The following is a 113,984-nucleotide window of genomic DNA, read 5'->3' on the forward strand; positions in this document are numbered from 1 at the left end:
CGGCCTGGTGCAGCTGCGGACCGGCCGCGATCCGGTGGCCAATCGCGACGCGGCGGCGGCCCTGATCCGCGCCGCGGCGCGCGACGGCGCGCGCTATGTGCAGACGCCCGAGTGCACCAACATCATGGAGCTCGACCGGGCCCGCCTGTTCGAGCTGCTGCAGGAGCAGGACAAGGACGAGACCCTCGCCGCCTTCAGGACGCTGGCGCGCGAGCTGAAGATCCACCTGCACATTGGCTCCCTCGCCCTCAAGATCGCCGAGGCCAAGGCGGTGAATCGCGCCATCCTGATCGATCCCGAAGGCGAGGTTTCCGCCCGCTACGATAAGATCCACATGTTCGACGTGGATCTGGGCCATGGCGAGAGCTACCGCGAATCCAACGCCTACCGGCCCGGCGAGCGGGCGGTGACGGCCGATGTGGACGCCATCCGCGTCGGCCTGTCCATCTGCTACGACCTGCGCTTCCCAGCGCTCTACCGGGCCTTGGCGGAAACCGGCGCGCAGGTGCTCACCGTGCCCTCCGCCTTCACCCGGCCCACCGGCGAAGCCCATTGGCATGTGCTGCTGCGCGCCCGCGCCATCGAGAACGGCGCCTATGTGCTGGCCGCCGCCCAGGGCGGCCGACACGAGAATGGGCGCGAGACCTACGGCCATTCCCTGATTGTCGATCCGTGGGGCCGCGTCATCGCCGAGGGCGGCGCCGATCCCGGCGTGATCCTGGCGGAAATCGACATGAAGGAGGTGGCGTCCGCCCGCGCCCGCATTCCCTCGCTCGCCAACGGCCGGCGCTTCGAAGTGCCCGATGCCCATCCGCCGGGGCGGCTGCACGTGGTCGGGGGCGCATCTTGATCCGCTATACCCTGCGCTGCGCCAATGGCCACGCTTTCGAGAGCTGGTTCCCCTCCTCCGCGAGCTATGACGACCAGCGTGCCCGCAGGCTGGTGAGCTGCCCCACCTGCGATTCCACCGACGTGGAGAAGGCGGTGATGGCCCCCTCCGTGGCCCGCACCGACATCGCCCGCGGCACGACCAGCCCCGCCGACGGTGCTGCGGCGGACGCAGGCGCCGGCGCGGCCCCGGCCGCCGCCCCCGCCGCCGTCACCGCGCCGGCGCTGCCGGTGGTGTCCCAGCCGGAGGCGGAATTGCGCGCGCTCATGCTGAAGCTGCGCGAGCATGTGGTGAAAAACTCAGATTATGTCGGTAGCCAGTTCGCCGACCTCGCCCGCAAGATGCACGACGGTGAGGTGGAGCACCGATCCATCCACGGCGAAGCCACGGCGGACGAGGTCAAGGCCCTGCGGGAGGACGAGATCGAGGTCTTCCCCCTGCCCCTCCTGCCCGAGGACCGCAACTGAGCCGGAGCGGAACCCGCCGCGAGGACCCGCCCGGACACCGGCTCCGAACATACACCTGAGGCTGCCCCGCAGGGGGCCCGCAACGGCGGGCCCAGCGCCTCGCCCAAGGTGAGCTTGCAGAGGCAGGTTGCGGAGGCGGGTTGCGGAGGCGGGTTTGCAAGGGCGGATTTGCGGATCGGCGGCCGGGCCAGCCCCGAAGGCGCACGCCCCAAGGGGCTGGCGCCAACGGGCAACCTCAGGCGCGCGCCGCCGGCCCCGGGCGCGCGGTGCAACGGCGCAGGGCGCGCAAGGAGAGCCCGCGGCCCGCCCCCTCCCGGGGCGGCGAGTTGGAACATCCTTCCACGAAGAAGGTCGCGCGTTCGAACAGGAACCAGCCGTTACCGGACATGCCGACCCGGATCTGCTTCGCCTTGAAAGCCGGAAAGGTGATGGTGGAAGATTGCATGACGGTGCTCTGAAGGCCGCCGCCCCCCCCGGTTGACAACGGCATTGTTGAGCTCGAACGGCACGAACCGGACGCCCGCCACATCCACCAGCGTGACCTTGATGGCGCTGCCGTTGGCCGTGATGTCACTACCGGCGCTGCCGATGTAGACACCGCGGATCGTGGCCGGAGCCTTCAGCGTCCGGATGTAACAGGCGTGGCCATTGACCGAATTGCGCCTCGGAAACCGACAGCATGCACATCACATCGGCAACAAGACTGCGCATCGTCCGCCCCTGGTGAGCTGCAGGCGCACAGCCCCCCGCCCTGCGGACGCCACACCATCACCAAGCGTAACCCAAATAACATACAACCTGAACTGGCGCCATCCGCCAGCCGGCCATCCTCACACCGGGGCCGGCGCGGTCTTGCCCGCGGCCGTCTTGTTCGCCGCCACCTTGCCCGTTGCCGCTTTGCCACCCGCGGCCTTGCCACCGGCGGAAGGGGCGGCCACGCGCCCGTTCGCATCGGCGGCCAGCGGCGCTTCGTCCTCGTCGTCACCCGCGCCGAGGCGCATGCGATCCACCACCGCCTTTTGCACCTTCTCGAAGGCGCGCACCTCGATCTGGCGCACCCGCTCGCGGGACACGCCGAATTCGGCAGCCAGATCCTCCAGCGTCATCGGCTCCTCGGACAGGCGGCGCGCCTCGAAGATGCGGCGCTCGCGCGCGTTGAGCACCGACAGGGCGCCCGCCAGAGCCGCGCGGCGGTTGTCGAGTTCCTCGCTCTCCGCCAGTTGCTCCTCCTGGTCGAGGCGCTCGTCCACCAGCCAGTCCTGCCACTCGCCCCCCTCCGAATCCTCGCGGATGGGGGAGTTGAGCGAGGCATCGCCGGACAGCCGGCGGTTCATGTCCACCACGTCCTGCTCGGTCACGCCCAGCTTGGTGGCGATCTGCTTCACCTGATCGGGCCGCAGGTCGCCTTCCTCCAGCGCCGAGATCTGGCTCTTGGCCTTGCGCAGGTTGAAGAACAGCTTCTTCTGGGCCGCCGTGGTGCCCATCTTCACCAGGCTCCAGGAGCGCAGGATGTATTCCTGGATGGAGGCGCGGATCCACCACATGGCATAGGTGGCCAGCCGGAAGCCCTTCTCCGGCTCGAATCGCTTGACCGCCTGCATCAGGCCTACGTTGCCCTCGGAAATCACCTCCGAGATGGGCAGGCCATAGCCGCGATAGCCCATGGCGATCTTCGCCACCAGGCGCAGATGGCTCGTCACCAGCTTGTGAGCGGCGTCGCGATCGCCGTGCTCGCGCCAGCTCTTGGCGAGCATATATTCCTGCTCGGGCTCCAGCATCGGAAACCGGCGGATTTCTTCCAGATACCGCGTCAGCCCTCCCTCTGCGGAGGGGATGGACATGGTCTTGGCCATGGAGGACGCCTCCTGTTCCAACGGCCCCCGTCCCGGGCGACCGCATGCGCGGCTGCATGACGCCCGCCGCAACACATGATCATACAGAACACAAGAGCCGGGGAACAGGTTTCATCCCCTCACGTCGCCGCGAGTTCAGCCGCCCTCCGACAGCGCCGCATGCAACGCCGCCAGATCCGCGGGCAGCGGGCTTTCGAACGACAGGTGCGCGCCCGTGACCGGATGGGCGAAGCCCAGCCGCGCCGCGTGCAGCGCCTGGCGGTTGAGCCCGGCCAGCAGCTCCCGCGCCTGCGGGCCGAGCCGGCTCGCCTTGGTGCGAAACCCCTGTCCATAGACCTCGTCGCCCAGCAGCGGATGGCCGGCATGCGCCATATGGACGCGGATTTGATGGGTGCGCCCGGTCTCCAGCCGGCATTCCACCAGGCTCGCCACCGGCGTTCCATCGGCGCCGTCGAAGGTCTCCGCCACCTGCCAGTGGGTCACGGCATGGCGGCCGCCGGGGCGCACCGCCATCTTCTGGCGATGGGTGGAATGGCGGTCGATGGGCGCGTCCACCAGGCCACGCCGCTCCGGCACGCCCCACAGGAAGGCGAGATAGGCCCGCTCCAGCGGGCCGGTGCGGCCGTGGTCGGCGAACTGGGCGGCAAGGCCCTGGTGCGCCTTGTCGGATTTCGCCACCACCAGCAGGCCGGAGGTGTCCTTGTCGATGCGGTGGACGATGCCCGGCCGCTTCACGCCACCGATGCCCGACAGGCTCGCCCCGCAATGATGCAGCAGCGCATTCACCAGCGTGCCGGCGGCGTGGCCCGGCGCCGGGTGCACCACCAGGCCCGCCGGCTTGTCGATGACGATCAGGTGATCGTCCTCGTGCACCACCGTCAGCGGCAGGTCCTGCGGCACCGGTTCGGCCGGCTCGGGCGGCGGCAGCAGCACGGTGAAGACGTCGCCGGCATTGACCCGTCCTGCCGCGTCGCCTACCACACGCCCGCCGACGCGCACCTGCCCCTCCGCCACCAGACGCTGGATGCGGGTGCGGCTGAGATCGGGCGCGAGGCGGGCCAGGACGCGATCGAGCCGGGTTCCCTGGTCCTGCGGGTCCGCCGCGAGGGTGAGCTCCACCAGGGCATCGGCCAGGAGCTCGTCGTCGAGCAGATCGTCAGCGGCGTCCCCGGTCGTCGTCCGCGCGTCAGTCTTCATCATTCGTCACCCGGTCCGCCAAAGGTCCACCCATGTTCCACCCCCCGCCCCCGTCCGACACCCCCGAAGAGGCGCTGACGCCGGCGCAGGAGCGGATCATCTCCAAGTTCCGGCGCTTCTCCAGCGTGTCCATGCTGATCATGGTGCTGGGCGTGGCGGCCGTGCTCGGTGTCATCAGCTATCGCATGCTGCGGAGCAAGCCGCTTTCCACCGGCGAGGTGACGGCTCTGCTGCCCAAGGGGGCCAAGATCAGTTCCACCGCCGTCTCCGGCGACGTGGTGGTGGTGACCCTCGACGTCAATGGCGCCACCGAGATCCGCACCTTCGACCTGCGCACCCTGGTCCCCGCCGGCAAGCTGCGCTTCGCGGTGGAGCCCTGAGCCGCATGCCCGGCCGCGGCTCCGCTCGCGCGGAACTCCTTACGCTGGCGCGGGGAACAGGCTAGAACGCGGAAAGCGATTGCGCGCCGCCGCCGCCGCCCCATCTAAGGGGCGGGCGTGACCCGCGCGAGTCACAGGCAGGGATCGAGGAACCGACACATGCTGTTCAATCAGCCGGGCGCCAAGGGCGCCGCAGCGGGCGCCAGCGCGGGCAACGGCGGCGCGGCGCCCGCCGGTGACATCATCGACGTCACCACCGAGAGCTTCCTCAAGGACGTCATGGAGGAGTCCAAGCGCCGGCCGGTGCTGGTGGACTTCTGGGCGCCCTGGTGCGGCCCCTGCAAGACCCTCGGCCCGCTCATTGAAAAGGTGGTGAAGGCGGCCAAGGGCAAGGTGCGCCTCGCCAAGCTGAACATCGACGACCACCCGGTGATCCCCGGCAAGCTCGGCATCCAGTCCATCCCCACCGTCTACGCCTTCGTGAACGGGCAGCCGGTGGACGGGTTCATGGGCGCCCTGCCGGAAGGCCAGCTCCAGGGCTTCGTCGACCGCCTGCTGGCCGGTGCCGGGGGTGCCGATCCCGGTGCCGACCTCGCCGAGGTGCTGGCCTCCGGCGAGGCCGCCCTGGCCGAGAACGACCTGGCCGGCGCGGCCGAGATCTTCGCCGCCGTGCTGGGCGAGGAGCCCGGCAACCTCGCCGCCCTGTCCGGGCTGGTGCGCACCCAGGTGCAGGCCGGCGCGCTGGATCAGGCGAAGGCGATCCTGGCCTCGGTGCCGGCCGACAAGCAGGCCGATGCGCAGGTATCCGCCGCCCGCGCGGCGCTGGAGCTGGCCGAGCAGGCCGCCGCCCTCGGCGACCTCGCCACCCTCCAGGCCAAGGTGGAGCTCGACCCCGCCGACCACCAGTCGCGCTTCGACTTCGCCGTGGGGCTCAACGCCCGCGGCCGCCGCGAGGATGCGCTCATCCACCTGCTGGACATCGTCAAGCGCGACCGCGCCTGGAATGACGACGCCGCCCGCAAGCAGCTCCTGCAATTGTTCGAGGCGTGGGGCCCCACCGACCCCCTCACCCTGTCGGGCCGCAAGAAGCTGTCGGCGATCATGTTCGCCTGAAGGATCCGAGCCCGTGGCCTCCAACAAGACTTACCTGTCCCCGGCGGACCTGCCGCCGGTGATCCCGGTGTTTCCGCTCACCGGCGCCCTGCTGCTGCCACGGGCCGAACTGCCGCTCAACATCTTCGAGCCGCGCTATCTCGCCATGGTGGATGCCGCCATCGGCGGCACCCGCCTCATCGGCATGGTGCAGCCCAACGAGGCGGCGCCTGCCACCGCGCGCGGCCCGGCGCTCCATGCCGTGGGGTGCCTCGGCCGCCTCACCGAGTTCAGCGAGACCGGCGACGGGCGCTATCTCATCACCCTCACCGGCATCTGCCGCTATCGCATCGTCGAGGAGCTGGACGTCACCACGCCCTACCGCCAGGTGCGGATCGACACCTCGGACTTCGTGTCCGACTTCGAGCCGCAGCGGGGGGAGGCGGAGGTGGACCGCACCGCGCTGCTGGCGGCGCTGGCCGCCTTCCTCGACGCCAACCAGCTGGAGGCCGACTGGGACGGCATCAGCGAGGCCGGCACCGAGACCCTGGTGAACGCCCTTTCGGTGATGTCGCCCTACGGTGCCCTGGAAAAGCAGGCGCTGCTGGAGGCGGAGACGCTGAAGGCGCGGGCCGACATGCTGGTGGCCATCACCCAGATGCTGCTGGCCCGCATGCCGGGCGATGGCGAGGGCTCGCTGCAATAGAGGCGCGCACGGAACCCGGCGCGGAGCACGACACCCGGGGTGCCCCCGGCGCGGCACGGGACCGGCGGCAGCCTGCCGTGGCGGCATGCGCCCACCGCCGCGCGGCACAGGGATGGAGCGCACATGAACCGCTTCGCCGCGCTCATCGACCGCCTCGGCTTCGAGCCGGGGCGCAATGCCAAGATCCGCCTGATGGCGGACTATTTCCGCACCACCCCTGACCCGGAGCGCGGCTTCGCCCTGGCCGCGCTCACCGGCGCCTTCTCCTTCGCCAATGCCAAGCCCGGCCTCATCCGCGCCCTCATCACCGCCCGCGCGGACCCGGTGCTGTTCGAATTGTCCTACGACTATGTGGGGGACCTCGCCGAAACCGCGGCGCTGCTCTGGCGGCCGCCCGAGGGCGTGGCGCCTGTGGCGCCGCCGCTCTCGCGGATCGTGCACGACCTCTCCACCCTGCCGAAGACCAGCCTGCCTCGGGCGCTCGCCGGCTGGCTCGATGGACTGGACGAGACCGGGCGGTGGGCCCTGTTGAAGCTCATCACCGGGGCGCTGCGCGTGGGCGCCTCCGCCCGCCTGGCCAAGACTGCGGTCGCGAGCCTCGGGGGCCTCGCCGCCGACGAGGTGGAGCTGGTGTGGCCGGGCCTCGCGCCGCCCTATGCCGATCTGTTCGCCTGGGTGGAGGGGCGCGGTCCGCGCCCGCTCACCTCTAACCCCGCCCCGTTCCGCCCGGTGATGCTGGCCCACGCCATAGAGGAGGCGGACTTCTCCGCCCTGGCGCCGGCGGATTTCCGCGCCGAATGGAAATGGGACGGCATCCGGGTTCAGGCGGTGGCCGGCACCGGTGCCGACGGCACGCGGGTGACCCGGCTCTATTCGCGCACCGGCGAGGACCTCTCCCCGGCCTTTCCCGACCTGCTGGAAGCACTCGACTTCGAGGGCGCCCTGGACGGCGAGCTGCTGATCGTGCGCGAGGGTCGGGTGCAGCCGTTCAACGTCCTGCAGCAGCGCCTCAACCGCAAGAGCGTGACCCACAAGCTGCTGGCCGACTTCCCCGCTTATATCCGCGCCTACGACCTGCTGGCCGATGGCGCCGAGGACTTGCGCGACCTGCCATTCACGGCGCGCCGCGCCCGGCTCGCCGCCCTCGTGGCGCGCCATGCCGGCCCCCGGCTGGACCTCTCGCCCCTGGTGCCGTTCACACGCTGGGACGACCTCGCCGCCGCCCGCCGCGATCCCGCCGCCGCCGGGGCCGGCCCCGACGCCGCAGCGGTGGAGGGGGTGATGATGAAGCGCGCCGACAGCCCCTACCTGCCGGGCCGCCCCAAGGGCCCGTGGTGGAAGTGGAAGCGCGACCCGCGCACCGTGGATGCGGTGCTGATGTATGCCCAGCGCGGCCACGGCAAGCGCTCGTCCTATTATTCCGACTACACCTTCGGGGTGTGGGCCGCCGGCGCCGACGGCGACGTGCTGGTGCCCGTGGGCAAGGCCTATTTCGGCTTCACCGACGACGAGCTGAAGGCCATCGACGCCTTCGTGCGCAAGTTCACCGTCAACCGCTTCGGCCCGGTGCGGGAGGTGGTGCACGAGAAGGATGCCGGGCTGGTGCTGGAAGTGGCGTTCGAGGGGCTCGCCCGCTCCTCCCGCCACCGCTCCGGCCTCGCCATGCGTTTTCCCCGCATCTCCCGCCTGCGCTGGGACAAGCCCCCGGGCGAGGCGGACCGGCTGGAGACGCTGGAAGCGCTGCTGTCCTGAGCCTATTGGCTCGCCCAGACGATGCGGGCCATCCACTCCACCTGCTCCAGCGGAATCGCCCGGTCGGCCTGGGCCGGGTCGAGCGCCCGCAGTTCGATCCGGCGGGCGGTCTTGCGCGCCAGTTCCTTGACCAGCACCTCGCCCGCCGTGGTCCTCACCACCACCCGGTCGCCCCGGCGGACAGGGCTGGAGGGCGAGACCACCACCATGTCGCCGTCGCGATACACCGGCAGCAGCGCCTCCCCCGCGACCTCCAGCGCATAGGCCTTCGGATCGTCCAGGTCGGGAAACACGATCTCGTCCCAGCCGGCGCCGGTGGGGCAGCCGGCGCCGTCGAAGACGCCGCCCCGCCCCGCCTGGGCGAAGCCGATCTGCGGAATGGTGTGCGGCCTGCCGGTGAGGGGCGAGCTCTCCTCCTCGAAGCCGGCGCCGTGCGCATGCGCCCGCTCCGGCTCCAGCAGCGCGAAGAAATCCTCCACGCTGGTGCCGGTGGCGTCCAGCGCCTTGGCGATGCTCTCGGTGGACGGCCAGCGCGGGCGCCCGTCGGTGGTGATGCGCTTGGAGCGATTGAAGGTGGTGGGGTCCAGCCCCGCCCGCTTGGCGAGCCCGGACGTGGACAGCCCATGCTGCTCAGCGAGTTGGTCCACCGCCCTCCAGATCTGCCCGTGCGTGAGCATGGTCATGTCGCGTCCTCGCCGCCCTTGCGCGCAAGATAAGAATTTGTTCCCTATTTGTCCAGGAATCGAATCCTTGTCTACAACCTAATAACACTTTATACGAGCATATCCGCCGCTTATTTACCGGAGGATGCTCCACCGGGCAACGATGGCGGCCGACGGCAGGCGGGCAGGCAGAGCCTCCGCAGCGCCTTCAGGCGGCGCGGGCGGCGGTGCGCCTGAAGAAAACGCGTCAACTCAAGGGGCTAGGGCATTTCCCCGATTTCATGGAACGGGAAAACGCTCTAGAAGCGGCGCGAACCGGAGCCATGCCATGTCCCGCCTCATCTACAAGATCAGCCCCGCCGACCTGTGGGCCGCGGCCGAGGCCGCCGGCACCTTCACCGGCGCGCCGGTGGACGTGGCCGACGGCTACATCCATTTCTCCACCGCCGCGCAGGTCCGCGAGACGGCGGCCCGGCATTTCGCCGGCGGGGCCGGCCTGAAGCTGGTGGCCGTGCGGGAGGAGGCCCTTGGCGCTGCGCTGACGTGGGAACCATCCCGCGGCGGCGACCTGTTTCCGCACCTGTACGGGCCGCTGCCCCTCTCCGCCGTGGCCTGGGTGCGCGACCTGCCGCTCGGCGCCGATGGCGCCCACCTGTTCCCGGCGCTGGACTAGGCAGGGCGGAAGGTGCGCCGCATCAAGGCCGGCAGCCGCAGGCCCTGCAGCAGGCCGCGCGCGGCCAGGAACACCACCAGCGCCCCCCACAGGCCATCATTGCCGAACGGCCGCAGGGCCCACCAGGCGGCGAGATAGACCGCCACCGCCGACAGCATCAGGTTGCGCATGTCGCGCGACCACAGGGCGCCGATGAACACCCCGTCGAAGGCGAAGGCACCGACGCCCACCAGCGGCAGCAGCGCCGCATAGGCCAGGTAGCGCCGCGCCTCCGCCTGCACCGCCGCGCTGGTGGTCATGGCGTCGATGAGCGCCGGCCCGACCCCGAGATAGAGCAGCGCCGCCGCGGCCCCGAAGCCGAAGCCCCATACCAGCACCAGCTTGACCCCGCGCGCGAACTGCGCCCGCTGGCGCGCGCCCACGGCGGCTCCGCACACCTGTTCCGCCGCCGTGGCGAAGCCGTCGAGGAAATAGGCCGCCAGCAGCCACAGGTTCTGCAATACCGCGTTGGCCGCCAGCGTCACGTCGCCGGCCCGCGCGCCCTGCGCCGAAAAGAAGAAGAAGGAGAACATCAGCGCCGCGGTGCGGATCAGGATGTCGCCGTTGAGAAGGATCGCCTCGCGGATGCGCCGGGCATCGAGCAGCACGGCGCGCGGCACGTTCCAGCGGAAATCGAGGAGCTGGCCGCACAGCGCCAGCCCCGCCGCTGCGCCCACCGCCTCCGCCGCCAGGGTGCCGGCCGCCGCACCGGCGATGCCATAGCCCGCCCCCAGCACCAGCACCGCCGACAGCCCCATGTTGAGGACATTCATGCCCACCTGCAGCGCCAGCGCGCGGCCGGTGCGTCCAAGCCCCGTCAGCCAGCCCAGGACCGCATAGTTGGCGAGGCTGAAGGGCGCCGCGAAGATGCGGACATGATAGTAGTCCGCCACCGCGGCGCTCACCTCGGGGCTGGCCCCCGCGAGCTTCAGCGCCGCCGCCAGAATGGGCACCTGGAGCAGCACCAGCGCGCCGCCGCACGCACCCGCGATCAGCAGGGCGCGGGCCAGCACCGCCCGTTGCTCCACCCCGTCGCGCCGGCCGACCGCCTGGGCCGCGAGGCCCACCGTGCCCATGCGCAGAAAGCCGAAGCCCCAGAACAGCATGTCGAAGACGACGGCGGCCAGCGCCACCCCGCCGAGCAAAGCGGCGTCGCCCAGGCGCCCCACCACCGCGGCATCCACCACCCCCAGCAGCGGCGTGGTGAGGTGCGCCACCGTCATGGGCAGGGCGATGGCCAGCACCCGCCGGTGCGTGACTGGTCCGGTTCCCACGCTCATGCTCGCGTCTCCGTGGCGGCGTCTCTTCGCGATTGCCCCTTCACCGGCGCTCCTTCACGGCGGCTCCCCGGGCGCGTCCTGGAGGGCGCCGGCCGGGCGCCGGACCCCGGCAGCGCGTCAGCGCCGGGCACTGGCGATGCGCAGGATCAGCCACAGCGGCACCACGATGACCGCCCCCAGCAGGAAATAGCGCCACAGCCGCTCCACCGCCTCGAAGCCGAAGGAGAACAGGTTGCGCACCAAGCTTTCCAGGCTGTGCAGGATGTTCAGCGGGTCGAGCCCGAGCGCCGCCAGGATCACCCCCACCACCACCGACAGCACCACCAGGCGCACCAGCACCCAGGCCGGCGAACCGCCGAAGAATCGGGTGATCTCATTGTTGTCGGTCATGGCGGCCTCCTGTGCCGGGCGAGCTCTAGCACGCCTCGGCGCGCGAGAGGAGCGCTCCGGGCGCCGGGCCGCTTGCACCGGCACCCGGAGCGCCTTATTTCGCTTCGGCAGGGCCGCCGGGCCGCTCCAGGCTTGCCGCCATGGCGGCGGCACGGGGGCGATGGCGTGCGCCGATCCACATCGCGCAGCCGGACGCGGCACGGGAGACAGACGCCGATGACGTTCGCCAGGCCGCGCCCCCGTTCCACCCCCTGGCACCGGCTCGTTCTGGCGCTGCTGACTCTGCTGGCGCTGGCACCCACCCCCGCCGGCGCCGCCGACGTGGCGCGCACCGTCATTATCCTGGACGGCTCCGGCTCCATGTGGGGGGTGATCGACGGGCGGCGCAAGCTGGCGGTGGCCCGCGAGACCGTGGACAAGGTGATGGCCAGCCTGCCCGCCGACCGCGAGGTGGGATTGATGGCCTATGGGCACCGCCGCAAGAACGACTGCGCCGACATCGAGCTGGTGGTGCCGCCGGCTCCCGGCTCCGGCCCCGCGGTGCGCGAGGCGGTGAAAACGCTGCGCTTTCTGGGCATGACGCCGCTGTCGGCGGCGGTGAAACAGGCCGCCGAGGCCCTGCGCTTCACCGAGGCGCCGGCCACCGTGGTGCTCGTCACCGACGGCATCGAGACCTGCGAGGCCGACCCCTGCGCCCTGGCCGGCGAGCTGAAGGCGACCGGGGTGGACTTCACGGCCCATGTCATCGGCTTCGGCCTCACCCGCGAGGAAGGCGCCAAGGTGGCCTGCATCGCCGACAAGACCGGCGGCCGCTATCTTGAGGCGCGCGATGCCGCCACCCTCGACAAGGCGCTCACCGAGACCGTGCTCGCCGCCGGCCCTGCGCAGCCGGAAGGCGCCGCCCACTATCCCGGCGCGCCGCTGATGCCGAACGTGGCGCTGCATCCCACCGGCCGCGTCCTCGGCAAGGCCGCCCGCCCGGTGACAGACCAGCCGTTCGCCCCCACCGGCACCATCGCCCAGTGCCAGGCGGCCTGCGCCGCCGACGCCGCCTGCGCCGCCTGGCGCTACGAGCCGAGGGGCAGCCAGGTGGTCGATCACGCCCGCTGCGTGCGCTTCGATGCCGCCGCCGAGCTGGAGATCAACACCTACGACCCCTCCGAGGGCTGGGCTTCCGGCATCAAGGACGGCCAGCGCCCGCTGGCCCGCCCCTACCGGATCGCCGTGACCTTCCAGGCCGACGGCGCCGACGCGCCGGTGACGTGGTCGGCCCTGCCGCTGCCCGGCCAGGACCCGCCAGCCGGCCCCTGGACCCTGCCGCAGGCGAGCGCGAAGCCGGTGCAGGGCCAGTTGCTGCCTGGCACCTATGACGTGCTCGGCACCGTCACCGAAGGGCCCGCCGCCGGCACCCTCTACACCGCCCGGGTGCGGGTGAGGCCCGCCGGCGAAACCGCCTTCGTCATTCCCCGCGCCGCCGCCCAGCCGCGCTGAGCGGCGACGGGCGCGGCACCGCCGGCCGGATCGCGCCAGGCTGCGACAGCGGCGCCGTTGCCATCCCGCCCGCGGCCGTCGATACCAAGCAGAACGCAGGGGGCGGCGCCCCACCCGGAGCTGGCGCGCCGCCCTGGCCGTCGCAGCACCCGGACCGGAGGGGCCATGAGCACCAGTGCATTCCTGTTCGCCATCTGGGCGCTGCTGCTGACGCCGGGGCCCACCAACACGCTGCTGGCCCTCTCCGGGGCGACTGTGGGGCTGAAGCGCGCGGTCCGCCTGATGCCGGCCGAGCTCCTCGCCTATCTGCTGGTGACGGTGCCCCTGGCGCTGATCGGCGCCGAGCTGCTGGCCCAGTGGCCGCACGCCACCCGCGCTGTGAAGCTCGCCGCCGCCTGCTGGGTGGCGGTGCTGGCGGTGAAGCTCTGGCGGGTGGAGACCGCCGGCACCGGCGCCGGCACGGTGACCGGGCGCCGGGTGTTCGTCACCACCCTGCTCAATCCCAAGGCGCTGGTCATCGGCCTCACCCTGCTGCCGCCCGGCGACGCGCCGGCCTTCGCCCCGCACCTGGCGCTGTTCGCCGGCTCGGTGCTGATGGTAGCCACCCTGTGGGCCGGTGCCGGCGCGCTGCTCAAGCGTGACGCGGGCCTGCCGCCGGTGCTGCGCCGCGCCGCCGCCTGCTGGCTGGCCCTGCTGGCGGTGGGCCTGGCGGGCGCCGGACTGGGCGCCTGAGCCGCGCATTGCCTCCCGCGTTCAAAGCTGGTAGGAACCACCCCTTCACGAGGACGGCCCCGCCGATCCGCCGACCGGTCCCCAATGGTCCGGTCACCGCCCGACAGCGCGTTGCGCCCTCGGGCGCGTTTGGCGTTGCCTGATCGCTCGTGAAATCCGAACCAGACGGATGCCCATGTTCGACACCCTCTCCGACCGCCTCGGCGGCATACTCGACAAGCTGAAGCGCCGCGGCGCGCTCACCGAGGCCGACGTCGGCGAGGCCATGCGCGAGGTGCGGCGCGCGCTGATCGAGGCGGACGTGGCCCTTGACGTGGTGCGCTCGTTCACCGACCGGGTGAAGAAGCGCGCCGTGGGCGTGGAGGTCATCAAGTCGGTGACCCCCGGCCAGATGGTGGTGAAGATCGTCCATGACGAGCTGGTGGCCACCCTCGGCTCCGACGCCGACCCCATTGATCTCAACGCCCCGGCGCCGCTGCCCATCCTGATGGTGGGCCTCCAGGGCTCGGGCAAGACCACCTCCACCGCCAAGATCGCCAAGCGGCTCACCGAGCGCAACAAGCGCCGGGTGCTGATGGCCTCGCTCGACACCCGCCGCCCGGCGGCCATGGAGCAGCTCGCCACCCTCGGCGCCCAGGTGGAGGTGGCGACCCTGCCCATCGTCGCCGGCCAGAGCGCGGTGCAGATTGCCCGGCGCGCCCTCGATGCCGCCCGGCTCGGCGGCTACGACGTGGTCATGCTCGATACCGCCGGCCGCGTCACCCTGGACGAGGCGCTGATGGCGGAGGTGGCGGAGGTGAAAGCCGCCACCGGCCCCCATGAGGTGCTGCTGGTGGCCGACAGCCTCACCGGCCAGGACGCGGTGAACACCGCCAAGGCGTTCGACGCACGCGTGGGCCTCACCGGCATCGTCCTGACCCGCGCCGACGGCGACGGGCGCGGCGGCGCCGCGCTGTCCATGCGGGCCGTCACCGGCAAGCCCATCAAGCTGCTCGGCACCGGCGAGAAGATGGACGCGCTGGAGGACTTCGACCCCCATCGCGTCGCCGGCCGCATCCTCGGCATGGGCGACGTGGTGGCTCTGGTGGAGAAGGCCGCCGAGGCCATCGACATTGAGAAGGCCAAGCTCACCGCCGAGCGCATGCGCAAAGGCACCTTCGACCTCGACGACCTGCGCTCCCAACTGGAGCAGATGGCGAAGATGGGCGGGCTCGGCGGGCTGATGGGGATGCTGCCCGGCGTCGCCAAGATGAAGAACCAGATTGCCTCCGCCAATCTCGACGACAAGGTGTTCAAGCGGCAGGTGGCGATCATCAATTCCATGACGCCCAAGGAACGCCGCTCGCCCAAGCTGCTGGACGCCTCGCGCAAGCGCCGCATCGCCGCCGGCTCCGGCACCAAGGTGGAGGACATCAACCGCCTGCTGAAGATGCACCGGCAGATGGCGGACGTGATGAAGGCCATGGGCGGCCCGGCCGGCAAGCGCGGCCCGCTGGCGGGCCTTGCCGGCATGATGGGCTTCGGCGGCGGCGGCCCCTCCCCCGAGATGCTCAAGGACATGGCCGAGAAGATGGGCGCCGGCGGCGCCGGCGCGCCCGGCGCCTTGCCCCCCAATTTCCCCGGCCTCCCCGGCGGCGGCCTGCCCTCCAAGTTCCCCGGCGGCCTGCCCGGCCTGCCCAAGGGCCTCGCCGGCAAGGGACTGCCCGGACTGGGCGGCCCCGGCAAGAAGAAATAGCCGGCCGGTCCCCGCCTCTGCCGTCTCAGCGGACGGCGGCGGGGGGATCAGCCACACCGTTTCCCGTTCCCTCTATCGTACCAAGGAAGACCCCATGTCCCTCAAGATCCGCCTGTCCCGCGGCGGCGCCAAGAAGCGCCCCTACTATCGCATCGTGGTGGCCGACGCCCGCTCCCCCCGCGACGGCCGCTTCATCGACCGCATCGGCTCGTTCAACCCTCTGCTGGCGAAGGATGCCGCCGAGCGCGTCGTTCTCGACACCGAGAAGGCCAAGGCCTGGCTTGAGAAGGGCGCCCAGCCCACCGACCGCGTCGCCCGCTTCCTGGACGCCGCCGGCCTGCTGAAGCGCGAGGCCAAGAACAACCCCAAGAAGGCCGAGCCCGGCCAGAAGGCCCAGGAGCGCGCCAAGGAGAAGGCCGACAAGGCCGCCGCCGCCGCTGCCGCCGCCGAGGACGCCCCGGCCGAGTGAGCCTGACCGGCGGCGCCCGGCGGCCCTGGCCGCCGGGCGCCGCCGCCATCCGCTGGGGTGGTCACGCCGGAAGCCCGGAGCGCCACGGCCTCGCTCCCGGCCATCGGGCACGCGGCATCCCCATCTTCTTCCCGCATGCGAGAGCGGGATCGGCCGGCAACGGCGAACCTGCCGGCCCCGCGGCGCCAAGCCGTCCCTGGGGCACCGCCGCCCGAGACCGCGGGAATGAAGCGCCGGCCCTCCCCCGACATCGCGCCAGACCGTTGCGGCGTTGACCTCCCGCCGCCGTCGCGCCTCCCTCCCATCCGGGCGCGCCGACGCCCCGTCGCAACGCCCGGCTTCCGCGCGCCATGCGCCGCGCCGCGTCCGAACGTCCAGCCGCGCCACCGCTTCCGATCTGAAGGGCGGCCCGCCCCACGTCGGCGGTCGCCGCCGGCCCGCAGGAACCGCAAGGCCCGCCCTCATTGCGCGCGCCCTCGTCGCGTCCCCGTCTTGGCGCGTCCCGTCTTGGCGCGTCCCGTCTTGGCGCGTCCCGTCTTGGCGCGTGGCATGGGTTTGGGTGCGCGCGAAAACACGCTGGACAAAGGGACACCCGCGTCTCATTCCTTCCCCTCGACCTTCTCGTGGAGCGCTGCATGTCCGAGCCCTTGACCCTCTCGTTCGCCAAACTCACCGCCGCCCCCAAGGGCGTGGTGATCGTGCTCACCGACGAGACCCTGGCGTTCGGTTCCGCCACCCAGAAGCTGCTGAAGGGCGCCGACGCGACCGTCACCCGCGCCTTCGACGCCGAGCGTTTCAAGGGCAAGGCCTTCGCCGGGGTGGATGTGCTCGCCCCCGCCGGCCTCGACGCCCCGCGTCTCATCATCTTGTCCGTGGGCAAGGCGGGCGAGTTGAAGGCCACCGACTTCCTGAAGCTCGGCGGCGTCATCGCCGGCAAGATCCCCGCGAACGCGCGCGAAGCCACGGTGCTGGTGGAGTTGCCCGGCGCCAAGGTCGCGCCCGAATCCGTGGCCGAGATCGCCCTGGGCGCCAGCCTGCGCGCCTATGACTTCGACCGCTACAAGACCAAGAAGAAGGACGACGCCGAGCCCGGCGCTCTCGCCCTGACCCTGCAGGTGGCCGACGAGGCTGCAGCCAAGCGCGCCTGGGCCCTGCGCGAGGGCGTGAGCGACGGCGTGCTGCTGGCGCGCGACCTGGTGAACGAGCCGGCCAACGTGCTCGATCCGCCCGAGTTCGCCCGTCGGGCACAGGAGCACCTCTCGGCCGTGGGCGTCGAGGTGGAGGTGCTGGGCGACGCCGAGCTGCACGCCATCGGCATGGGGGCGCTGCTGGGCGTCGGCCAGGGCTCCATCAAGGAAAGCCGCGTGGTGGTGATGCGCTGGAACGGCGGCGCCAAGGACGACGCCCCCGTGGCCTTCATCGGCAAGGGCGTCACCTTCGACACCGGCGGCATCTCCATCAAGCCCGCCGCCGGCATGGAGGACATGAAGGGCGACATGGGCGGCGCCGCCTGCGTCACCGGGCTGCTGTATGCCCTCGCCGCCCGCAAGGCCGCGGTGAACGCGGTGGGCGTCATCGGCTTGGTGGAGAACATGCCCGACGGCGCCGCCCAGCGCCCCGGCGACATCGTCACCTCCCTGTCGGGCCAGACCATCGAGGTCATCAACACCGACGCGGAAGGCCGGCTCGTGCTGTCCGACGTGCTCTGGTACACCAAGGACCGGTTCAAGCCGAAGTTCATGATCGACCTCGCCACCCTCACCGGCGCCATCCTGGTGGCACTCGGGCAGGAATACGCGGGCCTGTTCTCGAACGACGACACCCTGGCCGACAACATCGCCAAGGCCGGCGGCGTCAGCGGCGAGCGGGTGTGGCGCCTGCCGCTCGGCCCGGAATACGACAAGCTGATCGACAGCAAGTTCGCCGACATGAAGAACACCGGCGGCCGCAACGCCGGCTCCATCACCGCCGCCCAGTTCCTGCAGCGTTTCGTGGACAAGACCCCCTGGGCGCACCTGGACGTCGCCGGCACCGCCATGTCCTCCCCCGCCTCCGACATCAACAAGAGCTGGGGGTCGGGCTGGGGCGTGCGCCTGCTGAACCAGCTGGTGGCGGACAATTACGAAGGCTGACCGTGTCGCCGCCCCTGCCTTCCGAAACGGGAGAGGGGCGGCCTTCCATGCGGCGCCCGCCTCCCGCGCCATGCGCCGGCGCGCGCCCTGGCGCGATCCAAGCGGCGCGGGACCAGGGCGGCCGTGCTGATCCGGGGCGCCCATGACCGAAGTCCTCTTCTATCACCTAGAGCGCCGTCCCCTGGAGGAGGTGCTGCCGACGCTGCTGGAGAAGTCCCTGGAGCGAGGGTGGCGATGCGTGGTGCAATGCGGCTCGCCGGAGCGGCGCGATGCCCTCGACACGCACCTTTGGACCTATAACGAATCCTCCTTCCTGCCCCACGGCACCGAGGCCCAGCCCCAGAGCGAGCGCCAGCCGGTGCTGATCGCCACCACCGAGGCCAACCCCAACGGCGCCCAGATCCGCTTTCTGGTGGATGCGGTGCCGCTGGCGGACAGCACGCCCTATACCCGCGTGGTGCACCTGTTCGACGGCCGCGACGCCGAGCAGGTGGCAAGCGCCCGCCAGCGTTGGCGCGAGGCCAAGGCCCAGGGCCACGCGCTGACCTATTGGCAGCAGGAGGAGACCGGCCGCTGGGTCCGCAAGGCGTGAACGCCGTCAGACCAGAGGGCCGTGAGCAGCACTCAGAGGGCGCTGATCAAGCCCGCGCGGTGCCTGAACCGACCCGCTTGGCACCGGTCGAAGACCGGGCCGATAGCATCAAACCGCCGCCAGCGCGGCGATGAGCGCCTCCAGCGCCCGGGCCCGCGCCGGCAGGGCCGGATGCAGGCACACGATCCGGCGCGCGAACGGCGCGGCATCGGGCACCCGGCAGATGTGGACGCCCGCCGCCGCCAGCCCCGGCCACGCCGGCACCAGGGCATGGCCCATGCCGCGCGCCACCAGCAGGGCGATGGTTTCCAGCGCATCCAGGTCGCACCGCACCTCGGGGTGCAGCCTGCGCGCGGCCAGATAGTCCGCCGCCAGGCGTCCGCCCCAGGAGGCCGGATCGTAGCGGATCACCGGCGCCGCCATAATGGCGGCCTCCACCTCCGCCGGGGCCACCGGCACGCGGGACAGCAACACCAGCGGCTCCGTGCGCAGCGGATGACCGACGAGCCCCTTCGGCAGCGCGAACGGCGGCGCCACCAGCACCGCCGCGTCGAGGGCGCCACGCGTCAGCGCCTCATAGAGCTGCAGCGAGCTGCCCGGAATGAGTTGCAGCCGCAGGTCGGGGGCGGCCCGGCCCAGGGCGTCGAGGGCTTCCGGCATCAGCCCCGTCAGCACGGTGGAAATGGCGCCGACCGCCAGTTCGCCACGCAGCGCCCCGCCGGCCACATCCTCCTTCAGCAACGCCGCCTCGCGCAGCAGCCGGCGGGCGCGGGGCAGCAGGGCGAGGCACGCCTCGGTGGGGCGCGCGGCATGGGCGGTGCGCACCAGCAGGGCACAGCCCAGCTCCCGTTCCAACGCCTGCACCCGCTGGCTGACAGCGGCGGCCGTCAGCTTTTCCCGCCGGGCGGCGGCTGCGATGGAGCCGGCCTCCACCACCGCCACCAGGCTCTCCAGAAAGCGCAGATCCACAATAAAACCTTATGCTCAGCGACATGATTATGTAGTTTTTACGAGGCTCATCCCGGGCTAATCAAGGGGCGACACCGAATTGGAGCCCCCCATGAGCGTTCGTGCCAAGGCCCTGTTTCACCTTGCCTTTCACGTCACCGACCTGGACGCCGCCCGGCGCTTCTACGGCGGCGTGCTCGGCTGCGCCGAGGGGCGCTCCACCGAGACCTGGGTGGATTTCGATTTCTTCGGCCACCAGATCTCGCTGCACCTGGGCACGCCCTTCCCGGTCACCCGCACCGGCAAGGTGGGCGAGCACATGGTGATGATGCCCCATCTGGGCGCAGTGCTGCCGCTCGACGACTGGTTCGCCCTGGCCGACCGGCTGGTGGCGGCCGGCATCGCCTTCGACATCCCTCCGGTGGTCCGGTTCGAGGGGGAGCCGGGCGAGCAGCGCACCATGTTCTTCTTCGACCCTGCGGGAAACCCGATCGAGATTAAGGGATTCAAGGATTTCGAAGGGGTGTTCGCGCACTGAGCCAATCGCCCCACCCGGCGCGGGGCGATCACAGCAACTGCGGCGGCACCGGCCTGCCGAACAGCCAGCCTTGCCCGATGGCATCGGGAAAGATCTTCAGCATGTGCTCGGCCTGCTCGCGCGTCTCCACCCCCTCCACCACCAGTTCCTGGTGGAGGTCGCCGGCCATGGCACAGATGGTCTCGACGATGGCCGAGCTGACCGCCGCCTTGCCGATGGCCTTGGTGAACATCTTGTCGATCTTGATGCCGTTGATGGGCAGCTTCGCGAGATAGGCGAGGTTGGAATGACCGGTGCCGAAATCGTCGATGAAGAATTTGTAGCCGCGCCCGCGAAAACGCTCCACCGCATCGAGCAGCCGGTCATAATCGGCGCTGGAGCGCTCCGTGAGTTCCAGCACCACCCGGGACGGGGGAATGCCGAGGCGGTTCACCTCATCGTCCAGGTGCTTCAACAGGGTCGGGTCGAGCAGATCGGCGACGGCCAGATTGATGTGCACGTGAAATTCGTCGGCCCCGCGCAGCCGGTCGCGCATCTGCGCGAGGGCGCTGCGGATCACCGCGCGGCTGATGATGCCGATGAAGCCGCTCTCCTCCGCCACCGCGATGAAGATGTCCGGCGAGATCATCCGCCCGTGATCGTCGGACAGCCGGGCCAGGGCCTCGACACCGACGATGCGCTCGTCCTTCAGGCGCACCAAAGGCTGATAGACCACCTGGAGCCGGCCGAACGCCACCGCGCGCCGGATCTGCTGCGGCAGCGACGACATCGCCCGGTGGCGCAGGTTGAGCGCCAGCCCCAGGCATCCGCCCGTGAACGCGCCCGCCACGCTCGCCCCCAGCCAGACCGGAACCGGCTGGCGCAGGATGTCCACGTTCGACAGCGCCGCCACGGCGCAGATGTCCATGGTCGGCGCGCAGGCCGAGGCGGTGAGCCTGGGCCCGAGCTCAAACGGCGCGCGCGGCGCCTCCAGCAGCGAGGGCAGCCCGGCCGCGTCGCCGAACGACTGGAAGATGTGGGCCCCGTCCTGGGTGAGCACCACCGCGGCGAACCCGCCACCCGGACGCAGCAAGGATTTGAACGCCGTGGGCGCCGTGAACACGACCACCGAATCCCGGCTCGCCATGTCCACCACCAGACGCGGATCGGTCGGGCTCGGGACATTTGCCCATAAGGTGATGCCGCTCGCCTGCTGGCGCTGCGGCGGCGGCAGGCCCGAGGGCTCCGGCAGCCGGCCCCATCCCGCAGTGCACACCACCTTGCCGTCCACCAGGCGCCCGATGTCGCCCAGGTATTCGTTCACGAACAAGGTGTAGCGCATCTCCTCCAGATCCTTGTCGGAGCAGATCCGGTTCGGGCTCGCCTCCTCGGCCCGGATGACCTGGGCCCCGGCGGCCGCCACCGCCACCGAGCGCGCCAGCACATTGTCCAGGTATTCATCGAGCCGCGGCCGCGAGACCTGCAGCACCACCAGTTGCCCCAGCGCCAGGAACATGCCGGCGCTCAGCACGGCGAACACCAGGACGACAATGCGATCGGCCCGCCCCAATCCCATCTTGACCATTGGCCGTCACTCTTTCGGACATTTCCCGGCAGCGCCGCGCCGGCCGGGGTAAGCCGCCGCCGCGCGCCGCGCCGCCGCTTCTGTCAGGCTCCAACCCCATCCGACCCGCCGCACACCCGATCATGGGTTGATCGATGACGACACTACACCCGGATAGGCCTTCCAGGGCAACACCATCGGGGCGGCCCCGGCGGCAGCTTCAGCCGGCGACGCGCCAATGCAGCGGGAAGGTGGGATCGAACACGGTCAGCGGACCGGCCTCGGTCTCGATCTTGCGCGGATAGTCCACCACCGGGCCCTTGGCGAGGGTGATGCGCTCCGCATTGGGCGGCAGGCGGTAGAAGGCCGGGCCGTTGAGCGAGACGAACGCCTCCAGCCGGTCCAAGGCGCCGTCCTGCTCGAACACCTCGGTGACCGCCGAGAGGGCATTGGTGGCGCTGTAGCAGCCGGCGCAGCCGCAGGCGCTTTCCTTGGCCGGGTCCAGGTGGGGAGCGCTGTCGGTACCGAGGAAGAAATGGCGGTCGCCGGAGGTGGCGGCGGCACGCACCGCCACCCGGTGCTCCTCGCGCTTGGCCACCGGCAGGCAGTAGTAATGGGGCTTGATGCCGCCGACCAGGATGTGGTTGCGGTTGATGATGAGGTGCTGAACCGTGATGGTGGCGGCGATGTCGTCGCCGCCCTGGCGCACATAGTCGGCGCCCTCGCGGGTGGTGATATGCTCCAGCACCACCTTGAGGCCCGGCGTGCGGCGGCGCAGCGGCTCCAGCACGCGCTCGATGAACACCGCCTCGCGGTCGAAGATGTCCACCGCCGGGTCGGTCACCTCGCCGTGCACGCACAGCGGCAGGCCGATCTCGGCCATGGTCTCGAACACCTTCTGCACCCGCGCGACATCCTTCACCCCGGAGGCCGAGTTGGTGGTGGCGCCGGCGGGATAGAGCTTCACGGCATGGATGAGGCCGTCCGCCGCGGCGGCGCGCAGGTCGGCGGGATCGGTCTGCTCGGTGAGGTAGACCGTCATCAGCGGCGTGAAGTCCAGGCCCGGCGGCACCGCCGCCAGGATGCGATCGCGATAGGCCGCCGCCTCCGCGCCGGTGGTCACCGGCGGCACCAGGTTCGGCATGACGATGGCGCGGGCGAAGTGCCGCGCCGTTTCCCCCACCACCGCGCGCATCACCGCCCCGTCGCGCAGGTGCAGATGCCAGTCGTCGGGCCGGCGGATGGAGAGGGTGCGGGAGGTCGTGTCGGCCATGGTGGCTCCTTCGGACAGCGTGCGCACGCCCCGCAGGGCCGCGCCTTCGCCGCGGAAATCGCCACGGAACGGGCGGCGGCGCAAGCCCTTTCGCGCCGCCGCCCCGGCCCGCCCTCAGCGGATCATGAAGCCGATGGCGATCGCATTGGCGATATCGATGAAGAAGGCCGAGACCAGCGGCAGGATGATGAAGGCGGTCGGCGCCGGCCCGTGGGTCTTGGTCACCGCCGTCATGTTGGCGATGGCGGTGGGCGTGGCGCCCAGGCTGATGCCGGTGAAGCCGGCCGACAGCACCGCCGCCTGATAGTTCCGGCCCATGGCCGGAAACACCACGAACAGGATGTAGGCCACCGCCACCAGGGTTTGCAGCCCCAGCACCACCGCCAGCGCCGGGCCGAGCCCGCCGAGGGTCCACAGCTGCATGCTCATGAGCGACATGGCCAGGAAGATCTTCAGCGACAAGTCGGAGATCAGCGCCAGCGCCGGGGTGCGCGCCGGCCAGGCGGCGGCCCAGGCGGAGCGCCCCAGCAGCGGCGGCGCGGCATTGGTCACGACAATGGCCACCAGCAGGCACACCACGAACATGGGCAGCTTGAGGCCGGTCATCTCCACCACGTCCTCCAGCGCATAGGCGATCAGGATCACGAGGTTGAGCACCAGCAGCGCGCTCAGGATGTTGTCATACGTCACCTTGCCCGCGTCGGGGCCGACATCGTCCGAGGGCAGGCCCACCATGGGCGGCAGGATTTCGTCCGAGCGCAGCTTGTAGCGGGAGATGAGCACGCCGGCCACCGGCCCGCCCACCAGGCTCGCCAGCACCAGCCCCAGGGTGGCGCTGGCAATGCCGACTTCCAGGGCGTTGTCGAGCCCGAACCGCTCGGAGATGAGCGGCGCCCAGGCGATGGTGGTGCCATGGCCGCCGATGAGCGAGACCGAGCCCAGCAGCGGCGCCAGCCCCTCCGGCAGGCCGAGGGCGGCGGCGCCGCCGACCGCGACCAGGTTCTGCACCCCCAGATACACCACCGTCAGGCCGAGCAGGATGGCGAGCGGCTTGCCGCCGGTGACCAGATCGGCCAGCCGCGCGTTGAGGCCGATGCCGGTGAAGAAATAGAGCAGCAGCATGTCGCGGGCGGTCAGGTCGAACGAGACGGCGAGGCCGAACACGCGATACGCCACCAGCGTCGCCACCGCCGCCAGCAGGCCGCCGGTCACCGCTTCCGGAATGTTCCACCGACGCAGCGGCGGCACCACGCCGTTGATGCCGGCGCCGACGAAATACACCAGGATGGCGGTGGTGAAGGTGAGCAGGCCCTGGGCCTCGTACGTTGCCGGCATGTGGCTCCCGCGTGGTCTGGCGGGCGCGCGCGCCCGGACGTGATCTGCGCCAAGGAAGCACAACTGGGCGGACTTCTCACCCCGGCTGCGCCGCCCGGGGCTCAATTTCCCGCTGGCCACCGCCGCGCCGCCCTCACTCGCCGTCCGCGTGGCGGGCGAAATGGTCGGTCAAGGCGAGCACCGCATAGCCGCAGACGAAGATGACATTGGCGATGGCGAGCCACTTCACCTGCGCCTCGCTCACGCTCGTCTCCAGCTTCATCAGCGATTTGAGCAGGGTGATGCCGGCGATCGCCATCATCGAGGCGAACAGCTTCTGCTTGAGGCCGGAAAAGCTCACCCGCCGCATCCACACCGGCCAGCCCTCGGCATGGCGGCGGTCGATCCTGCCGACGAAATTCTCGAACCCCGAGCAGATGATGATGACCACCAGCCCGCCCACCAGGGTGAGGTCGATGAGCGATAGCAGCGCCATCAGCACTTCGGCCTCGCTGGCCGCCGGCAGGCGCCAGGCGAAGGCCCAGAGCTGCATGAAGAACGCGGCCACCAGCAGCACCAGAGCGAAGGCGAGGCCCACGAACAGCGGCACCAGCGCATAGCGGCACAACACCACCAGGCGCGAGATCACAGAGGTCATGCCCTCCCCCCGGATGAGCGCCCCGGCGCCGGGATCAGCCCGGCGCCGGGGGACGTGTCAGAAACTGCCCACCAGCGTGCCGAGCACGATCACCACCACCAGCGCCAGCAGGGCGCTGACGATGGCGGCCATGACGATGTCCAGGTAGCCGTCCTTGTGGCTGACGCCGCAGACCGAGAGCAGCGTCACCACCGCCCCGTTGTGGGGCAGGCTGTCGAGCGTGCCGGAGCCGATCACCGCCACGCGGTGCATCAGCGCCGGGTCCATTCCGACCTGCTGGGCCAGCTTCATATAGGTGGGGCCGAGCGCATCGAGGGCGATGGTGAGCCCGCCCGAGGCCGAGCCGGTCAACGCCGCCAGGATGTTGGTGGCCACCGCCAGCGACACCAGCGGCCCGCCCTGGATGCCGAGCACCCAGTCACGCACGTCGGCGAAGGCCGGCGTCGCCGCCACCACCGCGCCGAAGCCCACGAGGCTCGCCACCGACAGGATCGGCAGCACCGAGGCGTTGGCTCCGGCCGCCATGGTGGCGCGCAGCACCGGCACCGAGCGGAAATTGATGGCGATCACCGTCAGGATCGCGGCGATCAGCGCCGTGATGACCGACCACACGCCGCCGACGGCGGCCAGCGTCACCCCGCCCCACCGCTCCTCCGCCAGGAAGGAGAGGTCCACATTCGGCAGGATGACGAACGACATCAGCAGGTTCACCACCACCACCACGACGATCGGCAGCGCCGCCAGCAGGATCGGCGGCCCCTTCTTGTCGGCGACGCTGTGGTCGATCTCCGCCGGGTCGAAGGCCTGGGCGGTGGTGGCGCGCTCACGCACGATCGGGTCCTCGGCCGCCTTCTCGGCGCTGGCGGCGGGGTCCAGCACATAGGCGCCGAAGCCCTCGCCGTTCGCCCGGGCCTTGGCCTCCGCCCGCTTCAGCCACCACAGGCCGAACCCCAGCATCACCGCCGAGGCGATGAGCCCGAGCCCCGGCGCCGCGAACGCCGTGGTGCCGAAGAACGGCATGGGAATGGCGTTGTTGATGGAGGGCGTGCCGGGCATGGCCGACATGGTGAAGGTGGTGGTGCCCAGCGCCACCGCCGCCGGCATCAGCCGGCGCGGCAGGCGGGCGGCGCGGAACAGCTCGATGGCCATGGGAACGAGCACGAAGAAGGCCACGAACAGGCTGACGCCGCCGTAGGTGACGATGGCGCCGGCCAGCACCACCGCCAGCACCGCGCGCTCGGCGCCCAGCTTGAGCGTCATGGTGCGGGCGATGGAGGTGACCGAGCCGGAATCCTCCATCAGCTTGCCGAACACCGCCCCGAGCAGGAACAGCGGGAAGAACTGCGCCACGAACTGGGCCGCGTTCGGCATGAAGGTCTGGGTCCAGGAGGCGAGCAGCGGCTCACCCGCGAACACCGCCACGATCAGCGCCGCCACCGGCGCGATGATGAGGATGGAGGAGCCCTTGAAGGCGAAATAGATGAGGACGGCAAGGCCGACCAGGATGCCGAGAAGTCCCATGCTCACAGCTCCGCCAGGAGTTGCTCGAAGTCCACGGTGGACGCCTTGCCGATGTCGTGCCCGTGCTCGACCAGGAACGCCTCGGCGGCCTTGCGGCCCTCGTCCCTGAGCCAGGTCAGGAATTCCCATTCCGCATTGAGCTTGGACGAGAAGCCCAGGGTGTTCATCACGGGGTTGCGCACCACGTGCACACGCATGCGCGCCCACTCGCATGCCTCGCTGTCGCCGGTGAGCTGGCTGGCGTGGCGCTGCAGCAGCGCCATCATGTAAAGTTCCTTGATCGCCACGGAATTGAACGAGACCTCGTTCAGACGATTGAGGATCTCGGTCGGGGTCTTGGGCGTGCCTGGCCGCTCCAGCGGGTTGATGGGTATGAGGATGGTGTCGTCGGACTTCAGCTGGTTCACCAGCGGCGCCAGGGTCGGGTTGCCGGAATAGCCGCCGTCCCAATAGGCCTCGCCGTCGATCTCCACCGCCTGGAACAGGGTGGGCAGGCAGGCCGAGGCCATCAGCACCTCGGGGGTGATCTCGGCGTTGCGGAACACCCGCGGCCGCCCGGTGCGCACGTTGGTGGCGGTGATGAACACCTGGACCGGCGACTGGCGCAGGCGCTCGAAGTCGATCTGCTTCGCCAGGATCGGCGCCAGCGCGTTCCGGCCCAGCGGGTTGTACTGATAGGGCGAGAACACCCGCGTCATCAGGTCCATGAACAGGAAGCCCGGGGCGCTGTCGAGCGACCAGCGGCCCAGCGCCTTGTCCCACGCCGTGCGCTGGAACGGGCTGAAGCGCGCCTCCTGCGACACATGCTCCCAATAGCCGGCCAGAGCCGCCTTGGCGCCCTCCCGGCCACCGGCGGCATAGCCGTCCGCCAGCACGGCGGCGTTCATGGCCCCGGCCGAGGTGCCGGAAACGCCCTCGATCTCGAGCCAGGTCTCCTCCAGCAGACGATCCAGCACGCCCCAGGTGAAGGCCCCGTGCGAGCCGCCGCCCTGCAGGGCGAAGTCCACCAGTACCGGTTCTCGTTCCATCCGCGATCCCCTTTTCCCCATCGGCGCCGATCCGGGTGCGGGCGCTCGCCTTCAGCCTGGCGGGCCGCGCAACCGCTGCCGGTCGGCGCATGCGTTGCCGAAGGCAGGGCGGCCGCCGGTGGCCGCCCTGCCGCGCGCGTGTTTCAGGCCGGCTGGGCGTGGCCGTCGTCCGCCGCCGGCACCCGCTCCGGCGGCGTGTCGGGACCGAACCAGGCCACGTAGAGCGCCGGCAGGAAGATGAGCGTCAGCAGCGTGCCCACCAGCAGGCCGCCCATGATGGCGAACGCCATGGGCCCCCAGAACACCGTGGGGGCGATGGGGATCATGCCGAGCACCGTCGAGACCGCCGTCAGCATGATCGGCCGGAAGCGCATGCACGAGGCGGTCACCACCGCGTCCCAGACGCTCTTGCCGGCGGCGCGGTCGGCCTCGATCTGGCCGATGAGGATGACCGCATTCTTGGTGATCATGCCGATCAGCGCCAGCACGCCCAGGATGGCGACGAAGCCGAGCGGACGGCCCGACAGCAGCAGCGCCCCCACCACGCCGATCAGCCCCAGCGGCGCCACCGACAGCACGATGACGAGACGCTGGAAGCTCTTCAGCTCGAACATGAGCACGGTGAACATGATGAGCAGCATCACCGGAACCACCGCCATCACCGAGGCCAGCGAGGCGGCGCTTTCCTCCACCGTGCCACCCACCGCGATGGCGTAGCCCGCCGGCAGGGTCTTGCGCAGGGCCTCGATCCTCGGCTCCAGCGCGGCCACCACCGTCTCCGGCAGCACCCCGGGCTTGACGTCGGCCTGGACGGTGAGGGTGGGCACGCGGTCGCGCCGCCAGATGACCGGATATTCCTGGTCGAACTGGAAGCTGGCGAGCTGGCTCAGCGGCACCGTGCGACCGCCCGGCAGCGGCACCTGCAGGGTGGCCAGGGTGTCGAGGGAGACGCGCTCCTCGTCGGTGGCGCGGGCCACCACGTTGACGAGATAGATGTCGTCGCGCACCTGGGTCACCGGCGCCCCGTTGAGCACGGTGTTGAGCACGCCGGCGAGCTGGGCCGTGGACAGGCCCAGAAGCCGCGCCTCGTCCTGGTTCACCACGATGCGCACCTGTCGTGCCGGCTCGATCCAGTCGTAATTGACCTTCACCGTGTCGGTATCGGACGCCACCGTCGCCGCCAGGTCGAAGGCGATGGCGCGCACCTTCTCGATGTCCGGCCCCGACACCCGGTATTGCACCGGCCAGCCCACGGGCGGACCGAGCTCCAGCGGGGAGATGCGGGAGACGAGCTGCGGGAAATCCTCCGCCAGCACCTGTTCCAGCTTCTTGCGCAGCCGGTCGCGACCGGCCACGTCGCGGGCGACGATCACGGTCTGGGCGAAGAAGTCGTTGGGCAGCTGCACGTCGAGGGGCAGGTAGAAGCGGATGGCACCGCGTCCCACGTAAGTCGACCAGCGCGCCACGTCGGGATCGCCCTGGAGCACCTTGTCGAACGCCTCGGCCACCGCCTCGCTGGCATAGATGGAGGCGTTCTGCGGCGAGGCGAGGTCCACCAGCAGCTCCGGCCGGTCGGACGAGGGAAAGAACTGCCGCGGAATGAGCGGCAGCGCCAGCACCGACAGCACGAACAGGCCGACCGTCACCGCCAGCGTGGCCCAGCGCAGCCTAAGGCAGGCCACCAGGAAGCCACGATAAAGGCCCAGCACGCCGGTGGGCGGTGCGTCGGGATCGGGCACGGCGTCCTTCGGCGGCGCCTTCAGGATCAGCACCTGCATCAGCGGCGTGAACAGCACCGCCACGATCCACGACACCAGCAGCGCGATGGTGACCACCGCAAACAGGGTGAAGGTGTATTCGCCCGCCGAGGAAGCGGCGAAGCCCACCGGCACGAAGCCGGCCACCGTCACCAGGGTGCCGGCCAGCATGGCCGCGGCATAGGCCTTGAAGGCGAACGAGGCGGCCGTGACCTTGTCGTCGCCGGCGGCGAGCCGCGTCAGCGTCGCGTCGGTGGTGGTCATGGCGTCGTCCACCATCAGCGCCAGGGCGATGATGAGCGCACCCAGCGAGATGCGCTGCATGTCGATGTGCGCGAGCTGCATCAGCGCGAACACCACCGCCAGGGTGAGCGGAATGGCCAGCGCCACGATCGCCCCGGCCCGCACCCCGAGCGCGATGAACGACACCGCGAGGATGATGGCCACCGCCTGCCACAGGCTTTCCATGAACTCGGCAATGGCGCTGTTCACCGTCACCGCCTGGTCCGCCACGAGGTGGGCCTCGATGCCGACGGGCAGGTTGGCGATCAGCCGGTTCATGGTGGCGTCGATGGCCTTGCCCATGGCCAGGATGTCGCCGCCATCCTGCATGGCGATGGCGAGGCCGATGGCGCTCTGGCCGTTGACCCGGAACATGGGCTGCGGCGGGTCCGCATAGGCGCGGCGCACGGTGGCGATGTCGGCGAGGCGGATGAGGCGGCCGTTCACCACGAAATTGACGTTGGCGATGTCGGCTTCCGTGTCGAAGGCGCCCGAGACCCGCACCGACATGTTCTCGGCGCTGGTCTGGATCTCGCCCGCCGGCTGAACGATGTTCTGCCGCTGCAGGGCGGCGAGCACCGCCGAGCGGTCGATGCCGAGGCTGGCCAGCTCGCGCATGGAGAATTCGAGGAAGATGCGCTCGTCCTGGGCGCCCAGGATCTCGATCTTCGACACGTCCTGCACGTGCAGCAGCTCGGAGCGGACATCCTCCACATAGTCGCGCAGCTCGCGCTGGGTGAAGCCGTCCGAGGTGAAGCCGTAGATGATGCCGAAAGTGTCGCCGAACTCGTCGTTGAAGAACGGCCCGACGATGCCCTGCGGCAGGGTGTGGCGGATGTCGCCCACGCTCTTGCGCACGTGATACCAGATGTCGGGCACCTCGGCGGCGGTGGCCGACCCCTTCAGGTGCACGAAGATGGTGGTCGCGCCGGCCTTGGTATAGCTCTCCAGATAGTCGAGCTTGGGCACCTCCTGCAGCTTGCGCTCCAGCCGCTCGGCCACCTGCTTGAACGTCTCCTCGATGGTGGCGCCCGGCCAGTGGGCCTGCACCACCATGGTCTTGATGACGAAGGTGGGGTCCTCGGCGCGCCCCAGGCCCTTGAAGGCCATGATGCCCGCCACCACCGAGATGGCCATCAGGTAGATGATGACCGAACGATGCCGCAGCGCCCAGGCGGACAGGTTGAAGCCGCCCTTCACAGCCCGGCCCCCGCGACGGCGCCGGCCAGAAGGCGCACCTTCTGCCCCGGATGCAGCGCCTGCACGCCGGCAGTGACCACGATCTCGCCGCTCTTCAGGCCGTCGGCCACCGCCACGGCGGCGGGCGTGAAGCGCAGCACCTCCACATTGCGCAGGCTCACAGTGTGGGCCTTGGGGTCCACCACCCACACCGCCGGCTTGTCGTTGAGCCGGGTGAGGGCGCTGGCGGGAACCTCGATCACCGGGCCGCTGTCGACCACGACGCGGCCGGTCACGGTGGTGCCGAGGCGCATGGCCGCCGGCGCATCCACGAGGCCGACGCGGACGCGGAACGTGCGCGTGACCGGATCGGCCTGCGGCGCGATCTCGCGCACCCGGCCGAGGGCCGTCACCGCCGGGTCGCTGGTGAGGCTCACCTGGATGTCGTGGTCGCCGGAGGTGGTGCCCAGGACCTGGGCCGGCACCTCGAACACGGCGTCGCGGCCGTCCTGGCGCGCCACCTGGATCACGGTCTGGCCGGCCTGCACCACCTCGCCGGGCTCGGCCCGGCGCTGGGTGACCACGCCGGCGGTGTCCGCCTTCAATTCCGTATAGCCCAGGCGGTCCTCGGCGATCTGCAATTGCGCCTCCGCATCCTCGACCTGGGAGCGGGCGTTGAGGAACGCCTGTTCGGCCTGCTCATACTGGGCCCGGGGCGTGAAGCCGCGCGCCAGCAGCTGGCGCTGGCGGTCATACTGGTTGCGGGTCTGGGTGAGGTTGGCATTGGCGGCGGACAGCGCCGCCTGGGCCGAGCGGACCGCGTTCTGCTCGTTCTGCGGATCGAGCCGCGCCAGCACCTGGCCCGACTTCACCTGGTCGCCCACGTTCACCAGCCGCTCGACGATCCGCCCGCCGATGCGGAACCCGTAGGACGCCTCGTTCTCGGCCTCCACATGGCCGGTCAGGGACAGGGCCTCGCCCGCCACGCGGTTGGTGGCGACAACGGTACGCACCGGGCGGATTTCCACCGCCGCCCCGCCCTTGTCCTCGCCGCAGCCCGAAAGCGCGAACGCGGCAACGCCGAGCGCGGCCGCCCGAGCCAGCCAGCCCGCCGCCGACACCTTGCCGCCCGCCGGGGCGGCACGCCCGCCATGCCGCGGGCCGAGAGTGTCCACCATCCGCCGTCTCCTCATCAGCGCAACCACGAGCGTCTTCCTTAAAGTCCCGGCGCGCGTCGCGCACGCATCACATGCAGGCCCGCCATCCCCGCCCCCGCTCGCGGCCCCGCGCGCGCCGCCCGCGGGCACCCGACGCCATCGGGGACCGGCACCTGACAGCGCACCAGTGCGTGCAATCCATCGTCAACGAGAACAAGATCGGGTATAGCATTGGGAGAATTCACCCCTCTCAATACCCCCGTTTTCGCACCGCAGCAAGACATGGGAACCCACCGCGGGGAGTTGAACGGGATTAAAAATCACTCCAAGATGCCCTCATCGTCTTTTCACAATGGGGTGATATATTTGATAAATAAAACATAGTTTGGAACATGATAAAAATAATGCCATGGCAACCTTCAAATCGCCCCTTCGTCCGCACGCCAATATCGTCCATGCCCTCAAGCATCCAGATCGCGGCTTTGGCAACGGGGGCGGCCGCGAAGGTGCCGGGCAGGTAAAGGCAGCGGATTTCTACAGGCAATGAACGAACGTTGCCCGGCTTGCCCGACAAGAGCGATGTAAATCGACACAACGTCGCAAGGAGGAAAACATGCGATACAGCTTCGCCGTCGCCCTGGGGCTGCTCGCCTGCGCGCCGCCGGCCCTCGCGCAGGACAAGACAGCACCCATCACGCCGATCTGTTCGCAGCAGCGGCTCTGCGAGCTCAAGAAATTCTACGAGGTCCCCAACTTCCGCATCGGCGGCGCCTACGACCTGTCCGCCCCGCAGACCTGGAGCGATGGCGGCGTGGGCGGCACCACCCTGGAATCGCTGGGCGCCAAGCCGCTGAAGACCGCCTACATCGCCCTCGGCACGCCCAAGCGCAATGCCGCCGGGGAGATCACCAACGCGGTGGTGGTCAATTCCTTCTATTCGGGCGACGCCACCGACATGTACGCCCAGTGGGTGGAGGGCACGGGCCTGTCGGGCGGACCGGTGATCGGACCCGACAAGGCCATCGACACCAACCAGTATTATGTGGTGCTCACCGACGCCCTCGGCCTGTGGGGCACCTCCAAGCCATCCGACGGGCTCGGCCAGAAATTTCCGCGCTACAGCTACCAGGACATGGTCCAGTCGAACTACCGGCTGCTGCGCGACCACCTGAAGGTCGGGCGGGCGGCGCTGGTCACCGGCGTGTCCATGGGCGCCACCCAGACCTATGTCTGGGGCGTGATGCACCCCGACTTCATGAACGGCCTGATGCCCATCGGCGGCACCACCCAGTCCGATGGCGGCGACCCGGTGGGCAACTGGACCTTCCAGCTCATGTCGGCGGCCATCGAGAGCGACCCGCAGTGGCGGGCCACCTCCGGCAATTATTATAACCTGCCCAAGGACCAGCACCCCAACCAGGGGGTCGCCTTCGGCTGGTCGGTGCTGCTGCTCACCGGCTTCGACTTCGATTTCCGCTCCCAGCAGGACTGGGCCAAGGTGCAGCCGGACGTCTTCTACTGGACCCCGCCCAACCCGCAGGCCGGCGCCGCCATCGCCAAGCGCGCCCTGCTGTTCGATGCGGTGGACCTGTTGTGGCGCAACCGCGCCGGCGAGCAATACAACATCAACGCCGAGCTCGGCCGCATCACCGCGCGCACCCTGGTGATGCATATCGAGAACGACCAGTGGCTCACCTTCGACCGCGCCAAGCGCGCCGTCGAGAAGGTGCCCGGTGCCGACTTCGTGCACGAGCGCAGCCCGGTTTCCCATTACGGCGTGTTCTCCATCCTGAAGAACCGCGAGTTCGACCCGACCGTGGTCAATTTCCTCGGCGACGTGGCCCGGCGCACGAGAAACCAGGAGCTGGTGGCCAAGACCTACCGCTCACCGCAGGTGGCCGCCGACATCACCCCCGACAAATCGTTCTGGAACGACTTCGTCACCTATCCCTTCCCGGTGAAGAAGACCAAGGTGAAGGACGGCCAGGGGGTGGAGTGGGACATCGGCTACATGGACGAATATGCCGGCACCGATCCCAATCCGGACGTGCTGGTGATCGTGCATGGCAAGGGCGCGTTCGGCGGCCACTATGGCAATGTGATGCGCATCGCCCTTGAACGCGGCCTCAGGGTGATCGTGCCCGACCTGCCCCACTACGGCATGTCCGGCCCCGGCAACCTCGACAAGAGCCCCGCCCGCACCATGCAGGACATGCGCGAGGTGGTGCATGGCCTGGTGGTGGACCAGCTGAGGGTGGGCAAGGCCGCCTACATGGGCCATTCCATGGGTGGCCAGATCGTGCTCGGCTATGCCCTCACCTGGCCCGAGGCGGTCACAAAGCTGATTCTGGAGGCGCCCGCCGGCCTGGAGGAATACCCGCGCGAGGTGACGGTGGCGCCGGGCAAGACGCTGGACCTGTTCAATCCCGCCTATGCCCGCGACTTCGCTGCCTGGGCCAAGACCTGGGACCAGACCGGCCTGCGCGAGCGGGAAAAGAGCCAGACCGCCCAGCAGATCGACGATTTCTTCCATTTCCGCCGCCGCGACCCCGTGACCGGCGCGGTGACGCCCAGCAAGAGCGGCTACTTCGTGCGCGACAGCCAGTACGCGCGCCTGCACACCGACCAGCGCATCGGCATGATCAAGGGCAACCCGCGCGAATTGCAGCAGTGGGTCGACGTCTTCATCTTCGACATCTATGGCATGGTCAGCGAATTGCAGCAGGGCGACCCCAAGAGCCTCTACGCGCGCCTCACCGACATCAAGGTGCCGATCTTCCTGGCCTTCGGCGACAAGGAGCCGTTCATTCCCGGCACCGCCTTCAACGGCCGCACCGACCTGTCGCGGGAAATCATCCTGCCCTTCATGCGGCGGATGACCGCGGCCGGGGGCGACGTCCAGGTGAAGATCTATCCGGACAGCGCCCATTTCATCCACACCGACGACCCGGTGGAATTCGCGGAAGACGTGGTGGATTTCGTCGAGGACAGCCGCGTGAAGACCACCACCCAGGTGATCGTGGATCGCCTGGTCAACGGCGCCCCGGCGTCCGCACCGCCGCCGGCGGCCAAGGCCGCCGCACCCGTGGGTCTCAACAAATAGGGGCCGCGGCGGTTAGGATCGGCGGCCGGCGGGTCTCCCGCCGGCCGCGTTCGGGGCCATCCGGTGCTCGAACGCAACCCAGCCGGCGCCACCGGCGCCGAGGGAAAGAGGGCGCAAGCATGTCTCGGATCAAGGTGGGAGAGATCGAGCTCGCCTGGCGGGCGTGGGGCGAGGGCGACACCACCGTCCTGTTCATCCACGGCAACCTCGCGAGCAAGGACTGGATCGAGCTGGCGGCGCCGCACTTCCCGCGCGGCGTGCGCACCCTCGCCGTGGACTGGCGCGGCTGCGGCGACAGCGACAAGCCCGTGCCCCTGCCCTGCTATTCCAATTATTCCATCGCCCGGCACGCCGACGACATGCTGGGGGCGCTGGACGCCCTGGGCATCGGCTTCTGCCATCTCGCCACCCACTCCACCGGCGGCATCATCTCCACCCGCATGCTGCTGAAGCAGCCGGAGCGATTCGGGCGGGTGTTCTCCCTGTCGCCGGTGGCGCCGCAGAGCATCGACTTTCCGCCCGAGAAGGCCGCCTTCTTCGACCAGATGAAGAAGAGCAAGCCGCTCACCCGCCGCATCATGGCCGCCACCTGCATCAGCCTGTTCGAGCCGGAGAGCCTCGCCGAGGGGCCGGTGCGCCTGAAGCCCGACGCCGGCGCGCGGGGGGCCTTGTTCGATCGCATCGTCGACCAGACCTTCGCCGTCTCCGACGGCATCTGGTACGGCACGCCCGTCACCCTCACCCAGGAGGCGCAGAGCGGCGAGCTGAAGGGGCTGATGAGCCAGGTCCGCCACCCGCACCTCGTGGCCTGGGGCACCCTCGACGCGGTGATCCAGCAGGCGGACCTGACGCTGATGGCGCAGGCCATGCCCGACTGCCGCTTCGTGGCGGTGCCCGGGGTCGGCCATTCCATGAACGTGGAGGCACCCGAGCTCTACGCCGGCTATTTCGGCGCCTGGCTGGGCGGCCTGTCGTCCTGATCCCCGGCGGGCCGGCGCGGGCCGGGGCGGCCGGTCATGGCCCGATGCCGGGGGCGAAGACGGCATCGGCCATCACATAGGCGAGCGCAAGCGCCAGCAGAACCAGCGCCAGGGCCGCCGTGGACCAGCGGCGCAGCACCGCGTCGAGCACCGCCGCCGCGTCCACCACGCGCGCGAACAGCGCCACGAGCGGACGCGCCAGCGCCAGGATGTCGCCGGCCGGCACCTCGCCCACCCGGGGCGGCCGCTGATAGAGCAGCGCCGCCACCGCCAGCCCCAGCGCCACCGGCCACAGGCCCTTGATGAGCGCATCGACGCTGAACGCCGCGCCCAGCCCCTGGCCCGCCACCAGCGGGAACAGGGCGAACGGCGCCAGCACCGCGCCACCGCTCAGCAGCGCCCACGGCACCAGCTGGCCCCGCGCCACCGGCGCCTCGGCGCGCGCGCCGCCCTTTCCCGCCTCCAGCAGCAGCAACACGTAGCGGGCCATCAGCACGGTCGTCCCACCGGCGGAAAGCGCCAGCAGCAGGCCCGGCAGACCGTCGCCCACCGGCGCCTTCACCGCATACTTCGCAAGCGCGCCGCCGGTGAAGGGCAGGCCCGCCAGGCTGAAGCCCAGCACCGCCGCCACCACCAGCACCGGAACGAGGCGCGTGCGCGGACACGCCGCCGCGACGCCGACGGTGAGGAACATGGCGCCTTTCAGCAGCATGTGGTTGACCGCGTAGAAGGCGGCCAGCGCCGGCACGGCGGCGTCGCCCGCCTTCAGCCCCGCGCCCAGCACCACCGCCACCACGCCCATCTGGCTGACCGTGGAATAGGCCAGCGCCCGCTTGGGATGGCGCTGGGTGAGGCCCACCGCCACGCCGTAGAAGGCGGTGAACAGGCCCGCCGCCATCAGCCCCGCCCCCCACGCGAAGGCCGCCACCCCCTCGGGCAGGAAGCGGATGAGGCCGATCACTCCCGCCTTCACCACGATGCCCGACAGCACCGCCGAGCCGGGCACCGGCGCCACCGCATGGGCCAGCGGCATCCACACATGCAGCGGGAACAGCCCCATCTTCATTGTGAAGCCGACCAGCAGCAGCGCCAGGATCGCCCCCCGCCAGGGGGAGGCAGGAAGGCCCGCCACGGCGTCGCGAATGAGGGGGTTGGCCTCGCTGGCGCCGGAGGCGAGCATGACGAAGGCGGCGATCAGCAGCGCCTCGCCCAGCACCGTCAAGGCCAGGTAGACCCGGCCCGCCCGCCGGGCCTCGACAGAATCGTCGTGGGTGGCGAGGCCATAGGCGGAAAAGCTCACCACCGCATAGGCCAAATAGAAGCTCGCCACGTCCGCCACCAGGAACACCGCGAACGAGCCTGAAAGGGTCAGCAGCCACCAGACGGAAAAGGTGCCCCGCGCCGGATCGTCGCGCAGGTAGGACACGGCATAGGCCCCCGCCGCCAGCCACAGCAGCGCCGCCCCGCCGAGGAGCAGCGCGCCAGGCCCGTCGAGGGCGAAGGTGAGCCGGAACGGCGCCGGCACCACCAGCACGCTCTGGCCCACCGGCACCAGCAGCGCCGCCACGAGTCCCGGCAGCGGCGCCGCCAGCAGCAGCACGTCGGCCCGCCGCCGCACCCAGGGCTTGATGGCCGCCAACGCCAGGACGAGCGGCACGAACACCGCCGCCAGCAGCAGAAGATCGGCCCGGTTCAAGGCATCGCTCACGGCACCACCCCCGCCCAGCTCGCCGGCCGGCCGATGAACAGGAACGCCGCCGGCTCCAGCGGCACGAAGCCGAAGCCCACCGCCACCAGGGCCAGCGCCAGCGCCACCCACTGGCGCCACGCCGCCACCGGCCGCGCCGCCGGCGGGGCGGCCGGGCGCTGCAATGCCAGCGCCACCACCTTCAGCACATAGGCGCCGGCCAGCAGCCCGCCCAGCAGGATCACGCCGGCGATCCACCAGGCGCCCTGGTGCACGGCGGCCGTGAGCAGCATCACCTTGGCCACGAAGCCGCCGGCCGGCGGCAGGCCCATGAGCGACAGCCCGCCGAGGCCGAAGGCGAACACCGCCACCGGCACCACCCGTCCCACCCCCGACAGGCCGGAGAGGCGGTCGTGGCCCAGCGCCTCGGCGATCAGCCCGGCGGCCATGAACATGGCGGCCTTGGAGAAGGCGTGGGAGGCGAGGTGCAGCGCCCCGCCGGTCCAGGCCAGGGGGCTCCAGGGGCTGGCCACCGCCGCCAGCGGGAACATGAGGAACAGGTAGCCGATCTGCGCCGCCGTCGAATAGGCGATCAGCAGCTTCAGGCGCGGCTGCGCCAGGGCCACGAGGCTGCACACGACGATGGCCGCCGCCCCGAGCCCGGCGAGGATCGGCGCCACCGTCACCGCCAGGTCGTGGGGGGCAAGGTCCAGCCAGAACCGCACCAGCAGGAAGATGGGAGCCTTGATGACCACCGCCGACAGCAGCGCGCTGGCCGCCGCCGGAGCGCCGGAATGGGCCGGCGGCAGCCACAGATGCAGAGGAAACAGCGCCGCCTTGGCCATCATGCCCGCCGTCATCGCCGCCAGCGCCAGCACGAAGCCGGGGCTGGCGCGGGCCGCGCCGGCCAGCTGGATGATGTCGAGCGTGCCGTAAAGGCCATAGACGAGCACCACGCCCAGCAGGTAGAGCACCGAGCCGAACAGCGCGAACAGCAGGTAGCGCAGCGCCGCTTCCACCTGGGCCAGCTTGCCCTCGAGGCACACCAGCGGCACCGCTGCGAAGGTGAGCAGTTCCAGCGCCACGTAGAGGGTGAACAGGTCCTCCGCCAGGAACACCAGGTTCAACGCGCTCCATACGCTGAACAGCAGCAGCCAGAAGGCGGGCGGCATGCGCTCGCCAGCGGCCCGGGACCGCCCCGGCGCGGTCATGGCGAACGCCCCGGTGGCGACGAGCACCACCGCCGTCATCACCAGCATGAAGGCGGAAAAGCCATCCGCCCGCAGCGCCACGCCGAGTGGCGGGCGCCAGCCGCCGATGAAGGTGGCGACCGCCGCCGCCTTCGTCCCCACCCCGGCGCCGATGGCCAGCGCCACCAGCAGGCCGAGGCCCGCCAGCCCCAGCGCCAGCCGCTCGGCGGGCCGCCCGCGCAGCAGCAGCAGCGGCGGAAACGCGAACAGCGGCAGGATCACCGCCACCACCAGCAGTGGCGCGGAGAGGGCCGCGCACCAGGCGAGGAGCGCGCTCACGCTTCGTCCCCCGGCGTTGGGCCCGGCGCGCCGGCAGGGTCCTCGCGCAGGGCGGCGAGGCGGCGCAGCAGCGCCACCGCCAGGGCGGTCGCCGAGAACGCCACCACGATGCCGGTGATGATGAGCGCCTGCGGCACCGGGTCGGCGGGAAAGCCCGCCGCCGCGCCCCGGCGCGCCACCGTTCCGAACACCAGGAACACGCCGCCGCCCAAAAGATTGAAGGCGAGAATGCGGGCCAGCGCGTCGCGCCCCACCATGAAGCCATAGAGGCCGATGGCCGCCAGCGCCGCGCCGCACAGGCCGAAGACCAGGGGCGAGCTCATGCCTTCCTCCCGGCCGGCGGCCCGAGCACCAGGAGCGCCAGGGTGACGGCGATGGACAGCGTGATCGCCACCTCGACCGCAATGATGACCGGCTTCTCGATGCCGTCCGGATAATCGAGGAAGGTGCCCGCCCAGACCCAGCCGCCGATGCCCACGCCCAGGAAGGCGAACGGACCGGCCAGCAGCGCCAGCCGCAGCCGCCGGCCGCCGAGCTCCGGCACCGGCGCCAGCCCGGCCATGATCGCCAGCAGCGCCATGGCCGCCAGCACCGCGCCCCCCTGGAAGGCGCCGCCCGGCACGTCCGCCCCGGCCCAGAACATGTAGACGCCCACCAGCCCTCCCACCGGGACCACCACCCGCGCCAGGAAGTCCAGCGCCCCCGACGGCGGCGCCGGCCACGGGACCGACGGCGCGCCGCGCCACCGGGGATCGGGCGAAAGCGACCACACGCCGATGAGCGCCAGCAGCAGGACGACCGTCTCCAGAAGGGTATCGAGGGCGCGGAACACGATCAGCACGCCGGTGACCGGATTGCCGAGATCGGTGGCCGGCAGGGCCTTGGCCACCTCGGCCGCCAGGGTGGGCGCCGGGTCCGGCAGCAGCACCACCACCGCCGCCAGCGCCACGAACACCGCCAGCGCCATCAGGCCGGCGCACAGGTGATAGAGCAGCCCCACCTCGCGCTCGCGGGTGAACGGCGCGTCGCGCACCGCCCGCAGAAGAACCATGCCGGTGATGCCGCTGCCCACCGCCACCTCTGTGAGGGCGACATCCACCGCGCCAAGCCGCGTCCAGACAAGACCCAGCACCAGCCCATAGGCCATGAAGGCCACCACCCGGGCAAACCCGTCGCCGCCGCCCGCCACACGCAGGGCCGCCACCGCGGCGACCAGCGCCAGCGGCACGTCGAGCAGCAGCGGCGCGTCCGGCGGCAGGGTCACGGCGCGGGGTCCCCCTCGTCGGCGCCGCGATAGGCGACTTCGGCCATGAGCTGGGACACCGCGCCCGAGGACACCTGCAGCAGCAGCCAGATTCCCGCCAGCTTGAGCGCGTCCAGCAGTCCGCCCTGCATCACCGCCTGGGGCAGCAGGCCCACCACCATCAGCCCGAGGCCGATATTGTCCGCCTTGGTCAGCGCGTGCAGCCGCGCGAGCGGGTCCGGCAAGCGCAGCAGCCCCACCGTGCCGGCGATGAAGAACAAAAGGCCAATGCCCACGCACGCCATGGTGAAGAGGTTGAGGACGAGGATCATGGCGCCGGCCTCCGCCCGGGAGCGCCCCGCGCGCGCCGCCCCCGCAGCGCCACCGCGCGGAACGCCGCCACGGCGCAGGCGGCCAGCAGGGCCAGCAGCAGCGCCACGTCCAGCACCGCCGAATCGTCCTGGGCAATGGACAGCAGCAGCAGCACGGCGATGCCGCCGGTGCCGAGCAGTTGCAGCGCCATGATCCGGCCCACGTCGCCGCTGCGCCACACCCCGGCGAGACCGGTGGCGGTGATGAGCACGAGCAGGGCCGCGGACGCCACCAGGAAATCAGCCACGCCCGGCCTCCCCCTTCGGCGCCGGGGCCGGCCGCGCCTCGCCCCGCCCCAGGGCGCCGAGAAACACCTCGAGGTCGGCATCGAGCCCGTCCAGCACCGGCCCGTCGAGATCGAGGGCGTGCAGCAGCAGGGCCTCGCTCTCCTCCCCCACCGGCAAGGCGCCGGGCTGGAGGCTGGTGACGGCGGCGAAGGCCTGGCGGACGAGCCCGCGCGGCAAGCCGCATTCCACCGCCAGGAGGCCGGGCGCGATGGGCAAGGCGGGATCGAACACCCGCCGCGCCACATCCACCCCCGACGCGGCCGACCGGCGCACGAAGTGCAGCGCAAATGCACCGAGGGCGCGCGGATCAGGCCGGCGGCTGCCCGGCGGGATGAAACGCAGGCTCAGTTCGGCCGCGAGCCCGCTGGCCACGCCGCCGGCCAGCAGGTCGGCCACCCCGACCCGTCCCAGCGCCACCCAGGCGAGAAAGAACCATAGCGCGCGCATCCCCCGCGCCATCGCGGCCGGACGCCCCGGGGAGGGAGCAGGACCGGGAGCGGATGGCGACAGAGCCGGTTTCGGGAGGGCGATCATCGCGGCTCGCCTCTCATTCGGGACGTGGATCGGGGGCGGGCGCACTCTTCGACGAATGCACGGGACCTCTCCATGCGCCATTCCGACGACCGGTGGTGGAAACCGCGATGGAAGTCCCCATGGACGTCGCCTTCACCTTTCCCCGCGTCGACATCGACCGCCGTTCCGGCGAAGCGCCGGCGCATCCTTCGGCGGCGCTCCAGGAAACGCAGGCACCGCCCCGCCCCAGCCACGGGCGACCTGCCGGTGCCGCGCGGAAGGCGCGAGCCGCCGGGCGCGGTTTCATCCCAGCGCCATGTGTACTGTCACGCTCCCGCCGTTGCAATCCGGCTCGCCACGCACGGCCCGGCGCGGGACCACCAGCCGTCTGCGACCGTGGAGGGCAAGAGGTGCCGTCTTGCCACCGTCGCGAATTCGGATGATGGTCCGCGCGGCTGCCGGCTGCGGCACCCCAGGGCGCGGCGGTGGCGGCGAGCCACGGCCACGCGCCGACACCATTCTTGAGAGAGGCGTCCCATGAGCGATCTCGTCGTATTCGGCTTCAGCGGTCTGCACCAGGCGGACGAAGTGCTCAACAAGCTGCGCTCGCTGCAGAAGGCCCACCTGATCGACCTCGAGGACGCCTGCGTGGTGGAGCGTGAGGCCGACGGCAAGGTGCATGTGAAGCAGGCGGTGAACCTCACCGCGCTGGGCGCCGCGCAGGGCGGCACCATGGGCGCGCTGTGGGGCGGCCTGGTGGGCCTTTTGTTCCTCAACCCGCTGGCCGGCATGGCGCTGGGCGCGGCCGCCGGCGCCGGTGCCGGCGCGCTGTCCGGCTCGCTGACGGACTACGGCATCAACGACGATTTCGTGAAGCAGCTCGGCGAGACCATTCCCTCCAGCTCCTCCGCATTGTTCGTGCTGGTGAAGAGCGTCACCTTCGACAAGGTGCTGCCGGAGATCGAGCCCTACGCCCCGCGCGTGCTGAAGACCTCGCTGTCCAACGAGGACGAGGCCAAGCTGAAGGCCGCCATCGCCGCCGGCAGCGCCGCGCCGGCCGCCTGAACGTCCCCCGAGGATCCGCGCGCCGCCGGCCCAGGCCCGGCGGCGCGTCCGGCGCCCCGCCGGGGCTACCTTCCGGCGGATCGGTGCTATAGGTGGGGCCTCGCGCATCGCGGCCGCGCGCCGCTGATCCGCCATCCGGGGTGCCCATGACCGACATCGCCACGCGCGTCTACAACCACACCTGGAAGATCGACCCCATCGTCCGCTCGGTGCTCGACACGGACTTCTACAAGCTCCTGATGGGGCAGATGATCTTCCACCGGCACCGGAACACGCGCGTCACCTTCGGCATCCACAACCGCTCCCACCGGGTCCGCATCGCGGACATCATCGACATCGGCGCCCTGCGCGAGCAGCTCGACCATGTGCGCGGCCTTTCCCTCACCCGGGGCGAGAGCACGTGGTTGCGCGGCAACATGTTCTACGGCAAGCGGCAGATGTTCTCGCCGGACTACATCGCCTGGCTCGAAGGCTTCCGCTTCCCCGCCTACCACCTTGAGAAATGGGACGGGCAGTATGAGCTCACCTTCGAGGGGCCGTGGGTGGAAACCACCATGTGGGAGATCCCGGCCCTCGCCATCATCAACGAGCTGCGCTCGCGCGCCGTGCTGAAGGACCTGGGCAAGTTCGAGCTGCAGATCCTCTACGCCCGCGCCATGGCCCGGGTGTGGGAGAAGGTGGAGTTCCTGCGCACCCTGGGCCCCATCAACATCGCCGATTTCGGCACCCGCCGCCGCCATGGCTTCCTGTGGCAGGACTGGTGCGTCCAGGCGCTCATCGCCGGCCTCGGCGAGGGCTTCCTCGGCACCTCCAACTGTCTCATCGCCATGCGCCGCGAGGTGGAGGCCACCGGCACCAACGCCCACGAGCTGCCCATGGTCTATGCGGCGCTGGCCCCGGACGACAAGGCGCTGGCGTGGTCGGCCTACCAGGTGCTGGCGGACTGGCAGGAGGATTACGAAGGCAACCTGCGCATCATCCTGCCCGACACCTACGGCACCTCCGGTTTCCTCGCCCACGCCCCCGACTGGGTGGCGCGCTGGACCGGCATCCGCATCGACAGCAAGGACCCGGTTGCAGGCGGCGAAGAGGCCATCCGCTGGTGGACCGAGCGCGGGCAGGACCCGCGCGAGAAGCTCGCCATTTTCTCCGACGCCCTCGACGTGGCGGAGGTGGCGCGCATCCACACCGCCTTCAACGGGCGGCTGCGCATGGGCTTCGGCTGGGGCACGCTGCTCACCAACGACTTTCGCGGCCTGACCCCCGACGGCGCGCTCGACCCCATTTCCATCGTCTGCAAGGTGGTGTCTGCCAACGGCCGCCCGGCGGTGAAGCTCTCGGACAATCCCACCAAGGCCATGGGCAGCACCGCCGAGGTGGAGCGCTATCGGCGCGTGTTCGCGGTCGGACCGCAGCAGACCCGCGACGTCCTCGTCTGATCCCCTTCGCCTCGGTCTTCGACCGCTGGCGCGTGGCTGCCGCCCAGGGGCCTGCCCCACATGCCCCCCACATGCCCCGCCCCCACGCGCCGCGAAGACATGACCAGGAGCCCCTGAGCAAGGCTCAAGGGCCTTTGAGCTGAACCGCCGCCCCGGCGTCCCTGCGCGCGCGAACCCGTCGGTGGACGGGAGAGGATGAGGACGCGCCCCAGCACGGGGCCGCCACGCCCTGGCGGCGACAGCGCGCTTCGTCAATGCCCCGGAAACGAGACCAGGCTGCGCACCGGCACGCCCAGCGCCTCCAGCTTGGCGGCGCCGCCCAGGTCCGGCAGGTCCACCACGAAGCAGGCGGCGACCACCTGCGCCCCGCATTCCCGCAGCAGTTGCACCGCGCCGACTGCGGTGCCGCCGGTGGCCACCAGGTCGTCCACCAGCAGCACGGGCTCGCCCCTGGCCACCGCATCCACGTGCATCTCGATCTCGTCCTGGCCGTATTCCAGCGCGTAGGCCATGCGCACCGTCTGATGCGGCAGCTTGCCCTTCTTACGGATCGGCACGAAGCCGGCGGAGAGCTGGTGCGCCACCGCCCCGCCCAGGATGAAGCCGCGCGCCTCGATGCCGGCCACCTTGGCGACCTTCGCCCCGGCGAACGGCTGAACCAGCTCGTCCACCGCCCTGCGGAACGCCCGGGGATTGCCCAGCAGCGTGGTGATGTCGCGGAACAGGATGCCCGGCTTGGGATAATCGGGAATGGTGCGGATGGTGGCGGCGAACTCGTTCGGCGTCATGGCCAACTCCAGAAGCGGGCGGAAAGAGCGGTCAGCCCGAAAGCTGCGCGCGGCCGGCGCGGCGCGGACCAGCGCCCCCGCCCGGCGCGTCCCGATTCCGCGGCGCCGCGATCGTCGGGGCGCCGCCCTCCACAAAAAGAAAAAGGGCCCTTGCGGACCCTTCTTCGCTCGTTTCGACGCAGCTCAGTGCGCCACGTTCTTCCACACCTTCTTCTTCGTGAAGTAGAGCAGGCCGCTCAGCACGATGAGGAAGATGACCACCTGGAAGCCGATGCGCTTGCGGGCGTCGAGGTGCGGCTCGGCCACCCACATCAGATAGGCCGCCACGTCGGTCGCGTACTGGTCCACCGTCTGCGGCGTGCCGTCGGTGTATTCCACCTGGCCGTCGCTGATCGGCTTCGGCATGGCGATCTGGTTGCCGGGGAAATACTTGTTGTAGTGCAGGCCGGTCTGCACGTGCACGCCTTCCGGCGGCTCGGCATAGCCGGTGAGCAGGGCATGGATATAGTCCACGCCATGCTCCTGGTACTGGATGAACACGTCGGTGATGAAGCCCGGGAAGCCCACGTGGTAGGAGCGGGCCTTGGCGATTACCGACAGGTCCGGCGGCAGCGCGCCGCCGTTGGAGGCGCGGGCGGCCTGGTCGTTCGGGAACGGCGCCGGCCAGTGGTCCGAGAGCCGGCCCGGACGCTGGAACATGTCGCCCGCGTCGTTCGGCCCGTCGGTGATCTGGTATTCGGCCGCCACCTGCTTGGCCTGGGCTTCGGTGAAGCTCGGGCCGCCCGGCTGGACCAGGTTGCGGAAGGACAGGAAGTTCGCGGAGTGGCAGGAGCTGCACACTTCCTTGAACACCTTGAAGCCGCGCTGGAGCTGGGCGGTGTCGTAGGTGCCGAACGGACCGGCGAACGACCAGCTGAGGCGGGCCGGGCGGTCGTCGTGACCGCCGCCTTCCGACGCCTGGGCCGGCGCCGCGAGGAGCAGCGCCGCCGCGGCGGCGCCGAAGAGAATGCTACGAATGGTCATGCTGTTCTCTCCGCGCCCGGGTCACTTGGTCTCGGGGGCAGCCGCACCGGCCACCACCGTCGCGCCACCCTTGGCGTGCTTGGCGAGCACCGCATCCGCGATGGAGGCCGGCAGCGCCTTCGGCTTCTCGATGAAGCCGAGCAGCGGCAGGATGATGAGGAAGTGAGCGAAATAATAGACCGTGAAGATGCGCGACACGATCACATACCAGCCGTCCGCCGGCTGCGAGCCGAGGTAGCCGAGGCCCACCGCCACCACCGCGAAGATCCAGAAGAAGATCCGGAACAGCGGCCGGTACTTGCCCGAGCGCACCTTGGAGGTGTCGAGCCAGGGCAGGAACGCCAGCACCGCGATGGCCGCGAACATGGCCAGCACGCCGCCGAGCTTGTCCGGGATCGAGCGCAGGATGGCGTAGAAGGGCAGGAAGTACCATTCAGGCACGATATGCGCCGGCGTCGACATGGGATTGGCCGGGATATAGTTGTCCGAATGCCCGAGATAGTTCGGGGTGTAGAAGATGAACCACGAGAAGAAGATGATGAACAGGACAATCGCGAACATGTCCTTCAGCGTGGCGTAGGGCGTGAAGGGCACCGTGTCCTTGCTCACGCTCTTTACGTCGATACCGTCGGGATTGTTCTGCCCCACGTGGTGCAACGCCCAGATGTGCAGGCCAACCACGCCGGCGATCATGAACGGCAGCAGGTAATGCAGGGCGAAGAAGCGGTTCAGCGTGGGATCGCCCACCGAATAGCCGCCCCACAGCCACTGCACGATCACCTCGCCCACCACCGGCAAAGCGGAGAACAGGTTGGTGATGACGGTGGCGCCCCAGAACGACATCTGGCCCCAGGGCAGCACATAGCCCATGAAGGCGGCAGCCATCATCAGCAGGTAGATGATGACGCCGAGGATCCACAGCACCTCGCGCGGGGCCTTGTAGGACCCGTAGTAGAGGCCGCGGAAGATGTGGATGTAGACGGCGATGAAGAACATCGACGCGCCATTGGCGTGGATGTAGCGCAGCAGCCAGCCGAAGCTCACGTCGCGCATGATGTGCTCGACGCGGGCGAAGGCCACCGGCGCATAGGCCACGTAGTGCATCGCGAGCACGATGCCCGAGACGATCTGCACCACCAGCATGAAGCTCAGGATGGCGCCGAAGGTCCAGAAATAGTTGAGATTCTTCGGCACCGGATAGGCGATGGCCGAGGAATGAATCAGACCCACGATCGGCAGCCGGCTCTCGAACCACTGCGCGACCTTGCTCTGGGGCTGGTAGGTGGAATGTCCTTCCATGGGGTCCAACCTTTATTCAGTCAGCGACGGTCGAGCGTCAGCCGATCACGATCTTCGTATCGGATGTGAAGGTGTAGGGCGGCAGCGCGAGGTTGAGCGGCGCCGGTCCCTGGCGGATGCGTCCCGAGGTGTCGTAGACGGAACCGTGGCAGGGGCAGAACCAGCCGTCATATTGACCCTGATGGCCCAGCGGCACGCAGCCGAGATGGGTGCAGATGCCGATCACCACCAACCACTGCTCCTTGCCGGGCTTCACGCGATCGGCATCGGGCTGGGGGTCCTTCAGCGCCGCGGTATCGGCGGCCTGCGCCTCCTCGATCTCCTTCTTGGTGCGATGGGAGATGAAGATGGGCTTGCCGCGCCACTGCACGGTCACGATCTGCCCCTCGGCGATGGGGGAAAGATCCACCTCGGTGGTGGACAGCGCCAGCACCGAGGCGTCGGGCTGCAGCTGTGACACGAAGGGCCACACCATGCCGGCGACGCCGGCCGCGCCCACGGCGCCGGTGGCGATATAGAGGAAGTCCCGACGCGTCGCCTTCTGCGACGTCTCCGTATGTGCCACGGCGCTGTTTCCCGTCCTGTGATCCGCCCACCAGGCACACGAGAGCCGGCCGGCCCCCGCGCACGAATGTGGCGGAGCTATGAAGCCATAAGTCTCCACCTTCGAGGGCCTCTAATTGCACCCTGGCTTCTTCTTGTCCAGATCATGGCGATGCGGCACGCCGTCCTGATTGTGCGGTGCCGTTCGGCCGGCGGCCCGCCCCCGGCATCGCGCCGCCCCGCGGCCGCGGCGCCCGCTCGCCCGGATACCGCCGGTGGCGCCGCGTCTTGCCTGCGCGCCGCTGCGCGAGGTAGCCTTCGCCGCAGGCCCGGCGCGGTTCCGGGCAACCGGTTCGTGACCCACTCATTTCCTAAGGGCAGCGGCACATGCGCACGTGGCTGATTAAGGCAATTGCGTCTCTGGCGGGCGCGGCGGCGTGCGCATTCGGCCCGCAGGCCGCCACGGCGCAAAGCATTCCGCTGTCGATAACAAACCAGACCGGCTACACCGGCAATGTCTACGTCACCATCTACGGATCCACCAATCCGAACAAGAACGGCACCTATTACTATGTGACCCAGAGCGGCGCCGTCACCAAGTTCAAGACCTCCAGCAGCACGCCCACCAATTACGGCTTTTCCTTTTCCGGAAAGACCATGCAGGTGCAGATCCCGATGCTGCAATCGGCGCGGGTCTACGTGTCGTTCTGCGCGCCGGTACTGCTGACGGTGAGCTCGGGAACCCCGGCGGCGCCGGACGGCTGGACGCCGGGAAGCACCAACTTCAACACCCAGTTCGACTTCGTCGAATACACCTGGACCCCCAGCACCGGCCCCGGCGGCAGCACGCAGATCTGGGTCGACACCACCCAGGTGGACGCCTTCGGCCTGCCCATCCGCACCACCCTCGCCGGCACCCCCTATGGCAAGCCGACGCGGCTCGTCGGCGGGTTCGACAGCCCCACCGCCGGCAACAGCATCATCGCGGCGCTGCGCAAGGCCGGAGCGCCCTGGAGCAACCTGATCGTCAGCAGCAAGAACCGTCCGATCCGGCTCATTTCACCGGTGCACGCGATGGCGCTGGAGACCAGTTCGCCTTATTATTTCGACGAAAAATACTGGGACAGCTACATCAACACGGTGTTCAACACCTATTCGAAGGGGAGGACATCCTTCACGATCGACACCGGCGGCGCCGCCTATACCGGCGTGGTGCGCAACAACCAGATGTACCTGACCCCCAAGAACGGGGACCCGGCCACGGTCTTCGGCAAGCCCAGCTCGCAATATCTCTGGGGCAACGGCGTGCCGCCGGTGCGCGGCGGCAACGTGGCGGCCCTGCAGAAATACATCCAGGCCGCCTTCCTGCGATCCACCTTCCTCACCAACCCGAATCTTTCGGACTGCAGCGGCGCCGCGCCCTATACCGCAGCGCCGGTGAACCAATACTCGAAGGTCATTCACCAGTTCGCCTACCAGCAGGAGGCCTACACCTTCCCCTATGATGACGTGTGCTCGCTCAGCAGCACCACCTCTCTGTTGCAGCCCACCGCATTGAACCTGACCCTCTATCCCCTGACCTCCGACATGGCGAAGATGACCTGCCCCTGAGCGCGCCGTACCCTCTCGGCAGGGACACCCATCGTGATTCTCGCCCTCTACTGCCCGGACATCGCCCAGAATGCCGGCACCTGCCTGCGGACGGGCGCCTGCTTCGGCATTCCCGTCCACATCATCGAGCCGGCGGGCTTTCCCGTCGGCGCGGCCGGCTTCCGCCGGGCCGGGATGGACTATATCGACACCGTCGAGTGGCATCGCCATGCCAGCTTCGACGCGTTCGCCGAGATGGTGCGCGCCAGCGGCCGGCGCCTCGTGCTGTTCACCACCCAGGCCGAGCACGCCTTCACGGATTTCCGCTTTTCCCCCACCGACGCGCTGCTGTTCGGGCGGGAATCGGCGGGCGTGCCGGAAGCGGTGCGGCGGGTGGCGGATGCGCGCGTCACCATTCCCATGCGGCCGGGCCTGCGCTCCCTCAATGTGGCGGTGAGTGCCGGGATCGGCCTGTCCGAGGCGCTCCGGCAGACCGGCGGCTTTCCAAGCCCGTGACGGCGCGCCATTGTGCGCCGGCCGGCCCGGCCGGTCCCGATCACGAGCGCGTCCGCGCGGACGCCGATGGAAAGCCCATGACCACCGAGACTGCCCCGCTCGCGGCCACCGAACCCGCCCTCGCCGATCGCCAGGCCCGCGCCAAGGCCTGGTTCGAGACCTTGCAGACGCGCATCCTCGCCGCGTTCGAGGCCCTGGAGGACGAGGCCGCGCCGGAGCTTTATGGCGCCGAGGCCGGCCGCTTCACCCGGACCCCCTGGGCCCGCACCGACCACACCGGCGCGCCCGGCGGCGGCGGTACCATGGCGCTCATGCGCGGGCGGCTGTTCGAGAAGGTGGGCGTGCACACCTCCACCGTGTTCGGCGAGTTCGCGCCTGAATTCCGCGGCCAGATTCCGGGCGCCGCCGAGGACCCGCGCTTCTGGGCCTCCGGCCTCTCGCTCATCGCCCACATGGCCAGCCCCCATGTGCCGGCGGTGCACATGAACACCCGCTTCGTGGTGACCACCAAGGCCTGGTTCGGCGGCGGCGCCGACCTCACCCCGGTGCTGGCCCGGCGCCGCACCCAGGAGGATGCCGACACCCGCGCCTTCCATGCCGCCATGGCGGCCGCCTGCGCCCCGCACAAGGTGGCCGACTACGACCGCTACAAGGCGTGGTGCGACGAATATTTCTTCCTGAAGCACCGCAACGAGATGCGCGGCATCGGCGGGATCTTCTACGATTATCTCGATAGCGCCGCCCACGGCACCGGCGGCTTCGAGGACGACTTCGCCTTCACCCGCGACGTGGGGCTGGCCTTCCTCGACATCTATCCAAGGCTGGTGCGCGCCAACATGGTCACCCCCTGGGGGGCGGAGGAGCGCGAGGAGCAGCTCATCCGGCGCGGGCGCTATGTGGAATTCAACCTGCTCTACGACCGGGGCACCATCTTCGGCCTGAAGACGGGGGGCAATGTGGATTCCATTCTCTCCTCCATGCCACCGGTTGTGAAATGGCCGTGATGACGGCGTCATCAAGCTGAGATAAGCAGGAGCGTGGCGCATCGCGCGCCGGAATCGGAGAAACAAGTCATGGCGTTCGAGCCCGGGGACATCGTTCAGCTCAAGTCCGGAAGCCCGGCCCTGACCGTGGTCGAGGCGACGGAGCAGGAGGTGAAGGTGGTGTGGTACGCCGAGGAAGACGGCGAGTTCCGCACCCAGGCCCTGCCCTCGGTGGCGCTGGAGACCATCGACCTGACCGAGTTCGAGGTCGAGGAAGAAGACGACACCGAGGAAGACGAGGATTGAGCCGCTCTGCCCTGGCCGCCACGCGGCGGCCGGGGAACAGCGGCCTCGGCCCCGTTGGAGTCGCGGGCCGCGCGCGGACACGCCCGACACTCGGGCCAGCCGCCCGTAGCCGGCCCTGAGCCACGCCGGTCCACGGCCACACTGGTCTATGAGCCACGCCGGTTTGCCGCCTCGGCCTCGCTGGCCGGGCCTGTGCGATGGCGCGGTTGCGGCGGCGGATCGGAGCGGGTGTTCCGAGGGCTTCCGGCATGAATTCGGGCCAGCCTGACACTGTGGCATACGACCTGCGGCCCCCACGCTGCTTTTCGTGCAAGGGCCTCAGCCAAAGGCCCTGAGCACGGTCGCGCAAGGCCCTTGGTCGCGTACCGGCGGACCTGAAGCGAGGCCCGCGACACTGGGGCGCAGGCCCTGGCGTCAGCCGGCCCCGGCGGGCGGTCGCAGCACATCCCGCACAAGTGCCGCGCAGGCGGCGGAGTCCAGCGGAAAGTCCGCGGCGATCCAGGCTGCCTCCACCGCCACCAGGGCCCGCCCCAGGGCCGGGCCGGGCTTCAGGCCCTGCGCCATGAGCGCCGAGGCCGTGACCGGAAGGCGCGGCGGCGTCCAGGCGCCGATGAGCCGAACCAGCGGCCCCCTGTCGCCCCGTCCCCATGCCGCCGCCAGCAGCGCGCGATCGAGCGCCGCCTGGAGCCCGGCGCGATAGACGAAGGCGCGAAGTTCCGCGGCCGGGGCGCCGACGGCGGGCAACGCCGGATCGGCGGCGGCGAGGGCCGCCAGGCGCCGGGCCTCCGCGTTGGACAGGCGCAGCTTGTCGCGCAGCCGCGGCACGTCGTCGGCCACCCGCAACGCCAGCGCCGCCAGCCGGCGGATGGGATCGCCCACCACGGCGTTCGCACCCTCGCCGGCCGCGAGACGGGTGAAGGCGCCCACGTCGGCGATCCCGGCCAGCAGCGGCTGCACCAGCCCGCTGTCGCTCATCACCTCAAGTGTCGCCGGGGCGCCGGGGGCCAGCAGCAGCTTTAACAGTTCAGCCCGCACCCGCTCGTGGGACAGGCCCCTGAGCCCGCCGCGCGCCCGGACGGCGGCACCGAGGGCGGCGGCATCGACCGGGCCACGGCCATAGGCGGCATGGAAACGGAACAGCCGCAGGATGCGCAGGTAATCCTCCCGGATGCGGGCGTCCGCGTCGCCGATGAACCGCACCCGCCGCGCCGCCAGATCCGCCAGCCCCCCCACCAGGTCGATCACCGCGCCATCGGCATCCACATAGAGCGCATTGATGGTGAAGTCCCGCCGGGCCGCGTCATGCGCCCAGCTGCGGCCGAAGCGCACCACCGCCCGCCGGCCGTCGGTCTCCATGTCCTCGCGCAGGGTGGTGACCTCGTAGGCCTCGCCGTCGGCCACCACCGTCACGGTGCCATGCGCGATGCCCGTGGGCACCGCCTTCAGCCCGGCCCGTCGCACCCGCGCCGTCACCTCCTGCGGCACGGCGGTGGTGGCGATGTCCACGTCGGTCACCGGCAAGCCCAGCAGGGTGTTGCGCACCGCCCCGCCCACCACCCGCGCCTCCTCACCGGCGCCGTTCAGCGCCGCGAGCACCGCCCCGAGGCCGGGCCGCGTCCAGAAATCGGCACCGGCGAGCGACCGCCCGCTCATTCGAAATGCCCCGGCACGAACACGCCGTCACGGGTCTCGGCGGGAATGTAGCGGCTACCGGGCGGAGCCGCGCGCCCGCCCTCGAACACCACCAAGCCCAGCGCCACCAGCGCCACGGCTGCCGCCGCCAGCGCCGCCAGGGCGCGGGGCGACCAGTGCTCCGGCACCACCGAGCCCTTGGTGGCGATGAGCAGAGCGCCATAGAGCACGAACGGAGTGAGGAACAGCGCCAGTTCGACCAGCACGGTGCGCAGCATCAGGCATAGACCCGTTCATAGAGGTTGCGCAGCATGCCGGCGGTGGCGCCCCAGATGAAGCGACCCTCGTACGGCATGGCATAATAATGGCGCAGCGTGCCTTGCCATTTGCGCGACTGGCGCTGGTGGTTGGCCGGCGTCATGAGAAAGTCGAGCGGTACCTCGAAGGCTTCGTCCACCTCGGCCGGATTGAGGGTCAGCACATAGGCCGGGTCCACCAGCCCCACCACCGGCACGATCCAGAAGCCGGTGCCGGACAGGTAGCCGTCGAGATAGCCCAGGTGCCGCACCAGGCCGGCCTCAAGCCCCACCTCCTCCCTGGCCTCGCGCAGGGCGGCGGCCTTCTCGTCGGCGTCCTGCGGGTCCACCCGGCCACCGGGAAAGGCGATCTGGCCGGCGTGGTTGGACAGCCGCGCCGAACGCAGGGTCAGCAGCACCGCGGGGTCGGGCCGCGCCACGATGGGCACCAGCACCGCCGCGTGCCGGGGCGGCGTCGATGGCGCCAGCCCCTCGAGGCTCGGCTGAAGGGCATGATCGCCATTGACCGCGCCCAGGGTCCCCTCGGTGTAGAATGGCGGCGGCGCGGGCGACAGGCCGCGGGCGGCCCGGGCCAGGAAATCGGCAAGGCCGCTGCCGGCCGGCGCATCGCTGCAGGCGGCGGCGCTCATGAGGCGAGGCGGTCCAGCTCGTCCGCCGGCAGGATCGGGAAGAAGGCGCCGCCCGAGGCGATGCCGAACATCTCCCGCCCCGCCACCGCCCGCACCTCGCCGCTGGCGACGAGATCCAGTGCGGCGGCCCGGGTCAGGCGCGCCTCCAGCCCGCGCCGCACATGCACATAAGGCACGAACGCGCCGTCCCGCCCCCCGGGGGCGAACCGCAGGGCGTGCGCGGGGCCGCAGCGCACGAGATCGTCGAGATTGGTGCGGAACACCAGGGTGCGCCCGTCGGCGCCCTCCTCCTGCGCCATCTCCACCGCCAGGAAGGGGGCGTCGTCCACGGTGATGCCGATCTTCTCCACCGGCGTCTTCAGCACGAAGCGCGCGCCCTCCCGGGTCAGCACCGAGGCGAACAGGCGCACCAGCGCCGGCCGGCCGATGGGGGTGCCCATGTAGAACCAGGTGCCGTCGGCGGCGATTCGCAGATCCATGTCGCCGCAATCGGGCGGATTCCACAGCTCCAGCGGCGCCGGTCCCCGCGCCGGCCCGTCGCCGCCGGCGGCGCGCGCTGCGGCCATCAGCGCCTCCAGGCGCCCGGAGCGATCGGCAGCGAGGGGCGCCGTCCCAATCTGCGGAAGGGTTTCACCCCCGTCCCCGCCCACCATGGTCTCGTCCTCGCGATGACGTGAGATGAACCCGCCCGCTTGCGCATCTCAACGATTAGACGGAACACAATCTTATCGTAAGCTCTGTATCCGGATGGCGTGGCCTTTGCACGGCGAAATCCGGACGACGGCCCGGATCGCGGGCCGGCGGGCGCGCCGGGCGTTTTATGGCCGCTTTTTGCGGCCAGCCTCTGGGCCATGCGCGCCCGATGAAAGTGGTGCACGGAGACGTGGTAATGTCGGCTGCCGGCGAGACTTTCGACCTCGACCAGATGATTGTCCGCAACGCGGAAACCGCCGCCGGCCATGTGAGGGCGGCCAAAGCCGGCATCGCCGCCGTCATCTTCGGCCAGGAGGCGGTGGTGGAGCGGGCGCTCATCACCATTCTGTCCGGCGGCCATGCGCTGCTGGTGGGCGTGCCGGGCCTCGCCAAGACCAAATTGGTGGAGACGCTGGGCACGGTGCTGGGCCTCGACGCCCGCCGCGTGCAGTTCACGCCCGACCTCATGCCCTCCGACATCCTCGGCTCGGAAGTGCTGGAGGAGACGGCGGGCGGCCAGCGCGCCTTCCGCTTCATCCGCGGCCCCATCTTCGCCCAGCTGCTGATGGCCGACGAGATCAACCGCGCCTCGCCGCGCACCCAGTCGGCGCTGCTGCAGGCGATGCAGGAATATCACGTGACGGTGGCCGGCGAGCGCCACGACCTGCCCCGGCCGTTCCACGTGCTCGCCACCCAGAACCCGCTGGAGCAGGAAGGCACCTATCCCCTGCCAGAGGCCCAGCTCGACCGCTTCCTGATGCAGATCGACGTGGACTATCCCGACCGCGAGGCCGAGCGGCGCATCCTGTTCGAGACCACCGGGGCGGAGGAAAGCAGGGCCCGTGCCGCCATGAGCGTGGACGACCTGCTGGCCGCCCAGCGCCTGGTGCGGCGCCTGCCGGTGGGCGAATCAGTGGTGGAGGCGATCCTGACCCTGGTGCGCGCCGCCCGGCCCGGCGCCGAGGGGCCCGAACAGCGCTTCATCGCCTGGGGCCCGGGCCCGCGCGCCTCCCAGGCGCTGATGCTGGCGGTGCGCGCCCGCGCCCTGCTGGACGGGCGCTTCGCCCCCTCCGTGGACGATGTGGTGGCGCTGGCCGAACCGGTGCTGAAGCACCGCATGGCGCTGACCTTCGCCGCCCGCGCCGAGGGCGAGAGCGTGCCTCACATCATCCGCCGGCTGGCGCAGCGGCTCGGCTGACCGGCTCTGGACCCAGAACATCGTGGCTGAACCGTCTCCCGCCTCCCCGTCCATGACCGACGCCGCCCTGCAGGCGGCGCGGCTGGTCGCGGCCATGCCGCGCCTGGTGCTGGACGCCCGGCGCATCGCCTCCAGCGTGGCCCACGGCCTGCACGGCCGCCGCCGCTCCGGCATCGGCGAGAATTTCTGGCAATACCGCCGCTTCCTCGGCGGCGAGCCGGCCGCCCGGGTGGACTGGCGGCGCTCGGCCCGCGACGACCATCTCTATGTGCGCGAGCGTGAATGGGAGGCCGCCCACACCGTGTGGATCTGGCCCGACCTCTCCCCCTCCATGGACTATGCCACCGGCCGCCACCCGCCCAAGCGCGAGCGGGCGCTGGTGGTGGCCTTCGCCCTCGCCGACCTGCTGGTGCGCGGCGGCGAGCGGGTGGGCGTGCCCGGCCTGATGTCCCCCTCCGCCGACCGGCGCATCGTCGAGCGCATGGCGGAAACGCTGGCACTGGCACCGGCGCGGCCGGCCAGCCTGCCGCCGGCGTTCGCCCCCGCCCCCACCGCCGAGGTGGTGTTGCTCGGCGACTTCTGGACCCCGGCCACCGAAGTGGCGGCGCGCGTGGAGGCCCTGGCCTCCGGCGGCGCACGCGGCCATGTGGTGCAGATCGTCGACCCGGCGGAGGAGACCTTTCCGTTCTCCGGCCGCATCGCCTTCAGCGATCCCGAGGGCGGCGAACGGCTGACCGTGGGCCGCGCCGAGAGCTGGCGCGCCGACTACGAGCTGAAGCTGGCGGAGCACCGCGCCCGCATCCGCGCCTGTGCCGCGCGCCACGGCTGGAGCTTCATCGTGCACCGCACCGACCGGCCCGCCAGCGCGCTGCTGCTCGCCCTGCACACGCGCATGGGTCCCGCCGGCGCCGGAGGGCCCCACTGATGCTCGGCCTGCCCCTCGCCTTCGCCGCTCCGCTGCTGCTCACCGCGCTGCTGGCGCTGCCGCTCCTGTGGTACGTGCTGCGGGTGGTGCCGCCCAAGCCGCGCGCCGTCGCCTTCCCACCCACGCGGCTGCTGTTCGAGATCAAGCCCAAGGAAGAGAGCGCCGCGCGCACCCCCTGGTGGCTCACCGCGCTCAGGATGCTGCTGGCGGCACTCGTCATCCTTGCTGCCGCCGGCCCGGTCTGGAACCCGCCGGCGGCGGACCCGGCCGCCAGCGGCCCGCTGCTGCTGGTGATCGACCAGGGCTGGCCGGCCGCCGGCCAGTGGGAGGCGCGCATGGCCGCCGCCGGCGCCCTCATCGACCAGGCCGACGGCGCCGGACACGGCGTCGCCCTCATTCCCACCGGCGACGTGCCGCGCGAGGCCACCCTTCTCACCCCCTCCGCCGCCCGCGACCGTCTGCGCTCGCTCACCCCGGTGCCCTACGCCCCGGCCCGCGCCGCCGCCTTCGCCCTGGCCGCCCGGATGCGCGCGGCCGAGCCTCGCGCCGGCCTCGTATTCCTCTCCGACGGCGTGGACATGGGCGCCGACGCCGACCTCGCGGCCGCCCTGGCGCCGGTGAAGGATGCCGGCGTCCTGGTGGTCAGCGGCGGCACCGCGGCACCGCTCGCCCTCGCTGCGCCGGACAACGGCGCCGACGCGCTCACCGTGAAGGCCCTGCGCCCCAGCGGCGGCGCCCCCCGCGCCGGCCGCGTGGAGGCCCGGGACATGCGCGGCCTGACCCTGGCCGAGGCGCCCTTCACCTTTCCCGAAGGAGCGGCCGCCACCGAGGCGCGGTTCCCGCTGCCGGTGGAGATCCGCAACGAGATCGCCCGCCTCGACATCGTCGGCGAGCGCTCGGCGGGCGCGACCCAGCTCATCGACCGGAGCTGGCGGCGGCGCACCGTGGGCATCGTCTCCGGCACCTCCACGGACACCGGCCAGCCCCTGCTGGCCCCCACCTATTACCTCACGCGGGCGCTGGCGCCCTATGCCGACCTGCGCGTCGCGGAAACCGGATCGGCGATCGAGAACATCAACCGCTTCCTGGAACAGCGCCTGCCGGTGCTGCTGCTGCCGGATGTCGGCACCATTCCCCCGGCCACCCGGGCGCGGCTGGCCAGGTTCGTCGCCGATGGCGGCGTGCTGGTCCGCTTCGCCGGACCGCGCCTCGCCAACGCCCAGGACGACCTGCTGCCGGTGAAGCTGCGGCGGGGCGGCCGGGTGCTCGGCGGCTCCCTGTCCTGGGAAACGCCGCAGCCGCTGGGGGCGCTCACCGCCGAGGGGCCGTTCCGCGACATGAAGGCACCCGCCGACGTCAGCGTGCCCCGCCAGGTGCTTGCCGAACCCGACGCCAGCCTCGGCGACCACACCTGGGCGACGCTGAAGGACGGCACCCCGCTGGTCACCGGCACCCGCATCGGCAAGGGGGCGCTGGTGCTGTTCCATGTCACCGCCGACACCTCCTGGTCGAACCTGCCCCTGTCTGGCACCTTCGTGGACATGCTCCGCCGCGTCATCGCCCTGTCCGATACCCCGTCTGCCCCGGATGCCGCCCCCGCCGACACGGCGCGCGGCCTCGCCCGGCCGGAGGCCGTAAACCTCGCGCCCGCCCGGGTGCTGGACGGCTTCGGCGCCTTCCAGCCGCCCGGCCCCACCGCCCGGGCCATCCCCGCCGATTTCACCGGCCGCGCCGATGCCGACCATCCGCCCGGCTTCTATGGCCCCCCCGACGGGCTGGTGGCCGTGAACGCCTTGCTGCCGGCCGATGCCCCCAAGGCGCTCGACTTCGCCGCCCTCGGCCTTAAGGTCGAGCCCCTGCGGGAGAGCGCGCCGCGCGACCTGCGCGGGCCGGTGCTGGTGGCAGCCATGGTGCTGCTGCTGCTCGACGCCCTGGCGGTGCTCGCCCTGGCCGGCGGCCTCTCCCGCCTGGGCGGGCGGCGGGCCGGAGCGGCGGCGCTGCTGGCGGCTCTGGCCCTTGGCGGGCTGGCCGCGCCGGACCCGGCGCGGGCCGGCGACGACGCCTTCGCGCTCCAGGCCACCGGACAGACCCGCTTCGCCTATGTGCTCACCGGCAACGGCGAGGTGGACGAGATTTCCCGCGCCGGCCTCAGCGGCCTTGCCGCCTTCCTCGGCCAGCGCACCGCCCTGCAGGCGGGGGAGGCCATGGGGGTGGACCTCGGCAAGGACGAGCTCGCCTTCTTCCCGGTCATCTACTGGCCGATCGTCGCCGACAGCCCGATGCCGCCGCCGGCGGCGCTGGCGCGGCTCGACGCCTACATGAAGCAGGGCGGCACCGTGATCTTCGACACCCGCGACGCCATCGAGGGCGGCGGCACCGCCGGGGCGCCACTGACGCCGGCGGGCGCGCGGCTGCGCGAGATCCTCGCCGGCCTGGACATTCCCGAGCTGGCCCCGGTGCCGCGCGACCACGTGCTCACCAAGGCCTTCTACCTGCTGAAGGACTTCCCCGGCCGCTTCACCGGCGGCACCACCTGGGTGGAGGCCCTGCCGCCCGGCGACGAGACCGACCGGCCGGCCCGGGCCGGCGACGGCGTCTCCCCCGTCATCATCACCGCCAACGACCTGGCGGGTGCCTGGGCGGTGAGCCGCGCCGGCGAGCCGCTGCTGCCGCTGACCCCCGGTGAGCCGCGCCAGCGCGAGATCGCCTTCCGCGCCGGCGCCAACATGGTGATGTACGTGCTGACCGGCAACTACAAGGCCGACCAGGTGCACGTACCCGCCCTTCTCGAAAGGCTGGGGCAATGACGCGCGCCCGGACCCGTGGGGCCTGACATGAGCTACGGCCTCTCCTTCGCCCCCTTCGTCTCCTGGCCCCTGCTGGCGGTGCTCGGCGCCCTCGCGCTGGGGCTGGCGCTGCTGCTGCTGGCCACCCGCACCCGCGGGGCCGCATTCCGCGCTTTGGCGCTGCTGGTGGGCCTGCTGGCCCTGGCCAACCCCTCCCTCACCCGCGAGGAGCGCGAGCCGCTCACCTCGGTGGTGGCGGTGGTGGTGGACAAGAGCGCCAGCCAGTCCTTCGGCACCCGCGCCCAGCAGACCGAGGCGGCACGCGCGGCCCTCGCCGCCCGGCTTGCCGCCCTGCCGGGGGTGGAGGTGCGCACCCTCGCCGCCGACGCCGGCAATGGCGACACCGATGGCACCCGCCTGTTCTCGGCGCTGGAGGCGGGCCTGGCCGACGTGCCGCCGGAACGGGTGGCGGGCGCCATCCTCATCACCGACGGGCGGGTGCACGACACCCCGGACACGCCCCGGCAACTTGGCTTCTCCGCCCCCGTGCATGCCCTCATCTCCGGGCAGGAGGGCGAGCGCGACCGCCGCATCGCCCTGGAGAAGACCCCGCGCTTCGGCATCGTGGGGCAGAAGCAGTCCATCACCTTCCGCGTCACCGACGAAGGGGTGCCGCCGGGCGCGCGCGTGGCCGTCACCATCCGCCGCGACGGCGAGGAGATCGCCCGGCCCATCGTCACCGCCGGCCGCAGCGAGAGCATCGACGTGGACATCACCCACGCCGGCCCCAACATCGTCGAATTCGAGGTGCCGCCCCTCGCCGACGAGCTGACCACCGTGAACAACCGCACCGCCGTGGCCATTGACGGCGTCCGCGACAAATTGAAGGTGCTGCTGGTGTCCGGCGAGCCCAATGCCGGCGAACGCACCTGGCGCAACCTGCTCAAGAGCGACGCCAATGTGGATCTCGTCCACTTCACCATCCTGCGCCCGCCGGAGAAGCAGGACGGCACGCCCATCAACGAGCTCTCGCTCATCGCCTTCCCCACGCGCGAGCTGTTCCAGACCAAGATCAAGGATTTCGACCTGATCATCTTCGACCGCTACGCCCAGCAGGGCGTGCTGCCGCAGGTCTATTTCGACAATATCGTGCGCTACGTGCGCGCCGGCGGCGCGGTCCTGGTCGCCTCCGGCCTGGACTATGTGGAGCCCGGCTCGCTCTACAACACCCCGCTGGAAGAGATCCTGCCCGGCATGCCCTCCGGCGATGTGACCGAGGCGCCGTTCCATCCCCGCCTCACCAATCCCGGCAAGCGCCATCCGGTGACCCGCGACCTGCCGGGCGCCCAGAGCGAGCCGCCCCAGTGGAGCCGCTTCTTCCGCGTCATCGACACCACCGCCCGTTCGGGCACGGACCTGATGGCGGCGCCGGGGGACAAGCCCATCCTGCTGGTGGACCGGGTGGGCGAGGGCCGCGTGGCGCAGTTGCTCTCGGACCACATCTGGCTGTGGGCGCGTGGCTACGAGGGCGGCGGCCCGCACATCGACCTTCTGCGCCGCCTCTCCCACTGGCTGATGAAAGAGCCGGACCTGGAAGAGGAGCGGCTGAAGCTCTCGGTGGCCGGGCGCGAGCTGGTGGTGGAACGCCAGACCATGGCGGATACCGCCCCGCCGGCCATCGTCACCACGCCTTCCGGCGCCGTCCGCACCCTGCCCCTGAAGGAGGCCGCGCCGGGCCTGTGGCGCGCCACCACCCCGGCCGACGAGCTGGGCCTGTGGCGCGCCACCAACGGCCCCCTGACGGCGCTGGCCAACATCGGCCCGCTGAACCCGAAGGAATTCGCCGAAGTCACCAGCACCCGCGAGGTGCTGGCGCCCCTGGTGGCCGCCACCGGCGGCGGGGTGTGGCGGCTCGCCGACCTCCATGGCGACGTGCCGCGCGTGGCCCAGGTCTCATCCGGCGACCGGCTGGCCGGCGACGACTGGATGGGACTGAAGACCCGCGACGTCTCGGTGGTGCGGGGCATCGGCCTGTTCCCGGTGTTCGCCGGGCTCAGCGGCCTGCTGCTCCTGCTTGGCGCGCTCACCGCCGCCTGGGTGCGCGAGGGGCGCTGACCCCTGACGCACCGCCCGGCGCGCGACGATGCGGGCGAGTGCCCCTTCCCGCCATCGCGCCGGACGACGCCGCGCGAGATGACGCCGAGCGAGATAACGTCCCACCGGATTCGGGGCCACGCGGAAGCTGACGTCATCGGCGCCGGTCGCGCTGGACACTCCTTGCCGGCTCGCGCGCCCGGACATGGCCGGGTGTCGTGGACTCCGGTCTTGAACCCGCAGACACCGCGGCCGACCGACCCACGCCGCTTCCGCCGACACAGCGTCCACCGCGCACCCGCTGGCCCTCGGGCGATCTCGCTGCCCTCGGGCGCAGCAGCGGCAGTCCGCCCCGCCGCCGGCCCGCCCCTACGGGACGTGCCCCCGGGACGGCAGCGCCGCCAGCAGGCTCTCCAGCGCGGCGCCGATCTCCGGGCGCAGCGCCAGCGAGCCGCTCACGTTCAGATGCCCGCCATCGGTCATCGCCACCGCGCCGTCTATCAGCGGCCGGCAGGTGGTGTCGTCGCAGAAGCGGGCGCGGGGAATCACCACCCGCACCAGCGGCGAGGCCGCCTGCAGCGCCAGGAGCGCCGGCTCGATGGCGCTGCCCCGCAGCGCCGCGTCCGCCGCCGGCGTGTCACATCCGGCCTCATCCAGGCCCATGAAACGCCGGCGCGCCACGCAGCGGCCGCCGCCGCTGGCGAACGCCACCGGAGGCGCCATCACGATCACGCCGCGACCCGAGGCCGTGATCTCGGCCACCGCGACCGCCAGGGAATCGAGCGCCTCGCCGAGCCGGCCGCCCGCGTCCCAATTGCCAGCCACCACGACGATCCGCACCGCCGGATCGGCCAGGATCGCCTTCATCGCCGCCGCGCGGAAGGCCTCGCACACCCCCGCCTCGGTGGTGCGCCCCGCTCCGCCCTCCATGTCCGGCAAGCGCGCGGAGCAGCCGGCCTTGGTGATCTGCACCAGGCCGAAGCCGGCCCGGCGCGCCAGATCGTCCAGGGCCGGGGCATGATGATTGGCAAGCGAATCGCCCCACAGGGCGATCAGCGGCGCCCCCGGAGTTTCGGCGCCGAAGCGGCAGGCGGCGGGGGGCTCGGCCCGGTTGGGCCCAAGCAGGCACAGGTCCGTGCCCTTCCACTGGTCCGCCGCCGCCCGTTCCGCCGCCAGCGCCGCCGCCGATGCCCGGCCCGGCAGGCCCTGGGCACGGGACAGGCCGAAGCCGACCGCCACCAGCACCGCCAGGGCGGCGACACCGAGGCCGATGCTCCGCAGCTCGCCGCGCAGGCCGGTGAAGGACACGTGGCGGAACGGCGCCTCCACATAACGCCACGAGACCGCCGCCAGGACCACCGCCGCCGCCACCGTCACGGCCAGCTGCGCCACCGGCGGATGCGGCCCCGCCACCAGCCGCAGCCCCACCAGCAGCGGCCAATGCCACAAATAGAGCGAATAGGAGATGAGCCCCACCCAGACCAGCGGCGCCACCGAGAGGAGGCGCCCGGCGCGGGTCTGGCGCCCGTCCTCGCCCGCCCACAGGATGAACAGCGCCCCGAGCGTCGGCACCAGGGCCGTGGCGCCTGGAAACAGCGTGCTCTTGTTGAACAGCACGATGGCGCCGAGGATCATGACCACCCCCGCCGCCGCCAGCGCCTCGGCCACCTGCTGCCGCCTCAGGCGCGGCAGCAGGCCCAGCGCCAGCACCGCACCCAAGGCCAGTTCCCAGATGCGGCCGCCGAAATTGAAGAAGGCGGGGGCCGGCCGCAGCACCGCGTTGCGCGTCGCCAGCACCAGCGACACCGCGATGATCGCGACCACCACATAGGGTAAAGCCCGCCGCAGCCGCCGATGGAAAAGGCCCGCCAGCAACAGCGGCCAGAACAGGTAGAACTGCTCCTCGATGGCCAGCGACCAGGTGTGCAGCAGCGGCAGATCCTCCGCCGCCGGGCCGAAATAGGACGTGACCGAAAGGAAATAGCGATTGGCGAGGAAGGTGGAGGCGGCCCGCAGCTGGTCGCCATAGCCCATCAGCATGGCCGGCGTCAGCAGCACCAGCGCCGCCAGCGTGGTCACCACCGCCATGAACACATAGGCCGGCAGGATGCGCCGCACCCGCCGATCATAGAAGCGGGCAAGGCTGAAGCCCCCCTTCGCCAGGTCCGCTGCGATGATGGAGGTTATAAGGTATCCGGATATGACGAAAAAGACGTCGACGCCCACATAGCCGCCCGGCGCCAACGCCGGGTCGGCGTGGAACAGAACCACAGGACTCACCGCCAGCGCCCGCAGGCCGCTGATATCCGCCCGATATCGCATCACCGGTCCAGGTCCGCCCCCTCGGCCTGAGCCGTCAGACCACCGCGCCGCCGCACGCCGGCACGAAAGAGCGGACCTTATGGCAAGCCGCCCTCGCCCGATCAAGCGGCGCGGGGCCCGGCCCGCGCCTGCGCCGCCACGCCGCCGGGTTTACGCCTTGGGCTCAGCCCTGGAGCGCGGCCCTCTCCTCCGCCCGCCGCAGGTTCTCCGCCCGCTTGGTGAGCAGGGAGGCAAGGATGACCACCACCGTGACGATGGCGATGAGGATGGTGCAGACCGCGTTGATCTCCGGCGTCACCCCCAGGCGCACCTGGGAATAGATGCGCATGGGCAGGGTGGTGGCGCCGGGACCGGTGGTGAAGCTGGCGATCACCAGGTCGTCCAGCGACAGGGTGAAGGCCAGCATGAAGCCCGATACCACCGCCGGCAGGATCAGCGGCAGGGTGATGGCGAAGAAGGTCTTCAACGGCGGGCAGCCGAGGTCCAGCGCCGCCTCCTCCAGGGTGCGATCGAAAGTGACGAGGCGCGATTGCACCACCACCGCCACGAAGCACATGGTGAAGGTGATGTGGGCCAGCAGCACCGTCCAGAAGCCGCGGTCGAAGTTGACCGCCACGAACAGCAGCAGCAGCGACAGGCCGGTAATGACCTCCGGCATGACAAGCGGCGCATAGATCATGCCCGAGAACAGCGTCCGCCCGGTGAACCGCCCATAGCGGGTGAGAACCAACGCAGCCATGGTGCCGAGCACCGTGGACACCAGAGACGAGAAGAAGGCGATGCGCAGGGTCACCCACGCAGCATCGATCAACTGCTCGTTCTCCAGCAGCGCCCAGTACCACTGGGTGGAGAAGCCGGCCCACACGGTGACCAGGCGCGAAGCGTTGAAGGAATAGATCACCAGCAGCAGGATGGGGATGTAGAGGAACGCGAAGCCCAGCGCGATGGACGTCACGTTGAACCAGCTGAGGCCCTTTTTCATTTACCGGCCTCCAGTTCCCGTTGCTGGATGTTCTGATAGATGACGATGGGAATGACCAGCACCAGCAGCAGCAGAACCGCCACCGCCGAAGACACGGTCCAGGAACGGTTCACGGTGAACTCGGTCCACAGCGATTTGCCGATCATCAGCGTGTTGGAACCGCCGAGCAGGTCCGGAATCACGAACTCGCCCACCGCCGGAATGAAGCACAGCAGCGCACCCGCCGCCACGCCCGGCAGGGAGAGCGGAAAGGTGATGGTCCAGAATGCCTTGGCCGGCGGGCAGCCGAGGTCCGCAGCCGCTTCGAGCAAGGTCAGGTCCAGCTTCTCCAGTGCCGCATAAAGCGGCAGCACCATGAACGGCAGATAGGAATAGACGATGCCGATATAGACCGCGATGTCGGTGTTGAGGATCTCCAGCGGCTCGGAGATCACCCCGAGGGCCATGAGCCCCTGGTTGAGCAGCCCTTCCGGCGAGAGAATGCCGATCCAGGCATAGACGCGGATCAGGAACGAGGTCCAGAATGGCAGAATCACCAGCATCAGCAAGGTGGGCTGCACCGCCCGCGGCGCCCGCGCCATGCCATAGGCGATGGGGTAGCCCACCAGCAGCAGCAGCGCCGTCGAGATCGAGGCGATCACCAGCGACGAGCCGTAGGCCTCCAGGAACTCGTTCGAGAAATCGAGAACATACAGGTAATTGTCGAACGACAGCTGGGACAGGAAGGCGGTCAGGCCGGTCCAGCCCTCCGACAGGTCCAGCAGCGGCGTGTAGGGCGGCTGCGCCACTGCGTCCTGGGACAGCGAAATCTTGAACACGATGAGGAACGGCGCCAGGAACAGCGCCAGGAGCCACAGATAGGGAACGGCGATGACCAGCAGCCGCCCCCGCCCCTTCTCGCCCGCCATGGCCATGCGCGCCTCCCCTACCGCGTGAGGACGACGCCGGCGTGGGGCGCGAACGTCACCCACACCTTGTCGTCCCATGTGATGGGCCGCTGGACCACGCGCGACAGGTTCGGCTGGGACACCTTGATGCGCTGACCGCAGGGCAGTTCCACGTGATAGATGGACAGGTCGCCCAGGTAGCCGATGTCCCAGATCTCGCCCTCGAAACAATTCACCGAGGGGTCCGCTGGCGGCTCAAGGGAAATGCGCAGCTTTTCCGGGCGGATGGCGATGCAGGCCTCGTCGCCGGGCTTGGCGTCCACGCCCTGCATGACATGCAGCGGATGCGGGGTGATGGGCGAGGACAGCCGCATTTCGTCCGCGGAAGCGGAGAGAATCCGCCCCTCCACCAAATTCACCTCGCCGATGAAGTCCGCCACATAGCGCGACGCCGGCTGCTCATAGATCACCGAGGGCGGCGCCACCTGCATCAGCACGCCGTGGTTCATGACAGCGATGCGGTCGGCCACCGTCATCGCCTCCTCCTGGTCGTGGGTGACGATCAGAAAGGTCATGCCCAGGTCCATCTGCAGGTCCATGAGCTCGAACTGGGTTTCCTCGCGCAGCTTCTTGTCGAGCGCGCCGAGCGGCTCGTCGAGCAGCAGCACCTTTGGCCGCTTGGCCAGCGAGCGCGCCAGCGCCACCCGCTGGCGCTGGCCGCCGGAAAGCTGGTGCGGCTTGCGCTTGGCGAACTTCTCCAGCTTCACCAGCTTCAGCATCTCTTCCACGCGGGCATCGATGTCGGCCTTCGGCATCTTGTCCTGCTTCAGGCCGAAGGCGATGTTCTCCGCCACATTCATGTGCGGGAACAGCGCGTAGGACTGGAACATCATGTTCACCGGCCGCCGGTAGGGCGGCACGCCCACCAGATCCTCGCCGGCCAGGGTGAGCCGCCCCTCGGTGGGCTCCTCGAAGCCCGCCAGCATGCGCATGAGCGTGGTCTTGCCGCAGCCGGACGGACCGAGGAGCGCGAAAAACTCGCGCTCGTAGATATCGAGGCTGACGTGGTCCACGGCGGTGAAATCGCCGAATCGCTTCACCACGTTCTCGAAACGGATGAGCGGTTTCTTGTCGGGATCGGTCCAGGGGGCGAAGCTCCGCCTCACCGCACCGATGGTTTGATTGCGCGGCTTGTCCGCAGCCATACTGTCCCCCGCACTGGCCTCTGAAACGGGAGGCTACAGAGGGAAAAAGAAACGCTCAAGACATGTGCACGCGCAAAAAAGGAGCGAGCGCAGCGCAAGAGCCGGGCAGACGCGCATTTTTCAGCCCAGGCGGGCCGAACGGCCGCCTGCCGGGACCGCGGATGCGCACGCCCGGGCCCGGCCGGCCCCACCCATCCGCACGCCTCGTCCCGAAACCCCAACCTGTTCATAACTCCCCCCAACCCCACATGAGCGCATAAGGACCTGGGAAAGCCCCTTGCGCGGTCCAAAATCATATGGCAGATGAAGCCACCTCACGGCGAACACCACGTCGCCGGTGTTCGAGGGCAAAACGGTTTTCCCGTCCGCCTTTGAACTGGAATGCTGCGGTAGCTCAGTGGTAGAGCACTCCCTTGGTAAGGGAGAGGTCGAGAGTTCAATCCTCTCTCGCAGCACCAGTCCCAGCCATTGAAAATGCTCAATTCCTTGAGCTATAAGGACTCCGAAGCACCCCATTGGTACAAAGGGGTGGTACAAATGGTCCTCGCTATGGCCCGTCCCGTCCGTCATCCCGTGACCGGAATTTGGTGGTTCCGGAAAGGCGTTCCGAAGCACCTCCGCCCACTGGTCGGCAAGGTCGAGGAAAAGGTCAGCCTACGGACACGTGACCCAGCGGAAGCCAAGATCGCCCATGCCCGCGTATCCGCTGAGGTGGAGGCACGATGGCAGCAGCTCGCGGCCGGCGTCCAGGCACTCAGCCATCGCCAGATCGAGGGCATAGCCGGCGCCATCTACCGCGAGATGATCGAGGCCCATGGAGACGATCCGGATCAGGTGCCGGCTGTAGCATTGACCCTCGACCGGGCGATGTCCGGCCCTGGTGTGCAAATTTTCATGGCAGCAGACCCGAAGGCATCCTCCGCCCTCCTGAAACGGCTCGCAGGGCGGAACGGCGATCAGATCGACACATGGTTGGATCGCCACGGCCTGCGTCTTGATCCCGAAAGCCGCCGGAAACTGGACGAGCGTGTCAATGCCGCCATCTTGCAGGCCCGCGAGCAACTCAACCGAATGGCAACAGGCGACTACCGAACAGATCCACACGCCGACCGCTTTCCCAAGCTCGACGTCCCCGGCTCCCTGCGCGCGGCGACTGGCAAGAACTCGCCACTGGCGGCCTTTGACGCATATGCGAAGGAAAACATTCTCAAGGATCGGACGATCAAACGCTGGCGCCCGATTTTTGCAAAGATAGAGGAACAAAAGAAGGACATCCGAGAGCTGACTCGGGATTGGGCGATTGCGTGGAAGGACCAGCTTCTAGAATCCGGCCTTTCACAGAAGACCGTCAAGGAGGTTTACCTTGCATCACTCAAGGCCGTTTGCGTGTGGGCAGTAACGAACAGCCGGATGCACGTCAATCCGGTTCAGGAACTGACAATCAGGGTGAAGAAACGGCAACGTCTGCGCGACCCTGGATATACCGATGCAGAGGCCCGGCAAATCCTTTCGGCTGCCATCGCACAGGACAACCCCGTGGGGCTCAGCGAGCACTATCGCAAGGCACGCAGATGGGTACCATTTCTCTGTGCATATACGGGTGCGCGCGTTGGCGAGATTGCCCAACTCCGCCGGGAGGACCTCAAGATAGAGGACGGCGTCCACATGATCCGAATTACGCCGGAAGCCGGATCCGTCAAAACAGACGCTGCGCGATGGGTGGCAATGCATCCGAACATGATCGAGCAAGGATTCATAGCCTGGGCCACCACCCAGCCTGCCGGCCCCCTTTTTACGGGGAAGCAGAAAGGCGGGAAAACACCAGCATCCGAACGCGTCGGCCAGCACCTGTCAACATGGATACGCAATGACGTTGGCATTACAGACGTCAACATCCTGCCAAACCACGCATGGCGCCATCGCTTCAAGACCTTGGCGCGTCACGTTGGCATCAGTGACGACTTTTACGACTATATCCAGGGCCACTCTTCCGGATCGGCCAGTGGAACATATGGAATATTCACACCAGCCGCATTGTATCGAGAGATATCCAGAATTCCGGTTGTTTCCTTATAAAAAAACAAAGGCCGGCATCATCATGGCGTTTGCAGACGCTCCGGTGCCGGCCTTTATCTTCGAGGTACACTATAATTATGCCAGCTTGATTATACGGAGTCAATATCTGGCGCCGATAAGCGAGTTTCTCGTCACCACTGTCGCCTATTCAAAATTCATTCGGACCGTGGCAAAGACGATACACCCTCATAAAACGTCTATTAAGCGTCATTTTGAGCATATTTTTTTGGGCTCAAGGGAGGGGTATCGGAAAATCGGAAATTCAATTCTACGTAACATATAACGCATATAGCGCGCATGTGGTATCATAATGGGCTCTCCAGGGGTGGATACTATGGTGTATAGTAAAAAAGAAACCCATCAATCATGGTGAACCAAAACACAAAACTGCATCTGACAGTGTAGACATATTATGTATTCGATACCAAACTGAGAAATCAGCGTCATCCATGGTCGATTGCAGTCGCCTCGTGCATGACAACGAGGTACACAATCATGGAACTCACAAACAAGTATGAGACGACCCACGCCTGTCGTGAATTTGAAGCACGATGGATCGAAGCGCATCGCATCAAAATCGCAGAACGTGAACGTCGCGAGAGAAATCGACAGCAAGCAGCACGTCTACGTATCGATGAGATGACTCGCAGAGAACAGTTATCAGCCTCAGAACAAAAATTATTGGCTGATAAGGATGCAATGGAGCGCATTCGATCTGCACCATTCATCGAAACAATCAGAAATAGAAGGGCACTGATCAAGGATAGGCTAGAAAATGGTTTCCGCCATCATGGCGGCGACGTTGCAGGTAGATACTATGAGCCATTCCGAGAAGAAGGATTACGGTCGTTAGATGACCATAATCTAATGAGAATAGTTCACAACACGCCAAAGGCCGACAACCTGCTGTCTGGGAAAACAAAGGAATTCCTGGATGGTACAGATTCAAAATTATTAGCGCTTGACGACCCATATATTGAATTAAATAAAAATGTCCGTCTGATATTCCGCGTTGATATGGATACTATATTTGAATCCTGGGATGAGCTTGGCTACGAATTAAAGCAACTGCCTCTCGCCTGCGTTCCGCACCTCGGATGCGGCTATGTTGATAAGGCTGGGAAGGTCATTCGTCCCCATGTATTTGTCATACTCCCTTATGATTCTGGGGTTTGGTGGGATAAAACCGATCCACGTTGTCGCCCTGATATTATGAATCTATGGACTGGCGTGCACCGAGGGATAACAAAAATCCTTCTTCCTCTCGGTGCTGACCCAGGTGGCCTGTCAAATCCACTTCGAATTAAGAATCCGATCTCTCCATTTTTTTCATATCATTCGTTTAATTCAGAAACATATTTGAATTTATCGGAATGGGCGGCCTGGGTTGACACCCACACTAGTCCGGAATCTCTGGTCCGTGATTCAGCCGAAAAATTGTCCGGCCTCGGCAAGAAGATCAGCAACGAGCTTTTCACGTATTTTCAAACTGAAGCCTATGAAACACTCAGAAAATGGCATCAGGAACGGAACCCAGATTATCTGGCATCTATCAATAGAAATAATCGAGAACGATTGGATGAGCTTCTCTTTTCACATCTGGTGAAGCAGACAAATGAAATAACAGATCATCCAAAGCAAGCCAAAGCGATTCTATATCGTGTCACCGCATATGCTGCGGCACATTGGGACAGCAAAAAAGTCGACAAAGACGGTCGTAAAGATCGTGGTGCATGTCGACATCTCTTATCATCCACCGATAGTCTGCACGATAAACAGAGATCCGGAGCGTTATTTTCCCATCAGCAGAGAACGGACAGGACATTCTCAAAATTACATCAGGCAATTAACATGGCTAAGAAAAATAATATCCCAGTCAATGTCTCGACCATATCCAGCCTGGCAAAAATGACGCGGAAAACGGTTAGAAAATATTGGAATGAGATTCAATAAGCCGCATCAGTACTCCATTTTAGCAAACCATAACGTCGGCCACGAGTTATCCACAGGCTGATTAGCCTCAAAATGGCGAATCCGTAAAATTTTTTATTCTGTCGTCGATCGTAAGTTATGTGATATTTTATTATCGATAATACATGGGTGGCGATTCTTCGCCATAAATAAAAGCAAAAATAATAAAATAACAAAATCGACACATATGTATTGATAATGTAAATCTGGCATTTTCGGCCCACCAGCTTTACTTCGCCACAATTGGGTTGGTGAAGCTCGGAAAACATGGCCGCTATGATGCAAAGAAGCGTCGTTTTAGCAGCAAAACGCGATTTTTCGCGACGTGGTCGCCAGAACCACCACCCCCCATTCAAAATGCGTTTAAACGCACAGAAAATACTTTGATAGGCGTTTTCTTCGAGGTCCGTCAGCGTACTCAAGGACGCACTGTGAGTCGACATCAGATAAAACATGTGTTGTTCTTTGTTCGTCCCAAGCATGGGCGGCCAGAACGAGGACTAACGAGATGTCGAGCGTCAATAAGAAGACGACCGAGAATTGGAATCCACTCTTCAATAAGACTGCCTTCATCGAGATCGCGAGTAATACCGGGCTCTGGTACTTGTACATCCAGCCCGAATTTCAGGGACTTCATGAAACAGGTTGCTATTTTTGGACCGCAACTTTGAACCCGTGGGGCGAGCCGCCCGATGGAGGAGACGACGGTGCCGGCTTTTTTACCGTGCAATATGGTCTCGAAGACGACATGCAGGCCGCGATGCGAGCGGCAAAGACCGTGGTTTCGCGCTTCGACGCTGCGAACGATGATAATGTCATTCCGTTTAATTGATAGAAGAGAACTTATTAAAAAGTATAATGAGTGATAATCGCAAGGTATATGTGTCATGACACGCCTCTCCGACACCCTGGACGTCATCCGCTCCCGTTTTGAATATGATAACTCTGAATGGAATGGTCGTGATTTCATTGGTGAAATTGGTCTCGTTAACGCCACCACGCGTAAAACAACGCTCACAACGTATAATGCGACGGCAGGCGGCTGCGCCTATCGAACAATCACGATTCGGTGTGGAATCTTTATGGGAGAACGGTGCGTCCGTGTCAGTGGTTCGAATATGAATGACCGTCAAATCGAAATGGTAATTCACGCAACCTACAAGAAAGTAATAGATTTTTTGGCGCAATGGGAAGACGAGGACGGAGACCCCGTCATCGACGTTGAAACGATCTTAGAGGAACTGCCTCAGTATTTTAATTATAGTTAGGTGATATAATAATTGTAACGGATCATTACCTGAACTTCGTTGAATAATATTCAGAATGAGGCGCCGAAAAGCGCCTCATTTGACCTCACGTCACATGATTGAGCGAGAATACCAGATCGTGTGAAAAAGCAAAAAGTATACGAGTATAGAGAAAAAAAGGCGTCATCAATATGAAATCACAAATCGAGAACGATATTCTCGGTGAATATTTTCAATTCGTCGCCAACGAGATTATAAAAAACATCGAACGGCGTTCAATGATACGCCGAGGGCGGCCCATGCGACATACAATCGTTTTGGACCCTGTTTCCGATGATTATGACGATGATGTTCGCATTGCCGACATCGTCGCTGTGCATTTCGAATCTTGGGACAACGTGAATATCAGAATCGGTCATGGAGCCATGCAATAGGTGCAATCAACACGTATATATAGCACAGTTTCGGAGAAAATTATGACTAAGATGCTTTACCATTTTTCGAGTACCTATCATCTTCCCTGGATTTTTGAAAGCGGGGAGCTGCGGCCGGGTCAAAACTCCATAGCCGGCTTTCCAAACCCGGATTTCTTGTGGGCTACTAACGAGGCTCGCGGAGATGGAACCTGCACAGCTCATCGCTTCTATAAATCCGGCCGCACTTGGCTGGTGCGGTTTACCGCAGATGCCGAGGATTTTTTCCCGTGGAAGGACATCACTCGGAAATCTTCACCCTGGACCATTGCACAGATCGCCCGATTGGAGACATTGGCCGAAGGTAAGTCAGATCCAGCAGACTGGTGGTGCCGAGCTGATCCGTTGCCACTCCACCGAGTTATCTCAATCGAAGCAAAGTCATTTTGCGCCTCAATTTGGCGTACCGTAGAGCATAATTTCGAGGTTATCCGGGTTCCTGGGAAGAGGGTACTAAAGACAACGATTGGAAATTATGTCTTTTCCTCCTCTCAGGAGACGGGTCCGCATGGACAGAAATCTTACGAGATTCTGTAATCAACACTGATATGCATTCAACTACCGTGATCAGATGAAATCAACACGGGTTGCGTTACTCTTCGCCAACAACAATAATGTTAAATAATTTATAAAAGGATTTTGTAAATGAATTGCTTTGAATGGGCTCGCTTGAATGCGAAATTATATATAGACCGTATCGAATTGAAATTAGCGCATACACCTGGAAACGCGGTAAGTACACAATTTATTATAGATCTTAATGATAAAATACTTGATGCAAAAATGTTGATGGCCTGCTTGATCGCGGAGCATTTTGCCAAAAATCAGAATGTGCGGATTTCTACAACAATTGAGCAGAGATATTCCTGTAAATCAACGTCAACGACGGCCGCTGATGAAGATGCTTCGTTTTTCATCAACGTCACTTCAGAACAAAAAGAACAGACGTCAAAGAATTAGCCAGCCGTGTTGATTGCAGTCTTCGACTTTATCAACAAGCTGGCCGGGGGAGGATACCTCCCCGCTGGACCCCCACCAACCAAAAAGAGGAAACGCCATGCAGGATGAAAATCAATACGAGAACATATCAAGAACGATCTATCTCCGACTTCCCATCGAGCTGGCGCGCCGCCTTCATCGGACGGCCCAGGCTAATGATGAAGCGTCGGCGTCGTTGGCGAAGCGCATTGTCATTCGTGAGCTGAATGCAATGACCCAAGCGGATCACCTCCCTCCCGTGGTCACTCCTCGCCGTCCTCCGAGGCAGATCATCAACGAGGATGCCGCTCTCATCGGTACCCTGGCTTCCTCCATCGGACGACTTACCGGGGCCACTATCCAGCTCGCAAAGTCCGTTCGTGAAGCGGGGGCGGACAACGTCCCGATTGAGAGAGCGTTATCAGCTATCCGCGCAGCCGCCGCCAAAATCCTTGAGCTACACGACAAACTGAAGGCCAATCCGTGATTGCCGGCTCAACGCGAGGTGCGGGAGGCCGTGCACTCTCGAACCACCTTTTGAAAACCAAAGACGGTCAGAAGGTACATCTCCTGCCTCCGCGTTATCTGTCCTCGGAGGGCCTAAAGGACCAGATCGCTGAAATTGTTGCCGTCAGCTCCCATGGACGGACCAATAAACCTCTTTACCACGTTCACATTGATCCTCCTGCGAACTGCGACGCGAAAGCCGTTATTGCCTCTTTCGTGCGTGAGTTTGAAAAGGAATTCGGCCTTCAAGAATCAGTGCGGACCGGAGTGCTGCACCTGAAAAATGGGCGCCTCCATGCACATCTGGTCTACTCCACGGTCCGGCAGGATGGACGGCTCATCAACCTTTCGCATGAATATGCACGGCGCGAAAAAGTCTGTCGCATCATCGAGTTCGAACACGGCCTGGAACTCGTGAAGGGAAAGCATAACCTCGCAGTCAGCAATGCTCTCCTAAAAGCCGACCGACAAGACGTGGTCGACGCAATGCGGGCGGCTGGCCTCCTGGACCGGACACGTCCTGTAGCCAAGCTGACCCCAGGCGAGCGCCACCAGCAGGAGCGCACTAAAGTTCTCCTCGATGACGTTCGACGCGCCGCGTATTCCGCCTGGATATCCATGCGAACGCCTCAGGACTTCCGCCAGCGCCTTGAAGCCGGCGGCCTTCACCTCGGTGCTGGCGACAAAGGCCCCGTAGTGCTGGACCCCAGTGGCAGCATCCATTCCCTTCCCCGCATCCTTTCTGCCGGAGCGCGGACCACAGGCGCGAAGGTCAAGGCGGCGTCGGTGCGGCAGGTCGCCAACGCCCTGGAGTTAAAACCTGTCGACGAAATGAGAGCCGGAATCAGAGTACAAACAGAAGGGAATCCAGATGACACAGGCAAACATAAACGCAGCGAACCAAGTGAAGATGATCTACGACGAAGCCAAGGGAGCGCACGAGACATCCCAACAGCTTCTACCGTTGCTATCCCTCCTGGAAACCCCAGAGGGAGAGGGCGGCCTGGATCAGATAACCAACTTATTGACGAGCATTTTAGACATTCTCAGCCAGCACACCACCATGCTGACGGATATCAAAACACGGCGGATTGGCGCACCCACACCAGGTGGTCAGATCGAGCCTCCGGACGCCGCTTGAAACGTCTGGACCTGTCGTCCCTGCAAACCAAGGCCGACGCCATCCGCAACGCCCCTGTCCGAAGAATGCTCAGAGAGCGGATAACCGCCCGCGCGCTGTCATCCATCGATCTCACGTCGCTTCAAATGAAAGCGGCGTCGGCCAAGCAAATGACCGACGCCGCAGGATTAAGTTCTGAAAAATCAAAAAAATACTACCATAGATCATCTCATATTGAAAATTTTGTCAAACACAATAATACTATGACTGAACTGAAAGAAGATAAAACAATGATAGAACATATAGCGCCTAAAAATCCAAAAGCAAGAGCAATTTTTGAAATAGTCGGGCAAGAAAGAACAGATCATTGGCTTCAACACGTCAAGTTTGCTTGCCCGAAAGGGTTTTCGACGCCGGCTCGAATTTTATTTGATGACGGCGGCTGGGCCGAAATTGGAGATCGGATAAAAGTTTGGGGCACCAAAGGCAAGAACATCGAGTTTGCAAAAGAGCTAAGAAAATCAACAGGTTATCAGGCGGCGGAACTGAAAGAAGCCGGCTTTTGCAATGCTGAAAATCCATATTATTCAAAGAAATCAACTGTCCAATTCTGGCGAAATCAAGGCTACGACGCTTGGCAAGAATCGGAAAATGTAGTTTGGGCTCAGATATCTGAAGGTACTCGTATCCGTGACGCTGGTGACTCGGTCACAGTTTTTGGACAAGTCGATGATAATGTCATTAGGTCAATGATATATAAGGCAAAAATGGAATGGAATTCGGGCTGCAAATTAAAAGGAAGCTGGTCCCAAAGAGATCAGGATTCTATGTGGATCGAGGCCCAGCGACAAGGCGTCGACATCCATAATTGCCGCCCATCACAATCCGCTAAATCACTGTGGGAGCGTGAAAAAAAGGATCTGGAAGCGAAGTCTGAGACTAATAAGACGACTGTCCAGAGAATCATGTCAGCGGCCTCAGAAGCGCAAGATTTGCTTGCAGCGGCCAGGGGTAACCAAGTTGCGCTTGGCCGCCTCCCTGACGACCTGAAATCGTTTGTTTCCAGTTACTTAGATGACGATCAACGAGCGGAAATGGCCGCAGCAAATGTCTCGGATGTGGTTGGAATGATTGACGATTTTAAAAAACTCGGCAACCAAGAGATTGAATCAAATGGACCGAAACCTGAGCCAAATGATCAGAAGAAAAATGTCGTCTACATGGATGAAGAAACTGAAATGTTTTTCGTCGAAAATTTAGATCATCTCGATCCAAATAATACATACGTGAAAGATCATAACGGAAATGATGTGGTCGTCGGTATCGATCATTTCCGCGCGATCCACGACAGGATGACTGCAAACGATCCAGATAATGATATCGACCATCCCTACGTATCAGACGACGATGGCCCAATTTATGAGGATCTGGAAAATGGAGGATACACCAGAGTTCCGCCGAGCCAGAGGGGTTACGGAAAACCGAAATGAACAAAAATGAAATGTGGAATGATGACAAAGGAAACATAAGATATTGTCATATGGGTGATCCAAGGGACACAATGGAGCATCATCATAATATATATTTTGCGTCTGCTTTGCGTGAATATTCATTTGAGCGCTCGAAAGGTAGCCAGATGTATATGATAGATTGCAAATTATCATGTCCATCTGCGCAAATTTGCAAATATGCGACTACATCTGAAGATATTTATCTAGCTGCATACCTTTCGACAATCCGTGAAAAATCGCAATGGGAACAGATAGCTAAGTCAATTTCAAATCGTGGAAATGCCGCAATTAACGATCTTTTCCGCCAAGGCAAGGAGATCGTTTTTTCATTTTGGCGCCTCCAGGGATCACCTGACCCCAGCGTGAAAGTCGGAAAATCAAAGCTGACAGGTTGGCCGCCCGCCAAGGGGACCGGAACCCGATCCCTCCTGAAAAATCAGAAGAAGTGAATGGCATCTCCCCCTTTGAAAAAGGGGGCCGGGCTCTCGTGAACCAAGCCCCTGCGGGCTTCGATCCCTGATGCGATGCAGCTAAATTAAGTCGAAATCGATCCCTTGTGTAATACCTGCGACCATCCGAACATGACCAAGAAAATATTTGTCACTGTGATGTTCGAATATTTTATTCTCGGTGCGGTCCTGCGACAAGCTGAGGTAGTTTTCGGGGTCTTTCCAAATCACCGCAAACCAAGAATTCGGGAGCCGGATGACCTTGAGTCGTCCTTTTCCGTATCCATTTATGTAAATATCTTGTTCATATTCTTTCATGCGTCAGGCTCCTTGGATAATTATAATTATGAGTGCCGGCGGCGCCACTTACAATGGGGGAGCATACACTGTGTGATCCGTGAGTTTACGGCCGTAAACTCTCTTGAAAATGCAGGAAAAACAAAGAGATACGGATGATACCATCGTGCTCGCCGGCATCAAGACGCTTCGCATCTTGACCCCGGCGAGCACGATGGTCGCTCGGAAATTGTCGGGACGAAGGACGTCCCACAATCGATCATTGATCGAACAAAGGACATTACTCGATGGCGATATCGAACACCAACTTCGTATTCGCCCCCGTAGTGGTGTACCCAACGATGTCGCAGGACGTCTTTGAGCGCACGGGGGCCATACCCTCCAGGGTTAGCTTATTCAGTCCATAAAGATGATGATAGCGGCCCGAGACCTCATAAGCCGCCGCCGGACAGCCGGCCTTGAACGTGTAGGCAGTGCCCTTGATGATAATTTCGTTGTCACCAGATTTCCAGGGCTTTGCTTTGAAAAGGACTGTCCCCGGTTTGATGGTGTCTGCAATCGCTTTTTTGGGGCGATCGTAAACGATCACGCCCTTGTCGGCGTCGATGATTACTATGGAACCGTTGTGGCTATAAGGAGGTCCTTCAAGGCGACCGCTGTAAATCTCGACCGGAACCAGCTTCCCAATCGCAGGGGCCGGCGATGCCGCTTGCTCTGCCTTTGCCTGGACCAGCCTCCCGCCTTCACAGGTCTTCCAGATATCGTAATGACCGTTAGGAGCGATCCGCCAAATGGGATTGCAGCCCCCGGCCATCCCAATCTCAATGTCAGGCCATGCACTATCATCTCGCTTCAAAAAGGTGATACCAGCGGCGCCGAAACCAAGCTCTTCCCTCCATTTCCCCGCCCCATCGGAGATGAGAAGCGTGATTGCGTTTCCATACTTCCCGAAGCAGCTCGCGCCGCCTTCGCTTCCCGTCACGGTGAGGACGATCTCGTCGACACCGTCCCCATTGAGGTCCTTGACCTCTGTCTTGCGAACCAGCTTTTCACCGTGGTTCGCGAGACACTGTGTGTCGTCTTTGACATCGATGGCGCCAACCGCAGCATCAATTTCGGCTTGCGACAACGCAAGAGCCGACGTTGATGCGACAGCCAGCAGCCCAGCGGCAAACAGAATCCTGCGCATTCCTGACCTCAAGCGTGAAACGACAAATTTATCTAGCCTTCGCCATTCGACGAAAATCGGGTACGTTAGACAGTTTAGACGTTATAAGATAATTGGCGCTATGATTTTATGTCATTTCCTTCGAGGGCCTGCCGCATTATCTCTTCCCATTTCCTCAAAATTGAAACATCCTGTGTTGAGAATTTCACAATTGGAGTTTGTATATCAGCAAGCTTGAACATCATTCCACTATTATTTCTTGCCTGCCCTTCCGCTGCCATATTTCCGAGTGTAGCCATTATCCCTCCGGAGAGAGCTGTTGGACCAATTCCACGGACAATCTCCCGGTTCCACCCAGGCACTTCCCACCACACATCTCTAATCAGATCAAACTCAAACAGACGAATCGTACCATTTTCAATAATTCCTATACTTCTGTCCGTTATGCCGATGGCCGATTGAAATGAATTGTCATAATCATAATATTGTATCTGTCCGCCTAATGACTCTTCCATTTTCTGCTTTATGTATTTTTTATATTTATTTTTTGAGGCCATCATTGAAATGATTCCGGCTATTAATGCGACAAATGGGCCTATCCACAATATTAGCTGGAACAGCCCGGGAATATAAATAATGTCACCAAGGTATGTAACCACCAATAAAGCCAATAGCCATACGCCAAATGGTGCGTATAGAGCGGTCGCGGCTCCCGGTTTGGCAACGGCGATAGTCCTCATGTCTGCTCCAACACGTTGGGGTTTAAGGTATTTTTTATGTTAAGCGGCGGTCTGATTAACTGAACTGAGAAGGTGTCGGCGCCTGTTTCAGCCACCGCTCGATGCGGCCGGACGCCAGCAGATCCTTGCTCATGTCGATCTCTTGTGATGCCAACTCTCGGCCGTTTCGGGCGATGCTGTGCCGGATGGTGGAGCACCCACGCCGGGGATGGACCCGGACTTCATCTATAGGGCGGCCGGCGGCCAGCTCTTGGGCTCGGTAGCGGTCATATTCCCGCTGCCCCATGATCTGCACACGAGAGGCTGCATCGGTGCGGCCAGGATCGGTGACGACCCATACCGTACCACGCTGCGATGCCACGACCCCCTGCGTTCGGGCTTCCAGCCGCCTGAGGTAAGCTTGGCATCGTGGGCTGTCGTAAATGCGCTTGTGCCGCTCACCAGTGCGCCACCGCTTCAAGCCCAATGCGCCCGTTGTCGCTTGTGAGACCAACAGGCTGCCGGCCAGGGCGTACAACATTGCCTGACCCTGGATCGCCACAGCGGCCACCACCGACACACCAACTGCGCCAGTAGCGCTAGCGGGTAGGTACCGCCAGACGGCATCGAGAAAGTGATGAACGGGGCCAACCTCTTTCCTGCTGATTTCAGCCATCAAATGCGGATGTGACCTAGTCGTCATGGCTCGATCCAAGTCATGTTTTCCATGAAACAAAATTGCTGATTCTGTTTCACAGCACGGAGAAAACCAGCACCATTGCCAATTTCCAAGGTTGTACCGTCAAGCTAGCATGCGGCGGAATCGGGGCGCAATAGCGGTATTGTTTGTAATTTCAAGCCTGTAATACTTTCAGCAATTTTGTTTGTAAACACTGGAAGAAAGGGGTTTTGGACGAAGGAATTGTGACGATGAGACAGTTTCATAATACCTCCTGCCTCTACGACCACGCCGGGCAGCGCAAGTACCTCACGGCGGCGGAGCGGGAGCGTTTCTTAGATGCTGCGGCGGCGAGCAGAGACCAGAAAGTGCATACACTTTGCCTCGTGCTGTCCCACACAGGGTGTCGCGTTTCCGAGGCTCTGGCGCTCACGCCGGCACACATTCAACGGGAAAGCGCGGTTGTTTCCATCATCAGCCTCAAGAAGCGGGGCAAGCTTCTGGTGCGTGAAATTCCCATTCCGGCGGATATCATCGAAACCCTTGAGACGATCCATCATCTGACAGACATGAGTGATGACGAGCCGCTTTGGCCCATGGGCCGAACAACCGCATGGCGCCAAATCAAATCAGTGATGACGGCGGCAGGAATCACACTGAAGACGGCAGCCAACCCCAAGGGCCTGCGGCACGGCTTCGGCGTCCGCGCGGTTCAAGTCGGAGTGCCGTTGAATTTGGTTCAGAGGTGGCTCGGCCATGCCGACATCAGCACCACCGCCATCTACACCAACGCCCTGGGCGCCGAAGAGCGCGAGCTTGCCGCCCGTATGTGGTAGCGGTCAGACCAACAACAGCTAGACAAAGAAGCCAACCGCAACCACACCCCCGGCAAAGCGGAAAGCGTCGGCCAAATGCCACCGGATGCGGTCAGCCAACGGCAGGGACCGCATCCATTCCTGATGCTCCCGTTCCTGTTCCTCGGCGTAGCGCTGGTTAGTCCGCCAACCCATGCCGACCTCGAAAATCAATCGTGTTAACGAGGATGAATTTTCAATCTATTTGAGTAACCCTTGTGATATAATTGTTAACGGCAATATCGATGCAGGCGTGCATTTGAAAGAATCTGGGGATTGATTAATCATTTCCCTCAGTTTTTTGGCGTACTTAGTGTCCCTAACCAATACAGCATAAATTTTTTTTGGTAACTTAAAATATTCAACACATCTCCATTCGCGTTCGTGGACCCAACAAATCCAATTATCTTCTTTAACTTCTAGACGAACTACTCTCCATAACTCTTCTTTAGGAATCGAAAGCGCATTAACCTCATCATTAGATAGATATAGGACTGGACGACATCCATTTTTGTAGGCCAAACGCTTCGTCAGAACGATGCCATAAGGTTCGTAGCGAGGTTTTTCTTGATTTGTATTTTCAGGTGTCAAAATATATTTCAATGAAGGGAATGGTACGTCCATGAAGCAGACTGCCTTTCTCTGACCCTTAATAAATCCCCTTTCAGATGAGCTGCCACAGATCTTTCCAGTCTTCAATATATTTACTAAGTTATCAAAAGCTGAACGTTCATTTAGTTTCTCCGTATTCTTTGTCAGGTGAATCAAAAATGGAGTTAGATCAGGACGACTATAGAAGGGCAAATCATCGAAATCCGGCACCTCTTCCTCCCTATCTGGTCTTATGAACGCACTGTCTAACCCGAGCGCCCCAGCGCGTCAAAAAAACACATCATCAATACCGATATAAGGATGACAGCCCTCCTCTGGAGAGCCGCGAGGGCGAGGAATCGCCACCCAGGTATAGGTACTTATTCCTGTCCGGTCCTGAGCCGTGTTTCTCTCAAACACGCCCACCAGCACGGGTCTCCGTTTGACAAACCCCCTGATTCCTGGAAAATCCCATGTACAATGCATTGGTACAAAGACCTGGGGATAACTTCAGAAAATACCTTATATTTCAATGCAGTATGGGCGCTGTCGAGGAATTCAATCCTCTCTCGCAGCACCAGCCTATGGCGTTGATCCGCCACGCTTCCTTGAGATACAAAGACTTCGGACGGCTCCTCTGATACACAGAGTTCGTCCACAATGGCCCTTCGCATGTCTCGTCCGGTCCGTCTGTCGCACACCTCCGTCCTCACCTTCAGGAAGCGCATCCCCGCCGATCTGCGCGGCAAGGTGACGGGACGACAGGTGCGCATCCATTTCCCCGCCCATGGCGCCGAGCCGGAATGCACCGTGACCGCCACGCTGGGCGCGGCGGAGGTGAAGTTCTCGCTCCACACCCGTGACCCCCAAGGTGGCCACCGCCCGTTCAGGGCTCGCCGAGGATCACCTTCAGCGGCTCTTCGCATCCCTGCGCTGCGGCCCGGTCAGCCTGAAGCAAAGGCAGGTCATTGCGCTGGCCGGAGCGTGGTATCGCGGGTTTGTCGGAAACTTGGAGGACGACCCCGGGCCGGTAGAGATGTGGGAGCGTTTCCAGAGGTCGTTTTCCCCCGAGGTCGTGCTGGAGCTGAAGCATCCGCCACGAGCCTTGATGATCGATCCCGACACGTTTTTCCTGCGCAACGCCATGGCCGAATTCGTCGATCAAGTGCTCGCTGAACACGCAATCCCCGAGGTCGATCTGGAAAGCCGGGACCAGCTGTCCATGGGCATGTGGCAGGCCATCCAAAATGCCGCCACAACTCTGGAGCGACGCGCCCGTGGCGACTATGGGCCGGACGACGTACTGCGACGTTTTCCCGCCTTGGAGCCCATTGGAGCCATCACAGCGGAGCCAGCGCCCGTCACGCCACCGCGCGTTGCCAGGGCCAAGGCCTCCACCGTGTCGCGGCCGAACCATGGCTGGCGGCACCTGTTCATGACGCTGTGCCGCGAGCACCAGGTGGCGGAGGAAGCCCGTTATTTCATCGTCGGCCACACGCGGCGGGACACCGGGCAGCGCCACGGAGAGGCATCGGCCGCAGCCCTGCTGCGCGAGCTAACGAAGCTGCCGGCTTTCGAGGTGGAATGAGGCCAGCAACCCACGCTGGCATCCCGCAGCGATTGCGGTAGAAGAGGACGACACGCCGGGGGACGAACAAAGCCATGACGCCGCACGAATTTATCGCGAAATGGCAGAATTCGAAGCTCAAGGAGCGGGCCGCGGCGCAGGAGCATTTCATCGATCTGTGCCGCTTGCTCGGCGAGAAGACCCCGGCGGAGGTGGATTCTGAAGGCCGCGACTATGCCTTCGAGGTCGGCGCCACCAAGACCACCGGCGGCAAGGGCTTCGCCGATGTGTTCAAGCGCGGCCATTTCGGCTGGGAATACAAGGGCACCCACGCCAATCTCGACAACGCCTTCGCCCAGCTCCAGCGCTATGCGGTGGCGCTCGATAATCCGCCGCTGCTGATCGTGTGCGATGTGGGCACCACCATCCGCATCCACACCAATTGGACCAATTCCGTCTCCAAGGTCTACGAGATCCCCATCTCGGAGCTGGAGGATGCGCAAAAGCGGCAATGGCTGAAGGCCGCCTTCGCCGACCCGGAAGCTCTGCGCCCCACCAAGACGCGCCAGCAGCTCACCGAGGAGGTGGCCGGCAATTTCGCCGAGCTGGCCCGCTCGCTCCGCACCCGCTATGGCGAGCCGGAAGAGGTGGCGCACTTCATCAACCGCCTCGTTTTCTGCATGTTCGCGGAAGACGTGAAGCTGCTGAAGGATGGCATGTTCACCCGCATGCTGGAGCGGGCGCTGGAAGACCCCTCCGCCTTCACCGACTTTGCCGGCGATCTCTTCCGCGCCATGAGCAAGGGCGGGCGCATCGGGTTCGAGAAGGTGGCCTGGTTCAATGGCGGCCTGTTCGACAATGACCGGGTGTTCTCGCTCACCAAGGAAGAGATCCGCCTCGTCCATGGGGCGGCCACTCTTTATTGGGGCGATATCGACCCCTCCATTCTCGGCACTTTGTTCGAGCGCGGGCTGGACCCGGACAAGCGCAGCCAGCTCGGCGCCCATTACACCGACCGCGAGAAGATCATGATGATCATCCGGCCGATGCTCATCGATCCGCTGACGGCGGAATGGAATGAGGCGCGGGCCGAGATCGCCACGCTCATGGAAAAGGCCGCCGCCCAGGACGAGGCGGCGAAGGCAAAGCGCGGCAAGGCCGGCTCCGATGCCAAGGGGCAGGCCACCAAGGCCATCAATGAAGCCCAGGCGGTGCTGGCCCGGTTCCTGAAGCGTCTGGGGGATTTCCGGGTGCTGGACCCGGCCTGCGGCTCGGGCAGTTTCCTGTATCTGGCGCTCAGGGCGCTGAAGGACCTGGAGCACCGCGCCCAGGTGGAGGCGGAGGCGCTGGGCCTGGAACGCGGCTTCCCGCGCATCGGGCCGGAAGTGGTGCACGGCATCGAGATCAACCCCTATGCGGCGGAACTGGCGCGGGTGTCGGTGTGGATCGGCGAAGTCCAATGGATGCTCGCCCACGGCTTCCCCGCGCCACATGGCGGTCGGACCGGAACGGTTCTTCGGCAGGTCGGCGAACTGGATGCCGGTGTCGGTCAGAACGATCTCGATCCTGTAGGGAATGACGGCCACCAGCGCATCAAGGAAGCGCGTGCCGTTGCCGTTGCCGTGGTCGCCTTGTCGACCAGTTGGGCAAAGGCGAACTTCAAGGTGCGGTCGATGCCGACATACAGATGCAATTGACCTTCCGCCGTCTGCACCTCGGCGATGTCAATGTGGAAGAAGCCGATCGGACAGGCCTTGAACGTCTTTTTCGCCGGCTTGTCGCCTTCGACATGGGGAAGGCGGGAGATGCAGTGGCGCTGAAGGCAACGGTGAAGCCACGAGCGGGTCAGGTGGGGGATCGTCGCCTGCAGGGCATAGAGGCAGTCGTCGAGCGGCAACAGGGTATGCCTGCGGAAGGCGACGATGATCGCCTCTTCCTCAACGGACAGGACCGTCGACTTGGCGTCCTTCGGGCCGGTGGGAAGATCCGCGCAGGAGGTCCGCTGCTTCCATTTCGCGACGGTCTTCTGGTTGATCCCGTAGCGCCGGGCCAGAGCCCTCAGGCTCTCTTGACTATGCTGTATCGCTCGACGGACCGCCTCTGTCGTCGTGGCGCATCCATGCAGAACTTGGCCCATAGTGCATCCTTCCAGTCCTGCGAAAAGACTGCACCATCAAAGCCCGGGATCAAACAGGCGCTGGGAACGGCCCTCCAGTTCGAGACCACACTTCGGCAGCGGGACGTCATCGGAGAGTGGGAGCCGGCCACCCCGGAGGCCGGCGGAATCGTGCTCCGGGGCCGGCGTTGGACCCGCGGGCTCACCTGGGCGGACATCTCGGATGACCTTGTGGTCGTCAAGGAGACCACCAAGACGGGCGCCGTGATGGCTCACGACCTCAAGCTCTGCCCACTGGTGCTTGACCTCCTGTCCAAGGTTCCGGCTGACCGTAAGGTCGGGCCTATGATCGTGGACGAAACGGCCAGCCGGCCCTACGCTGAACATGCCTACGCTCGCGAGTGGCGAATCATCGCCCGAGCGGCTGGGGTGCCGGATAGGGTCTGGAACATGGACGCCCGAGCAGGCGGCATCTCCGAGGCCGACGACGCGGGCGCTGATTTGGACGCAATTCGTTCGGCGGCCGGTCATTCACAGAGTTCTACGACGGTGCGCTACGTGCGAGGCACCATCGGGAAAAGCAGGAAGGTTGCCGAACTTCGGCAGGCTCACCGGAACAAGCGGTAAACACCCATGGGGAACGTGATGGGGAACGCGGGGAACGTCTAGTTTAGCGGTAGAGCGACAAGCCCTTGTCACAGCTCGCGAAACTGGAGCGGGCGATGGGAATCGAACCCACGACATACAGCTTGGGAAGCTGTCGTTCTACCACTGAACTACGCCCGCGTCGGTTGACACCATAGCCAAGCCCCATGGCCGGCAGCAAGAGGCAAGCCGCATTTGCCCACACGCATCTCCTTTTCCGGCGCCCTTGGGGGCGGAGCAAGGCCGGTGGCGGGGCTGCCCCGCGACCCGCGCCCGGCGCCGTCCGCTCTTGTGATCGAAGGCCGGCCGTGGCACGTGTGCGCCGCACACACGTCGCGGCACGTGCGCGCCGCGCACAATGGGGCCACGCGTGCGCATGGCCCCTGCAGGAGATGATCGGATGGCTGAAGACACCCCGGCGGCACCCCACCACGGCGCGCCCCCCCTCATTGCCGGGCTCTCGACCTTCGCTGGCGATTACGATCTCATCCTGTGCGACGTCTGGGGTGTCATCCACAACGGCATCAGCGCCTTCCCGGCGGCCTGCGCGGCCCTCGGCCGGGCCCGGGCCGGCGGCGCCAGCGTCATCCTCGTTTCCAACGCACCGCGCCCGCACACCGCCATCATGGCCATGCTCGACGGCCTGGGCGTGCCGCGCACCAGCTATGACGCCATCGTCACCTCCGGCGACGTCACCCGCGCCCTCCTGGCCGGGCGGAGCGGCGCGCGCGTGTTCCACCTCGGCCCCGAGCGCGACCTGGGCACCTATGACGGCCTCGACGTGGTGCTGGGGCCGCTCGCCGACGCAGACCTCGTGGTCTGCACCGGCCTGTTCGACGACAATGTCGAAACCCCGGACGATTACGCCGACATGCTGGCGCAGATGAAGGCCCGCGACCTGCCCTTCATCTGCGCCAATCCCGACCTGGTGGTGGAGCGCGGACAGCGGCTCATCTATTGCGCCGGTGCCATCGCCAAGGCCTATGAGGCCCTCGGCGGCGACACCGTCTATTGCGGCAAGCCCTATGGTCCCGTCTATGCCACGGCCCTGGCCCAGGCCGAGCAACTGCGGGGCGGACCGGTGGACGCCGCGCGCGTCATCGGCATCGGCGACGCCCTGCGCACCGACATCGTCGGCGCCAACGACGCCGGCTTCGACAGCCTGTTCATCGCCGGCGGCATCCACGCGGCGGAGCTGAAGTCCATCGACGGCGCCGTGCCCGACGCCGCCTCGCTCGCCGAGCTGTTCAACGGTCATGCCCATCCGCGCGGGGTCATGCCACGCCTCGCGTGGTAGCCGGCGCGCAGACGCACCGCGCGCCAGGATGCCGCACCCCTGCGGCAAGCGGCGCGCCCCCGCTGCCGCCCTGCGGGAAAAGACGCGGAACGGGGCCGCCGACAGCCCCGCGCGAACCGGCCCTTCCGCCCCCGCCCCGGCGCGCGGGAGCGGGCCAGGGGACGCGGAACCGGGATGGCCGCGTTCCGCGCGCGGACAGGCGTGGCGCATGCCTCCCTTGACGGGTCGGCTCGCCTGCGCCTAGAGCCATGGGGGTGAAGCGGCGCCTGGCCCCGGCGGCGCCCCGTGCCCCTTCGGCGCCACCGCAGCCGCGGCGCCACCAGATGCTGCAAAGACGCCGCAAAGACATGGTCCGCACGCCGCCGATGCCCGTTTCCCCCACCCCCGACTTCATCGTCCTGCACGGAGCCGAGCCGCTTCCCGATCGCCTCGCCCGGCCGGTGCTCGCCATCGGCAATTTCGACGGGGTCCACCGCGGCCATCGCGCCGTGTTCGACACCGCCCGCGCCATGGCCGAGGCGCGGAACGTGGCGGCGCTGGCGCTGACCTTCGAGCCGCACCCGCGCACCTTCTTCAGCCCCGACACAGCGCCTTTCCGCCTGACGCCGCAGGACAGCAAGCTCCAGCAGATCGCCGCGAGCGGTCTGGCCGGCGCCATCGTGCTGCCGTTCGACCGGGCGCTGGCCACCATGGACCCGGAAGCCTTCGTGCGCGACATTCTGGTGGCGCGCTACAAGGTCAGCGGCATCGCGGTGGGCTTTGATTTCCATTTCGGCCGCGCCCGCGCCGGCTCGCCCGCCTTCCTGGAAGGCGCCGGGCGGCGCCACGGCTTCGCAGTGACGGTGGTGGACGCCATGCGTGACGAGGACGACCCCATTTCCTCCACCGCCATCCGTAAGGCGCTGGCCGATGGCCAGGTGGGCCATGCCGCCCACATGCTGGGACGGCCCTTCGCTGTGACCGCGCGTGTGCGCCACGGCGACAAGCGCGGCCGCACCATCGGCTTTCCCACCGCCAACCTGGCGCTGCCGGGCGGTGTCGAGCTGGCGTTCGGCATCTATGCGGTGCGGGTGATCACCGCCAACGGCCAGCGCCACGACGGGGTCGCCAATTTCGGCCGCCGCCCGACCTTCGACAACGGCGCGCCGCTGCTCGAGGTCCACATCTTCGATTTCACCGGCGATCTCTACGACCAGGACATCGCGGTGGAATTCCACGCCTATCTGCGGCCGGAACTGAAGTTCGACGGCATCGACGCGCTGGTGGCACAGATCGCCGAGGACGCCCGCCGCGCCCGCGCCGTGCTGGCCACGCTCTGACACCCGGCCGCGGCACCCGCCGACCTCCCCGAGGCCGGCGCGGGCGCCTCGCCTGAGCAAGCCGGCGCGGAACCCTGGACGCACCCGTCGGCTGCGACCCCGCGACCGGTCCGCGGGACCAGCCGTGCTGCCGCCACGGCCCCGATGCCGCAGACACAGGCCGCGCCGCTCGCGGACGGCGGCGCCGAGGCCGGCGGCGCATGGACCGACGCCCGCCGCCCCACCCGGGAGCGGCGCGGGATCCGCCCCCATCGGCGCGCCACCGCCCATGTCGCGGCCCATGCCGAGTCCAATGCCGAGTCTGATGCCGAGTCTGATGCCGGTCTCGCGCCAGGACCCTTGCGGAAAGGAATGCCGGACGACAGGCGGAAGGCGATCCGCTGCGGATCGCCCCCTGCCGGCTGGATTTGCAGGAGAATGATGAAGCGGAGGAGCCATCGCGGCGCATGCGCCCCGTGCCCGCCCACGCGCCGGTGCGGGGAGTGCCGCCCCAGACAGCGGCACGGCCCGTCGCCCGCGCCGGAAACCCGGTGCCAGGGGGCGCGGCCCCTGAGTTAGCCGCACCTTAACCGTGCGCGGGGCACAGTGGCGGCAATCACCATCGTTCGTGCGCCGAGGCTGATCCATCTTGCCCGCCCCCGTTACCGAGCCGGCCTCCACCGAGGACCGCCGTTCGCCCTTCATCCGCCTCGCCGAGCTGCTGGCCGGCATCGCGCCCGGCCGGGAGCCGCTGAGCGCCGCCGTGGGCGAGCCGCAGCACGCCATGCCCGAGTTCGTCGGCCCGGTGCTCGCCAGCAACCTCGCCGGCTTTGCCCGTTATCCGCGCGCCGAGGGCACGCCCACCTTCCGCGCCGCCGCCGCCCGCTGGCTGGAGCGCCGCTACGCCCTCGCCCGCCCGCTCGACGCCGACCGCGAGGTGCTGGCCCTCAACGGCTCCCGCGAGGGCCTGTTCTCCGCCGCCATCGTCGCCCGCCGGCTGGTGGCGCCGCGCAAGCTCGGCTCCGCCGAGCGGCCGGCGATGCTGCTGCCCAACCCGTTCTATGCCGCCTATGCCGCCGGCGCCGAGGCCGCAGGCTGCGAGGCCGTGGTGCTGCCCACCCACCGCGACAGCGGTTGGCTGCCCGACCTCGATGCCCTCGACCCGGCCCTGCTCGACCGCACGGTGGCCATCTACCTCGCTTCGCCCGCCAACCCGCAAGGCGCCGTGGCCTCGGCGGACTATCTCGGCCGCGCTCTGGAGCTGGCGCGGCGGCACGGCGCCTTCCTGTTCTCCGACGAGTGCTATTCGGAAATCTACCTGGACGCCGCCAAGCCCGCCGGCATCCTGGAGGTGGCAGGCAACGACTTCACCGGCGCGGTCGCCTTCAACTCCCTGTCCAAGCGCTCGTCCCTGCCCGGGCTGCGGTGCGGCTTCTGCGCCGGCGACCCGGCCTTCCTCAAGGAGTTCCTCGCCTTCCGCTGGGTCGCCGCGCCACAGGTGCCCGAGCCGCTGCAGGCGGTGGCGGTGGCGGCGCTGGAGGACGAAGCCCATGTGGCCGCGTCCCGCGACCTTTACCGCGCCAAGTTCGATCTCGCCGACGCCCTCATCGGCGACCGGTTCGGCTACAGCCGGCCCGGCGGCGGGTTCTTCCTGTGGCTCGACGTCTCGCATCTGGCGGGCGAAGGCCGTGCCGGCGGCGAGGCGGCCGCCCTCAAGCTGTGGCAGGAGCAGGGCCTTCGCACCGTGCCCGGCGGCTACCTGGCCCGCCGCGACCTCGCCGGCGCCAATCCGGCCCAGGAGTGGTTGCGCGTCGCCCTGGTGCACGACATCCCGACCTCCGAGGAGGTGCTGAAGCGCCTCGTCGCCGGCCTCGCCCCCGCCTAGGACTGAAGGAGAGCTGCGCCCCATGCCCGCGACCTCCACCACGGCCCGCCGCGCCGCCGACGCGGTGATGCACTCCCGCATGCAGCCGCAGGCGCCGCGCTTCGACTTCATCCCCGATGCCGTGCGCCAGGGCGTGCGGCGGCGCAGCCGGGAGATCATCGGCGCCGGGCTGGTCGCAGCAGGCGCCGTGGCCATCGCCGCGCTGGCGACCTGGTCGGCGTCCGATCCCAGCTTTTCCAATGCAACCGATTCGGCGGTTCACAACGGGCTCGGCCGGCCCGGGGCCATCATCGCCGACCTGCTGATGCAGGCATTCGGCCTGGCCTGCCTCGCCGTGGTGCTGCCGCTGGTCTACTGGGGCTGGCGGCTCATGACCCACCGGCCGTTCGGCCGGGCGCGGCTGCGCATCACCGCCTGGGCGGTGGGCGCGGTGGGGGCCTGCGCCTTCCTCGGCGCCCTGCCGCGGGTGGGCACCTGGCCCACCACCACCGGGCTCGGCGGTGTCATCGGCGATCTGTTCCTCCGGCTGGCCGGGCTGATCGGCATCGGCGCGGCGGCGCCCCTCGACCAGATCGTGGTGGGCGCCATCGGCGGCGTGGTGGGCGCGGCAGCCCTGTTCCTGGCCTTCGCCGGCGGCCGCCGCACGCCGCTGAAGCCTGTGGCCGGCGTCGATGACGATACGGTCGGCGAAGATGAGGACGACGAGGAAGAGGACGACGGCACCTCCGTGTCCATTGGCGCCCTCACCCATACCGTGCTGTCGCTCAAGGCGCGGGTGTTCGGCACCCACCAGCTGCCGGTGCTGAAGGCCGCCGGCCCCGCCCGCGCCGCCGACCCGGACGCCGACGCCTCCGGCCGGGTGGAACCACGCATGGGTGCGGAAGCGCCGGCCGCCCGAAGCCGGGGCGAGGAGGCCGAGCTGGAGGAAGAAGCCGAGCTGATCGCCGGCACCGCCGCCGGCCATCGCCGCCGCGGCACCCGCAAGCCGGCCGGCCGCAAGGGCCATTACCAGTTCCCGCCGCTCGACCTGCTGGCGCCGCCGCCAGCCGGACGCCCGGCGGTTCTGACCCCCGATGCGCTGAAGGAGACCGCCGCCCTGCTGGAGGCCACCTTGAAGGATTTCGGCGTGCGCGGCGAGATCGTGGACATGCGCCCCGGCCCGCTGGTGACGCTCTACGAACTGGAGCCGGCGCCGGGCATCAAGTCGTCGCGCGTCATTGGCCTCGCCGACGACATCGCCCGCTCCATGAGCGCGGTGTCGGCCCGGGTGGCGGTGGTGCCGGGGCGCAACGCCATCGGCATCGAGCTGCCCAACGCCAAGCGCGACAAGGTGCTGCTGCGCGACCTCATCGCCACCAAGGATTTCGGCGATTCGGGGCACAAGCTCGCCATCACCCTCGGCAAGACCATCGGCGGCGACCCGGTGATCGTCGACCTCGCCCGCATGCCGCACCTGCTGGTTGCCGGCACCACCGGATCGGGCAAGTCGGTGGCCATTAACACCATGATCCTGTCCCTGCTCTACCGGCTGAAGCCGGACCAGTGCCGGCTCATCATGATCGACCCGAAGATGCTGGAGCTCTCCGTCTACGACGGCATCCCCCACCTCCTGTGCCCGGTGGTCACCGATCCGAAGAAGGCGGTGGTGGCACTGAAATGGGCGGTGCGGGAGATGGAGGACCGCTACAAGAAGATGTCCAAGCTCGGCGTGCGCAACATCGACGGCTTCAATGCCCGGGTGCGCGAGGCGGCCGAGAAGGGGGAGAACCTGTCGCGCACGGTGCAGACCGGCTTCGACCACGAGACCGGCGAGGCCATCTACGAGCGCGAGGAAATGAACCTCGACGCCCTGCCCTATATCGTCGTGGTGGTGGACGAGATGGCCGACCTGATGATGGTGGCCGGCAAGGACATCGAGGGCGCCATCCAGCGCCTCGCCCAGATGGCCCGCGCCGCCGGCATCCACCTGGTGATGGCCACCCAGCGCCCTTCGGTGGACGTCATCACCGGCACCATCAAGGCCAATTTCCCCACCCGCATCTCGTTCCAGGTGACCTCCAAGATCGACAGCCGCACCATCCTCGGCGAGCAGGGCGCCGAGCAGCTGCTCGGCCAGGGCGACATGCTCTACATGGAGGCCGGGGGCCGCACCCGCCGCGTGCACGGGCCGTTCGTCTCCGACCAAGAGGTGGAGGAGGTGGTCAAGCACCTCAAGGCCCAGGGCGTGCCGGCTTATGTGGACTCCATCACCATCGAGCCCGAGGAGGACGAGGACGGCGCCGTATTCGACAAGGGCAGCCTCGGCGAGGAGGGACAGGACCTCTACGCCCAGGCGGTGGCGCTGGTGATGCGCGACCGCAAGTGCTCCACCTCCTACATCCAGCGCCGCCTGCAGATCGGCTACAACCGCGCCGCCTCGCTGGTGGAGCGGATGGAGAAGGAAGGCCTGGTGGGCGCGCCCAACCATGCCGGCAAGCGGGAAATCCTGCTGCCCGAGGAGGCGGCGGAATGACCCGCCGCGCCGCTCCCGCCCCTGTGCCCTCTTGCATCCGTGACCGGCGGGCCACAGGATCGCCATAGGCGCTCGCTAGGGGCTAGTTTCCTGGTGTTCGCGCCGGCGGCCCCGCGGGTCGCGCGGGCGTCGGAAGGCTTGTCCGCACGGGGGTCGGTCCCGGCCCCGTCCTCGTTTCAGAGACCTTGAATGATGCCGTGCCGTTCTTTTGCCCCGCGTGCGATGGCCGCGAGCCTCTCCCTGGTCCTGATGCTGGCCGCGTCCGCCGCCGCAGCGCAGGGTGCGCTGCCGCCGGGCTCCCTGTGGGGCGGGCCGCTGGACGGGAGCCAGGGCTCCGGCGGCGGGTCGGGCGGCAAGACATCCTCCGGGTCCGGCGCCGCGCAGCCTCCGGCCTCGGCGCCATTGCCGCCGCACCGGCCGGGCGCGCCCTTCAAGCCGGCCGCGACCGCCGAGGCCCGCGCCCCTGCGCCCACCCCGGCCCTGCCCGACGGCCGGGCGAGCCCGGCCACGGTGGACCGCATCACCAATTACTATAATTCCGTGCAGGCGATGACCGGCTCGTTCACCCAGACCGACCCGGACGGCATGCGCCGCACCGGCGAATTCTACATGCAGAAGCCAGGGCGGGTGCGCTTTCAATACGCGCCGCCGAGCCCGGTGGAGCTGATCTCCAACGGCCAGTCGGTGGCGGTGCGCGACCGCAGCCTGAACACCCAGGACATCACGCCCCTGAACCAGACGCCCCTGCGCTTCCTGCTGGCGGAACGGGTGGACCTCGCCAACGACCCGAACGTGACCGGCATTTTCCAGGACGAGCGCTTCATCACGGTGACCATGCAGCACCAGGTGCCCATGCTGGGCACCTATCGCCTGCTGATCCTGTTCGATGCCAAGACCTCGGCCCTGAAACAATGGATCGTCACCGATCCCCAGGGCTACGACACCCAGGTGACGCTCAACAACGTGCAGGTGAACAAGCGGCCGGACCCGAGCCTGTTCGTGATCAATTTCGAGCGGATGCTGCAGTGAGGGAGCACCGACGAGGGGCGGCGCATCGTGAAATCTCGCCGGGCGCACGGCCCGCCTGATGCCAAAGGCCCGTGGGCTTGACTCGCGGGCCTTCGCTCAAGCCCCGCGCGGCGCTTGAGCGGCCCTCTTGAGCAGCCCCCTTGGCACGGCCCCCCTTGGCAGCGGTCGCAGACCGGGGACGCTGTATGATACGCAAGATCAACGGCCGCCGCAGGGGTGCCCCTCGCCGGGCGAACGGACGCGCACCGGCGGTAAGGGCCCGCCCGAAGCCGGATCATCATGACACCCTTGCGGCCCCATCGCCGCAGATGCGACCGGGCCAGACTTTCCAGGACAGGCTTTCCAGGACAGACTTTCCAGGACAGGCTTGGAGCGCAGGGCCGCCACGCCCGCCGCCGGACTGTCATCGGCGCTGACCCGCCTTCGAATGCCCGCCGCTCAGAAATGCCAGGCCAGGCTGACGGTCGGGCCGTGCATCGTCGCGTTGTAGCGAAAGGAGCCGCTGGAGCTGTTCCTCTCATAGTCCTCGTAGAGGTAGCGGTAGCCGAGCGCGGTGGAAACCGACGGCGTCCACATATAGCCGACACCGACATAGCCGTTGCTCGAAAGCTTCGAGCCGACACCGAAGCCGCCGATGTCGGCGGTCGCATTCAGGAACCAGAGATCGCTGATCGCCCAATGGGCGGCAAGCCCAACAGTAGGGTCATACCACGACGCGCCCTGGCGGCCCGACAGCGCCAGCGGCTGACCGGCCAGCCCCAGGGACACGCCCGCCGACAGGTGGACATAACGCAGCCCGCCGGTCACCGCGAGATCGAGGGCCGGGATGCCGAGCGGGAGCCAATAGCCGATCGTCCCGGTGGCGATGGTCTGCGAGAGCTCAGAACCGAGGGACCCAAGCCCCCGTGACCCGACCTGCTGGTCGTCCGTCAGCTTCGCCAGCACCAGATCCGCCAGGAACAGCCATCTGCCATCGCTGGCGAGAAACGTGCCCATCAGCGCGCCATCGAGATGGTCGAGCACGTCGAGGATCGAGGCGTCCACGGGAGACGGCGGCAGGTTGCGCACGCCGACATCTCCGGTCACCGCCGTCAGCCAGCCATAGGCCGTGGCCTGGAAATGCCACAGCGGAGCCGCTTGAGCCTGGACGACCGGCGCTGGCGCCAGATCGGCGGCCCGCCCGTCACCGGCGGTCGCCAGGATGGCAAGCAGCGCCACGACGGACACCCTGCCCGCGCCCACCCGCCCGGCGGTCGCGATATGGCCCATGGCCCTTGTCGTGCCCAGCCAGGGGCGCCCGTTGCGTTCACCGCCCATGCGGAACCCGATCATCAATTGTCGATTGAAGGCCCACGCGTGCCACCGGCACCGGCCACCCGCGACGGCCGGGAGCAGCGCGAGAATCCCCCTTCCGAGGAGACCCCGATGCCCCCGCGCCGCCGCATGGGGCATGCTGCGCGCGCCCGGCGCCGGCTCAGTTCGCCCGCGCCACGGCGGGGATCACCCAGGACCCGTCGAGGATGGAGGGCGCGTTCTCATTGGGCCAGTACAGGCGCAGCATGAGATAGAACTTGCCCTTCGGCGCCGGCAGCCAGTTGGCTTCCTTTCCGGCCCCCGGGCTCTCGTTCTGGATATGGATCACCAGCGAGCCGTCCGGCTCGAAGGTCGGATTCGTGCGCACGCTGATGGAATAGCGATTGATCGGATTGGGGACGAAGAAATAATTCTCGTCATACATCGTCAGCGACCAGAAGCCCTTCACCGGAGGAAGCCGGCCGGGCGCGAAGCGCATCTGATAGGCCTGGGCGCCGGTGTAGGCGCGGCCGTCATTGTCCTTGAGGGAGGTCGGATAGACGGCGTCCTGCGGGCGATTGGCGCCGAGGCCGATGGCGGTGATCAGCGCCCGCTGTAGATAGTCGGTGCCGTAATTGCCGGTCTTGGTGGTGTAGCCCCAACCGTTGACGTTTTCCACGTCGCCGTCGCTGACCTTGAAGTGCAGCATGATGCGATCGAAGGACAGCTGCGGCAGCCGCGCCTCCCAACGCGGATGAATGACCTTCGGGTCGAAGTCCTGGCCGGGAACGAGGTTGATCGCCTTGAAGCGCTCCAGCGCCGGCGCGTCCTCCGCCCGCGGCGGGTTACGCTTCATCAGGTCCGCCAGCAGCTTGAAATATTCCGTCGCCGAGAGCGCGTTCACCTGCTCGCGCACCGGAGTCTTCATGTCGATCGCCGGATCGACCTTGCCCGCCGGCGGCGTGTAGGGCTTGCCGAGAGAGCTGAGCGGGAACAGCTTGAACTGGTCCTGCAGCGCGTGAACCTCGGCGTAGTCCTCCGGCGTGCCGGTGCAGTAGATGCGCCCGAGCATCCACACGATGCTGGTCGGCGACTTCAATTGCACCATGCCGTCCGGCACCGGGCCGGACCAGCCCGGACCGGTGACGAGATAGGTCTGGGCGCCGGTGCCGGTGGTGCGCGCGCCCGGCACCTGGAACACCTCGGTCCATCCGTCGAGGAACGGCAGCAGGAAATAGCGGCCTTTCATGTCGGGAACGCTCACCACCCAGGGTTCGGCGCCCACGTCCAGGAAGGCCGTGGTGTAGAGGGTGTCGGCGTTCGGCGCCGTCACATCGCGGAACGTGGCGTCCGGGTAGGCGCGCATCTTGATCAACGTGCCCATCGGGCCACGACTGCCGGCAGCCTCCGCCACATTGGTCATGATGCGGCGCGTCATCTCCATGGTCACCAGCGGATAGCCGAACACAAAGGCATCGGAGGCGATCTTGAAGTCCTCGGCGCCTTCGGCCAGATCGGACAGCGGGCCGTCCCAGGCCCCCGCCCGCCCGGCGCCGGCGACAACGGCCAGCGCGGTTCCACCAAGCAGCAGCGTGCGGCGTGAAAGGGTCATGACGGGCTACCTTTGCAGAGTGGCGGGAACGCCGGGACCAAGCGGGAACACAAGGACAGATGGAAGACGCGGGGACCTGCGATGGGGCGGGACCTCCGGCGCATGGCGCCGCTGCGGACGCCGCTGCATCCCGGTGCGCCAAGCCTTCGCCGCCGCATAACCCTCGCGCAAGGGAAGACTACCAGCGACAGCCACCGGCGCCCGGTACCAGGGAAAGGCATCCACCGAGGAGAACCGCCCCCCGGTCAACACTCCCCATTCCCTTTACACGGCATCATGCGTGATTGTGGGATGGAAAAGCTTACGACCCGCATTTGCGGAAATAAAAGTCGTCTTGTCAACTTGTGACGGCATAGCTTATGAAAGTCCGTCTCGCTTGCTTTTCGAGGACAGGGGCAACCGAATTTGACCGATGTTCCATCGCAGCGCGTGGGGCCGCTCGCTGTGTTGCCGGCCCTCCTCGGCGAGCTCGGCGTGAGCCCGGAGGCGGCGTTCGCCGGCTCGGGGCTGGAGCTGCAGCGGTTCACCGCGGAGGCGCGCTTCGCCTACCCGGACCTGGTCGCCGTACTGGAGCGCTCCGCCGCCCTGGCCCGCTGTCCCCACCTCGGCCTGCTGGTCGGGGCCCGCAATGATCACCGCGCCCTCGGCGTCATTGGCGAGATGATGGCCTGCGCGCCCACGCTCGGGGATGCATTCCGAGACTATATCGGGCTGCAGATCGGATATTCGCGCGGCGCCGCAGTCTATCTTCAGCAGATCGACGACGATTATTTCGTCGGATACGGCCTCTATGCGGACGTGGCGGCCGGCCGCCACGTTCACGATCTCGTCGTCGCCATGGGATGCAACATGGTGCGCGCCCTGACCGGCGGGCGGGCGCACCCTCTGCGCGTCCTGGCCAGCGCCGGGCCGCCCGCCCATCCTGCCGCGTACCGCGGCGTCCTGAAGACGACGGCACTCTTCGATCAGGAACAGACCGGCATCGTCATCGCGGCGCGCGACATGGCCCTGCCGCTGCCCGGAGCCGACCCCGCCCGGCGGGCCCAGCTTCTGGGCAGAATCCAGAAGATGGTGCAGGGCGACCTCGCCGATGTCGCAGCGCGGGTCCGCCACCTCCTGCGCCCGCGCCTGATGGTCGGCGAGGCGGGCCGGGACGCGGTGGCGCGGGAGATGGGCCTCGGCCCGCGCACGCTTGCCCGCCACCTCGCCCGCTCCGGCACCAGCTTCGAGGCCATCAAGGACGAAGTCCGCTTCGCCGTCGCGCGTGAACTGCTGGCCCTGACCCGCCTGCCGATCGGACGGATCGCGGAGGCGCTCTCCTATTCGGCGAACAGCGCGTTCGACCACGCCTTCACGCGCTGGGCGGGCATGGCGCCGAGCCAATGGCGCGCGGAGCTGCCGGGCAGGGCGTGGCCCGGCGCCGATGCGCCGGTGCCACCGGCGACATAGGGCCACCCGATCGGCGGAGCGGCTCCGCCATCGAGCGCGCGTTCATGCCCCCCGCCTTTCGCCGCGATCCCTGCGGACCGCCTCGCCACGGGCCAGCCACCGGGCGCCTCCGGCGATCCCGTCCCCGCCCTTGCGCCCCCGCCGCTCCTGCTCTACCCCTAAGCCTCCCTTCCATTTTTCATCCCGTTGCCGCCTTGCCCCTCACCATCGCCACCTGGAACATCAATTCCGTCCGCATCCGGCTGGACATCCTGAAGGCCGCCGTCGAGGCGCTGAAGCCGGATGTGCTGTGCCTGCAGGAAACCAAGTGCCAGGATGACAAGTTTCCCCTCGCCGCCATCCGCGAGCTGGGCTTTCCCCATATCGCGCTGCACGGCCAGAAGGGCTGGCACGGGGTCGCCACCTTCTCGCGGCGGCCGTTCGCGAGCATCACCAAGGGCGAGTTCTGCGGCAAGGGCGACGCCCGCCACGTGGCGGTGACGCTGGAGGCCGAGCACGGCCTCGGCAAGCCCCTCACCATCCACAATTTCTACGTGCCCGCCGGCGGCGACGTGCCCGACCCGGCGCTGAACCCCAAGTTCGCCCACAAGCTCGACTTCCTCGACGAGGTGACGGCGTGGCCGCAGCTCCTGGCCGACGCCGCCGCCCAGGACCGCCACGCGGTGCTGGTGGGCGACCTCAACATCGCGCCGCTGGAAACCGATGTGTGGAACCACAAGCAATTGCTGTCCGTGGTCAGCCACACGCCCGTCGAGGTGGAGAAGATGGGCCGCTGGCAGGCCTCCGGCCGCTGGGTGGACGCCATGCGCCGGTTCGTGCCGCCCCAGGACAAGCTGTTCACCTGGTGGAGCTACCGCTCGCCCGACTACACCGTCAACGATCGCGGCCGCCGGCTCGACCATGTGTGGGCCAACCCGGCGCTCGCCCCCCACGCCGCCGCCATGACCGTGCTGAAGGACGCGCGCGGCTGGGACAAGCCCTCCGACCACGTGCCGGTGGCCCTCACCTTCGCCTGACCCGGCCAAAAGCCGCCTGACGTAATGCCATCTGCCCCGGTCTTCGACCGGTCCCAAATGGGTCCCGCTCAAGCGCCGCGCAGGCTGGCGCCAAGGACGCGGCTCAGCGCCGGCGCGGCACCGGGCGGGGTTTCTCCAATTCGCCGCGCACCCCTTCGAGCGCCTTCACCATCTGCTCCAGCCGCCGGGCGATGGCACGGCGCAGCTTGGTCGCCGCCTTGGGATCGCGTTCAAGGACAGCCAGGAAATCGGCGCGGGCGATGCGCAGCACCTGCGCCGGAATCAGCGCCACCGCCGTGGCCGGCCGAGGCGTCGCCGTGATCAGCGCGATCTCGCCGACGAGGGCGCCCGGCTCCACCTCCAGCGCCGCGCGCCGCACGCCGTCGCGCCGCGTCTCCGACAGTTCCAGGCGGCCGGACAGGAGCACATAGCCGCATTCCGCCGCCGCGCCGGCCTCGAACAAGGTCTCGCCCGCCGCCAGGCTCTGCCGCTGGCCCGCCTCGGCCAGGGCCGAGAGAGCCCGCTCGTCGAGGCCTGCGAAAGTGGGAAGGGCCCGCAGCACCGCCAGCACGTTCGACACACCGAGCTCCGGCGCGGCAACCGCGGCCACATCACCCTGGGCCGAATCGTCGATGAAACCGTCGCCGGTGAGAGAAGAACCCGCGGGCGCGTCGCCAGCGGCATCGGAACCGGCGTCGCCCGAAGGCACGCCGTCGCGGGCCGCGCCCGGTTCGCGCGCGGGATCCTGGCCGGCGGGATCCTGGCCGGCGGGATCCTGGCCGGCGGGATCCTGGCCGGCTTCGTGCCGGGCCGCGCCGTCGTCGGCCGCGCCGCTCTGGCCCGCATCATCGTGACCCACGCGGTCTTGACCCGCGCTATCTTGGCCCAGCTTATCTTGGCCCACGGTTCGATCCCCGTCCTGCCCGGCGATGCCCGCCGGCCTCGCGCCCGCCCGACCGGCCGATGCCGGCGCGGTCCTCTCTGCACGACGCCGGCGCCCCGCGGGGCAGCCGGCATCCCAACCTCACGGCACCAGCTTGTAACCGCCCGCCTGGGTGGCCAGCAGAGTCGGGTTGGCCGGGTCCGGCTCGATCTTCTGCCGCAGACGGTAGATATGGGTTTCCAGCGTGTGGGTGGTGACGCCGGAATTGTAGCCCCACACCTCCTGCAGCAGCGTCTCGCGCGGCACCGGCGTCTTCCCGGCCCGATAGAGATAGCGCAGGATCGCCGTTTCCTTCTCGGTGAGGCGGATCTTCGAGCCGCGCTCGGTCAGCAGCAGCTTGGCGCCGGGCCGGAACGAATACGGCCCGATGGCGAACACCGCGTCCTCGCTCGCCTCATGGGAGCGCATCTGCGCGCGCAGCCGCGCCAGCAGGACCGAGAAGCGGAACGGCTTGGTCACATAATCATTGGCGCCGGCGTCCAGCCCCATGATGGTGTCGCTGTCGCTGTCATGCCCGGTCAGCATGATGATCGGCGCCTTGAAGCCGTTGCGACGGATCTGCCGCACCGCATCGCGCCCGTCCATGTCGGGCAGGCCCACGTCCATGATGACGAGGTCCGCCGCCCCGTTGCGGGCACCGGCGATGGCGGCCTCGGCGGTGTCGGCCGGAACCGGCTCGAACTCGTCCTGGAGGGCCAGCTGCTCGATCAGGGCATCGCGCAGCTCCGGGTCGTCCTCCACCACCAGGATCTTCCACGCATTAGCCATCAAATCCTCCTGTGCCCTTGCGGACACGCGATTCGCGCAAGTACAGCACGGCGCAGGCCCGGTGCAAATTTCCCCAAGGCCAAATGGGCCTATAGCGGTATCTTATTAGGTTGTCGCCATGGAACATTCTGTGGGCATCTCTCGCCTCGCTGTCCGCCGGCGGCCGGGGCACGCGCGACAGGGCGTGCTGGTGGCCGGGGGGCGGGCCATTCCGGTCGCGCTCGGGCGCTCGGGCGTGAGCCCGGACAAGCGCGAGGGCGACGGGCGCACCCCCGCCGGGCGCTGGCGCATCCTGGCCGTGCTCTACCGCCCCGACGCCGGGCCGCGCCCGGCCACCCGCCTGCCCTGCCGGCCCATCGCCCCCGCCGACGGCTGGTGCGACGCGCCCCGCCACCGGCTGTACAATCGCCAGGTGCGGCTGCCGTTCCCCGCTTCGCACGAGCGGCTGTGGCGGGAGGATGGCCTCTATGACCTGCTGCTGGTCCTGGACCACAACACCCGCCCCCGCGTCGCCGGGCGCGGCTCGGCGGTGTTCGTGCATGTGGCGCGGCCCGGCCTGCGCCCCACCGAGGGCTGCGTGGCGCTGCCACGGGCCGAGCTGAGGCGGCTGCTGGCGCGGCTGCGACCCGGCGCCCGGCTGGTCATCGCCGCCTGAGAGGGTCAATCCAGCGTCTGCCGGAACCGGGCCACGGCGATGGCCATGGCCACCAGCATCAGGCCCACCAGGGCCGCCGCATCGGCCTGGAGGTCGGTGACGCTCGACCCCTTCAACAGGATGCCGCGCACCATGCGCAGATAATGGGTGAGCGGCAGCGCCTCGCCGATCCACTGCGCCCACACGGGCATGCCCGAGAAGGGAAACATGAAGCCGGACAAGAGGATGCTCGGCAGGAAGAACATGAACGACATCTGCACCGCCTGGAGCTGGTTTTGCGCCAGGGTGGAAAAGGTGTAGCCGATGGAAAGGTTGGCGGTGATGAACAGCAGCGTCACCACCGCCAGCATGGCCGGCGAGCCCTCCAGCGGCACGCCGAACAGGACCATGCCGGCGGACAGGATGAGCAGCGCCTGGAGAATGCCCACGAACACATAGGGCACGATCTTGCCCAACATGATCTCCACCGGATGAATCGGCATGGAGAGCAGGCTTTCCATGGTCCCGCGCTCGATCTCCCGGGTTACCGACAGGGCGGTGAAGATCAGCATGGTCATGGTGAGGATGGTGCCGAGCAGCCCGGGCACGATGTTGAGCTGGCTGGTGCCGGCGGGATTGTAGCGCCGGTGCTGCACGATCTCGAAGGCGCCGCCGCCGGGCGCATCCACGAACCGGGCGCGGGCCAGCGCGGTGCCCACCACCCCGGACAGGGCCGCCAGCGCATTGGCCGACCCTACCGGATCGGTGGCATCCGCCGCCACCAGCAGCTGGGGCCGCTCGCCCCGCCGCAGGGCGCGTTCGAAGCCGGCGGGAATCTCCACGAAGAACAGCACCTCGCCGGAGCGGATGAGGTGCTCGGCCTCCTCCGCGCTTCCGGGCTCCGTCACGAAGGCGAAGAAGGCGGTGTTGCGCAGGGCGGCCAGGATGGCGCGGCTGACATCGGTGTTCTCGTGCGCCAGCACCGCCGTGGGCAGGTGGCGCGGCGTGGTGTTGATGGCGTAGCCGAACAGCACCAGTTGCAGCAGCGGAATGGAGATCATGGTGGCGAACGACACCCGGTCGCGCCGGAGCTGGATGAACTCCTTGACGATCATGGCCGAGATGCGCCGCAGCACCCCGAGGGCGGAGGCCAGCGCCGCGCTCATCGCAGCTCATCCTTCGAGCGGCCCATCAGGTCGATGAAGACATCCTCCAGGGTCGGCGCGTCGCGGTGAAACGCCAGCCGGGGGTCTTCCCGAAAGGGAGCGATGGCGGCCTCCAGCGCCGCCGCGTCGCGGCCGGAGACATGAAGCTTGGCGCCGAAGGGCGCCACCATGTCCACCCCCGCCTCCGCGGCGAGCGCGCGCGACAGCTCCGCCACCACCTGTCCGGCCGCATGCCCCTCGAGGCCGCGCACCTGCGCGGTCCAGGTGGACAGGCCGGAGGCGGCGATGACGCTCGCCACCGTGCCCTGGGCCAGCAGCTTGCCATAGGCGATATAAGCGATCTCGTGGCACCGCTCGGCCTCGTCCATGTAATGGGTGGAGACCAGCACCGTCAGCCCCTCCGCCGCCAAGTCGTGAATCTGGCCCCAGAATTCGCGCCGCGCCTTGGGGTCGACGCCGGCTGTGGGCTCGTCCAGCAACAGCAGGTCGGGTCCCGGCAGGATGCAGGCGCCGAGCGCGAGACGCTGCTTCCAGCCGCCGGACAGGGCCCCCGCCAATTGCCCGCCGCGCCCCGCCAGGCCCAGCCGCTCCAGCGCCGCTGCCGCCGCCCGCTCCGGCCGCGGCACGCCATAGAGCCGCGCCACGAACTCCAGGTTCTCCCGCACCGACAGGTCCTGGTAGAGCGAGAAACGCTGCGTCATGTAGCCGACCCGCGCGCGGATCTTGCGCGCATCGGCGCGGATATCGAGGCCAAGGCAGGTGCCGTGCCCGGAATCCGGCGTCAGCAGCCCGCACAGCATGCGGATGGTGGTGGTCTTGCCCGAGCCGTTGGGGCCGAGGAAGCCGTAGATCTGCCCGCGCATCACCCGCATGGTGAGGTGATCCACCACCAGCCGGCCGTCGAAGCTTTTGGTGAGCCCCTCCACGGCGATGGCCACCTCATCGCCCGCCCCCCCGCTCATGGCGCACCGGCGAGGCTGACGGTGACGGGCTGGCCCGGTCGGACGCGGGCGGGATCGTCGGGCCGCGCCTCCACCAGATAGACCAGCTTGGCGCGCTCCTCGCGGCTGTAGATGACGGGCGGGGTGTATTCGGCCGAGGCCGAGATGAAGCTCACCGTGCCGGCGATGGGCGGGCAGCCGTCGCACGACACATTCACCCGCCCCCCGAGCGCCACCCGGGGGAGCTGTGCCTCCGGCACGAAGAAGCGGATCTTCACCAGCCCCGGCGGCAGCAGCGACACCACGGGGCGGCCGTCCGGGACGAGTTCCCCCACCCGGTAGTAGACGGTCTGGATGGCGCCGGCCGCGGGCGCCGTCAGGGTGCGGCGCGCCAGCCGCACCTCGGCCGCCGCAAGCGCCGCGCGCGCCGCCGCCACCGCCTGCTCGGCGGCTTCGATCTGCTGCACGCGCGCGGCGATGCCCGCCGCGGCGATGCGCTGGCGCGCCTCGTCGAGCGCCGCCTGGTTCTGGTCGAACCCATGCTGGGCGGCATCGAGATTGGCCTTGGAGGAGGCGCCGCGGGGCACCAGGTCCTTCTGGCGCGCCAGCTCGATGCGCGACAGGTCCAGCGCCGCCGCCGCCCGCTGCTCGGCGGCCTGGAGAATGGCAATCTCCTCCGGCCGCTGCAGCGGCGCACGGGCATTGGCGAGCTGTGCCTCGGCCTCGCTCAGCTGTGCGCGGGCGCCGTCCAGGTCGGCGCGCTGCAGGTCGTCCTCCACCCGCGCCACGGTCTCGCCCTTGGCGACGGCGTCGCCCTCCCGCACCGACAGGGCGCTGACGCGGCCCGGCTCGGTGGGCCCGATGAACACGAGGTCACCCTCGATGTAACCGGAGAACGTCCGCTCCGGCGCGCGCCCGCACCCGGCCAGCGCAAGCAGGACGCCAATGGCAATGACAAGCGGGCGGCGCATCAGGCGTCCTTCCATCCCAGGCCTCGAAGCAAAAGGTCGCGATGGGCCGCGAGCAGCGCCCGTGTATCGAGCGGATCGATGGCGCCGAACAGCGCGTTCCACACCACCGCCAGCACAGCCGGCGCCATCACCAGCTGGGGGAAACGGTCCGCGACATCGCTGCCGATCTCCCCGCCCTCGAACCCGCGCCGCGCCACCTGGCGGATCAGCGCCAGGCCACGCGAGACGACCTCCCGGTGGCGGAAGACCGCAAGTTCCGTCTACAAAATCAACCGAGACGCGGAAAGGGAGGTCACGCCGATCAGAGCGATGACGATATCCGCCTTGGCGTCGCCGTTGGTATCGCCTTGAAGCAGCCCCCCGGCGAAGCGAAGCTCTCCCGCCGCCCCTGAGAACTCCGACTTTCCAATAAAGACAAAAGCGTCGTCCGACTTGCCATTGACACTGTTCGCATCAATTTTTGACAGATCGATTTTGTCGAAATCCGACGCGCGAAAATCAGATATGGAGTCGTAGGCGGAGCGCTTTGAGTCAAGAATACTTGTATATACGAATATATCTCTTCCAGATCCACCTCTGAGATTGTCGGCGCCGCGACCACCGGTCAGAACGTCATTTCCGCTCTCCCCCTCTATCTTGTCGTCACCCAATCCCCCATCAACTTTGTCATCACCAATTCCTGCATATATAGTGTCACGACCGGATCCACCTAATATAGTATCATTCCCACCTATACCAAAAAATCCATCCCCATAAATATCATCATCTCCATCCCCACCATCTATGAAATCATCAAACCCCTGACTTTTCACAACCCCAACATATGCCGAATCTATATCCCCAAATATTGTATCATTTCCATTTCCACCATAAATTTTATCCTTACCCGATCCACCTGATATATAATCATAATCATTTTCTCCATATAAATTATCATTTCCCGTGTAGCCGATAATTAAATCCGGCCCATTTCCGCCATATATATAGTCTGCTCCACCATTTCCATTGAGAGCATCCTTCCCTCCGAGACCACGAATGACATCAGCCGAGTCACTTCCAGCGTAGGAGTTATCGCCATCATTTCCGGTATATTTCGCCACAACTTCACCCCATAAATTACAATCGGATACTACCATCGCAATCATAAGGTGTGTAGAGCCCCAATGTCATAGGATGTCCGTGTCTGGCAGCATGTGGGGCACGTTCTTTTCCACTTGGCGCGGCACTCTGCCTCATCAGTGAAATCCAGGGTGAACAGGCCCTGAGCGATACGGGCGCGGCGGGCTACGCGGCCAAGTTCCGCCCCAGCGACGCGTTTGCCGGCGAATGCCTCCACAGCCGCGGCGGGAAGGACACGAGAGCCCCTCTCCTGCGCCAGGGAAGCCAGACGACCGGAGCGACCTCCGAATACGACAACGGCACCAAACGGGCTCACCGGCGCATCCCCGAGCAAACCGCTCGCGATCCGGCGCCCCAGTTCGACGCACCGGTTGATCGTAGACCACTTCCGTCAGGTCACCAGATTCTTCAAGCCGCCACGCCGCCGAAATCTGGCCCGATCCGGCGGTGCCCCGCCCGTGTCCGCCGGGTCGCCAGAGCGCGGCCAGGAGCCGGAAACGAGCGGGGCCGGGTGCGCCTTCGCCCACCCGGCCCCGCGAACACTATGAATGGGCCGCGGCCCTGCTCATTCCGCCGGAGCGACGTGGTGCGGCGGCGGGGCTGCAGTGCGACCCCCGCGCAGGCCCGCCAGCCAGCGGGCGAACACGTAGAACACCGGCGTGAACACCAGACCGAACAAGGTCACGCCGATCATGCCGGAGAACACCGCCGTGCCCAGCGCCTGCCGCAGTTCGGCGCCGGCCCCCACCGCCCACACCAGCGGCACGACGCCAAGGATGAAGGCGAGCGAGGTCATGATGATCGGCCGCAGCCGCAGCCGCGCCGCCTCCACCGCCGCCTCGCGCCGGCCGTGCCCCTGGTCCTCGAGCTGCTTGGCAAACTCGACGATCAGGATCGCATTCTTGGCGGCGAGACCGATCAGCACGATGAAGCCCACCTGGGTGAGGATGTTGTTGTCCATCCCCCTCAGAATGACGCCGATGAGCGCCGCCACCAGGCACATGGGCACGATGAGGATGACTGCCAGCGGCAAGGTCAGGCTCTCATATTGCGCGGCCAGCACCAGGAACACGAACACCACGCCCAGCGCGAAGGCGAAGATGGCGGTGTTGCCGGCCCGCTCCTGCTGGAAGGCGATGCCCGTCCACTCATAGGCGAAGCCCTGGGGCAGGATCTTCTGCGCCAGGCCCTGCATGATCTGCATGGCCTGCCCCTGGGAGTAGCCCGGCGCCGGCGAGCCGTCGAGCTCCGCCGCCGGATAGAGATTGTAGCGCGCCACCCGGTAGGGGCCGGAGATGTCGCGCACGGTGGTGAACGAGCCGAGCGGCACCGTATCCCCGTTGACGGTGCGCACGCGGATGGCAAGCACGTCCTTGGGGCCCATGCGGAACTTCGCATCGGCCTGCGCCTGCACCCGGAAGGTGCGGCCAAACATGTTGAAGTCGTTCACATAAGTGGAGCCGATGAAGGTCTGCAGCGCGGTGAACACGTCGTTGACGTTCACCTTCAGCAACTGCGCCTTCTGGCGGTCGATGTCCAGATAGAGCTGCGGCGTCGAGGTCTCGAACAGGGTGTAGACCTGCTGCAGCCCCGGGGTTTGCGCCGCCGCCCCCATCATGGCGTAGGTGGCGTTGCGCAGGGCGAGCAGGCCGGCCCCGTCGCGGTCCTCCACCATCATGCGGAAACCGCCGGCATTGCCGATGCCCTGCACCGGCGGCGGCTGCACCGCCAGCATCTGCGCTTCCTGGATGGAGGCCAGCTTGCCGAACAAGGTGCGCTGCACCGCCGCCGCAGACCGCGCGGGATCGCCGCCGCGCACCGAGAACGGCTCCAGGATCACGAACATGGCGCCGGCGTTGGGGGCATTGGTGAAGGTGGCGCCCGAGAAGCCGACGATGTTGACGATGCGGGCCACGCCCGGCGTGCCGAGCACGAGGTCGCCCGCCCGCTTCATCACCGCTTCGGTGCGCTCCATGGCCGCGCCCGGCGGCAGTTGCGCCACCACGATGAGGTAGCCACGATCCTGCTGCGGAATGAAGCCCTGGGGCGTGGTGGTGAACAGATAGCCGCCGAAGGCGACGATGCCCACGTAGACGATCAGCACCAGCGCCACCACGCGCACCAGGCGCGAGGTCATCCAGGCATAGCCGTTGCCGAGGCCCTCGAAGCCGCGGTTGAAGAGGCGGAAGAAGCCCACCACCGGCAGCGCGTACCAGGGATGATGCTCGTGGCCCTCCTTGTGCGGCTTCAGCAACAGCGCACACATGGCCGGCGACAGCGTCAGCGACACCAGCAGCGAGATCAGGGTGGAGCCGGCGATGGTGAGCGCGAACTGCTGGTAGAAGGCGCCCGAGATGCCGGTGATGAAGGCGGTGGGAATGAACACCGAGGACAACACCAGCGAGATCGCGACCAGCGCCCCGCCCACCTCGTCCATGGTCCTGTAGGCGGCATCGCGCGGCGACAGCCCGGCCGCGATGTTGCGCTCCACGTTCTCCACCACGACGATGGCGTCGTCCACCACGATGCCGATGGCCAGCACCAGGCCGAACAGCGACAGGTTGTTCAGCGAGAAGCCGAACAGCGCCATGACGAAGAAGGTGCCGACGAGCGAGATCGGGATGGCGAGGATGGGGATGATCGCCGCCCGCCAGCTCTGCAGGAACAGGATCACCACCAGCACCACCAGCACGATGGCTTCGCCGATGGTGTGCACCACCGCGTCCACGGACTGCTGGATGAACTCGGTGGGGTTGTAGTAGATGCCGTACTCCAGGCCCTCCGGGAAGGTCTGGCGGATGCGCTTCATCTCCTCCACCAGCGCGTTGCCCGTGGACAGCGCGTTGGAGCCCGGCCGCTGGAAGATGCCGAGGCCGATGGAGGGATAGCGGTCCAGGAACGAGGTGGAGGCATAGTCCTGGGCGGTGATCTCCACCCGGCCGATGTCCCTCACCCGCACCAGGGCCTGGTCGGTCTGCTTGATGACGATGTTGCCGAATTCCTCCGGCGTCGACAGGCGCCCAAGGGTGCGCACGGCGATCTGGAAGGGGTCCTGCTTCGGCACCGGCGGCGCGTTCAGGATGCCCGAGGCCACCTGCACGTTCTGCGCCTTCAGCGCGGCCACCACGTCGTTGGAGGTGAGGTTGAGCGCCGACAGCCGCTCAGGGTCGATCCAGACCTGCATCGCGTATTCACGCGAGCCGAACACCGTGATGGAGCCGACGCCGTCGATGCGCGAGAGCACATCCTTGATCTGGATGTTGGCGAAGTTGGAGATGAACAGCGGGTCGCGCGAGCCGTCGGGCGAATACAGGTTCACCACCAGCAGCATGTCGGGCGACGACTTGGCCGTCACCACGCCCACCTGCTGCACTTCGGACGGCAGGCGCGGGGTGGCGATCGCCACCCGATTCTGCACCTGCACCTGGGCGGTGTCGAGGTCGGTGCCGAGGTCGAACGTCACCTGGATGGAGAAGCGGCCGTCCGCCGTGGAATTGGACGAGATGTAGAGCATGTGCTCCACACCGTTGATCTGCTGCTCGATGGGCGCGACCACGGTCTCCGCCACCGTCTCCGCCGAGGCGCCGGGATACTGGCCGGTGACGGTGATCACCGGCGGCGCGATCTCGGGATATTGGGCCACCGGCAGCCGCAGATACGATACCGCGCCGAGAATGATGACGATGGTGGACACCACCGACGCGAAGATCGGCCGGTCGATGAAGAAATGGGAAAAGCGCATGGGTGGCTCTCCCTCACTTCGACGCGGCAGGCGCGGCGGCGGGCTTGTCTGGCGCGGGCTTTGGCGCCTCCGCCTTCGGGGCATCGGCCTTGGCGGCGTCGGGCTTCGGAGCATCGGGCTTCGAAGCATCGGCCTTGGGAGCATCGGCCTTGGGAGCATCGGCCTTGGGAGCATCGGCGAACTGCGGGCTCACGGTGACGCCGGGGCGCACCCTCATCAGTCCGTTCACCACCACCGTGTCGTCCAGCTTCAACCCGTCGAGGACAACGCGCTGGTCCCCCGCCAGCGCGCCGAGGGTGACGAAACGCTGGCCGACCTTGTTGTCGGCGCCCACCACGTAGACGAACTTCTTCACCTGCTCGCTGCCGATGGCGGCGTCGGGCACCACCAGCACCTGGTGCGGGTCCGACGAGTTCAGCCGCACGCGGGCGAACATGCCGGGCCGGAACAGCCCGTTGGGATTGGCGAATTCCGCGCGGCCCCGGATGGTGCCGGTCTCGCGGTCGATGACGTTGTTCAGGAAGTCCATCTTGCCCTGATGGACGAAGTCCTTGTCATCGATGAGCTTCAGCACCACCGGATCACCCTTGATGTCGGCGCCGTTCTTGCGGCGCTGGATGCGCAGCAGCGAGGCCTCGTCGATGGTGAACTCGAAGCGGATGGGATCGGTGGAAACGATGACCGCGAGCAGGGTCGGCGTGCCGCTGGCGCCGCCGGTCACGTAATTGCCCACCGACACCCGCCGGTCGCCGATCTGGCCGGACACCGGCGCCCGCACCTCGGTGAAGTCGAGATCGAGCTGGGCCTGGCGCACCGCCGCTTCCTGCGACTGCACGGTGGCAGCGGCGGAGCGCTCTGCCTGGGTGCGCTGGTCGAAGGCCTGCTTGGAGATGGCGGTGGAGTTGCGATCTTCCAGCAGGCTGCGGGCGCGCTCCAGGTCGGCCTTGGTGAAATCGAGGTTGGCCTGGGCCTGGGCCAGGTTGGCCTGGGCCTGCTGCAGGGCGATCTTGAACGGGCGCTGGTCGATGGTGAACAGCAGGTCGCCCTGCTTCACCACCTGCCCGTCGACGAAGTGAATCGAGGCCAGGTGGCCGGACACGCGCGCCCGCACGTTCACTTCATCGATGGCAATGAAGCGGCCGACGTATTCGTCCTGGTCGGTGACGGTGCGGGTGGCGGGATGGGCCACCGTCACCTGGGGCGCCGGCGGCGGCCCCGACGGCTGGGCCGTCGGCTGGCCACAACCCGAAAGCGTGAACGCAAGGGCGATGGAACCGACAAAAAGAGCTGGGCGCAAGGCGTGCGTCATCAAATCCGGCTCCTGGCGGATACTCGGGATCCGCGAATTCCTGGGGCAAGGGGGGTTCGGCACTTCCCGCAACCGACGAGCCGAAACCGGAATGAGGGCTGATCCGATAGCACAGCCCGGTGCGATGCAAAACGGCTGAATCGCCGAAATCCTCCGGCCTCGCCGCCTCGGCCGGCGGCGGCGCGGCAACCGTGACTTAATGGCAACGTCAGCGCCACGACCGCGTCGCCGCCGCCGGCAGGCGCCGCCCGCCCCCCCCCCGGCACCGCGTCAGGCCGGAAGCGACGGCATGCGCCGCCCCATGACGCCGGCCAGGAAGCGGCGGCCAAGCAGTACCACCACTGCTACAGCGTACGCCCCGGCGCCAGCGATCACGACCAACGCCAGCATCACTTCCTCGCGAGCCGGGAAACCCGGGGGCACGGCCAGCGCCGCCAGCGCCTGGGCCCCCGCCAGCGCCAGCGCCACCACCGCCAGCACCACGCCCAGCCGCGCCAGGTGCCCACCCAGCGCCGCGTCGCCCAGCGGAAAGCCCCGGCGCAGGGCGAACAGGACCAGCAGGCTCACGTTGATCCAGCCGCCCACCGCCGTGGCGAAGGCGAGGCCCACCTGGGCCAGCGGCCCCATCAGCGCAAATTTAAGCGCCACGTTGAGCGCCACCGCCGTCAGCGCCGCGATCATCGGGGTGCGGGTGTCGCCGCGGGCATGGAACGGGGCGATGAAGGCGCGCACCACCACGAACGCGAGCAGGCCGAAGCCATAGGCGCGCAGGGTCGCCGCCGCGTCGGCCGCGTCCGCCACGGTGAAGGCGCCGCGGGCGAACAGGGCCCGCATGGTGAGGTCTGGCACCGTGAGCGCCGCCGCCACGAACGGAATGCCGAGCAGGGTGGCAAGCTCGATGCATCGGGCCTGGGCATGGGCGGCGCCGGCATCGTCCTTCACCGCCAGCCGCCGCGCCATTTCCGGCAGCAGCACCGTGCCCACGGCGATGCCAACGACGCCGATGGGCAGTTGGTTGATGCGATCGGCATAGTAGAGCGCGGACAGGGCGCCGCTGGGCAGGAAAGTGGCGATGATGGTGTCCGCGAACAAGGCGATCTGCACCCCCGCCGAGCCGATGATCGCCGGCCCCAGGGCCTTGAGGAACTGGCGGGTGCCGGGGTCGAGCCGCGGCCGCGCGAACCTGAGGCCGATGCCGTGGCGCTCGGCGTCGAGGCCCACCACGAACAATTGGGCGACGCCGGAGATCAGCACGCCCCAGGCCGCCGCATGGCCGGCGGTGGGAAACAGCGCCGCCCCGAGCAGGGTGGAGACCATGCAGATGTTGAGCAGAATGGGTGCCGCCGCCGCCACCCAGAACCGCTCCGAGGCATTGAGCGCGCCCGCCACCAATGTCGCCACCGAAATCAGCGCCAGATAGGGGAAGGTGATGCGCGTCAGTGTCACCGCCAGCTCGAACCGTGCCCCATCCGCGGCGAGGCCCGGCGCCAGCAGGCCCACGAACTCGCGTGTGAAGCCCAGCGCCAGCACCAGCAGCACGCCATGCACCAGCATCATGCCGGCCAGGATCTCATCGGCGAAATGCCGTGCCACCGGCACCCCGCCCTGCTCCCGCAGCCGGGCATAGGTGGGCACGAAGGCGGCATTGAAGGCGCCCTCGGCGAAAATGGCGCGAAAATGATTCGGCAGGCGGAACGCCACCAGGAAGGCGTCGGCCACCGGCCCGGCGCCGAGCACCGCCGCCATCACCACGTCGCGGATGAAGCCGGCAAGGCGCGAGAGCAGCGTGAAGCCGCCGACGGAAAGGATGGAGCGGAACATGAAGCCACGGGCGCCGTGAGGAATGCGGCGCGGAAGCTAGCCGTTCGGCCGCCCCAGCGCCAGCGCCGCGCCGCCGGCCCGCCGGTGACCGGACGCCGTTCGAGGGGATGCGGCGGCCGGGCGCGCGCCGGACACTCCCGGAACGGCCAGGCCGCGACGCCTCTTACCATCGGCTCCGGTCTTCGAGCGGCGCCAAATGGGTCCGCTCGATTGGGTCCGCTCCAGCGCCGCGCGGGCTTGAGCGAAGGCCCATGAGCCAAGCTCACGGGCCTTTGGTATCAGGCGCCGAGGGCCCGCCGTACCGCCGCCACGATGCGGTCCTGCGTCGGCTCGTCCAGATAGGCGTGCATGGGCAGGGAGATGACCTCTTCCGCCAGGGTCTCGCACACCGGCAGGAGGGCACCCGCCGCCGGGTAATGCTTGTAGGCCGGCTGGAGATGCATCGGCAGGCGGTAATAAACGGCCGTCGGCACCCCCTCCGCCTTCAGCGCCTCGGCCAGCCCGTCCCGCACGCCGGGAGCGAGGCGCAGCGTGTATTGCGCCCACACCGAGGTCGCGCGCGGGTCCACCACCGGCACCGTGGCGACATCCTTCAGCAGCGCGTTGTAGCGCTGGGCGATGCGGTCGCGGGCGGCGATCTCGTCCTCGAAGATGGCAAGCTTTTCCAGCAAGACCGCCGCCTGAACCGTATCGAGGCGGGCAGTCATGCCGATGCGCACGTTCTGGTACTTGTCCACCCCCTGGCCGTGCTCGCGCAGGCTCTTCAGGATGTCCACCAGCTCGGCGCTGTCGGTGAAGATGGCGCCGCCGTCCCCGTATCCGCCCAGCGGCTTGGCGGGAAAGAAGGAGGTGGCGGTGGCATCGCCGATGGAGCCGGTGCGCCGGTTGTTCCAGGTGCCGCCGAAGCCCTGGGCGGTGTCGCACAGCACCTTGAGGCCGTGCCGCTCGGCGATGGGCAGGATGGCGTCATAGTCGGCCGGCTGGCCGAACAGGTCCACCGGGATCACCACCTTGGGCGTCAGCCCCTGCTCGATCGCCACCGCGATGGCGGCCTCAAGGCTGTCAGGGTCCATGTTGAAGGTGTCGGCCTTCACGTCCACGAACACCGGGGTGGCGCCCACCCACGGCACCACCTCGGCGGTGGCGCAGAAGGTGAAGGCCGGGCAGAACACCGCGTCGCCGGCCTTCACGCCCCAGGCCATCAGCAGCAGTGCCAGCGCGTCGGTGCCGGAGGAGCAGGAGACGGCGTATCGGGCGCCGGCGAACGCCGCCAGCTTCTCCTCGAGCTCGCCCACCTGCGGCCCGTTGATGAAGCGGCAGGAGGCCAGCACCGCCTGCACCGCCGCGTCCACCTTGCCGCCGATGCGGGCGCGCTGCGCGGCGAGGTCGATGAAGGCGATGGGGGCGGCGGTCACGGAAGACGTCATGGGCGGGGTCCTGGAACGATGAAGGGGATCAGCCGATGGCCCGGCGCTGGGCCGGCTCCGCCGGGCCGTGCTCGGCAAGGCAGGCGATGGCGATCTCGAGGCTCGCCACCCCCTGCTCG

At 67.4% G+C, this 113,984-nt stretch carries 100 protein-coding genes, 2 tRNA genes and 3 pseudogenes (2 of these 105 cut by a window edge); 49 read left to right on the plus strand and 56 right to left on the minus strand.

The window, feature by feature from the left end; genetic code table 11:
* Together V5F53_RS13550 and V5F53_RS13555 are read left to right on the plus strand one after the other, a co-directional pair.
* On the plus strand, positions 1-850 hold the 3' portion of the coding sequence (locus V5F53_RS13550) for a carbon-nitrogen hydrolase family protein (protein ID WP_393995326.1). The gene continues 35 nt to the left of window position 1, outside the view; only the last 850 of its 885 coding nucleotides appear in the window; its start codon lies off the left edge, out of view; its stop codon occupies positions 848-850.
* Positions 847-1,356 carry a DUF1178 family protein gene (locus V5F53_RS13555; RefSeq protein ID WP_393995325.1) on the plus strand — a complete coding sequence of 170 codons (510 nt, stop codon included), beginning with the start codon at positions 847-849 and terminating at the stop codon, positions 1,354-1,356. Before V5F53_RS13550 ends, V5F53_RS13555 begins: the two co-directional genes overlap by 4 nt.
* Before the next feature lie 235 nt (positions 1,357-1,591).
* On the opposite strand, the gene V5F53_RS13560 is transcribed toward V5F53_RS13555, so the two are convergent.
* The 3 genes and pseudogenes from V5F53_RS13560 to V5F53_RS13570 all read right to left on the minus strand — a co-directional run bounded on the left by V5F53_RS13560 (position 1,592) and on the right by V5F53_RS13570 (position 4,409).
* Positions 1,592-1,801: a hypothetical protein gene (locus V5F53_RS13560; protein ID WP_393995324.1), complete on the minus strand. Its 210-nt coding sequence runs from the start codon at positions 1,799-1,801 to the stop codon at positions 1,592-1,594.
* A gap of 565 nt (positions 1,802-2,366) precedes the next feature.
* A pseudogene (gene rpoH / locus V5F53_RS13565) lies at positions 2,367-3,209 on the minus strand (RNA polymerase sigma factor RpoH); the annotation flags it as partial.
* A gap of 135 nt (positions 3,210-3,344) precedes the next feature.
* Positions 3,345-4,409 carry an RluA family pseudouridine synthase gene (locus tag V5F53_RS13570; RefSeq protein WP_393995323.1) on the minus strand — a complete coding sequence of 355 codons (1,065 nt, stop codon included), beginning with the start codon at positions 4,407-4,409 and terminating at the stop codon, positions 3,345-3,347.
* Positions 4,410-4,438: 29 nt separating this feature from the next.
* Between V5F53_RS13570 and V5F53_RS13575 the strand changes: the two genes are divergently transcribed.
* The 4 genes from V5F53_RS13575 to V5F53_RS13590 all read left to right on the plus strand — a co-directional run bounded on the left by V5F53_RS13575 (position 4,439) and on the right by V5F53_RS13590 (position 8,336).
* The gene (locus V5F53_RS13575; RefSeq protein ID WP_393995322.1) at positions 4,439-4,786 is read left to right on the plus strand and encodes a hypothetical protein; all 348 of its coding nucleotides are present in this window, start codon (positions 4,439-4,441) and stop codon (positions 4,784-4,786) included.
* A 159-nt stretch (positions 4,787-4,945) separates the two neighbouring features.
* Positions 4,946-5,899 (plus strand): thioredoxin, encoded by a 954-nt coding sequence (gene trxA / locus V5F53_RS13580; protein WP_393995321.1) that lies wholly within the window; start codon positions 4,946-4,948, stop codon positions 5,897-5,899.
* A gap of 13 nt (positions 5,900-5,912) precedes the next feature.
* A complete protein-coding gene (locus V5F53_RS13585) occupies positions 5,913-6,584 on the plus strand; it encodes an LON peptidase substrate-binding domain-containing protein (RefSeq protein WP_393995320.1) in 672 nt (223 codons plus the stop codon).
* A 123-nt stretch (positions 6,585-6,707) separates the two neighbouring features.
* Complete coding sequence (locus tag V5F53_RS13590; RefSeq protein ID WP_393995319.1) at positions 6,708-8,336, plus strand: cisplatin damage response ATP-dependent DNA ligase; 1,629 nt, start codon at positions 6,708-6,710, stop codon at positions 8,334-8,336.
* A 2-nt stretch (positions 8,337-8,338) separates the two neighbouring features.
* Here V5F53_RS13590 and V5F53_RS13595 read toward each other — a convergent pair whose 3' ends face one another.
* On the minus strand, positions 8,339-9,013 hold the full coding sequence (locus tag V5F53_RS13595) for a S24 family peptidase (protein ID WP_393995422.1): 675 nt from the start codon (positions 9,011-9,013) through the stop codon (positions 8,339-8,341).
* Positions 9,014-9,326: 313 nt separating this feature from the next.
* Here V5F53_RS13595 and V5F53_RS13600 point away from each other — a divergent pair, with 313 nt between their 5' ends.
* Positions 9,327-9,671 (plus strand): DUF952 domain-containing protein, encoded by a 345-nt coding sequence (locus V5F53_RS13600; protein ID WP_393995318.1) that lies wholly within the window; start codon positions 9,327-9,329, stop codon positions 9,669-9,671.
* Here V5F53_RS13600 and V5F53_RS13605 read toward each other — a convergent pair.
* Both V5F53_RS13605 and V5F53_RS13610 read right to left on the minus strand, forming a co-directional pair.
* Positions 9,668-10,990 carry an MATE family efflux transporter gene (locus V5F53_RS13605; protein WP_393995317.1) on the minus strand — a complete coding sequence of 441 codons (1,323 nt, stop codon included), beginning with the start codon at positions 10,988-10,990 and terminating at the stop codon, positions 9,668-9,670. The two genes, V5F53_RS13600 and V5F53_RS13605, sit on opposite strands and share 4 nt — an antisense overlap.
* A 117-nt stretch (positions 10,991-11,107) precedes the next feature.
* Positions 11,108-11,380, minus strand: coding sequence for a DUF6460 domain-containing protein (locus V5F53_RS13610; protein ID WP_393995316.1), 273 nt, complete (start codon positions 11,378-11,380; stop codon positions 11,108-11,110).
* Between the two features lie 216 nt (positions 11,381-11,596).
* Between V5F53_RS13610 and V5F53_RS13615 the strand changes: the two genes are divergently transcribed.
* From V5F53_RS13615 to V5F53_RS13640, 6 genes are all read left to right on the plus strand, one after another.
* Positions 11,597-12,871 (plus strand): vWA domain-containing protein, encoded by a 1,275-nt coding sequence (locus V5F53_RS13615; protein WP_393995315.1) that lies wholly within the window; start codon positions 11,597-11,599, stop codon positions 12,869-12,871.
* 165 nt (positions 12,872-13,036) lie between these two features.
* On the plus strand, positions 13,037-13,603 hold the full coding sequence (locus tag V5F53_RS13620; protein WP_393995314.1) for a LysE family translocator: 567 nt from the start codon (positions 13,037-13,039) through the stop codon (positions 13,601-13,603).
* Between the two features lie 175 nt (positions 13,604-13,778).
* Entirely contained in the window at positions 13,779-15,338 is a 1,560-nt protein-coding gene (ffh, locus tag V5F53_RS13625) for a signal recognition particle protein (protein WP_393995313.1), read from the plus strand.
* A gap of 94 nt (positions 15,339-15,432) precedes the next feature.
* Positions 15,433-15,807 carry a 30S ribosomal protein S16 gene (gene rpsP, locus V5F53_RS13630; protein WP_509212369.1) on the plus strand — a complete coding sequence of 125 codons (375 nt, stop codon included), beginning with the start codon at positions 15,433-15,435 and terminating at the stop codon, positions 15,805-15,807.
* 635 nt (positions 15,808-16,442) lie between these two features.
* Positions 16,443-17,939 (plus strand): leucyl aminopeptidase, encoded by a 1,497-nt coding sequence (locus V5F53_RS13635; protein WP_393995312.1) that lies wholly within the window; start codon positions 16,443-16,445, stop codon positions 17,937-17,939.
* A 142-nt stretch (positions 17,940-18,081) separates the two neighbouring features.
* Positions 18,082-18,531 carry a DNA polymerase III subunit chi gene (locus V5F53_RS13640; protein ID WP_393995311.1) on the plus strand — a complete coding sequence of 150 codons (450 nt, stop codon included), beginning with the start codon at positions 18,082-18,084 and terminating at the stop codon, positions 18,529-18,531.
* A 108-nt stretch (positions 18,532-18,639) separates the two neighbouring features.
* Here V5F53_RS13640 and V5F53_RS13645 read toward each other — a convergent pair whose 3' ends face one another.
* Positions 18,640-19,500 (minus strand): LysR family transcriptional regulator, encoded by an 861-nt coding sequence (locus tag V5F53_RS13645; RefSeq protein ID WP_393995310.1) that lies wholly within the window; start codon positions 19,498-19,500, stop codon positions 18,640-18,642.
* A 91-nt stretch (positions 19,501-19,591) separates the two neighbouring features.
* Between V5F53_RS13645 and V5F53_RS13650 the strand changes: the two genes are divergently transcribed.
* Positions 19,592-20,017: a VOC family protein gene (locus V5F53_RS13650; RefSeq protein WP_393995309.1), complete on the plus strand. Its 426-nt coding sequence runs from the start codon at positions 19,592-19,594 to the stop codon at positions 20,015-20,017.
* Positions 20,018-20,045: 28 nt separating this feature from the next.
* Here the strand turns inward: V5F53_RS13650 and V5F53_RS13655 are convergent, their stop codons facing one another.
* The 8 genes from V5F53_RS13655 to V5F53_RS13690 all read right to left on the minus strand — a co-directional run bounded on the left by V5F53_RS13655 (position 20,046) and on the right by V5F53_RS13690 (position 31,750).
* The gene (locus tag V5F53_RS13655) at positions 20,046-21,581 is read right to left on the minus strand and encodes an EAL domain-containing protein (protein WP_393995308.1); all 1,536 of its coding nucleotides are present in this window, start codon (positions 21,579-21,581) and stop codon (positions 20,046-20,048) included.
* 199 nt (positions 21,582-21,780) lie between these two features.
* Positions 21,781-22,833, minus strand: coding sequence for a dihydroorotase (pyrC, locus tag V5F53_RS13660; RefSeq protein ID WP_393995307.1), 1,053 nt, complete (start codon positions 22,831-22,833; stop codon positions 21,781-21,783).
* 114 nt (positions 22,834-22,947) lie between these two features.
* A complete protein-coding gene (gene gltS / locus V5F53_RS13665) occupies positions 22,948-24,168 on the minus strand; it encodes a sodium/glutamate symporter (RefSeq protein ID WP_393995306.1) in 1,221 nt (406 codons plus the stop codon).
* Positions 24,169-24,301: 133 nt separating this feature from the next.
* Positions 24,302-24,805, minus strand: a complete 504-nt coding sequence (locus tag V5F53_RS13670; RefSeq protein WP_393995305.1) for a YqhA family protein — start codon at positions 24,803-24,805, stop codon at positions 24,302-24,304.
* 57 nt (positions 24,806-24,862) lie between these two features.
* A complete protein-coding gene (locus V5F53_RS13675; protein ID WP_393995304.1) occupies positions 24,863-26,326 on the minus strand; it encodes a GntP family permease in 1,464 nt (487 codons plus the stop codon).
* A 2-nt stretch (positions 26,327-26,328) separates the two neighbouring features.
* Positions 26,329-27,354: a patatin-like phospholipase family protein gene (locus V5F53_RS13680; RefSeq protein ID WP_393995303.1), complete on the minus strand. Its 1,026-nt coding sequence runs from the start codon at positions 27,352-27,354 to the stop codon at positions 26,329-26,331.
* A 143-nt stretch (positions 27,355-27,497) separates the two neighbouring features.
* Entirely contained in the window at positions 27,498-30,530 is a 3,033-nt protein-coding gene (locus V5F53_RS13685; protein WP_509213012.1) for an efflux RND transporter permease subunit, read from the minus strand.
* 59 nt (positions 30,531-30,589) lie between these two features.
* Positions 30,590-31,750: an efflux RND transporter periplasmic adaptor subunit gene (locus V5F53_RS13690; RefSeq protein WP_393995301.1), complete on the minus strand. Its 1,161-nt coding sequence runs from the start codon at positions 31,748-31,750 to the stop codon at positions 30,590-30,592.
* A 388-nt stretch (positions 31,751-32,138) separates the two neighbouring features.
* Here V5F53_RS13690 and V5F53_RS13695 point away from each other — a divergent pair, with 388 nt between their 5' ends.
* The 3 genes from V5F53_RS13695 (at position 32,139) to V5F53_RS13705 (ending at position 35,812) form a co-directional block, all read left to right on the plus strand.
* Positions 32,139-32,276 (plus strand): hypothetical protein, encoded by a 138-nt coding sequence (locus tag V5F53_RS13695; protein WP_393995300.1) that lies wholly within the window; start codon positions 32,139-32,141, stop codon positions 32,274-32,276.
* Between the two features lie 66 nt (positions 32,277-32,342).
* Entirely contained in the window at positions 32,343-34,832 is a 2,490-nt protein-coding gene (locus V5F53_RS13700) for an alpha/beta hydrolase (protein ID WP_393995299.1), read from the plus strand.
* A 119-nt stretch (positions 34,833-34,951) separates the two neighbouring features.
* Positions 34,952-35,812: an alpha/beta fold hydrolase gene (locus tag V5F53_RS13705; protein ID WP_393995298.1), complete on the plus strand. Its 861-nt coding sequence runs from the start codon at positions 34,952-34,954 to the stop codon at positions 35,810-35,812.
* A 34-nt stretch (positions 35,813-35,846) separates the two neighbouring features.
* Here the strand turns inward: V5F53_RS13705 and V5F53_RS13710 are convergent, their stop codons facing one another.
* From V5F53_RS13710 to V5F53_RS13740, 7 genes are read right to left on the minus strand one after another with little or no spacing between them, the layout of a single operon-like run.
* Positions 35,847-37,520, minus strand: coding sequence for a complex I subunit 5 family protein (locus V5F53_RS13710; protein ID WP_393995297.1), 1,674 nt, complete (start codon positions 37,518-37,520; stop codon positions 35,847-35,849).
* Complete coding sequence (locus tag V5F53_RS13715; protein WP_393995296.1) at positions 37,517-39,028, minus strand: complex I subunit 5 family protein; 1,512 nt, start codon at positions 39,026-39,028, stop codon at positions 37,517-37,519. Before V5F53_RS13715 ends, V5F53_RS13710 begins: the two co-directional genes overlap by 4 nt.
* Positions 39,025-39,351 carry an NADH-quinone oxidoreductase subunit K gene (locus V5F53_RS13720; protein WP_393995295.1) on the minus strand — a complete coding sequence of 109 codons (327 nt, stop codon included), beginning with the start codon at positions 39,349-39,351 and terminating at the stop codon, positions 39,025-39,027. The genes V5F53_RS13715 and V5F53_RS13720 overlap by 4 nt, the downstream gene beginning before the upstream one ends.
* Complete coding sequence (locus tag V5F53_RS13725) at positions 39,348-40,292, minus strand: MnhB domain-containing protein (protein ID WP_393995294.1); 945 nt, start codon at positions 40,290-40,292, stop codon at positions 39,348-39,350. The genes V5F53_RS13720 and V5F53_RS13725 overlap by 4 nt, the downstream gene beginning before the upstream one ends.
* Positions 40,289-40,603: a cation:proton antiporter gene (locus V5F53_RS13730; RefSeq protein ID WP_393995293.1), complete on the minus strand. Its 315-nt coding sequence runs from the start codon at positions 40,601-40,603 to the stop codon at positions 40,289-40,291. Before V5F53_RS13730 ends, V5F53_RS13725 begins: the two co-directional genes overlap by 4 nt.
* Positions 40,600-40,890 (minus strand): monovalent cation/H+ antiporter complex subunit F, encoded by a 291-nt coding sequence (locus V5F53_RS13735; protein WP_393995292.1) that lies wholly within the window; start codon positions 40,888-40,890, stop codon positions 40,600-40,602. The genes V5F53_RS13730 and V5F53_RS13735 overlap by 4 nt, the downstream gene beginning before the upstream one ends.
* A complete protein-coding gene (locus V5F53_RS13740) occupies positions 40,883-41,377 on the minus strand; it encodes a Na+/H+ antiporter subunit E (protein WP_393995291.1) in 495 nt (164 codons plus the stop codon). The genes V5F53_RS13735 and V5F53_RS13740 overlap by 8 nt, the downstream gene beginning before the upstream one ends.
* 603 nt (positions 41,378-41,980) lie before the next feature.
* Here V5F53_RS13740 and V5F53_RS13745 point away from each other — a divergent pair.
* Together V5F53_RS13745 and pncB are read left to right on the plus strand one after the other, a co-directional pair.
* Positions 41,981-42,508, plus strand: coding sequence for a DUF1269 domain-containing protein (locus tag V5F53_RS13745; RefSeq protein WP_393995290.1), 528 nt, complete (start codon positions 41,981-41,983; stop codon positions 42,506-42,508).
* Positions 42,509-42,654: 146 nt separating this feature from the next.
* Entirely contained in the window at positions 42,655-43,947 is a 1,293-nt protein-coding gene (pncB, locus tag V5F53_RS13750) for a nicotinate phosphoribosyltransferase (RefSeq protein WP_393995289.1), read from the plus strand.
* Between the two features lie 251 nt (positions 43,948-44,198).
* On the opposite strand, the gene V5F53_RS13755 is transcribed toward pncB, so the two are convergent.
* The 4 genes from V5F53_RS13755 to petA form a co-directional block, all read right to left on the minus strand.
* Positions 44,199-44,735 carry an adenine phosphoribosyltransferase gene (locus tag V5F53_RS13755; RefSeq protein WP_393995288.1) on the minus strand — a complete coding sequence of 179 codons (537 nt, stop codon included), beginning with the start codon at positions 44,733-44,735 and terminating at the stop codon, positions 44,199-44,201.
* 183 nt (positions 44,736-44,918) lie between these two features.
* Entirely contained in the window at positions 44,919-45,758 is an 840-nt protein-coding gene (locus tag V5F53_RS13760; protein ID WP_393995287.1) for a cytochrome c1, read from the minus strand.
* Positions 45,759-45,779: 21 nt separating this feature from the next.
* Entirely contained in the window at positions 45,780-47,057 is a 1,278-nt protein-coding gene (locus tag V5F53_RS13765) for a cytochrome b (RefSeq protein ID WP_393995286.1), read from the minus strand.
* Positions 47,058-47,094: 37 nt separating this feature from the next.
* Complete coding sequence (gene petA, locus V5F53_RS13770) at positions 47,095-47,622, minus strand: ubiquinol-cytochrome c reductase iron-sulfur subunit (protein ID WP_393995285.1); 528 nt, start codon at positions 47,620-47,622, stop codon at positions 47,095-47,097.
* Positions 47,623-47,987: 365 nt separating this feature from the next.
* Here petA and V5F53_RS13775 point away from each other — a divergent pair, with 365 nt between their 5' ends.
* From V5F53_RS13775 to V5F53_RS13790, 4 genes are all read left to right on the plus strand, one after another.
* A complete protein-coding gene (locus V5F53_RS13775; RefSeq protein WP_393995284.1) occupies positions 47,988-49,211 on the plus strand; it encodes a beta-1,3-glucanase family protein in 1,224 nt (407 codons plus the stop codon).
* A gap of 33 nt (positions 49,212-49,244) precedes the next feature.
* A complete protein-coding gene (locus V5F53_RS13780; RefSeq protein ID WP_393995283.1) occupies positions 49,245-49,706 on the plus strand; it encodes a tRNA (cytidine(34)-2'-O)-methyltransferase in 462 nt (153 codons plus the stop codon).
* 77 nt (positions 49,707-49,783) lie between these two features.
* Positions 49,784-50,710 (plus strand): oxygen-dependent coproporphyrinogen oxidase, encoded by a 927-nt coding sequence (gene hemF, locus V5F53_RS13785; RefSeq protein WP_393995282.1) that lies wholly within the window; start codon positions 49,784-49,786, stop codon positions 50,708-50,710.
* A gap of 69 nt (positions 50,711-50,779) precedes the next feature.
* Positions 50,780-50,995 (plus strand): YodC family protein, encoded by a 216-nt coding sequence (locus V5F53_RS13790; protein WP_393995281.1) that lies wholly within the window; start codon positions 50,780-50,782, stop codon positions 50,993-50,995.
* Positions 50,996-51,409: 414 nt separating this feature from the next.
* Here V5F53_RS13790 and V5F53_RS13795 read toward each other — a convergent pair whose 3' ends face one another.
* Genes V5F53_RS13795 through V5F53_RS13810 form a run of 4 tightly spaced genes read right to left on the minus strand, consistent with a single transcriptional unit; the run spans position 51,410 to position 54,226 of the window.
* Positions 51,410-52,648, minus strand: a complete 1,239-nt coding sequence (locus V5F53_RS13795; RefSeq protein WP_393995280.1) for a CCA tRNA nucleotidyltransferase — start codon at positions 52,646-52,648, stop codon at positions 51,410-51,412.
* Complete coding sequence (locus tag V5F53_RS13800) at positions 52,645-52,905, minus strand: DUF6111 family protein (protein ID WP_393995279.1); 261 nt, start codon at positions 52,903-52,905, stop codon at positions 52,645-52,647. The genes V5F53_RS13795 and V5F53_RS13800 overlap by 4 nt, the downstream gene beginning before the upstream one ends.
* Positions 52,905-53,573 carry a CoA pyrophosphatase gene (locus tag V5F53_RS13805; protein ID WP_393995278.1) on the minus strand — a complete coding sequence of 223 codons (669 nt, stop codon included), beginning with the start codon at positions 53,571-53,573 and terminating at the stop codon, positions 52,905-52,907. Before V5F53_RS13805 ends, V5F53_RS13800 begins: the two co-directional genes overlap by 1 nt.
* A complete protein-coding gene (locus V5F53_RS13810) occupies positions 53,570-54,226 on the minus strand; it encodes a DUF1285 domain-containing protein (protein WP_445329438.1) in 657 nt (218 codons plus the stop codon). The genes V5F53_RS13805 and V5F53_RS13810 overlap by 4 nt, the downstream gene beginning before the upstream one ends.
* A gap of 236 nt (positions 54,227-54,462) precedes the next feature.
* Between V5F53_RS13810 and V5F53_RS13815 the strand changes: the two genes are divergently transcribed.
* From V5F53_RS13815 to V5F53_RS13830, 4 genes are read left to right on the plus strand one after another with little or no spacing between them, the layout of a single operon-like run.
* Positions 54,463-55,464, plus strand: a complete 1,002-nt coding sequence (locus V5F53_RS13815; protein ID WP_393995276.1) for an AAA family ATPase — start codon at positions 54,463-54,465, stop codon at positions 55,462-55,464.
* Between the two features lie 52 nt (positions 55,465-55,516).
* Positions 55,517-56,389 carry a DUF58 domain-containing protein gene (locus tag V5F53_RS13820; protein WP_393995421.1) on the plus strand — a complete coding sequence of 291 codons (873 nt, stop codon included), beginning with the start codon at positions 55,517-55,519 and terminating at the stop codon, positions 56,387-56,389.
* Entirely contained in the window at positions 56,389-59,196 is a 2,808-nt protein-coding gene (locus tag V5F53_RS13825; RefSeq protein WP_393995275.1) for a DUF4159 domain-containing protein, read from the plus strand. The genes V5F53_RS13820 and V5F53_RS13825 overlap by 1 nt, the downstream gene beginning before the upstream one ends.
* A 27-nt stretch (positions 59,197-59,223) precedes the next feature.
* Complete coding sequence (locus V5F53_RS13830) at positions 59,224-61,290, plus strand: hypothetical protein (RefSeq protein WP_393995274.1); 2,067 nt, start codon at positions 59,224-59,226, stop codon at positions 61,288-61,290.
* A 348-nt stretch (positions 61,291-61,638) separates the two neighbouring features.
* On the opposite strand, the gene V5F53_RS13835 is transcribed toward V5F53_RS13830, so the two are convergent.
* The 4 genes from V5F53_RS13835 to V5F53_RS13850 all read right to left on the minus strand — a co-directional run bounded on the left by V5F53_RS13835 (position 61,639) and on the right by V5F53_RS13850 (position 66,665).
* Complete coding sequence (locus tag V5F53_RS13835; RefSeq protein WP_393995420.1) at positions 61,639-63,591, minus strand: acyltransferase family protein; 1,953 nt, start codon at positions 63,589-63,591, stop codon at positions 61,639-61,641.
* Between the two features lie 163 nt (positions 63,592-63,754).
* Positions 63,755-64,573 (minus strand): ABC transporter permease, encoded by an 819-nt coding sequence (locus V5F53_RS13840; RefSeq protein WP_393995273.1) that lies wholly within the window; start codon positions 64,571-64,573, stop codon positions 63,755-63,757.
* Entirely contained in the window at positions 64,570-65,487 is a 918-nt protein-coding gene (locus tag V5F53_RS13845) for an ABC transporter permease subunit (RefSeq protein WP_393995272.1), read from the minus strand. The genes V5F53_RS13840 and V5F53_RS13845 overlap by 4 nt, the downstream gene beginning before the upstream one ends.
* An 11-nt stretch (positions 65,488-65,498) precedes the next feature.
* Positions 65,499-66,665: an ABC transporter ATP-binding protein gene (locus V5F53_RS13850; protein WP_393995271.1), complete on the minus strand. Its 1,167-nt coding sequence runs from the start codon at positions 66,663-66,665 to the stop codon at positions 65,499-65,501.
* Between the two features lie 383 nt (positions 66,666-67,048).
* Here V5F53_RS13850 and V5F53_RS13855 point away from each other — a divergent pair.
* The 3 genes from V5F53_RS13855 to V5F53_RS13865 all read left to right on the plus strand — a co-directional run bounded on the left by V5F53_RS13855 (position 67,049) and on the right by V5F53_RS13865 (position 70,694).
* A tRNA-Thr gene (locus V5F53_RS13855) sits at positions 67,049-67,123 on the plus strand.
* Positions 67,124-67,139: 16 nt separating this feature from the next.
* Positions 67,140-68,741, plus strand: a complete 1,602-nt coding sequence (locus tag V5F53_RS13860; protein WP_393995270.1) for a DUF6538 domain-containing protein — start codon at positions 67,140-67,142, stop codon at positions 68,739-68,741.
* A gap of 495 nt (positions 68,742-69,236) precedes the next feature.
* Entirely contained in the window at positions 69,237-70,694 is a 1,458-nt protein-coding gene (locus V5F53_RS13865; protein WP_393995269.1) for a hypothetical protein, read from the plus strand.
* Here the strand turns inward: V5F53_RS13865 and V5F53_RS13870 are convergent.
* Positions 70,688-71,167 carry a hypothetical protein gene (locus tag V5F53_RS13870; RefSeq protein ID WP_393995268.1) on the minus strand — a complete coding sequence of 160 codons (480 nt, stop codon included), beginning with the start codon at positions 71,165-71,167 and terminating at the stop codon, positions 70,688-70,690. The genes V5F53_RS13865 and V5F53_RS13870 overlap by 7 nt on opposite strands.
* 53 nt (positions 71,168-71,220) lie before the next feature.
* Here V5F53_RS13870 and V5F53_RS13875 point away from each other — a divergent pair, with 53 nt between their 5' ends.
* The 8 genes from V5F53_RS13875 to V5F53_RS13910 all read left to right on the plus strand — a co-directional run bounded on the left by V5F53_RS13875 (position 71,221) and on the right by V5F53_RS13910 (position 76,997).
* A complete protein-coding gene (locus tag V5F53_RS13875; protein WP_393995267.1) occupies positions 71,221-71,544 on the plus strand; it encodes a hypothetical protein in 324 nt (107 codons plus the stop codon).
* 55 nt (positions 71,545-71,599) lie between these two features.
* The gene (locus tag V5F53_RS13880) at positions 71,600-71,980 is read left to right on the plus strand and encodes a hypothetical protein (RefSeq protein ID WP_393995266.1); all 381 of its coding nucleotides are present in this window, start codon (positions 71,600-71,602) and stop codon (positions 71,978-71,980) included.
* 170 nt (positions 71,981-72,150) lie between these two features.
* The gene (locus V5F53_RS13885; RefSeq protein ID WP_393995265.1) at positions 72,151-72,393 is read left to right on the plus strand and encodes a hypothetical protein; all 243 of its coding nucleotides are present in this window, start codon (positions 72,151-72,153) and stop codon (positions 72,391-72,393) included.
* A gap of 42 nt (positions 72,394-72,435) precedes the next feature.
* Positions 72,436-72,969 carry a hypothetical protein gene (locus V5F53_RS13890; RefSeq protein WP_393995264.1) on the plus strand — a complete coding sequence of 178 codons (534 nt, stop codon included), beginning with the start codon at positions 72,436-72,438 and terminating at the stop codon, positions 72,967-72,969.
* Positions 72,970-73,077: 108 nt separating this feature from the next.
* A complete protein-coding gene (locus tag V5F53_RS13895; RefSeq protein ID WP_393995263.1) occupies positions 73,078-73,392 on the plus strand; it encodes a hypothetical protein in 315 nt (104 codons plus the stop codon).
* Between the two features lie 97 nt (positions 73,393-73,489).
* Entirely contained in the window at positions 73,490-73,897 is a 408-nt protein-coding gene (locus V5F53_RS13900; RefSeq protein ID WP_393995262.1) for a hypothetical protein, read from the plus strand.
* Positions 73,898-73,947: 50 nt separating this feature from the next.
* The gene (locus tag V5F53_RS13905) at positions 73,948-76,527 is read left to right on the plus strand and encodes a relaxase/mobilization nuclease domain-containing protein (protein ID WP_393995261.1); all 2,580 of its coding nucleotides are present in this window, start codon (positions 73,948-73,950) and stop codon (positions 76,525-76,527) included.
* Positions 76,524-76,997, plus strand: coding sequence for a hypothetical protein (locus V5F53_RS13910; protein WP_393995260.1), 474 nt, complete (start codon positions 76,524-76,526; stop codon positions 76,995-76,997). The genes V5F53_RS13905 and V5F53_RS13910 overlap by 4 nt, the downstream gene beginning before the upstream one ends.
* A gap of 81 nt (positions 76,998-77,078) precedes the next feature.
* Here V5F53_RS13910 and V5F53_RS13915 read toward each other — a convergent pair whose 3' ends face one another.
* From V5F53_RS13915 to V5F53_RS13930, 4 genes are all read right to left on the minus strand, one after another.
* A complete protein-coding gene (locus V5F53_RS13915; protein WP_393995259.1) occupies positions 77,079-77,315 on the minus strand; it encodes a hypothetical protein in 237 nt (78 codons plus the stop codon).
* 259 nt (positions 77,316-77,574) lie between these two features.
* A complete protein-coding gene (locus tag V5F53_RS13920; protein WP_393995258.1) occupies positions 77,575-78,483 on the minus strand; it encodes a hypothetical protein in 909 nt (302 codons plus the stop codon).
* A 98-nt stretch (positions 78,484-78,581) separates the two neighbouring features.
* Entirely contained in the window at positions 78,582-79,202 is a 621-nt protein-coding gene (locus tag V5F53_RS13925; RefSeq protein ID WP_393995257.1) for a hypothetical protein, read from the minus strand.
* A gap of 55 nt (positions 79,203-79,257) precedes the next feature.
* Entirely contained in the window at positions 79,258-79,884 is a 627-nt protein-coding gene (locus tag V5F53_RS13930) for a hypothetical protein (RefSeq protein WP_393995256.1), read from the minus strand.
* Between the two features lie 227 nt (positions 79,885-80,111).
* On the opposite strand from V5F53_RS13930, the gene V5F53_RS13935 reads away from it, so the two are divergent.
* Positions 80,112-80,696, plus strand: a complete 585-nt coding sequence (locus tag V5F53_RS13935; protein WP_393995255.1) for a tyrosine-type recombinase/integrase — start codon at positions 80,112-80,114, stop codon at positions 80,694-80,696.
* A gap of 219 nt (positions 80,697-80,915) precedes the next feature.
* Here V5F53_RS13935 and V5F53_RS13940 read toward each other — a convergent pair whose 3' ends face one another.
* The gene (locus tag V5F53_RS13940) at positions 80,916-81,536 is read right to left on the minus strand and encodes a hypothetical protein (protein WP_393995254.1); all 621 of its coding nucleotides are present in this window, start codon (positions 81,534-81,536) and stop codon (positions 80,916-80,918) included.
* A 628-nt stretch (positions 81,537-82,164) separates the two neighbouring features.
* On the opposite strand from V5F53_RS13940, the gene V5F53_RS13945 reads away from it, so the two are divergent.
* Together V5F53_RS13945 and V5F53_RS13950 are read left to right on the plus strand one after the other, a co-directional pair.
* Positions 82,165-82,893, plus strand: coding sequence for a hypothetical protein (locus tag V5F53_RS13945; RefSeq protein ID WP_393995253.1), 729 nt, complete (start codon positions 82,165-82,167; stop codon positions 82,891-82,893).
* A gap of 659 nt (positions 82,894-83,552) precedes the next feature.
* Positions 83,553-84,275, plus strand: a pseudogene (locus V5F53_RS13950) (DNA methyltransferase); the annotation flags it as partial.
* 120 nt (positions 84,276-84,395) lie between these two features.
* On the opposite strand, the pseudogene V5F53_RS13955 reads toward V5F53_RS13950, so the two are convergent.
* Positions 84,396-85,009 (minus strand): annotated as a pseudogene (locus V5F53_RS13955) (transposase family protein); the annotation flags it as partial.
* 690 nt (positions 85,010-85,699) lie between these two features.
* Positions 85,700-85,774, minus strand: a tRNA-Gly gene (locus tag V5F53_RS13960).
* A 259-nt stretch (positions 85,775-86,033) separates the two neighbouring features.
* Here V5F53_RS13960 and V5F53_RS13965 point away from each other — a divergent pair.
* The 5 genes from V5F53_RS13965 (at position 86,034) to V5F53_RS13985 (ending at position 93,654) form a co-directional block, all read left to right on the plus strand.
* Positions 86,034-86,930: a TIGR01459 family HAD-type hydrolase gene (locus V5F53_RS13965; RefSeq protein ID WP_393995252.1), complete on the plus strand. Its 897-nt coding sequence runs from the start codon at positions 86,034-86,036 to the stop codon at positions 86,928-86,930.
* A gap of 365 nt (positions 86,931-87,295) precedes the next feature.
* Complete coding sequence (locus V5F53_RS13970; RefSeq protein ID WP_393995251.1) at positions 87,296-88,249, plus strand: bifunctional riboflavin kinase/FAD synthetase; 954 nt, start codon at positions 87,296-87,298, stop codon at positions 88,247-88,249.
* A 628-nt stretch (positions 88,250-88,877) separates the two neighbouring features.
* Positions 88,878-90,113 carry an aminotransferase class I/II-fold pyridoxal phosphate-dependent enzyme gene (locus tag V5F53_RS13975; protein ID WP_393995250.1) on the plus strand — a complete coding sequence of 412 codons (1,236 nt, stop codon included), beginning with the start codon at positions 88,878-88,880 and terminating at the stop codon, positions 90,111-90,113.
* A 67-nt stretch (positions 90,114-90,180) separates the two neighbouring features.
* Positions 90,181-92,625: a DNA translocase FtsK gene (locus tag V5F53_RS13980; protein WP_393995419.1), complete on the plus strand. Its 2,445-nt coding sequence runs from the start codon at positions 90,181-90,183 to the stop codon at positions 92,623-92,625.
* Positions 92,626-92,847: 222 nt separating this feature from the next.
* The gene (locus V5F53_RS13985) at positions 92,848-93,654 is read left to right on the plus strand and encodes a LolA family protein (RefSeq protein ID WP_393995249.1); all 807 of its coding nucleotides are present in this window, start codon (positions 92,848-92,850) and stop codon (positions 93,652-93,654) included.
* 438 nt (positions 93,655-94,092) lie between these two features.
* Here the strand turns inward: V5F53_RS13985 and V5F53_RS13990 are convergent, their stop codons facing one another.
* Complete coding sequence (locus tag V5F53_RS13990) at positions 94,093-94,986, minus strand: LPS-assembly protein LptD (RefSeq protein ID WP_393995248.1); 894 nt, start codon at positions 94,984-94,986, stop codon at positions 94,093-94,095.
* 142 nt (positions 94,987-95,128) lie between these two features.
* Positions 95,129-96,559: a DUF1254 domain-containing protein gene (locus V5F53_RS13995; RefSeq protein WP_393995247.1), complete on the minus strand. Its 1,431-nt coding sequence runs from the start codon at positions 96,557-96,559 to the stop codon at positions 95,129-95,131.
* A 405-nt stretch (positions 96,560-96,964) separates the two neighbouring features.
* On the opposite strand from V5F53_RS13995, the gene V5F53_RS14000 reads away from it, so the two are divergent.
* Positions 96,965-98,008 carry an AraC family transcriptional regulator gene (locus tag V5F53_RS14000; RefSeq protein WP_393995246.1) on the plus strand — a complete coding sequence of 348 codons (1,044 nt, stop codon included), beginning with the start codon at positions 96,965-96,967 and terminating at the stop codon, positions 98,006-98,008.
* A 194-nt stretch (positions 98,009-98,202) separates the two neighbouring features.
* Positions 98,203-99,024 carry an exodeoxyribonuclease III gene (locus V5F53_RS14005; protein ID WP_393995245.1) on the plus strand — a complete coding sequence of 274 codons (822 nt, stop codon included), beginning with the start codon at positions 98,203-98,205 and terminating at the stop codon, positions 99,022-99,024.
* 103 nt (positions 99,025-99,127) lie between these two features.
* On the opposite strand, the gene V5F53_RS14010 is transcribed toward V5F53_RS14005, so the two are convergent.
* The gene (locus tag V5F53_RS14010) at positions 99,128-99,883 is read right to left on the minus strand and encodes a Crp/Fnr family transcriptional regulator (protein WP_393995244.1); all 756 of its coding nucleotides are present in this window, start codon (positions 99,881-99,883) and stop codon (positions 99,128-99,130) included.
* Between the two features lie 165 nt (positions 99,884-100,048).
* Positions 100,049-100,735, minus strand: coding sequence for a response regulator transcription factor (locus tag V5F53_RS14015; protein WP_393995243.1), 687 nt, complete (start codon positions 100,733-100,735; stop codon positions 100,049-100,051).
* A 118-nt stretch (positions 100,736-100,853) separates the two neighbouring features.
* Here V5F53_RS14015 and V5F53_RS14020 point away from each other — a divergent pair, with 118 nt between their 5' ends.
* On the plus strand, positions 100,854-101,390 hold the full coding sequence (locus V5F53_RS14020) for a L,D-transpeptidase family protein (protein ID WP_393995242.1): 537 nt from the start codon (positions 100,854-100,856) through the stop codon (positions 101,388-101,390).
* Between the two features lie 5 nt (positions 101,391-101,395).
* Here the strand turns inward: V5F53_RS14020 and V5F53_RS14025 are convergent, their stop codons facing one another.
* From V5F53_RS14025 to V5F53_RS14070, 10 genes are all read right to left on the minus strand, one after another.
* Positions 101,396-102,535: an ABC transporter permease gene (locus V5F53_RS14025; protein WP_393995241.1), complete on the minus strand. Its 1,140-nt coding sequence runs from the start codon at positions 102,533-102,535 to the stop codon at positions 101,396-101,398.
* The gene (locus V5F53_RS14030; RefSeq protein ID WP_393995240.1) at positions 102,532-103,497 is read right to left on the minus strand and encodes an ABC transporter ATP-binding protein; all 966 of its coding nucleotides are present in this window, start codon (positions 103,495-103,497) and stop codon (positions 102,532-102,534) included. Before V5F53_RS14030 ends, V5F53_RS14025 begins: the two co-directional genes overlap by 4 nt.
* On the minus strand, positions 103,494-104,447 hold the full coding sequence (locus tag V5F53_RS14035; protein WP_393995239.1) for an HlyD family secretion protein: 954 nt from the start codon (positions 104,445-104,447) through the stop codon (positions 103,494-103,496). The genes V5F53_RS14030 and V5F53_RS14035 overlap by 4 nt, the downstream gene beginning before the upstream one ends.
* Complete coding sequence (locus V5F53_RS14040; protein WP_393995238.1) at positions 104,447-104,644, minus strand: hypothetical protein; 198 nt, start codon at positions 104,642-104,644, stop codon at positions 104,447-104,449. The genes V5F53_RS14035 and V5F53_RS14040 overlap by 1 nt, the downstream gene beginning before the upstream one ends.
* 63 nt (positions 104,645-104,707) lie before the next feature.
* A complete protein-coding gene (locus tag V5F53_RS14045) occupies positions 104,708-105,583 on the minus strand; it encodes a calcium-binding protein (RefSeq protein WP_393995237.1) in 876 nt (291 codons plus the stop codon).
* 548 nt (positions 105,584-106,131) lie between these two features.
* Positions 106,132-109,308, minus strand: coding sequence for an efflux RND transporter permease subunit (locus V5F53_RS14050; protein WP_393995236.1), 3,177 nt, complete (start codon positions 109,306-109,308; stop codon positions 106,132-106,134).
* A 13-nt stretch (positions 109,309-109,321) separates the two neighbouring features.
* On the minus strand, positions 109,322-110,617 hold the full coding sequence (locus V5F53_RS14055) for an efflux RND transporter periplasmic adaptor subunit (protein WP_393995235.1): 1,296 nt from the start codon (positions 110,615-110,617) through the stop codon (positions 109,322-109,324).
* Positions 110,618-110,887: 270 nt separating this feature from the next.
* Entirely contained in the window at positions 110,888-112,438 is a 1,551-nt protein-coding gene (murJ, locus tag V5F53_RS14060; protein WP_393995234.1) for a murein biosynthesis integral membrane protein MurJ, read from the minus strand.
* A 278-nt stretch (positions 112,439-112,716) separates the two neighbouring features.
* Positions 112,717-113,865, minus strand: coding sequence for a DegT/DnrJ/EryC1/StrS family aminotransferase (locus V5F53_RS14065; RefSeq protein WP_393995233.1), 1,149 nt, complete (start codon positions 113,863-113,865; stop codon positions 112,717-112,719).
* A 28-nt stretch (positions 113,866-113,893) separates the two neighbouring features.
* Positions 113,894-113,984 carry the final stretch of a Gfo/Idh/MocA family oxidoreductase gene (locus V5F53_RS14070; protein WP_393995232.1) on the minus strand. 893 nt of this gene lie beyond the right edge of the window, so only the last 91 of its 984 coding nucleotides appear in the window; its start codon lies beyond the right edge, outside the window; it ends in the stop codon at positions 113,894-113,896.

Source organism: Xanthobacter cornucopiae (assembly GCF_043195065.2).
Classification (GTDB): domain Bacteria; phylum Pseudomonadota; class Alphaproteobacteria; order Rhizobiales; family Xanthobacteraceae; genus Xanthobacter.

What these genes read in the sequence shown, in the direction of transcription:
- V5F53_RS13730 (WP_393995293.1), bottom strand. Translation starts at nt 40,603, where the DNA reads ATGATCCTCGTCCTCAACCTCTTCACCATGGCGTGCGTGGGCATTGGC.
- V5F53_RS13830 (WP_393995274.1), top strand. Translation starts at nt 59,224, where the DNA reads ATGAGCTACGGCCTCTCCTTCGCCCCCTTCGTCTCCTGGCCCCTGCTG.
- V5F53_RS13640 (WP_393995311.1), top strand. Translation starts at nt 18,082, where the DNA reads ATGACCGAAGTCCTCTTCTATCACCTAGAGCGCCGTCCCCTGGAGGAG.
- V5F53_RS14035 (WP_393995239.1), bottom strand. Translation starts at nt 104,447, where the DNA reads ATGCGCCGCCCGCTTGTCATTGCCATTGGCGTCCTGCTTGCGCTGGCC.
- V5F53_RS13685 (WP_509213012.1), bottom strand. Translation starts at nt 30,530, where the DNA reads ATGGCCATCTCGGTGGTGGCGGGCATCATGGCCTTCAAGGGCCTGGGG.
- pncB (WP_393995289.1), top strand. Translation starts at nt 42,655, where the DNA reads ATGACCGACATCGCCACGCGCGTCTACAACCACACCTGGAAGATCGAC.
- gltS (WP_393995306.1), bottom strand. Translation starts at nt 24,168, where the DNA reads ATGCCGGCAACGTACGAGGCCCAGGGCCTGCTCACCTTCACCACCGCC.
- V5F53_RS13840 (WP_393995273.1), bottom strand. Translation starts at nt 64,573, where the DNA reads ATGAAAAAGGGCCTCAGCTGGTTCAACGTGACGTCCATCGCGCTGGGC.
- rpsP (WP_509212369.1), top strand. Translation starts at nt 15,433, where the DNA reads ATGTCCCTCAAGATCCGCCTGTCCCGCGGCGGCGCCAAGAAGCGCCCC.
- V5F53_RS13810 (WP_445329438.1), bottom strand. Translation starts at nt 54,226, where the DNA reads ATGGTGGGCGGGGACGGGGGTGAAACCCTTCCGCAGATTGGGACGGCG.
- V5F53_RS13895 (WP_393995263.1), top strand. Translation starts at nt 73,078, where the DNA reads ATGAATTGCTTTGAATGGGCTCGCTTGAATGCGAAATTATATATAGAC.
- V5F53_RS13605 (WP_393995317.1), bottom strand. Translation starts at nt 10,990, where the DNA reads ATGAGCGTGGGAACCGGACCAGTCACGCACCGGCGGGTGCTGGCCATC.
- V5F53_RS14025 (WP_393995241.1), bottom strand. Translation starts at nt 102,535, where the DNA reads ATGAGCGCGGCGCTGGCCTCCGCCCTCGGGGTGCTGCGGCGCATCTCG.
- V5F53_RS14055 (WP_393995235.1), bottom strand. Translation starts at nt 110,617, where the DNA reads ATGACGCACGCCTTGCGCCCAGCTCTTTTTGTCGGTTCCATCGCCCTT.
- V5F53_RS13675 (WP_393995304.1), bottom strand. Translation starts at nt 26,326, where the DNA reads ATGGGACTTCTCGGCATCCTGGTCGGCCTTGCCGTCCTCATCTATTTC.
- V5F53_RS13575 (WP_393995322.1), top strand. Translation starts at nt 4,439, where the DNA reads ATGTTCCACCCCCCGCCCCCGTCCGACACCCCCGAAGAGGCGCTGACG.
- V5F53_RS13885 (WP_393995265.1), top strand. Translation starts at nt 72,151, where the DNA reads ATGAAATCACAAATCGAGAACGATATTCTCGGTGAATATTTTCAATTC.
- V5F53_RS13755 (WP_393995288.1), bottom strand. Translation starts at nt 44,735, where the DNA reads ATGACGCCGAACGAGTTCGCCGCCACCATCCGCACCATTCCCGATTAT.
- V5F53_RS13615 (WP_393995315.1), top strand. Translation starts at nt 11,597, where the DNA reads ATGACGTTCGCCAGGCCGCGCCCCCGTTCCACCCCCTGGCACCGGCTC.
- V5F53_RS13965 (WP_393995252.1), top strand. Translation starts at nt 86,034, where the DNA reads ATGGCTGAAGACACCCCGGCGGCACCCCACCACGGCGCGCCCCCCCTC.
- V5F53_RS13980 (WP_393995419.1), top strand. Translation starts at nt 90,181, where the DNA reads ATGCACTCCCGCATGCAGCCGCAGGCGCCGCGCTTCGACTTCATCCCC.
- murJ (WP_393995234.1), bottom strand. Translation starts at nt 112,438, where the DNA reads ATGTTCCGCTCCATCCTTTCCGTCGGCGGCTTCACGCTGCTCTCGCGC.
- trxA (WP_393995321.1), top strand. Translation starts at nt 4,946, where the DNA reads ATGCTGTTCAATCAGCCGGGCGCCAAGGGCGCCGCAGCGGGCGCCAGC.
- V5F53_RS14065 (WP_393995233.1), bottom strand. Translation starts at nt 113,865, where the DNA reads ATGACGTCTTCCGTGACCGCCGCCCCCATCGCCTTCATCGACCTCGCC.
- V5F53_RS13935 (WP_393995255.1), top strand. Translation starts at nt 80,112, where the DNA reads ATGAGACAGTTTCATAATACCTCCTGCCTCTACGACCACGCCGGGCAG.
- V5F53_RS13760 (WP_393995287.1), bottom strand. Translation starts at nt 45,758, where the DNA reads ATGACCATTCGTAGCATTCTCTTCGGCGCCGCCGCGGCGGCGCTGCTC.
- V5F53_RS13900 (WP_393995262.1), top strand. Translation starts at nt 73,490, where the DNA reads ATGCAGGATGAAAATCAATACGAGAACATATCAAGAACGATCTATCTC.
- V5F53_RS13680 (WP_393995303.1), bottom strand. Translation starts at nt 27,354, where the DNA reads ATGGAACGAGAACCGGTACTGGTGGACTTCGCCCTGCAGGGCGGCGGC.
- V5F53_RS13910 (WP_393995260.1), top strand. Translation starts at nt 76,524, where the DNA reads ATGAACAAAAATGAAATGTGGAATGATGACAAAGGAAACATAAGATAT.
- V5F53_RS13970 (WP_393995251.1), top strand. Translation starts at nt 87,296, where the DNA reads ATGCCCGTTTCCCCCACCCCCGACTTCATCGTCCTGCACGGAGCCGAG.
- V5F53_RS13875 (WP_393995267.1), top strand. Translation starts at nt 71,221, where the DNA reads ATGTCGAGCGTCAATAAGAAGACGACCGAGAATTGGAATCCACTCTTC.
- V5F53_RS13670 (WP_393995305.1), bottom strand. Translation starts at nt 24,805, where the DNA reads ATGACCTCTGTGATCTCGCGCCTGGTGGTGTTGTGCCGCTATGCGCTG.
- ffh (WP_393995313.1), top strand. Translation starts at nt 13,779, where the DNA reads ATGTTCGACACCCTCTCCGACCGCCTCGGCGGCATACTCGACAAGCTG.
- V5F53_RS13650 (WP_393995309.1), top strand. Translation starts at nt 19,592, where the DNA reads ATGAGCGTTCGTGCCAAGGCCCTGTTTCACCTTGCCTTTCACGTCACC.
- V5F53_RS13590 (WP_393995319.1), top strand. Translation starts at nt 6,708, where the DNA reads ATGAACCGCTTCGCCGCGCTCATCGACCGCCTCGGCTTCGAGCCGGGG.
- V5F53_RS13560 (WP_393995324.1), bottom strand. Translation starts at nt 1,801, where the DNA reads ATGCAATCTTCCACCATCACCTTTCCGGCTTTCAAGGCGAAGCAGATC.
- V5F53_RS13600 (WP_393995318.1), top strand. Translation starts at nt 9,327, where the DNA reads ATGTCCCGCCTCATCTACAAGATCAGCCCCGCCGACCTGTGGGCCGCG.
- V5F53_RS13915 (WP_393995259.1), bottom strand. Translation starts at nt 77,315, where the DNA reads ATGAAAGAATATGAACAAGATATTTACATAAATGGATACGGAAAAGGA.
- V5F53_RS13620 (WP_393995314.1), top strand. Translation starts at nt 13,037, where the DNA reads ATGAGCACCAGTGCATTCCTGTTCGCCATCTGGGCGCTGCTGCTGACG.
- V5F53_RS13745 (WP_393995290.1), top strand. Translation starts at nt 41,981, where the DNA reads ATGAGCGATCTCGTCGTATTCGGCTTCAGCGGTCTGCACCAGGCGGAC.
- hemF (WP_393995282.1), top strand. Translation starts at nt 49,784, where the DNA reads ATGACCACCGAGACTGCCCCGCTCGCGGCCACCGAACCCGCCCTCGCC.
- V5F53_RS13765 (WP_393995286.1), bottom strand. Translation starts at nt 47,057, where the DNA reads ATGGAAGGACATTCCACCTACCAGCCCCAGAGCAAGGTCGCGCAGTGG.
- V5F53_RS13860 (WP_393995270.1), top strand. Translation starts at nt 67,140, where the DNA reads ATGCTCAATTCCTTGAGCTATAAGGACTCCGAAGCACCCCATTGGTAC.
- V5F53_RS13995 (WP_393995247.1), bottom strand. Translation starts at nt 96,559, where the DNA reads ATGACCCTTTCACGCCGCACGCTGCTGCTTGGTGGAACCGCGCTGGCC.
- V5F53_RS13805 (WP_393995278.1), bottom strand. Translation starts at nt 53,573, where the DNA reads ATGAGCGCCGCCGCCTGCAGCGATGCGCCGGCCGGCAGCGGCCTTGCC.
- pyrC (WP_393995307.1), bottom strand. Translation starts at nt 22,833, where the DNA reads ATGGCCGACACGACCTCCCGCACCCTCTCCATCCGCCGGCCCGACGAC.
- V5F53_RS13890 (WP_393995264.1), top strand. Translation starts at nt 72,436, where the DNA reads ATGACTAAGATGCTTTACCATTTTTCGAGTACCTATCATCTTCCCTGG.
- V5F53_RS14050 (WP_393995236.1), bottom strand. Translation starts at nt 109,308, where the DNA reads ATGCGCTTTTCCCATTTCTTCATCGACCGGCCGATCTTCGCGTCGGTG.
- V5F53_RS13870 (WP_393995268.1), bottom strand. Translation starts at nt 71,167, where the DNA reads ATGTTTTATCTGATGTCGACTCACAGTGCGTCCTTGAGTACGCTGACG.
- V5F53_RS14045 (WP_393995237.1), bottom strand. Translation starts at nt 105,583, where the DNA reads ATGGTAGTATCCGATTGTAATTTATGGGGTGAAGTTGTGGCGAAATAT.
- V5F53_RS13850 (WP_393995271.1), bottom strand. Translation starts at nt 66,665, where the DNA reads ATGGCTGCGGACAAGCCGCGCAATCAAACCATCGGTGCGGTGAGGCGG.
- V5F53_RS13695 (WP_393995300.1), top strand. Translation starts at nt 32,139, where the DNA reads ATGGCAACCTTCAAATCGCCCCTTCGTCCGCACGCCAATATCGTCCAT.
- V5F53_RS13705 (WP_393995298.1), top strand. Translation starts at nt 34,952, where the DNA reads ATGTCTCGGATCAAGGTGGGAGAGATCGAGCTCGCCTGGCGGGCGTGG.
- V5F53_RS13690 (WP_393995301.1), bottom strand. Translation starts at nt 31,750, where the DNA reads ATGGTGGACACTCTCGGCCCGCGGCATGGCGGGCGTGCCGCCCCGGCG.
- V5F53_RS13635 (WP_393995312.1), top strand. Translation starts at nt 16,443, where the DNA reads ATGTCCGAGCCCTTGACCCTCTCGTTCGCCAAACTCACCGCCGCCCCC.
- V5F53_RS13740 (WP_393995291.1), bottom strand. Translation starts at nt 41,377, where the DNA reads ATGCGCGCGCTATGGTTCTTTCTCGCCTGGGTGGCGCTGGGACGGGTC.
- V5F53_RS14015 (WP_393995243.1), bottom strand. Translation starts at nt 100,735, where the DNA reads ATGGCTAATGCGTGGAAGATCCTGGTGGTGGAGGACGACCCGGAGCTG.
- V5F53_RS13570 (WP_393995323.1), bottom strand. Translation starts at nt 4,409, where the DNA reads ATGATGAAGACTGACGCGCGGACGACGACCGGGGACGCCGCTGACGAT.
- V5F53_RS13655 (WP_393995308.1), bottom strand. Translation starts at nt 21,581, where the DNA reads ATGGTCAAGATGGGATTGGGGCGGGCCGATCGCATTGTCGTCCTGGTG.
- V5F53_RS13930 (WP_393995256.1), bottom strand. Translation starts at nt 79,884, where the DNA reads ATGACGACTAGGTCACATCCGCATTTGATGGCTGAAATCAGCAGGAAA.
- V5F53_RS13845 (WP_393995272.1), bottom strand. Translation starts at nt 65,487, where the DNA reads ATGGCCATGGCGGGCGAGAAGGGGCGGGGGCGGCTGCTGGTCATCGCC.
- V5F53_RS13820 (WP_393995421.1), top strand. Translation starts at nt 55,517, where the DNA reads ATGACCGACGCCGCCCTGCAGGCGGCGCGGCTGGTCGCGGCCATGCCG.
- V5F53_RS13835 (WP_393995420.1), bottom strand. Translation starts at nt 63,591, where the DNA reads ATGCGATATCGGGCGGATATCAGCGGCCTGCGGGCGCTGGCGGTGAGT.
- V5F53_RS13985 (WP_393995249.1), top strand. Translation starts at nt 92,848, where the DNA reads ATGGCCGCGAGCCTCTCCCTGGTCCTGATGCTGGCCGCGTCCGCCGCC.
- V5F53_RS13880 (WP_393995266.1), top strand. Translation starts at nt 71,600, where the DNA reads ATGACACGCCTCTCCGACACCCTGGACGTCATCCGCTCCCGTTTTGAA.
- V5F53_RS13595 (WP_393995422.1), bottom strand. Translation starts at nt 9,013, where the DNA reads ATGCTCACGCACGGGCAGATCTGGAGGGCGGTGGACCAACTCGCTGAG.
- V5F53_RS13790 (WP_393995281.1), top strand. Translation starts at nt 50,780, where the DNA reads ATGGCGTTCGAGCCCGGGGACATCGTTCAGCTCAAGTCCGGAAGCCCG.
- V5F53_RS13920 (WP_393995258.1), bottom strand. Translation starts at nt 78,483, where the DNA reads ATGCGCAGGATTCTGTTTGCCGCTGGGCTGCTGGCTGTCGCATCAACG.
- V5F53_RS13795 (WP_393995280.1), bottom strand. Translation starts at nt 52,648, where the DNA reads ATGAGCGGGCGGTCGCTCGCCGGTGCCGATTTCTGGACGCGGCCCGGC.
- V5F53_RS14030 (WP_393995240.1), bottom strand. Translation starts at nt 103,497, where the DNA reads ATGAGCGGGGGGGCGGGCGATGAGGTGGCCATCGCCGTGGAGGGGCTC.
- V5F53_RS13925 (WP_393995257.1), bottom strand. Translation starts at nt 79,202, where the DNA reads ATGAGGACTATCGCCGTTGCCAAACCGGGAGCCGCGACCGCTCTATAC.
- V5F53_RS13800 (WP_393995279.1), bottom strand. Translation starts at nt 52,905, where the DNA reads ATGCTGCGCACCGTGCTGGTCGAACTGGCGCTGTTCCTCACTCCGTTC.
- V5F53_RS13610 (WP_393995316.1), bottom strand. Translation starts at nt 11,380, where the DNA reads ATGACCGACAACAATGAGATCACCCGATTCTTCGGCGGTTCGCCGGCC.
- V5F53_RS13990 (WP_393995248.1), bottom strand. Translation starts at nt 94,986, where the DNA reads ATGATCGGGTTCCGCATGGGCGGTGAACGCAACGGGCGCCCCTGGCTG.
- V5F53_RS13700 (WP_393995299.1), top strand. Translation starts at nt 32,343, where the DNA reads ATGCGATACAGCTTCGCCGTCGCCCTGGGGCTGCTCGCCTGCGCGCCG.
- V5F53_RS13720 (WP_393995295.1), bottom strand. Translation starts at nt 39,351, where the DNA reads ATGAGCTCGCCCCTGGTCTTCGGCCTGTGCGGCGCGGCGCTGGCGGCC.
- V5F53_RS13815 (WP_393995276.1), top strand. Translation starts at nt 54,463, where the DNA reads ATGTCGGCTGCCGGCGAGACTTTCGACCTCGACCAGATGATTGTCCGC.
- V5F53_RS13775 (WP_393995284.1), top strand. Translation starts at nt 47,988, where the DNA reads ATGCGCACGTGGCTGATTAAGGCAATTGCGTCTCTGGCGGGCGCGGCG.
- V5F53_RS13865 (WP_393995269.1), top strand. Translation starts at nt 69,237, where the DNA reads ATGGAACTCACAAACAAGTATGAGACGACCCACGCCTGTCGTGAATTT.
- V5F53_RS14020 (WP_393995242.1), top strand. Translation starts at nt 100,854, where the DNA reads ATGGAACATTCTGTGGGCATCTCTCGCCTCGCTGTCCGCCGGCGGCCG.
- V5F53_RS13825 (WP_393995275.1), top strand. Translation starts at nt 56,389, where the DNA reads ATGCTCGGCCTGCCCCTCGCCTTCGCCGCTCCGCTGCTGCTCACCGCG.